Genomic DNA, 115343 nt, shown 5'->3' on the forward strand with positions numbered 1-115343 from the left:
CATCCATGCGGCTCACGCCCCCGCAACCGGACCCACCCCGCCTTCGACAGACCTCCGCGATCTGTCGGAACAGCTCATGGGGTCAGATCCGTTTTCCGAAGGAAAACGGATCTGACCCCGGAATTTCATTCGATATCTGACAGATTTCATCCACTCATGGCGTGGATCTACTGGCCGCCGGCCGATTGTCGAAGGCGGGGCACTGTGGGTTTGCGGGGTGTGAGCCGCATGGATGCGGCGACCAAGGCTACATGGACGTACTTGCGCCGTCCCCGCACACCCACAGTGCCCCGCCATCCCACGGAATGCCAGCTTTCGCTGTTGACGTTGCTGTTGCCTCTGCAGGTGCAGGGCGCAGCCCTGCCGAACACCCTTTACAACGGCAGCGGGGCCTGCGCCGGGTCGATCCGCCCTTCGCCGCGGGTGATCTTCTTGAACTCCGCGCGGCTGACCGACACGTAGCGCTCGTTGCCACCGATCTCCACCTGCGGGCCGTCCTGCACGGCGTGGCCATGCTCGTCCACGCGCACGGTCATCGTCGCCTTCTTGCCGCTGTGGCAGATGGTCTTGATCTCCTGCATCTCGTCGGCCCAGGCCAGCAGGTACTGGCTGCCTTCGAACAGCTCGCCGCGGAAGTCGGTACGAAGGCCGTAGCACAGCACCGGAATGCGCAGCTGGTCGACCACCTCACTGAGCTGCCAGACCTGGGCGCGGGTCAGGAACTGCGCCTCGTCCACCAGCACGCAGCCCATCGGGCCGTTGGCTGCCAGATCCTGCTCCACCCAGCGCTGCAGGTCGGTATCGCGGTCGAAGGCCATGCCGTCAGCGCGCAGGCCGATCCGCGAGGCAACCACGCCCGCGCCGGCACGGTCGTCCAGGCGTGGGGTCAGGATCGCCACCCGCATGCCGCGCTCGCGGTAGTTGTGCGCGCTCTGCAGCAGGGTGGTGGTCTTGCCGGCGTTCATCGCCGAGTAGTAGAAGTAGAGCTTGGCCATCGGCCAATTCTAGTCGCCACCCGGCCCGCCGTCGCGGATCGGCCGTGGCCGGGCGATCACGTGCCGGCTGTCGCGTACCCAAGTGCCAGCAGCGCCGAGGCAACGATGGCCTGGCCGGCGTGGCTCATCGCCCCGATCTGGCCAGCTCCTCGTCCTGCCATTGCCGGTAGGCCACCGGGTCCCAGTAGCGCGCCAACTGGTGCTTTTCCGGTTGCAGCACACGGGCCCCCGCATCGCCACGGCCCTGGCTGCGCATGGCGCCGTTCCAGCCGGCGCGGCTGCCGGTCTGCCGCATGCTGCCGGCCCGCAGTTCACGTTCCAGCCGCGGCGTCGCGGCCGGATCGCCGAACTCGGCATACAGCGCGCGGCCCTCGCGCACCGCGCGCTCGCGCTCGTCGGCGGACAGCGCCTCCCAGAAGCGTTCGCGCTGTACCACCAGCCACTCGGTGCCGCGCTCGGCCGCCAGGTCCATCCATGCATAGCCCAGGGCGCGGTCGACCGGACCGCCCTGCCCGTTCCAGAGCATGTCGGCCAGCGCTGCCTGTGAGAGCTTGTCGCCGTAGCGCGCGGCATTGCGGAAGTCGTTGCGGGCCTCTTCGTGGCGGCCCCGCTCGCGGGCCTGCATGCCGAGCCCACGGAAGCGCAGGTCCGGATGGTAGACGAGGAACTCGTGCGACTGCAGCACGATGGTTTCATAGGCGTCGGCAGGCGGTGCCGGGCTGGACCCGGCCGCAGGCACGGCCAGCAGGCCCAGCAGGGTAGCCACCAGCGGGCGGGCGATGATGTTCAAGGACATGGACCACGCTCCTGTGTTCCGGAGTCGACTCAATACCTTACGGCCAGGCGTCATGCAAGTCAGGTCGGCCCGCCGGCACCCCGCTACAATCCTGTCCCCATGCACGGTCTCAATCCCCCCCAAGCCGCCGCCGTCCTGCACATCGAAGGCCCCTTGCTGGTGCTCGCCGGCGCCGGCAGCGGCAAGACGCGGGTGATCGTGGAGAAGATCGCCCACCTGATCGGCAGTGGCCGCTATCCGGCGCGCCGCATCGCGGCAATCACCTTCACCAACAAATCGGCCAAGGAAATGCGCGAGCGCGTGGCCAAGCGCCTGCGCGAGCAGGACGCCGACGAGGTGACCATCTGCACCTTCCATGCGCTGGGCCTGAAGTTCCTGCAGATCGAACATGCCGCCGTGGGCCTGAAGCGCGGCTTCTCCATCTTCGATGCCGATGATGCCGCCGCGCAGATCAAGGACCTGATGCACGGCGCCAAGCCCGATGACATCGAGGACATGAAGAACCTGGTGTCGCGCGCGAAGAACGCCGGGCTGTCGCCCGAGCAGGCGATGGCCGCCGCACGCAGCAACCGCGAGAAGGAAGCGGCCAGCGTCTACGAGCGCTACCAGCTGCGGCTGACCGCGTTCAATGCGGTCGATTTCGATGACCTGATCCGCCTGCCGGTGCAGATCCTGGAAGAGAACCCCGAGATCGCCCTGGCCTGGCGCGAGCGCATCGGCTACCTGCTGGTGGACGAATGCCAGGACACCAACGACGCGCAATACCGCCTGCTCAAGCAGCTGGCTGGTGAGAAGGGCAATTTCACCTGCGTGGGAGACGATGACCAGTCGATCTACGCCTGGCGTGGCGCCAACCCGGAGAACCTGCAGCAGATGGGGCGTGACTACCCCACGCTGGAAATCATCAAGCTGGAGCAGAACTACCGCTGCTCCAACCGCGTGCTGCGCGCCGCCAACGCGCTGATCGCCAACAATCCGCATGAGCACCTGAAGAAGCTGTGGAGCGACCAGGCCGACGGCGAACGCATCCGTGTTTGGGAATGCCGCAACAGCGAACACGAAGCGGAGAAGGTCGCCGCCGAGATCGCCTTCGTGGCGCAATCGCGCAACGTGCCGTGGAGTGACTTCTGCATCCTGTTCCGTGGCAACTTCCAGTCGCGCCCGCTGGAAAAGGCGATGCAGCTGCTGCGCATTCCCTATCACCTGACCGGCGGCACCATGTTCCTGGAACGCCAGGAAGTGAAGGACACGCTGGCCTGGCTGCGCCTGCTGGTGAACCCGGATGACGACACCGCGTTCATGCGTGCGGTGCAGTCGCCCAAGCGCGACGTCGGTGCCGGCACGCTGGCCAAGCTGGCCGAGCTGGCCCAGGAAAAGGACATGCCGATGGCGCATGTGGCAGAAACCATCGGTGCCCTGCAGCAGCTCCCACCGCGCGCGGCCAACAGCCTGGCGCGCTTCACCGACATCCTGCGCGACCTGCGGGCGCAGATGCGCCAGGTGACGTCCGGCGACATGATCCGCAAGGTGGCCAAGGAATCGGGGTTGCTGAGCGAGCTGCGCCAGCAGGCCAAGGAAGAGGCCAGCTACCAGCGCCGCGCAAACAACATCGAGGAACTGGCGCAGTGGTTCGAGGGCGGCCCGCGCGGTGCAACCGCCGCCGACCTGGCCGGCCAGCTGGCGCTGCTGTCGCGCAGCGACAAGGACGAGGGCGGCAACCAGGTGCGCATGATGACCCTGCACGCTTCCAAGGGCCTGGAATTCCCGTACGTGTTCATCGTTGGCTGCGAGGACGGCGTGCTGCCGCACCAGGTCAGCCTGGACGAGGGCAACCTGCAGGAAGAACGGCGCCTGCTGTACGTGGGCATCACCCGCGCCAAGATCCAGCTGTGGATGAGCTACAGCAAGCTGACGCGCAAGTTCGGCGAACACGTACGCCTGAAGCCGAGCCGGTTCTTCGAGGAGATTCCGGCCGAGGAGATCCAGCGCGATGGCGCCGATCCGGTGGCCGATGCGGCGCGCAAGAAGGAACGGGCGAGTGCGGGGTTGGCGGCGATCGAGGCGCTGTTCGATTGAGGATCGAAAAGCCACTAAAGTGGTATTCCAATCCGTCCGATTGACGCTTCTGGCCTTGAGCCTGCATCGGGTTAAGGCCTAGTGTGAGCGCACCCGAAGTGCGCGCCGTGTCCTTCATCGTGTCCAACGACATCCCTCCTGTTCTCACCCGTACCTTCCTCGGGCTGGGCGTGGTCCTGCTTGTTTCAGCGCTTCTGGCCTACGTTGTTGCCAGGCGCTTCCTCGATGCGGCGGTCATTGCCGATGGCAGGATCACCCATGTGGGTGCCATCACCGTTGATCGCGGTGGTTCGCGCACTTCAGGGGTGAAGTTCCTGTACTGGGTGGAATTCACTACCAGCAGCGGGCAAGTGATGCGGTTCTTCGCAGGTCGTACCAGCCGTCGTGCCTACATGACGGGCGATCATGTAGATGTGCTGTACCTGCCGGACCGCCCGGACAAGGCTCTGGTGCGTTCGCTCTCATCACCCTGGGGCCTGAGCGTCATACTGGGATTGGGCGGCGGCCCATTCCTGCTGGCGGTGGGATTTATGCACCTGCCGCAGGCGGCGAGGGCATGGCGGCGCAGGCAGCTCCTTCGCCACGGGACACGGGTGCAAGCCAAGGTCCGGGCGATCAAGCGCGATCTCGGAGTATTTTCGGGGGGAAGGCATCCGTTCGTCATCGTCTGCGCCTGGCGCGATCCTGAAACCACTCGATGGCATGTCTTCCACAGTGCGTATCTATGGGCCGATCCCCGTGCACAGGTGAGTGGGCGTGAACTGGATGTCCTTGTCATGCCGGGCAATCCGCGCCACTACCATGTCGATATCTCCTTCATTCGATCAGCGCCGGCACCTGCACGCTGATCGATCAACCCGGCCAGCACCATGCCCACCCTCCTCAGATGTTTTTTTGCTGTTTTTCTTTGCCGTGGGCCTGCTGATCCTTCTGGCCGCCGCCTGGCTGTTCGTGGACGTCCAGCGTTTCGCGCGCAAGGCCGTTTCCGTAACCGGAACGGTGGTGGCCGTCCAGGCAGAGGACGCCCGGTCGGAAATGGAGGGGATGCCCGCACGTGACATCACCCTGCATCGCCCGGTGGTGAGGTTCCAGACCGCACAGGGGCAGATGATTCAGTTCACCGCGTCCTTTGCTACCGGGGCACCACTGTACGTGGTCGGCGAACAGGTGCAGGTGCTGTATCCCGGCGGCATGCCTTCCAAGGCTCGTATCCAGCACCCGGGATTGCGCTGGGGCGCACCGCTGCTGTTGGCGCTGATGGGCATGGGGTTCTGCCTGATCGCCGCATGCGTCCATCGCCTGTGCGTGCGCTACTGGCCGATCCTGTTCGGCCAGCGTGACGGGGCATGTGGCTAGGCTGGGCATCGTAGTGGCCCACCTGGCCTGAGCGTGCTGCACGGCGGGCGCTGGCGTTGCAAAATCGAGGTATTCCTTCCGGAGCCCACCCATGCATCCCATCGAAAGCGAACGCCTGCGGCTGCGCCGCCTGGAACCAGACCGGGATGCTGCGCCGATGCTGGCACTGCTCAACGATCCAGGCTTCCTGCGTTTCATCGGTGATCGCAACGTGCGCAGCGAGGAGCAGGCGCGGGAGTACATCGCGCTGCGCGTGCTGCGCAGCTATGCCTTGAACGGCTTCGGCATGTATGCGATCGAGCGCCTGGCCGATGGCGCGTGGCTGGGTAACGCCGGCCTGGTGCGGCGTGATGGCCTGCCGGGGCCGGATATCGGCTATGCGGTGCTGTCGGAGTTCACGGGGCAGGGCTATGCCGGCGAGGCGGCGCAGGCGGTCTTCGCGCATGCCCGTGCGGAGCTGGGCATCGAGGATCTGTACGGCATTACCGACCTGGACAATGTGGCTTCCGGACGCATCCTGCTGGGGTTGGGCATGCACGAACGCGGCGTGATCCAGCTGCCGGGCGTGGACAGCGCGAGCCGGTTGTACGCCACGCCGGGGGCGGCGGTGGTTCAACAGCCAGCATGAGCCGGTGGGGTATGGTGCAGGTCTGTTTTCCTGCACGGATGCTTCGATGCTGATCAACGCGTATTCCACCCTCGGCCCGGTGCTGGCACCGCCACCACAGGCCGGGAGTGCCTCCGTCCGTGGTCTTGATGACCCCGCACTGGCCCCGCACCTCGGCGGCTTCGTCAACTACGTGCTGGGCCATGGCGACGGGCAGATGACCGCCGCGCGCTATCACCTGATGCGGCACGTCCAGCGCGTGCGCCAGCACTATCTGTTCGAGCTGGCCGAGGCTGATCTGGAGGCGCTGCAGCCTTGGCTGCTGCAGGCCAATGCGGTGTGCTTCCTGGAAGATGGCAGCGTCCGCGATCCGGCCGGCAGGGTGCTGTTGGGTGAAGCGCCCGATCCGCAGGCGCAGGTGCCGTATCCCGCCGATGCCGGGCAGCGCCGTGCGCGCAGCCAACAGCAGCTGCAGGCCCACGAGCTGCGTGTCCCGCCGTCATTGCCACCTGTGCTGGGTGCGGCCGAGGCACAGCTGCGCGCGCCTGCCCAGGTCTGGGCCAGAGCGCAGGCGCTGCTGGCGTGTGCGCTGCGCGCCGAGGCGCTGCAGGCCGGTGACCCACCGTTGAGCCTGGCCGAGTTGGCCGAGCGCCTGCCGGCGCTGCCCGAGGCCTTGAGCCCGGCCGAGGCCGCTTTCATCGCGCACGGGGACGCCGAGGCGGCTCTGCCGTTCGGCTGGCGCTACGAGAGCCTGGCCGTGCTGCTGTGGGCGCTGGGCCTGTCCGAGGCGCTGCCGTGGCCGCAGGCGACCTGTGCCGTGCCGGATGTGGTGGGTGCCTTGTTGCAGAAGGCTGACAGTGGCAGCGAGCCTGCGACCCTGCGCGATACCGCCGAGCTGCTGGATGCGCTGGATCTGCACTACCGCCTGCACTGGGTTGCGCGTGAGGCCCAGCGCCAAGGTGCACCGATGCCCGGTGCGCTGGAGGGCGGCGTGATCTACGAGCGCCACTACGCGCTGAACTGGTTGTTCTGCTTTGAACAGGCCGACTGGGACGACGTCGATACGCCGACCTGAGCCTGCAGGGCGAGGGCGGTCAGGCCGCCCTCGCTGGCATGGGCACCGTGCCGACCAACGGTCGGCACCCACCCTCTCAGCTGCGCAGTTCCGCCAGCTGCGCCTGCAGCTCGGCCACGGCCGCTTCCAACTGGGCCACGCGCTCGGCCAGGCCCGGATCGGCCGCATCGCTGCTGCCCCCGCCACTGCTGGCATACTTGGCCGCCAGCGCGGCACCATCCACTTCACCGCACAGCAGGTGCATGTAGCGGTCTTCGCGCTGGCCGCTGGCGCGCGGCAGCACCACCAGCAGCGCGCGCTGCTGCAGGCGCTCGATGGCGTGGCGGGCTTCGTCGATATCCGCGAACCGGTACAGACGCTCGCTGCGCGACACCAGCTCGCCCAGGGTCTGTGGGCCGCGCAGCAACAGCAGCGCCAGCAGCACGGTCTGCTGCCGGGTCAGGTCCAGCGCGGCCTGCAGGCGGTGCTCGTAGCGGTCGGCGCGCGAGGAGAAGTGCTGGCGAGCCAGGCCCAGTGCTTCCAGCTGGCGCAGCGCGTGCTGCACCCTGCCGGCGTCGACGTTCATCACCGGCTCGCGGGCGGTCTTCTGGTTGGCGGCCGACTGGGCCGCATTGACCGTCAGCGGGTAGGTGTCCGGTGTGGTTGCCTCCTTCTCCACCAGGCAGCCCAGCAGGCGGGCCTGCACGGCGTCGAGCAGGGGGACGTCGGGGGTCTGGACGGAATCGGTCATGGCGGCCTCCGGAAGGGCAACGGGTCAACCGCCAAGCATAGCCGTCCCGGGGCCGCCTTTGCCGGTAAAATGCGCCGGTATATCTGATTGCCGGTGAATCCATGCGTCGTCCCGTTTCCCTGTCCCTGACCCTGCTCGCCACCGCGGCGCTGGGCCTGTCCGCCTGCAAGCGCGTGGATGCGCCTGCTGCCGAAGCCGCCGCGCCGGAGGCCCCGGCCGCTGCCGCCGAGGCCGATGGCGCGCGTGATGCCACCGCCAACGACAACCTCAACGCCGTGCTGTGGATGCAGCGTGCGCAGGAGTACAGGGCGATCACCGAGCAGACCTACCGCGCCGCCGCCGATCGCCTGGATGCGGCGCTGAAGGAGGCCCACTGGGACGCACTGGTGCCGGAAGAACGCGGCAACGAGGCCAAGGGCCTGAAGCCGGCCGTGGTGCTGGACGTGGACGAGACCGTGCTGGACAACTCGCCCTACCAGGCGCGCCTGGTGCGCGACGGCAAGGAATACGACGAGCTGAGCTGGGACCAGTGGGTGGCCGAAAAGAAGGCCAAGGCGATCCCGGGCGTGGTTGATTTCGCCAAGGCGGCCAACGCCAAGGGCGTGACCCTGCTGTACATCTCCAACCGTGCCGTGCACCTGAAGGACGCGACCCTGGCCAACCTGCGCGAGCAGGGCCTGCCGGTGGCCGATGACAGCGTGTTCCTGGGCCTGGGCACCGTGGTCGAAGGCTGCGAGCAGGCTGGCAGCGAGAAGAACTGCCGCCGCCGCCTGGCCGGGCAGAAGTACCGCGTGCTGATGCAGTTCGGCGACCAGCTGGGTGACTTCGTGGAAGTGACCGCCAACACCAACGAAGGCCGTGACGCCCTGCTGCAGCATTACCACGACTGGTTCGGCGAGCGCTGGTGGATGCTGCCGAACCCCACCTACGGCGGCTTCGAGCCGGCGCAGTTCAACAACGATTACAGCCAGTCGCGCCAGGCCCGCCACGACGCCAAGCGCGCCGCGCTGGACTACGCACCATGAGCCGCGCACCGCTGCCGCTGCGCGATGACGAGCGCCTGATCTTCGCGCTGGACGTGCCTGACCGCGCGCAGGCGCTGGCGTGGGTCGACCGCCTGGGCGACAGCGTGGCGTTCTACAAGATCGGCATGGAACTGCTCGCCTCCGGCGAGTACTTCCAGGTGCTCGATGAGCTGGCCCGCCGCGACAAGCGCGTGTTCGTCGACCTGAAGTTCTTCGACATCCCGGCCACGGCTGCGGCGGTGATCAAGCGCCTGTCGCAGTGGCCGGTCAGCTACGCCACCATCCATGGCTGGCACCCGGCCATGATGGAGGCGTGCGCCGCCGCCAACAGCGGCGACATGCGCCTGCTGGCAGTGACCGTGCTGACCTCGATGGGTCGCCCCGACCTCGCACAGATGGGCATCGACCGCGAACCGGTGGACGTGGTGGTCGAGCGCGCGCTGGCCGCCCAGGCCGCCGGCATCGATGGCGTGATCGCTTCGGGCCAGGAGGCCGGCCCGATCCGCGCTGCCACCGGCAGCGGATTCTCGATCGTCTGCCCGGGCATCCGCCCCGGTGGCCCGGTCGGCGATGACCAGAAGCGTACCGTTGGCGTAGCGCAGGCCTTTGCCGATGGCGCCGATGCCATCGTGGTCGGTCGCCCGATCCGCCTGGCCGCCGATCCGCAGGCCGCAGCGCGGGCGATCCGGCAGGAAATCGCGTCGGCTCTGGCTGCACGCTGAGCCCACAGCCGACGCCGGTCACGCCGGCACCACGAACGCCATCCCGATCCATGCGGGATGGCGTTCGCATTTGTGAGTCTGCACCTGTCGCACACAGCGCTAGGCACCGGAACTGTGCGCGCGTTCGCGCTGTGGGCCTCTCCACTGTTCCCCAATCGATGCACCGGCACGGACCGCGGCCGCACCGGTTCCAACCATCGACAGAGGAGTACAGGGAAATGTATCGCAGCACCTCTTTGTTCATCGGCCTGCTGTTGGCCGCGTCTGCCGTACCCGCCATCGCTGCGCCGCAGCTGCGCGATGCGCCGCGCATCATCGGCGGCGAAGCGGCGCCGGCCGACGAGTACCCGTTCATGGTCAGCATCCAGGGCATCTTCGACGGCGATTCGGACCATGATCGCCACTTCTGCGGGGGCACCCTCATCTCACCCTCGTGGGTGCTGACGGCCGCGCACTGCATGCAGGGCGAAGCGCCTGGTGGCATCGCCGTTGTCGGCAAGGTCACGGCCCTGTCCACTGACGCCGGACCACGACCCTCCAACGTCAAGGCGATCCACGTCCATCCGGCATTCAACAGCGGCAATTCGCTGGAGCACGACGTCGCCCTGATCCAGCTCAGCGCACCGCTGGTCGGCGCACAGCCGGTAGCACTGCGGCTGCGGCCCGACGCCAGCTATCTCAAGCCGGGCCGTGAATTCACGGTGATCGGCTGGGGAGACACCGACATCGGCGATGGCCGGGTCTATCCGACTCAGCTGCAGACGGCACAGGTGCCGTTCGTGTCATTCGATGAATGCCAGCAGGCCTATGGCGGTGAACTGTCACGTGGCAAGGTGATCTGCGCCGGCCGCGAGGGCATCGACAGCTGCCAGGGGGATTCCGGAGGCCCCCTGCTGCTGCGCCTGCGTGAAGGCTGGACCCAGTTCGGTGTCGTCAGCTGGGGCGAGGGCTGTGCGCTGGCCGGCTATCCGGGGATTTATGCCCGAATCGCCGAAAAACACGCCGTAGATTTCATCGAAGCGGTTTGGCAACGCGATTGATACAATAAAATCAAATACATACATGGCATTACGTGAAGTGTTGCCTTAACTTGAGCGGCAGCGTAGGATCGCCGCCATCCGGTCCTCGGGCCGGACATGTGCCACAACACTGTCCTCCGGCCCCGCGCCGGCTTGAAGAGCCTGTGATCCCCGTGATCCGGGCTCTTTTTTTATCCCGGTGGCGGCGCTGGGGTCAGATCCCTTCTGCCCGCAGCAGAGGAGATCTGACCCCCTTGGCTGGAAACCGTGACGTCCCGGCTTGCCGCTGTCACGTCGCAGGCCGCAAGATGCGGGCCGGTCCGGGGAGTCCGAGTGCATGAGCGTGGCGGTGCGAGGAAAGTCTGCGCGTGGATGGGGGCTGGCGGCCGTGCTGCTGCTGGCCGTGGCGGCGTGCCGCGAGTCTGCCAACGATCCGGCCAGGCCGGCGGCCGAGCCGGTGGCTGCGGTACAGGCGATGGCGTTGCGCCTGGCCGAGGATGATCTGGTCGGCTACGCAAAGCTGTCGGTGCCGCCGGGCCAGTACCAACGCCTGCAGCAGGCCTGGGCGGAGGGCCACAGCCAGTGGCCGCTGACCGAACTGCCGCTGGGTGACCAGCTGCTGCCGATGCTGGCCGCACTGCGCAAGCCCGGTGCCAGCGCCGAACTGCAGCGCAGCTTCGATCGCCAGCTGGCTGGCCAGGCCGGCGCCGTGCGCCAGGCCGCACAGTCGATGGGCAACTTCGGCGTGCAGTACCTGCGCCACCAGAAGGGCTACACGCCCAGCCAGCAGGCCCACTACATCGCCCTGGTCGAGACCCTGGCGGGGTGGGCGCAGGCTGCCCCGATCAGCGACCGCGCACGTGCCCGCAGCACCATCGCCGCGCTGGTCGGCGCCGCCAGCAAGGTCGGCTTCGAGGATGAAGCCGGCCTGCAGGCGGCCGGCATGGAAGGCAGCCTGCAGCAGCTGGCGCCGTTCATCCACACCCTCAAGGCGGTGCTGGGCAGCTACGGACTCGGCGTGGACGACGCGCTGCGCAGCGTGCGCGGCGAACTGCTGTCGGTGGAAGGTGACAATGCGCTGGTGCGCCTGCACTACGACCTGGCCGGTCGCGAGATGACCCTGCAGCTGCCACTGAGCCGGCGCGAGGGCCACTGGTACCTGACCCGCACCCTGGCCGACACCGACGCGCTGCTGCGCAAGGCCGATGCGGCCCGCGCGGCTGCGTCGCCAGCACCGGCCGAAGCCCCCGCCGAGGGTGGGGAAGCGGCAACACCGCCGGCTAAGCCATAATGGCGCCGATGTCGAAACAGAACCCGCTGCCGTTCCCCGGCGAAGAATCCCAGTCGACGCCCGCCGATACGGTGCCGGCGTCCCCCTCGACCGGTACCGGCCCGAACCCGGTACCGCCGCCCGCGCACGCGCGTCCGGCCGGACGCCGTCCACTGTGGGCCCGACTGCTCGGTCGCCTGGTCGAGCCGTGGCTGTCGCTGAAGATCGAACCGGAAGACCCGGGCCAGTACAACGATGGCCGCCCGGTCATGTACGTGCTGGAAGACTACGGCCTGTCCAACGCGCTGATCCTGGACAAGGCCTGCCGCCAGGCCGGCCTGCCGTCGCCGCTGGTGCCGCTGGCCGGTGATCCGACCGGCCGCAAGCGCGCCTATCTGGCGCTGTCGCGGCGCAGCTCCAGCAACTCGCTGATTCCCGAGCAGCGCGGCGCCAAGACCCACTCTGATTCGCTGGCCAAGGTCCTGCAGGCGCACCGCGTGCGCGATGACCTGGATGTGCATCTGGTGCCGGTGTCGATCTTCGTCGGCCGCGCGCCGGACAAGCAGAGCGGCTGGTTCGCGGTGCTGTTCTCGGAAAACTGGGCGCTGGTGGGCCGCTTCCGCCGCCTGCTGGGGCTGCTGCTGAACGGGCGCAATACCATCGTGCGCTTCGCCCCGCCGATCTCGCTGCGCAGCACCGTCGACGAAGGCCTGGAGCCGGAGCGCACGGTGCGCAAGCTGCAGCGCGTGCTGCGCACCCATTTCCGCCGCATCCGTGAATCGGTGATCGGCCCGGACCTGTCGACCCGGCGCCTGCTGGTGGACCAGGTGCTGGCCGCCGAGCCGGTCCGCGAAGCGATCGCCGCACAGGCCAAGCGCGACAATTCGAAGCCGGCCGATGCCTGGAAGAAGGCACACGCCTACGCCTGGGAAATCGCTGCGGACTATTCCAGCCCGGTGGTGCGCTCGGCCAGCTTCATGCTCAGCCACGTGTGGAACCGCATCTACGCGGGCGTGCTGGTGCACCACCTGGACAAGTTCAAGGCCGCCGCGCCGGGCCACGAAGTGGTCTACGTGCCCAGCCACCGCAGCCACATGGACTACCTGCTGCTGTCCTACCTGCTGTACGACCGTGGCATCGTGCCGCCGCACATCGTGGCCGGCATCAACCTGAACCTGCCGGTGGTCGGCACCCTGCTGCGCAAGGGCGGTGCGTTCTTCATCCGCCGTTCGATCCGTGGCAATGCGCTGTATTCTGCAGTGCTCAGTGAGTACGTCGCGCAGCTGGTGGCCGGTGGCTATTCGCTGGAGTACTTCGTCGAAGGCGGCCGCTCGCGTACCGGGCGCCTGCTGCAGCCCAAGGGCGGCATGATCTCGATGACGCTGCGTGCATTCCTGCGCCAGCCGCGCAAGCCGGTCCTGTTCCAGCCCATCTACATCGGCTACGAGAAGCTGATGGAGGGCGGCAGCTACCTGGACGAACTGTCCGGCCGGCCGAAGGAAAAGGAGTCGATCTGGTCGCTGCTGTGGGGCATCCCCAAGGTGCTCAAGCAGAACTACGGCCAGGTGGTGGTGAACTTCGGCGAGCCGATCGCGCTGAACGATGTGCTGGCCGAGAAGGCCCCGGAGTGGAAGGGCGAGGCGGTGCCCGAGGACGAGAAGCCGGCCTGGCTGTCGACCACGGTGGATACGCTGGCCGAACGCATCCAGGTGCGCATCAACGGCGCTGCCGACGTCAACCCCATCAACCTGCTGGCGCTGGCCCTGCTGTCCACGCCGAAGCACGCGATGGGCGAGGCCGACCTGATCGCGCAGATCGAGCTGTGCAAGACGCTGCTGGTCGAGATGCCGTACTCGGACCGGGTGACGGTGACCCCGCACTCGCCGGAGCGGATCATCGCCCATGCCGAGGAGATCAACGTCCTCACCCGCATCAAGCACCCGCTCGGCGATGTGCTCAGCGTCAGCGGCGACACCGCGGTGCTGCTCAGCTACTTCCGCAACAACGTGGTGCACCTGTTCACCGCCTCGTCGTGGGTGGCCTGCTGCTTCCAGAACAACCGCCGCATGAGCCGTACCGGGCTGGTCCAGCTGGGCCGCACGGTGTACCCGTTCCTGCAGGCGGAGCTGTTCCTGCCGTGGAGCGAGGATGAGTTCGCGCAGCGTATTGACCGCACCATCGACGTGTTCGTGCGCGAAGGCCTGCTGCAGAACGTCAACGATGACGACGGCGGCATCCTGGCACGCAACACCGGGCAGACCGACGAGGTGTTCCGCCTGCGGGCGATCGGCCATTCGCTGCAGCAGGCGTTCGAGCGCTACTACATCGCCATTTCGGTGCTGGTGAAGAACGGCCCGGGCGTGCTCGGTGCGGCCGAGCTGGAAAGCCTGTGCCAGCAGGCCGCGCAGCGCCTGAGCCTGCTCTATGCGCCGGCCGCTCCCGAGTTCTTCGACAAGGCCCTGTTCCGCGGCTTCATCCAGAAGCTGCGCGAACTGCGCCTGGTGTGGCCGGACGAGAACAGCAAGCTGCTGTTCGACGAACGCCTGGATGCCTGGGCCAAGGACGCCAAGTTCATCCTGGGTCGCGAGCTGCGCCACACCATCGAGCGGGTCAGCCCGGAAGCAGCGCGCCCGGACGAGCCTGCGCCGCAGGATTGAAGGCAGCGCCGGCTCCTGCGGTGGGTGTGGACCTTGGTCCACACCTTCCAGCCGTGCCAACCAAGGTTGGCACCCACCAGGACGGTCTTTAGGCCGGCTCGTCGGGAATCTGCAGGCTTTCCAGCCTGGCGATGCAGTCCTTCAGCTGCAGCTTGCGCCGCTTCAGGCGCTTGGCTTCCAGTTCGTCCTCGCCGTTGGCCGCCATGCGGGTGATCTGTTCATCCAGCAGGCGGTGCTCGGCGCGCAGGGCGGCGAGGTGCTCGACGATCTCGGCGGGGCTGTAGGTATCCACAGCCTCCGAGCATACACAGCGTTGATGACTGCCGGGAGAGGGGAAACCCGACCCCCGGCCGGGGCGGCTCCGAGCCGTTAGAATGGAACCCATGAGTGCCGTGATTTCCCTTCCCGATCCCCAGCCGCGCGCCGCCCGCGATCCACGTGTGGCCGAGCGCGAGCAGCACAAGCTGGCCAAGCGCCTGCGCCGCCAGGTCGGCGAGGCGATTGCCGACTTCGGCATGATCGAGGCCGGCGACAAGGTCATGGTCTGCCTGTCCGGCGGCAAGGACAGCTACACCCTGTTGGACGTGCTGCTGCAGCTGCAGAAGAAGGCGCCGGTGCCGTTCGAGCTGGTGGCGGTGAACCTGGACCAGAAGCAGCCGGGCTTCCCCGAGCACATCCTGCCGGAGTACCTGGCCGGGCTGGGTGTGCCGTACCACATCATCGAGCAGGACACCTATTCGGTGGTCAGCCGGGTCATCCCGGAGGGCAAGACGATGTGTTCGCTGTGCTCGCGCCTGCGTCGTGGCGCGCTGTACAACTACGCCGAGACCCACGGTTTCACCAAGATCGCGCTGGGCCACCACCGCGACGACATGGTGGCCACGTTCTTCATGAACCTGTTCCACCACGCCAAGCTGGCGGGCATGCCGCCGAAGCTGCGCAGCGACGACGGCAGGCACGTGGTGATCCGGCCGCTGGCCTACGTGCGCGAGAGCGACATCGTCGACTACGCGCAGGCACGCCAGTTCCCGATCATTCCCTGCAACCTGTGCGGCAGCCAGGAGAACCTGCAGCGCCGCCAGGTCGGCCTGATGCTCAAGCAGTGGGAAAAGGACCATCCGGGCCGCATCGAGCAGATCGCGCGCGCCATGGGTGAAGTCCGGCCCTCGCAGCTGGCCGACACCACCCTGTTCAACTTCATGGCGCTGGGCCGTCGCGACGACACGCCGCTGCCCGACGCCCATGCCTGGCTGGCCGGCTCCCCGGCCGATGCCGACGCAGATCCCGAGACGCCCACCGTTTAAGGTCGGTCGCCCTTCCTCTTCGCCATCCGGAATTCCATGTTCTTTCGCAACCTGACGTTCTTCCGTTTCCCGACCACCACCGATTTTTCCGAAGTCGATACCCTGCTGCCGCACGCCGTGCTCAAGCCTGTTGGCGCGCTGGAAATGAATTCGCGCGGCTTCATTTCGCCGTTCGGCCGCGAGGAGAAGGAACTGCTGTCCCACCGCATCGCCGAACACCTGTGGCTGACCGTGGGTGGCGAGGACAAGATCCTGCCGGCGGCGGTGGTCAACGACCTGCTCGAGCGCAAGCTGGAGGAGATCGAGGAGAAGGAAGGGCGGCGCCCGGGTGGCCGCGAGCGCAAGCGCATGAAGGACGATCTGCTGCATGAACTGCTGCCGCGCGCCTTCGTGAAGTCCTCGCGCAACGACGCCTTCATCGACCTGCAGCACGGCTACGTGGCGGTGGATACCTCCAGCCGCAAGACCGGCGAATACTTCATGTCCGACATTCGCGGGTTGCTCGGCAGCTTCCCGGCGATGCCGCTGAACGCCGAAGTCGCGCCGCGCTCGATCCTGACCGGCTGGATCGCCGGAGAGCCGCTGCCGACCGGGCTGAGCCTGGGCGAAGAGTGCGAGATGAAGGATCCGGTCGAAGGCGGCGCGGTGGTCAAGTGCCAGCACCAGGAACTGCGCTGCGACGAGATCGACAAGCACCTGGACGCCGGCAAGCAGGTGACCAAGCTGGCGCTGATCTTCGAGGACAACCTGTCATTCGTGATCGGCGACGACCTGATCGTGCGCAAGCTGAAGTTCCTCGACGGCGCCCTGGACCAGCTGGAGCATGCCGACGAAGACGGCCGCCGTGCCGAGTTCGATGCCCGCTTCGCCCTGCAGAGCGCCGAGATCCGCCGCCTGTTCCTGTTGCTGGAAGAAGCGTTCAAGCTCAGCAAGGCTGACTGAACAGGCAGCTCGACGGTCGCCGGTCATCCGGCGGCCCGAAGCAGCGCTATGCTGGGCGCATGAGCCGTCTGCTGCGCCGCCTGATCACGCCGACCCCGCCCGCCACCGTACAGCGCGACACCGTTCGCCTGCGCCTGGAGGATGCCGAGATCGAGGTGCTGCGCGTGCGCGATCCGCGCGCGCGCCGCATCAAGCTGAGCGTGGACGAGCGTGGCGCGCGGTTGACGTTACCCCCGCGCGCAAGCCTGGTAATGGGCGAGCGCTTCCTGGAACAGCACCGCGACTGGCTGGCGCTGCAGCTGCGCCAGTACCAGGGGCAGGGCCTGCCGGCACCGCTGCAGCCCGGCGAAGACGGCGTGCTGCCATTGCGCGGTGAACTGTTGCCGCTGCGCTGGCAGGAAGGCCGCTACGCGCGGCTGGAGATCGACGCGCACGGTGCCTGCGTGCAGTGGCCGACCCGTGGTGGTGACGCCACCCTGCGCCGCCTGCTGCGCGAGTTCTATGAAGCGCAGACCCGCGCCGACGTCGGTCGCTGGCTGCCGAAGTACCTGCCCACCCTGCCGCGCGCCCCCAGCCGCCTGCGCCTGAAGGTGATGTCCTCGCAGTGGGGCTCGCTGGCCCCCGATGGCAGCATGGCCCTGGACCTGGCCCTGGTGCTGGGTTGTCCGGAAGCGTTCGAGTACGTGCTGGTGCACGAACTCTGCCACCTGATCCAGCCGAATCATTCGGCCGCGTTCTGGCATGAAGTCGAACAACGTTTCCCTGCCTGGCGCGAACAGCGCGACTACTTCCAGCTGGAAGGGCGACGACTGAAGGCGATGCTTCGCCAGCTGTTGTAGAGCCGAGCCGATGCTCGGCTGACGCGTGCAGCGCGGGGTTCCAGTCATCACGTTGAAGAGCAGCCGAGCATGGCTCGGCTCTACAGAAGAGAGCGCGCAGCGCGCGACCCGCTCCTGCTCTTCCTTCTTTCTTCCGTGGTGGGCACACCGGAAACTGTCGAAGGACGGGATGGGTGGGATTGCGGGGGTGTCCGCGGCATGGATGCCGCGGCCAAGCCCCCAGGGACGGGTTCACGGCGTCCCCCGCAATTCCACCCATCCCGGCCAACCTCATGATCGTGCAGCCCCCACCCACCACGAGGGGCGCAGCCGTTGGCCGAAACCCTCACCCCGCCCGCAATGCCGCCGCGGCCGCCCAGCGTGCCGCCACCCGCGGCGCGGTGATGCACACCGCCTGGTCGGTCACCGTCGTCACCGCGCGCTCCAGCAGCTGGATATCGGCCTCGTGCTGGCGTGCCACATGCGGGTCCTCGAAGAAGATCGCGCGCTGGCAGCGCCCCTCCAGCACACGGTCGGCAATCTGCGCATCGCCGCCCATCGGGCCACTCTGGTAGCGCGTCACCCACGGCGTATCGCTGGGCCAGCCGCGGCTCCAGGCCAGTTCGTTCAAGCGCTGGCCGGTGGTGCCGGTCGCCACGCGCTCGCCGAACCGTGCCAGCACATCGAAGTGCTCGTCGGCGAAGGCCAGCATCGCCGGCTTCATCGCGTCGTGCGCGATCAGCGCCAGCGTCTGGTGCTGGAAGGCATGCAGATCGTCGGCACCGGTATCGGCAGCCAGCCCGGCGTGGATGCGTTCCACCTCGATCCAGTCACGCGCAGTGGCCACCGTTGAAATGAACGGCTTGCCGTGGATCACGCACTGCCGCTTGAGCGCGGTTGCCTCCGGAAACACCGAGGAAGGATCGACCGGGTCGATCAGGTAGATCGCACCGTCCAGGGTGCGATCCGGCCCCATGCCGACCACTTCGGCCACCAGTTTCATCAGGCCACCCTCGCGCCCGTAGGGGTAGCGGTGCAGGCCGCCGTAGCTGGCCAGGAAGCCCTGCCGTTCGATCGCATCGTGGGTGCGCCCGACCGCGTGCAGCGATACCCCCAGTTCACGCAGCCCGGCCTCGCTGGCACGCAGCCAGCGGAACAGCGCGGCGCGCGCATCGTGGTGATGGAGACGGTTGGCGGCCAGGCCGATACGCATCGAGCGCTCCGTAGGGACGGGTAGAAGCGGCAGTGTATGTCGGCATTCGCCGATAGGGATGTTTTTCGAATTTTTCTCATTGTCGCGGAAGCGCGCCTCGCTAGCGTGGCTGGCAGCGGTACCGCTGCGCGGCCGTGGTTCCTGCCCGCGAAATGAGGATGTCTACCGTGAATGTCGCCGGCCGCCGCTCCGTCGCCGCTGTCATGGCATCGCTGTTGCTGCCCGGCATCGCTGCTGCGTCCGGCTGTTCGAGTCCACTGCAGGTGGCATGGCGTTCCGATCGGCCGCCGCTGTCATACAACGCGCAGGGCGACCTTGCGGGGTTGGCTGCGGATTACCTGCCGCTGCTGGGCCCGCAGGCAGTGCAGCATGCGCAGCCATTGCCCGCAGCGGTGCTCACCGATGACCCGCTGCCGGCTGGCACCCAGGTGCTGCTGGGCTGGCCGCGCGCACAGCTGCCGACCGGCTGGGTGGCCAGCAGTCCCTACCTGGAAGTGCCACAGGTGATCGTGCGGCGCGAGGGTGCAGCGCCAGTGCTGGGGTTGGAGGGACTGCGTGGCCGCAGCGTGGCCAGCCCGGACCGGCTGCCGCTGGACGCATTGCTGGCCGAACAGGCCCCGGGTGCGCAGCTGCTGGCACCGGCGCCGCTGGACCACGCGCTGTCACTGCTGCGCGCCGGGCTGGTCGATGCCGTGGTGGCCAATCTCGCTGAAGTCGAAGCCGCGCTTCGCGCCGTGCCGGGTGACCCTCTGGTGATCGCAGCACCCGCGGGCTTCGGCGATGCACTGGTGCTGGCCGCCGTACCGGCCTGTGCTGCAGTGGTCGCTGCCTTCGACCGGGAGCTGCAGCGGGAGGGCGATGCGCGTCGGGCGTCGGTTCGCAGTGCCTGGCTGCCGGACCTGCCACGTGCGCGGCCCGCCGGTTCGGCACTGCGCTGGCTGGTGCCGGTGTCGCTGATCCTGCTCGCGCTGATACTCCTGCATGCCTTCGGCTACTGGCGCGTGCATCGCGAGAGCGTGCGTCGCCGGGTGCTGGAGCAGCGCTTGCATGAAGTCACCGCGAACCTGCCGGCGGTGGTCTACCAGGCGCGCCGTTCGGCAACCGGCCACTACAGCCTGGCGCAGATCGCCGGCGACGTGCAGGCGCTGTTCGGCGTAGCCGTGGAGACTGAGCGGATCGACCATCTGCAGCTGCTGGCGGCCGTGCATGCCGGTGACCGCAGCCGGGTGATGGCGAGCATCGAAGCGGCCGCGCTCGTGCGCGGTCCGATCGACGTTACCTTCCGCACCCGGTCGGCACAGGGCTGGCGCTGGGTCCGATCACAGGGACGACCGTTGCCGTGCGATGACAGCAGCGTGGAGTGGAGCGGCTACTGGATGGACGTCAGCGAAGCCCAGGCGCGCGCAACGGCGTTGGCCGAGGCGCGCCGCGCGGCCGAGCAGGCGGCGCTGGCCAAGGGCCATTTCCTGGCGACCATGAGCCACGAGATCCGCACGCCGATGAGCACCCTGCTGGGCATGCTGGAGCGGCTGGCTGGCACGGACCTGGATGCGGGCCAGCGGCAGGTGCTGACCACCGTCGGTGACGCTGCGCAGATGCTGCGGCAGATCCTCGACGATGTGCTGCACAGCCAGCGCCTGCAGCCGGCGCCCCTGCAGCTGCGTCCGACCGATCTGGCGGCGCTGGTGCGCGCGGTGCAGCAGCTGTTGATGCCCGTCGCGGCCAGCCGCGGGCTGCACCTGTGCAGCGAGATCGACCCGACGTTGCAGCCCTGGTCGCTGGCTGACGGGCTGCGCCTGCGGCAGGTCCTGTTCAACCTGGCCGGCAATGCGCTCAAGTTCACCCTGCAGGGAAGCGTGGTGTTGCAGGTCCGCGTGCTGCAGCAGCGCGACGGCGGCCAGCGACTGCGCCTGCAGGTGACCGATACGGGCGTGGGCATCAGCGAGGAGCGCCAGCAGGCGGTGTTCGCCGCCTATGAACAAGCCGAGACCTCGACCACGCGCCGTTTCGGCGGCAGTGGCCTGGGGCTGTCGATCTGCCGGGAGCTGGCGACGTCGATGGGCGGGCGTCTGCACCTGCGCAGCGTGCCCGGCAAGGGCACCACCGTGTGGCTGGAGCTGGACCTGGCGGCCTGTGCGGCCCCCGCTGCGTGCCCGGCGACGGCACGGCCCGCGCAGCGACCGTTGCCGCCGGCGCGGGTGCTGTTGGCCGAGGATCATCCGACCAACCTGCAGTTGCTGGCACAACGCCTGTGCGAGCTGGGACTGCAGGTGCACGCCTGCAGCGACGGCCTGCAGGCATGGGAGGCCTGGCAGGCGCAACCGTTCGACCTGGTCATCACCGACTGCCATATGCCGCACATGGATGGCTTCGCGCTGGCCCGGGCGATCCGTAGCGATACCCGTGCTGCCCATGCTCCGGTGCCGATCATTGCGTTGACCGCCAGCGTGCTGGAACGCACGCGCGAGGCCTGCCGTGAGGCGGGCATCGACTATTTCCTGGCCAAGCCGCTGGAGGCGCACGAACTGCGCGCGCTGCTGCAACTGCTGCTGTTGCCGGACTCAGTGCGCCAGTAGGCGGACGATGCTGGCAGCGGCGTCGCGGCCTTCGGCCACCGCGGTTACCACGAGATCGGCACCACGCACCGCGTCGCCACCGGCGAACAGGCGTGGATGCGCGGTCTGGAACGGCAGGCGGTCCTTGCCACCGGCGAGGATGCGGCCATTGGGCTGGGCTTCCACCCCCAGTTCCGCCAGCCACGCCGGCACGCTCGGCGAGAAGCCGAAGGCGATGATCACCACGTCTGCCTCCAGCAGCGACTCACTGCCTTCGATCGGCACCGCGTTCTGGCGGCCATTGGCATCGGGCTCGCCCAGCCGGGTCTCGACCACGGTCACGCCGATCACCTCGTCGTCGGCGCCGGCTTCGATCGACAGCGGCTGCCGGTTGAACAGGAAGCGCACCCCTTCCTCGCGTGCATTGGCGACTTCGCGCGCGCTGCCGGGCATGTTGGCTTCGTCGCGGCGATAGGCGCAGGTGACCTTGGCCGCGCCCAGCCGCACCGCACTGCGCACGCAGTCCATGCCGGTATCGCCACCGCCCAGAACCACCACGCGCTTGCCGTTGAGGTCGGGCAGGGCGATGGTGTCTTCCCAGCCGGCGATCGGCCGGCCCTTCGGATCATCGCCGCCGACGATGCGGCTGTTCTGCACCAGGAACGGCAGCGCCGGCAGCACGCCCTTCAGGTCCTGGCCGACCAGGCCACCATCGGTATAGCGGTAGGCGCCGGTGCCGATGAACACCGCATCGTGGCTGTCCAGCAACTGCTGCACGCTGACATCACGGCCGATCTCCACACCGAGGCGGAACTGCACGCCCATGCCTTCCAGTACTTCACGGCGGCGATGGATCACATCCTTGTCCAGCTTGAAGCTGGGAATGCCGAACTGCAGCAGGCCACCGATCTGCTCGTAGCGGTCGTAGACCACGGCGGCAATGCCGGCGCGTGTCAGGCGGTCGGCACAGGCCAGCCCGGCCGGGCCGGCACCAATCACCGCCACACTGTGGCCGGTCGGCTGCACCGCGCCCAGGTCCGGGCGCCAGCCACTGGCCAGTGCGGTATCGACGATGTACTTCTCCACCGCGCCGATGGTGACCGCGCCGAATTCCTCCAGCGTGCAGCTGCCTTCGCACAGTCGATCCTGCGGGCAGACCCGGCCGCACACTTCCGGCAGCGGGTTGGTGCTGTGGCACAGCGTGGCGGCCTCGTGGATGCGGTTTTCCTGCACCAGCTGCAGCCACTGCGGAATGGCGTTGTGCACCGGGCACTTCCAGCTGCAGTACGGGTTGCCGCAGTCCAGGCAGCGGCCCGCCTGGTACTGGGCGTCTTCCTTGCCGAACTTGCCGTACAGCTCGCCCCAGTCGCCGGACGTGCGCAGTTCCACCGGGATGCGCTGCGGCATGGTGCGGGGCAGGTCGAGGAACTGGAAGGCGTGCTTGCGGCTCATGGCGGACTCTGTGGTGTTTTCCGGATGCCGGCCAGCGGCCGGCACTACGTGATCCTGGGTTGCCGGCCAGCGGCCGGCACTACCGTCAGGCGGCGCGTCGCAGGGTTTCGGTCAGCGACTCGATGCTGGCGGCCTTGGGTTTGACCAGCCAGAACTTGCCGATGTAATCGCGGAACTCGTCCAGGATCTGCTGCGACCAGATGCTGCCGGTCAGCTCGCGGTGGCGGCCGATCAGGCGGTGCAGGTGCTGGCGGTAGTTCTCGAAGCCTTCGGCGGAGACGCGATGGATGTCGATCAGCTCGTGGTTGTAGCGGTCGACGAAATCGCGGTCCACGTCCAGCACGTAAGCCAGGCCACCGGTGAAGCCGGCGCCGAAGTTCAGCCCGACCTTGCCCAGCACCAGCACCACGCCGTCGGTCATGTACTCGCAGCAGTGGTCACCGGCACCTTCCACCACCGCCAGCGCGCCCGAATTGCGCACCGCGAAGCGTTCGCCGGCACGACCGGCGGCGAACAGCTCGCCACCGGTAGCGCCATACAGGCAGGTGTTGCCGATGATGGCGGTGCTGCGTGCCTCGAAGCGGGCGCCACGCGGCGGACGCACCACCAGCCGGCCGCCGGCCATGCCCTTGCCGACGTAGTCGTTGGCTTCGCCTTCCACTTCCAGGTGCAGGCCGCCGACGTTGAAGGCACCGAAGCTCTGCCCGGCGCTGCCGCGGAAGCGCAGTTCAAGCGGTGCTTCGGTCATGCCCTGGTTGCCGTGCGCGCGCGCCACCGCGCCGGCCAGGCGGGTGCCGATGCTGCGGTCCGTGTTGTGGATCAGGAAGCGATGCTCGCCACCGCGCTTGTGCTCGATGGCCGGGGCCAGCAGCCCATCCATCTGCGTGGCCAGGCTGTCCGGCGATTCGTACAGGCGCTGGGCGGCGCAGTGGCTGCCTTCGTAGCGGGCATCGGCCAGCAGCCGCGACAGGTCCACGCGCACGCCATCGCGGGGCGCGGCCTCGATCTGCCGCAGCAGGTCGGTGCGGCCGACGATCTCTTCCAGCGAACGCGCGCCCAGGTAGGACAGCCAGCCACGCACTTCCTCGGCCAGCAGGCGGAAGAAGTTCTCCACGCGCTCGGGCTGGCCGGTGAAGTGGTTTTCGCGCAGGCGCTCGTCCTGGGTGGCCACGCCGGTGGCGCAGTTGTTCAGATGGCAGATGCGCAGGTACTTGCAGCCCAGCACGATCATCGGCGCGGTGCCGAAGCCGAAGCTGTCCGCACCCAGCAGTGCGGCCTTCACCACGTCCAGGCCGGTCTTCAGGCCGCCATCGGTCTGCAGCAGGGTGCGCCCGCGCAGGTCGTTGGCCAGCAGCGCCTGGTGCGCTTCGGCCACGCCCAGTTCCCACGGCACGCCTGCGTAGCGGATCGAGCTGACCGGCGAGGCACCGGTGCCGCCGTCATGGCCGGAGATGGTGATCAGGTCCGCACCGGCCTTGACCACGCCCGCCGCGATCGTCCCGACGCCGGCATGGCTGACCAGCTTCACCGACACCAGCGCGGTCGGGTTGACCTGCTTGAGGTCGTAGATCAGCTGCGCGAGGTCCTCGATCGAATAGATGTCGTGGTGCGGCGGCGGCGAAATCAGGCCGATGCCCGGGCGCGCATAGCGCAGGCGTGCGATCAGCTCGTTGACCTTGTGCCCCGGCAGCTGGCCGCCCTCGCCGGGCTTGGCGCCCTGCGCGACCTTGATCTGCAGCACTTCGGCATTGACCAGGTATTCGGCGGTGACGCCGAAGCGGCCCGAGGCCACCTGCTTGATCTTGCTGCGCTTCGCGGTGCCATAGCGTGCGGGATCTTCGCCGCCTTCGCCGGAATTGCTGCGGCCGCCGAGGCGGTTCATGGCGATGGCCAGAGCCTCGTGCGCTTCCGGCGACAGGGCGCCGAGGCTGATCGCTGCGGTATCGAAGCGCGGGAACAGGGCGCTGGCCGGGGCGACCTCGTCCAGCGGCACCGGCATTGCGGCCGGCACCAGTTCCAGCAGGTCGCGCAGCGCCGAGGGCGGGCGCGCGTGCACCGCATCGCAGTACTGCTGCCACGCACGCGGGTCACCGCTGCGCGCGGCGCGCTGCAGGGTGGTGACCACGTCGGGGTTGTACATGTGGTACTCGCCGCCGTGCACGTACTTCAGCAGGCCGCCCACGTCCACGTCCTGCTGCGCGTCCCAGGCCTGGGTGCACAGCTCGCGCGCGTCGGCATCCAGGCGTGCGAAGCCGGCGCCGCCGATGCGCGAGGCGGTGTCCGGGAAGCACATGTCCACAACCTCGGGTTCCAGGCCGATGATCTCGAACAGCTGCGCGCCGCGATAGCTGGCCACCGTACAGATGCCCATCTTCGAGATGATCTTCGACAGGCCCTTGTAGATGCCCTTGCGGTAGCGGCGGCCGATCTGCGACTGCTCGCCGCCCTTGCTGAGCTTGAGGATGCCGCGTCGGCCCAGGTCGAACAGGGTCTGGTAGGCCAGGTACGGATACACCGCGGTGGCACCGAAGCCGAGCAGGCAGGCCATGTGGTGCGGGTCGCGCGCGGTGCCGGTTTCGACGATCAGATTGACGTCGCAGCGCAGCCCCAGCCGCGAGAGGTGGTGGTGGATGGCGCTGGTGGCGAGCAGGGCATGCACCATCGGCCGACCGGCCACCGGGTAGCGGTCGGACAGCAGCAGCATCACCATGCCCTGGCGCGCGGCCTGCTCGGCCTCGCTACAGATGCGCTCGATGCCGGCACGCAGGCCCTCGTCTTCGCTGTAGGACAGATCAAGCAGGCGGTTGGCCTGCACGTACTGGTCCATCTTCAGCAGCTGGCGCAGCTTGCGCTGGCTCAGCACCGGCGAGTTGAGGATGACGTGGTTCACCGTCTCCGGGCCGGCATGGAAGATGTTGGTCTCCTTGCCGAGCTGGGTGGACAGGGACATCGCGCAGTCTTCGCGCAGCGGATCGATCGGCGGGTTGGTGACCTGCGCAAAGGCCTGGCGGAAATAGTCGTACAGCGGACGGCTGCGCTGGCTCAGCACCGCCATCGGTGTGTCGTCGCCCATCGAGCCGGTGGCTTCCTGCTCGGTCTCGGCCAGTGGCCGCAGCACCTGTTCCACTTCCTCGCTGCTGAGCTGGTAGAGCTTGTGATAGCTGCGCAGGGTGGCTTCGTCGAACGGTTCTTCCACCAGCGACGGGTCGATCAGTTCGGTCTGCAGGTAGGTCACGCCCTGCTGCAGCCACTGCTTGTACGGCGCGCGGCCGCGGTTGATGCGGTCCACCGCATCCGAATCGAGCAGGTCGCCGCGCTTGAGGTCGATGGCCACCATTTCGCCGGGGCCGAGCTTGCCCTTGCGCACCACGCGCTCGGTCGGCACTTCCCACACGCCGGCTTCGGAGGCGACCAGGAAGTGGCGGTCGGCGGTGAGCATCCAGCGCGCCGGGCGCAGGCCGTTGCGGTCCAATGTACACACCGCATAGCGGCTGTCGCAGGCGACGATGCCGGCCGGGCCGTCCCACGGCTCGCTGTTGAGGCCGTGGAATTCGTAGAAGGCGGCCAGGTCGGGGTCCTTGAACTCCAGCGACTGGGTGGCCGGCGGCACCAGGATGCGCAGCGCCTGGATCAGCTCCATGCCACCGGCAACCATCAGCTCCAGCATGTTGTCCAGGCTCTGCGAATCCGAACCGTGCATGGAGATCACCGGATCGAATTCGGCGATGTCGAAGCGCGGCGTCTTCCACACCTTGCTGCGCGCCTGCGCCCAGCGACGGTTGCCTTCGATGGTGTTGATCTCGCCGTTGTGGGCGAGCATCCGGAACGGGTGCGCCAGCGGCCAGCGCGGCAGCGTGTTGGTGGAGAAGCGCTGGTGGAACACGATCGCGCTGGAGGCCAGTTCGCGGCGTTGCAGGTCGGGGAAGAAGCGGCTGAGCTTGTCCGGCAGCACCATGCCCTTGTAGCTGATCGCATCCGGGGTGAGGGTGGTGACGTAGAAGTCGGCATGGTCGCGCAGCTGCTGTTCGCTGCGGCGACGGGCCAGGAACAGCGCCAGCGCGAAGCCGGCATCATCCTGGCCGACGCCGGCATCGACGAACACCTGCTCGATGCGTGGCAGGGTGTCGCGCGCCAGCTGGCCGCAGACGCTGTCGTCGGTGGGTACCTCGCGCCAGCCGGCGACCTTGCAGCCGACCGCTTCGACCTGCGCCTGCAGCTGCGTGCGGCAGGCGTGTGCAGCCTCGGCATTGTGCGGCAGGAACACCAGGCCGGCAGCGAAGCGCGCGGCGACGGCGATACCGGCTTCACTGGCCAGCAGTTTCAGGAACGCATCGGGGCGGCGCAGCAGCAGGCCGCAGCCATCGCCGGTCAGGCCATCAGCGGCGACGCCGCCACGGTGGGTCATGCGCGAAAGCGCGGCGATGGCGGTATCAACCAACAGGCGCGAAGGTTGATCGTCGAGCTGGGCGACCATGCCAAATCCACAGGCATCGCGCTCGGAGCGCGGGTCGTAAAGCCCTTGGCGGTTGCGGGGGGCCATCTCTACCTCGATGCGTATAGGGTTGGCGGCGACACTCGTCCCCGCTCATTCCCTGGAGCGCATCGTGAGGCCACCGGATGCCTCGACTAGATCACAGGTTGCTGCAGCGCCGCAATACACGGTTGCAGGTGCAACAGAACGCGCCGGCAGCCCGTGCCGGCGCGCGGTCGGGCTCAGCCGCAGCGCACGCCGCTGACCAGGCCCTTGTCGTCCACTTCGATGTTCAGGCGGTCGCCGAGGAACTCCATGGTGGCGACGTCATTGGGCTTCATGACGCGCAGCTGGTGGGCACCGGCATCTTCCTGCGCCTGCTTGCCCAGCGCGTCGGCGTAGGCCTGGCCGACCAGGCTCTGCACCTGGCTGGCATCGCAGGTGCCGACCGGCGGTGCCTCGGTGGCCTTGCCGGTTTCGTCGGCCGGCGCCTTGGCGGCTTCGGCCGCCTGCTGGGCATGGGCAGTGGCCGAATCCTGTTCATCCAGCGCCGGAGCCTGGCAGGCGGTCAGGGCCAGCACGGCAGGCAGCAGCAGGGCGGAGAGCGAACGGGCGCGAATCGGGAACGACATCATGACTCCGGAAGGGATTGTGAAAGCCCGAGCATAGCGGCGAACCGACCCTCACGTGTTTGTCTTCTGTTATCGACAGGTTCGCGGCATCGCGACGGCGACACTGCGGTCATGCCAACCTCCTCTACCCCCGAACGACAGGCCGCGCGCGCGGCCGGCCTGCGCTATGTCGATGACACCCAGCCAGGCATCAGCCGGCGTCGCGCCGGCAAGGGCTTCAGTTACCGCGATGCCGATGGCCACGCGGTTCGCGATGCCGCCACCCTGCAGCGCATCCGTGCGCTGGCGATTCCACCTGCGTATACCGCCGTGTGGATCTGCGCCCACGCCAATGGCCACCTGCAGGCCACCGGCCGCGATGCGCGTGGACGCAAGCAGTATCGCTACCATGCCGATTGGGCGAAGGAGCGCGATGCCGGAAAGTTCGACCGCATCATCGCCTTTGGCGAGGCGTTGCCCACGCTGCGGCGGCGGCTGTCGCGCGATCTGAAGCAGCCCGGCTTCCCGCGCGACAAGGTGCTTGCGGTGGTGGTGGCCCTGCTGGCCGACACCCTGGTGCGGGTGGGCAACGAAAGCTATGCACAGGAAAACAAATCCTACGGGCTGACAACGCTGCGCAACCGCCACCTGGACCTGCTGCGCGGTGGCCGCGTGCGCATGCGCTTCCGGGGCAAATCCGGGCAGTTGCACGAGGTGGTGGTGGGCGATCGGCGGCTGGGCACGCTGGTACGCGGCATCCAGCAGCTGCCCGGGCAGGCGCTGTTCCAGTACCGCGACGACGAAGGCGCGCTGCAGCCGGTGGATTCCGGCGCGGTGAACGACTACCTGCGCGAGGTGATGGGCGAAGACTTCACCGCCAAGGACTTCCGCACCTGGGGCGGCACGCTGGCGGCGGTACAGGCATTGGCCGCCACCGAACTGCCGGAACCGGCCAGCCAGCGCGCGCTGGCCAAGGCGCAGCGTGAAGTGGTCTGCCAAGTGGCGGCACGGCTGGGCAACACGCCGGCCGTGTGCCGCAAGGCCTACATCGACCCGTGCGTGTTTGCCGGCTGGGAGCGCGGTGAGCTGGCCTCGCTGGCCGGCCTGCGCGGCCCGCGGCAGTGGGAGCAGGCCACGCTGAAAGTGCTGCGCCGGGCGCGGCGGCTCAGTCGCAGTCGTCAGCCGCAGTAGATCGCAACGATGTTGTTGGTCCGGCCCTTCTCGATGGTCAGGCGGTCGCCGCCTTCGCTGGCCGGCGGCACCCTCGGGCCGTCGTGGCGCAGGACCCGCACGTGCAGGCTGTCGCTGTCCACGCGTGCGCGGGCCACAGTGGCGTCCGAGGCGGCCAGGCCCACCGCGCCGCGCACCCTGTCGCTATGGCACTGGCCGGAAATCACACCGTCGATCGGCTGCACCTGGGCCATCGGTGTGCTGCTGCAGGCGGCAAGGGCAAAGCAGGCGGCGGCGGTGGCGATGGCATGTTTCATGGAGGCACTCCTGGTGTGATTGCGTGCAGGGTGCGACGTCAGACGTGGTGGCGGAATGAATGCCGTGCACATCGTGGACACGGCGCGCTCACCGCCGCCAACAGCGTGGGTGGAGACACTGCAGGAGCGGCATGGGCCGCCCCGGTAGTGCCGGCCGCTGGCCGGCAGCCCCTTTCCCTCCCGAGGAGACCTGCATGGCCACCACCAGCAAGACCCCCGCCCGCCGTAAGGCATCGCCGAAAGTGCGCAAAGGCAGCACCCCGACCAAGACGGTCGCCGACCCTGATCGCCCGCGCGTGGTGAAGACCGCAACCCGCAAGGCAGCCGCCAGTGATCCACGGGCGGCACGCGTCGCTGCACGGCAGCGGCGCCTGCAGGACCAGGAGAAGGCCAAGGACGCCCGCGCGGCCAAGAAGGCAACGAAGAAGACCGCCACCCAGGCCGGCGCACGCCGGCAGCCGGAGGCGATGCCGGCACAGCAGCTGGCCAAGCCCGGGCACGAGCACGAACTGGAGCTGGCGCCCCGTTTCCTTGCGCCCGACTACAAGGGCAGCGGCAAGCTGCAGGGCATGCGTGCGATCGTCACCGGTGGCGACTCCGGCATTGGCCGTGCGGTGGCAGTGTTGTTCGCGCGCGAAGGTGCGGATGTGGCGGTACTGCACCTGGACGAGGCCGAAGACGCGGACATCACCCGCCAGCACGTGGAACGCGAAGGCGGCCGCTGCGTGGTGATCGCCGGCGATGTGCGCGATCCGCGTTTCTGCAACAAGGCCGTCAAGCAGGTGGCCAAGGCGTTCGGCGGCATCGACATCCTGGTCAACAACGCCGCGTTCCAACTGCACTGCGAGCGCCTGGAAGATCTGGAGGATGCGCACCTGCAGGAAACCCTGCAGACCAACATCGGCGGTTACATCCAGATGGCGCGTGCGGTACTGCCGCATATGGGCGAAGGCGCCAGCATCATCAACACCGGCTCGGAAACGGGGATCTTCGGCAGCAAGGCGCTGATCGACTACTCGGCCACCAAGGGCGCGATCCATGCGTTCACCAAGGCGCTGGCCAGCCAGCTGCTGCCGCGCGGCATCCGGGTCAACTGCGTGGCGCCGGGGCCGGTGTGGACGCCGCTGAACCCCGCCGACAAGCAGGCCGAAGACGTGGCGGAGTTCGGCAAGGACAGCGACATGGGCCGGCCCGCACAGCCCGAGGAACTGTCGCCGGCGTATGTGTTCCTGGCCTCTCCGGCCTGTGCCAGTTACATCAGTGGGGTGATCCTGCCGGTGATGGGCGGGCCACGGGGCTGAGTGTGATCTGCCTGAATGCGGCGTGGCGGCGAAGGTGTGCGGTGCGTCAAAAAGCCCCAGCCGGCGGCTGGGGTAGGCTGACTCCGTACTGATCACGTCCAAGGAACGACCATGCCCGAGATGGATATCGATGCGGCGGCCAACGAAGTCGTCGCCCTGCTGAGGCAGAACGACCCGCGCGCTGCAGCCGCCCGCCTGAACGCCCTGCACGACGGGCAGAGCGCCGTGGTGCAGGAAGCGCTGGATCGCTACGTGTCGGTGCGCGCCGCCACCGAGCTTGAGACATTGCGGCGCAGCGGAGGTGTTGCCGCAGCTGATGCGACGACGGTGAACCCGATGCTGGACCGTCTGAGCAACGCGGAGCGTCCACCACGGATGCCCGACGCGGCTGAGACCGCAGGCCTGAGCCAGGCCCAGCAGTACGACGTTTATGGCAGCATCGTGGCCCAGCGCGGCAACACCGCGGCGAATGACGCGATGGCGACGCAGGACCGCGTGGTGCTGGGGCTGCGCGACGAGAACCGCACCACCGAGGCACGTGGGCGTGGGGTCTACGACGACCGCATCGTAGTGCTGTGGAAGGATGCGCAGGGCCAAGGCCATGTGCGCGAGTTCAACCAGGCCACGACCGAGCCGACCGCCCAGTACGACGGTCATGCCAAGACCACGCCGCGCAGCCCGGGCTTCGGCAATGTGGCGCCACGCACCAAGACCGAGGGTGAGGATGTCAACGGCGACCGGGTCAAGGACCTCGGACGCCTGGGCGAAGGCACTACGGAGATGCGCGCGACTACTCATCCACGCAATGGCCATCCCGATGAGTTCGCGCTGCGTCCTTCGCAGGATGCAATCACGGCGGGCACCAGACGGGTGGAGCGCGACAGCAATGGCGACGGCTGGTTCGATGCGCGCGATACCCAGGGCGTGCAGGACCTCAACGACACCTTCAAGATCCATCGCGGCAGCCGGTCCAACACCGATTCGGCCGGCTGCCAGACCATCGGCGGCGGCGAGTACGACGACTTCGTGTCGACGGTGCGCGGCACGCCTGGGCAGAACCGCTGGCAGTACGTGCTGACCTCGGTTGCACCCGGCCAGGCGCGCGAGCTGGGGCAGGATGTGCCGCTCGCGGCCAACGACGATCCCCGTCAGCCGCAGCATCGCGACCATGCCCTGCAGCAGCAGATCAGCACCCGCCTGCACACCCTGGGTGGACGCTACGCCGAGCATGCCGACGACTACAGTCTGGTGATGCTGCGCGAAGCGAAGGCCGCGGGCATCACCCGGGTCGACCAGATCGTGGCCAGCAATCCCAGTGCTGGACGTGCGGCGGGCGAAACACTGTTCCTGGTGCAGGGCAGTCCGGGCGATCCTGCGGCGCTGCGCGCAGGGGTCAATGCAGCCGAGGTGCGCGACACCGCGGTGGAATCCAGCCTGCGCCAGCTGCAGCAGCAATCGCGCGAACAGGCGGCACCCGTGGCCGCGCCTGCACAAACGCAGGAAGCGCCGGCGATGGGAGGGCGTTGAGCGATGATCCGATCACACCTGAGTCTGACCGTTTCGTTGATGCTGCTGCTGGCCTGCAGCGCCTGCGCGCCCGCTGGAGAGCGCGTCGCGCCGGTGGCGCCCACTGCCAGCTCGGCCGCGAAACCGGAGGCCCTGCCTGCGCAGACCCTTCCCACGGATCGCGGACTGCCCGCATTGCCGAAGGCTTCCGGCAGCGTCCATCCCGGCGGCCGCTACGCTACCTTGCCCGAACCTGCCAGGCAGGTGCTGGCGCAGTTGAAGTGCAACGTGGAGAGCGCCAGCAAGGTGCAGGTGCTCTCCATTCCCGCGCAGGATGGCCAGCAGGATTTCATGGTTACTGATCGCAGCGGGCCGCGTTTCCGCTACTGGATGCGGTCGTTCTCCGGCAGTGGCGGTACCACCGGGTATCTGGTGCAGCTGCAGGACTGCCCGGCAACCACCACGGGCATGCGCGCCTACATCGCACAGGGAGCCGCACCGCTGCAGGATGTCACCGCGTCGTTGCTGGCGCAGGCCAAGCTGCCTGATGCGGCGACGATGACGGCTTATCAGGACAGGGGCGCGGGCGATCTGTTCGCCTTCGTCGGGCAGCTGGACAAGGTGCCGGTGGTGCGCTGGGTGGCCGAAGCCGACCCAGAGCAGCCATTGGCCGACGATGCGCGCAGCTTCGACCATGGCAATGCCATCCACGGCGGTTTCCTGCGCTGGAACCAGGATCACTTTGAAGTGTCCAGGACCGTGCCGGCCGGGTTATGGCCCTGCGATGACAGCCCGCTATTGCCGTGCCAGGGCGACCCGTTCGTGACCGGGCGTTGAGGCATCGCGCGCATAGAAATCGGCAATGCGTGGAATGAACTGCTGTGGATTGGCACCGACAAGATTGGTCAGTACCACCACCGCCACGCCGCGCTCGGGATAGACCACGAAGGCCGAGCGCGCACCGCCGATACCGGCCACCTGAAGGTCGGGCGATGCGTGCAACACCGGCCAGCCACCCGCCCACGGGCCGGCACGGCCATCCGCCAGGCGCTCTACGCTCCACATCCGCCGCAGGGCCGTCTCCGGCAGCAGGCGGCCTTCGGTCAGCGCGACCAGCCAGCGCGCGGTGTCGTCGGCGGTGGTGAGGATGCCGCCACCCGCCCACAGCGAAGGCGGTATGTCGTAGAACCAATGCGACAGGCGGGACGGCGCATCTACATCGTCGGTGGCACGCGGGGCCAGGCTGTACATCGTCGCAGCATCCGGAATCAGGTCGTAGCTGTCGCCGAAGGTGGTGCGGGCCATCCGCGCGCTGCTGAACTGGCCGGTGGCGAGGAAACGTTCGTAGGGCATGCCGGATTGCTGCGCGATGATCCGTGCCAGCAATACGTAGTTGGTCTGGTTGTAGGCGAAGCGCTGCCCAGGCGCCGCTTCCAGCGGTCGAGCTGTCACCGCCGCCCACGCCTGCGCTTCTGAGCCACCGCCCAGCAGTCCCTTCGCATCAAGGATGTCCGGAAGGCCGGAGGTATGCGCCAGCAGCTGGTGTACGCGTACGTCTCTCCACGCTGGCGGAAGATCACCCAGATATCGCGAGGCCGGCGCGTCCAGATCCAGCTGCCCTTGCTGAGCCAGCTGCGCGGCAGCCACGCCGGTAAACGCCTTGGTGGCCGAATTGAGCGGGAAGCGGGTGTCCCGCGAGGCAAGCACGCCGTTCTCGACGTTGGCCAGGCCGTAGGCTTCGGAGAGCACGATCTGCCCGTCCTTGACCACCGCGACCTGCAGCCCGGGGATGCGCTGCTCCAGCATGATCTGGCGGATCAGGCGGCGGGTCTGGTCGTTGGCCTGGTCCTGGCTGGCAGAGACGGCGGCGAAGGGCAGGGCACTGATGAGCATGAGCACGACTCGGAGCGTTGGGCGGAACATGCGGAATTCCAGCGGGCGTTGCGAATCGGATGCAGACCGCGCGTCGAAGGTTTAAGCGCTCGGTGCCCTACCGTTCGTCGGCCCGTGACTTCCGGGGGGTTGACTACAGCTGTCGTCAAGCTGACAGTGGCGACACGTGTAGTCAAGGGAGTGGTGTCATGCGCGGCAAGACCATCGGGGACCAGGAACTGGCCCTGCTGCAGTACATCGATGAACATGCGCCGGCCAGTGTCGGCGAGGTCGCCAGTGGCTACGGCGAGGCCCGCGGGCTGGCCCGCTCCACTGTGCTGACGATGATGGAGCGCCTGCGGGCGAAGGGGTATCTTCAGCGCCGGCAGCAGGACGGCGTCTACCGCTACCAGGCCACCCGTGGCCCGCAGAGCGTGCTGCAGGGCGCGGTGGCGCAGTTTGTCGACAACACCCTGCAGGGCTCGGTGTCGCCGTTCGTGGCCTATCTGTCGCAGCGGCAGAAGGTCAGCGACAACGAGCTGGCCGAGCTGGAAGCGCTGGTCGCCCAACTCCAATCGCGTCGCCACGAGGGCTGAGCCATGGACACCACGATGCTGATCCCGATGCTGGAACGCCTGGGCTGGACCAGCCTGCAGACCGTGCTGCTGGTGGCGCTGGTGTACGGCCTGTGCCGCGCGCTGCCGTCGCTGTCGGCGGCGACCCGCTGCCGCCTGTGGTGGCTGGTCTCGCTGCAGGCCGTGCTCGGCCTGTTCTGGAGCCAGCCGTTGCAGTTGGCCTGGCTGCCTGCCCCGCAGGCGGTGGCGATGACCGCGACCGACGTGGCCGCTGACATCGTCTACCCGCTGGCCCCGGAGGCCTCGGCACAGTTGCTGGCGGCGATGCCGATGCCTGCAGCGGATGCACCGGCAGTGGCGTGGTGGGCCGTCGCACTGGCCGCGCTGTGGGCATCCGGCGTGCTGCTGATGGCGCTGCGTACCTTCGGTGAGTGGCGTCGCTGCCGCGTGCTGCTGGCAGCGGCCTATCCCTGCGAGGACCAGGCGTTGGTGCAGGCCCTGCAGCTGGCTTCCGATGCACATGGCGTGCGGCCTGCGCCGCGGTTGTGGATGAGCACGCAGGTGGACGCACCGCAGCTGGTCGGTCCGTTCCGCCCGGTGCTGCTGTTGCCGGCTGGCGACAACGCCCTGCAGGGCGACGCGCTGGACCTGGCCCTGACCCACGAACTGCAGCACCTGCAGCGGCGGGACCTGCAGTGGGGCCTGCTGCCTGCGCTGGCCCAGCACCTGTTCTTCTTCCATCCGCTGCTGCGCCTGTCGGTGCGTGAATATGCACAAGCGCGCGAAGAAGCGGTGGACGCAGCGGTGGTGGGCCAGCACGCTGCCAGCCGCCAGGCCTATGGCCGTCTGCTGCTGCAGCTGGGGGTGGCACCGCAGCCGCACCTGGGCGTGGCCAGTGCCGCACCGGATGCCACCAGCCTCAAGCGTCGCCTGCTCTCGCTGCAGTCGCGCCGGGCCTGCCCGCGCATCCTGGCGATGGCGCTGACTGCTGTGGTGGTGGTGGTGGGCGTGGCGCCGATGCGACTGGTCGCAGCGCCGGTGCCGCCGGCACCGCCCGCGCCACCGGCGGCACCCAAGGTCGTGGCGCCAGCACCGCCGAAGGCTCCCAAGGCTCCGGCCGCACCGCCATCCGCCGCAGGCGTGCCGGCGGCCCCGGCCGCGCCTGCAGCACCGGCCGCGCCCGCCGAACCCGCTGACGCGACCGGGCCCGACGATGCCGATGTGGCCGATGTCGGCGACGCCACGGGCATGGCCGAAGACGATGAAGGCACGACGTCGGCCGCCACCTCCATCACCACCTACGGTCGCCTGGACCTGGGCAGGTCGCCCCGGGAGGCCTTCGTTCTGGTTGATGGTGATTCGACCTTCGCCAACGGCGGCATGGACGACGTGACGGTGGCCCGCAGGCAGCTCGGCAAGGGCCCGGCGTTGTGGTTCCGCCAGGGTGACAAGCGCTACGTGGTGCGTGACCCGATGCTGATCCAGAGTCTGCAGCGTGCCTACAGCGGTGCCGTAGAGCTGGGCCGCCAGCAGAGCGAACTGGGCCGCCAGCAAAGCGTGCTGGGTCGCCAGCAGGGCGAACTCGGCAGGCAGCTGGGTGAAATGGGCCGCCTGCAGGGCGAGCAATCGCGCCGCATCGCACTGATCGCCGCCGAGGCCGCGCGCAGTGCGATGACCGCGCATGACATCAACCGCGAGGCGGCGGCGGAAGCGGCAAAGGCGGCGCGGGGCGCGACCTACGATGTGGCCGTTGCCCGCGAGGCGGCACGTGAGGCCGCCGCCGAGGCACGCCGTGCGATGCAGGAAGCCCGCAGCGAGGCCGCGCAGTCCGGCCGCACTCGTGACATGCAGCGCCTGGCCAGCCAGCAGTCTGAACTGGCCAGCCGCCAGGCAGCGCTGGGCAGCCAGCAGGCCGCGTTGGGCGAGCGCCAGGCACGCGTGCATGCGCAGGCGTCGCAGCAGGCGCAGCAGGTGATCGCGCGCGCCCTGGCCAGTGGTAAGGCCGAGCGACTCTGATCGGTAGTGCCGGCCGCTGGCCGGCAATGTGGGGTGCCGGCCAGCGGCCGGCACTACCCTGGGGCGATCAACCGCAGCTGGCGCGCTCGATCCGGTTCTGCGCATCCACCTGCACCGTCACGCGGTCCTGGCGGAAGTCCATGGTCACCGCCATGCCCGGCTTGACCACCCGTGCACCGCGCGCGCCGCTGGCGGCCACCAGCTTCTTGATGGTGGCTTCGTCAGCCGTCTTGCCGGTGAAGGCCTCGAGCGCCTCCGGCTTGCATTCGTGCGCGGCGTCGGCCACGGGTGCTGGCGCTGGCGCGGCATCGAGGGCGGTGCTGCCGCCGGCGTGGCTGCAGGCGGCCAGTGGCAGGATGGCAAGCAGGGCAAGCGGATTGAGGCGCATCGTCGGGCTCCAGGCGTGGATGGTGGCGGCAGTGTCACCGCAACCACCGTCAGGGCATGTCAACGCGGCCCCGTGTCATTACTGCCCGACCAGCGCCAGTGTCTCGCGCTCGCGCTGTTCCTCGCGCACCAGCCGCTGCAGCAGCAGGGCCAGGGTCACCACGTCCTGGTGATTGTGGTCGGCCACCCGGCGCAGGTTCACCGCGTCGCCGCCTCGCAGGAAGCGCAACCACGCACCGGGTGCCTCCGAGCCCGGCAGATCGTCCTCGCGCACCACGCGCAGCAGCTGGCGTTCGATGGTGGACAGCTTGCAGTTCTCCCACGTGCCGCGATAGCGGCGGCGGGTGGGGTAGAGCAGGTCGACATGGTCCAGTGCGGTGATCGGGTCCGGCTGGCGGGCCAGCCGGTAGCGCGCCTTCAGCAGCGGCGCATCGTAGCTGCGGCCGTTGTAGCTGCAGAACACGGTGGACGGTCGCAGCCAGCGGGCAAAGGTGGCCAGCATCGCGTCCTCGGCGGCCATGGTGGCCATCAGCAACTGGCGGATGCGCAGGCCCTCGCCACGCTGCGGGCACACATGCCAATCGGCCGCGCCGATCATGAAGGCACGGGTGCCGGTGCCGCCGGCCAGGCCGGTGGTCTCGGTGTCGAAGAACAGCAGATCGCGTGCAGCCACGTGCTGGTCTTCGCGCTTGGCGAAGGCCAGAGACAGTGGGGCAGTTGGGATCGGCTGAGGTTGCAGCGATTCGATCAGGAACAGACCCGGCGCGATTTCCTCGCCCGGCAGCTGGCGATCCTGTGCGCTGGCACGTGCCGGCGTGGCGCCGCTCCGCGAGCGCATGCCGAGCAGGCGATGCAGGCTGCCCACTTCCGGCCGCCGCAGTTGGGCCGGTGTGTGTGCCGATGTGGCCGCCGCAGCGCCGGTCGGCTTGTGGCGGATCTCCTGCTCGACCCAGGCGAACACCGAACGCTCGGCCGGTGGTTGTCGCGCATCGTTGGCGGCCACGGGTGCCGGTGGCGCAGGGGGCACGTCCGGCACGGCCGGTGTGCTCGCCTTCGGGTCGCCGGCCTGCCTGCGCAGCAGGCGCAGCTTGTCCAGGCTCAGGCTCACGGTGCCAGCAGCTCCATCGGATCGCGCGTGGTCACCACCACGTCGGGTACGTGCCGGCAGGCCTCGGCGTCGAACAGGTCGAGCACGCGCAATGCCAGCGCACGTGGCGAGGTTTCATCCTCTTCCTGTGCAGCCAGCACCGGGCCGACGCAGGCCGGGCAGCCGGCCTTGCAGTCGCAGCGTTGCACCAGTTCACGCGCGCGCTGCACCAGCTCGGCCTGACGCTGCCACAACGGCTCGCTGAGGCCGACGCCACCGGGGAAGTTGTCATACAGATACACCGTGGGCACGAATTCCTGCAGCAGTTCGACAACGCCAGGATCACCCTCGCTGCCGCGCAACTGGCCGCGGCCGCTCTGGTCGGCGATCGCAAACCAGGAACCATCGCCGTTGCCGACCGACTTCTGCAGGTCGCGCGCATCGGCCATCACCGCCACGGTGGCGACGATGTGCAGCGCATACGCCGCACCGAGGAAGCCATCGAGCGCATCCTGCCTGCTGGCGAACGCGCGCAGCAGCAGTGCCTGCGGCAGCTGCCACCACACTGCGGTGGTGTGCAGTTCCTGGTCGGGCAGGTTCACCGGCCCGTAGCCGATGTTTTCGTGGGTGTAGTAGCGGATCTTCTTGTAGCCGGCCACGCGCCGCACCACGTGCACTTCGCCATGGTGCGAATCACCGCGCCCGGCCACGCCACCATCGAAGCGGTCCAGCACCTTGAGCTTGGTGAAATCGATGCTGTCGGTGTAGTAATCCACATGCGTGCGGGTGACGTAGGCCTTGCGGCCCTCCCAGTCGAGCGTCTCCACTTGGTAGGGCGTGGACTGCACCATGTGGATGGCGCCTTCATACAGCGTGAGCGCGGCGGCGGAGTAATCGACCTCGGCGATGATCTGCTGGCGGCCGTCGCTGCGGTCGACCACCACGAAGTTGCCATCGGCCACCGCGCGCAGGCTGACCGCGTTGGCCGGATAACTGTCGGCGATCCATTCCCAGCGCTCGCCTTCGCGGTGGATGACTTCGGTTTCGGCCAGCGCTTCCAGGAACACTTCCGGGTCGATCGGGCCGAAGCCATCGCCGACCCGGAACGGCAGTTCAAAGGCCGCGCAACGAATGTGGTCGAACAGGATCAGCGGCTGGTCCGGCGCAATGCGCGCATGTTCGGGCGAGGCTTCGGCGAAGAAGTCCGGGTGCCGCACCACGTACTGGTCCAGCGGCTGCGAACTGGCCACCATCACGCCGAGTGCGGGTTGCTGGCGGCGACCGGCACGGCCGAAACGCTGCCAGGTGGCGGCCACGCTGCCGGGGTAGCCATTGAGGATGACCACGTCCAGGCTGCCGATATCCACGCCCAGTTCCAGCGCCGAGGTGCTGACGATGCCGTCGATGTTGCCGGCGCGCATCGCACGCTCGGTCTCGCGGCGTTCGGTGGGCAGATAACCGCCGCGGTAGGCGCGGATGCGGGGCGGCTTGCGCGGGTCGTGGTCGAAGATGTCCTTCAGGTACTTGGTCAGCACTTCGACCATCAACCGGGTCTGCGCGAACACCAGGGTCTTCAGCCCGGACTTGATCGCGATGCGCGCGATGCGGTTGCTCTGCGAGCGCGCCGAGGCACGCAGGCCCAGGTCGGGGTTGATCACCGGCGGGTTCCACAGCAGCACCTGCTTCGGCCCGGTGGGCGCGCCGGATTCGGTGACGGCGGTGACCGGTGCCTCGATCAACGCCTCGGCATGTGCCTGCGGGTTGCCGATGGTGGCCGAGCACAGGATGAACTGCGGTTGCACGCCATAGAACGCGCAGATGCGCTTGAGCCGGCGCAGCACGTTGGTGACGTGGCTGCCGAACACGCCGCGATAGGTGTGCACCTCGTCGATGACGATGTAGCGCAGGTTCTCGAAGAACTGTGCCCACTTGGTGTGATGCGGCAGGATGGCCTGGTGCAGCATGTCCGGGTTGGACACCACGATGTCGCCATGCAGGCGGATCGCCTGCCGCGCATCGCCGGGGGTGTCGCCGTCGAAGGTGAAGGCCTTGACGCCGAGATCGCCGGCACGATTGAGTTCCAGCAGCTCGGCCACCTGGTCCTGGGCCAGTGCCTTGGTCGGGAACAGGTACAGCGCCTTGGCCTTGTCCTGCATGGCCGCGCTGACCACCGGCAGGGTGTAGCACAGCGACTTGCCGCTGGCGGTGGGGGTGACGATGGCCACGTGCTCGCCGCGCTGGCTGGCCTCCCAGGCTTCGGCCTGGTGGCTGTAGAGCTGCTCGATGCCACGTGCCTTCAGTGCAGCGGCCAGCGCCGGTGGTACCGAGTCGGGAATGGGCGCGTAGCGGCCTTCACGGCCGGGAATGGCGAAGCTGCCGGTGATGCGGTCCTGGTAGCGGCGCTGCAGGCGCGCGCTGAGCAGGGCGCCGTCGCGGGCGGGCAGGCCATCGCGGGTGGCGAGCTTCTGCTCGGCATCGGCGGTGCGCTTGGCGAGTTCGTAGGCCATGGAAGAGGAAGCGGGGACGGATTGCGAGGGGTCACATGGCACCACATCCATGTCTCAGGATGTGAGACACCAGCATGGGAACGCGTGAACCGTTCAGTGCCACGGGTCGGGACGCTGCGCGATGTCCGCGTCAAGCGCGCGGCGGCGGAGCAGGAACTGCACGGTGCAGACCACGATCTGCACCGCGTGCCAGCCCGATGCCAGCACGGCGGGCACCCCCCAGCCATAGGCAGCCGCCCATGCAGGATCCGGACGGGGCGGCGGCATTCCGCCAGTGCCGAACACCAGCACGCACAGGAGCAGGCCCAGCCATGCCAGATGCCACGACCCTCCTGTGGGCGGATAGCGCCGTCGGTCGCTGGCGAGGCACCATGCCGTCCCTGCGCCCAACACCCATCCATCACAGGCGCGCACTTCCAGCACCATCGAGCGCCCGCGGGAGAATGCCGCTGCGTGCTCCCATTCCGCAGGAAGCTGCACACGCCGGTCATTGCCGAGCAACCACACCCGGGATGCCTGGGCAGTGCGCTGGTAGACGCGCAGGCGTCCGCGAACCTGCAGCACGCGCTGAGCTGTCGCGGGGCTGTTGCGGCGAGGAAGTGCCAGCCAGGCCGCCAGTCCGGCGATGGCGAGCAACGGCATGGCCAGCAGCGCCGGGGCGCCAGCGGCGGCCCACAACGCCAGTGCGGCAATCACCAGCGGGGAAGGGCGCAGGCCGGGTCCCCGTCGCATCGAAACTTCTTCGGGTGTCTCCAGGCGCTCGCCACAGACGCGGCTGCTGGCTGCATCCGGCCGTGCAGCAGCGATGGTGAAGCCATTGAGACGCACCACCATGGCCACGTGCTCACCCAGTACGACTTCAGCTTCATTGTCTTCCGAGAGGTTGGGCCATGCCTGTCTCGGCAGCAGCACGGGAATGCCACCCAAGAAGCCGTCACCGATCGGGAAACTGTTCCGCCACGCCCCACCGGTGAAGGCGCCATGCAGCCGCTTTACCTGGTCGTCGTGGTCGCAGCCGGTCAACGCGCGCACCGGTGCCAGTGCCCTGTGTTCGCCCGCGTCCAGCGTCCGCAGCGTGCTGCCCCGGCGCAGCGAGGCGATGCCGGCGCGGACACGTGACGTCCATTCGGCAGCGCCCGCGATGACCATCAGGCACACGACCGCCAGACCCACCAGCACTGCTGCGTGCGACATCAACGGGCAACCTGCCGGCGCGGCAGGCGTGTGGAGGGTGCTGTCATCAGCGAGGGCCTTGCCGGAAAAACCGCAGGATGCCGTCCCGATCCCACGGGGGGAATGAAGTTCATTGCAAACTTCAGTGTCCGGGCCGCGCAACGATGATGCGCGACACAGCCTGAATGCCCCCGCCGTTGCCAACGAAATCTGAAGCCGGCATCCGTATCCTTGGGCGCTGGACGCAACCAAAGGGTGGATGGCTGTGGCACGACGTGGAACGCAGGGAGCACTCCTGGCCGGCATGCTGCTGGCCGGCATCGTACAGGCGCAGCAGGCTGCGCCGGTGGCGGTGCCCGATCCTGCACCCGTTCCCCCTGAAGATGCGCCGCCTGCCCCCACCGCACCGATCTCCACCACCTTGCCGCAGGACAACGTCACCACCCTCGGCGAGGTGCGTGCGCTCAAGCCCGATGACGAGCCGCTGGACCTGTACCGCTTCAAGAACCCGGTGAAGTTCGGCGATAACCGCTTCAGCCGCGACTGGAGCGAACCACCATCGCCGGAGCAGGTCAGCATGGGCGGTGGCTACATCATGATGGGCGTGGTCAAGGGCCTGCTGGCAGCGGGCCGCGGTCTGAACAAGCTCACCGGCGGTCCCGACCAGATCCAGGCGGCCGTGGCGCGGCCACCGCCAGAGCTCAGTGCCGAACAGCAGCAGCGCGCGCTGCGGTTCTCACAGGAGCAGGATGCCGGCGACACAGCGCCAGTGAAGTAGGCCGGTATATCCTGCGGGCTCCCCCACCGGTAATGCTGTCATGTCCCTGCGTTCGATCTGCCTGCTGGCCGCGTTGCTGCCGGCCTCCGCGTTCGCGTCCGATATCGCCGATGGCGGCGCCTGCCGCAATGGCGCGTTCCCCTCCCAACAGAGCCGGTTCGCGCTGGCGCGGGTGGTCGATGCACCGCGCCTGTACCTGCTCGGCGACATGGAGGGCTGCCCCGCCAAGGGCGAACCGGCCTGCCGCCAGCGCAGCTATGTGGTCAACGGCGATACGGTGGTGACCGGTCGCGACCTGGGCCGTTACCGCTGCGCGTTCTTCCCGAACAAGGTGGGCGGCAGCGCCGGCTGGGTCGACCGCAGCAGGCTGCAACCGTTGCCGGTGGCCGTGCCCACGCTGCAGGACTGGACGGGCCACTGGAAAGATGGCGACAACGGCCTGCGCATCACCGTGCAGGGTGGACAACTGCATGTGGATGGCGACGCTTACTGGCCCTCGGCCAACCCCACGCCGGAACAGCGCCCGTATGGGCCGAACCTGGGCCAGGTGGAAGCGCGTGCCATACCGCAGGGTGCCGATGTCGAGTTCGTCGAGGACACGTGCCGGGTGCGTGTGCACTCGCTGGGTGAGGTGCTGATCGTGGCCGACAACAGCGAATGCGGTGGCATGAACGTGCGCTTCAATGGCGTGTATCGGCGCGCGGGGAAACGTTGAAGGACGCATGAGGGTGGGGCTGGTAGATCCACGCCATGCGTGGATGCCGTTCGCGATCCGATCGGTGGGGTCAGAACCCTTTCGCTGGCGAAAGGGTTCTGACCCCAGGATCAGCGCCGTCGCTCCAGCCACCACAGCAGCGATGCGCACAGCACGAACGCCAGCCACCACGGCCAGCGCGATCCCGGCACGGGTTGCATCAGCGACGCGGTTGCCGGGGAGCTGCCCGCCAGCGCCTGCGTGGTTGCATCGATCATTGCCTGCTGATGCAGCGCGGGCGCGTCCTTCGGGTCGAATGCATAGCGCCAGAGGGTAGCGTCGCCGTGCTGCAGGCGCTGCCAGCCCGCCTCGCGCGGCCACCAGCCCGCGCAGCGCAGGTCTGACGTCGCGCCATCGACGATCAGCGGCGTGCCTTCGCCGCGTGCGTTGAAGGCCTGCAGCGGCGCCTGCACGCCGCATAGCGCCTGCCGTTCGCCCGCCCAGCTGATCGGCTGTGGCGACCACAACGCCTCAGCGCTGCCCTGCGCCCGCGCCAGCGTGGCAACCACGCCGCTCCACAGTTCGCCGTGGCGGTCATCGCGGCCGGCAAGTACCCAGCGCCAGCTGTCGGTGATGGGCAGCAGGCCGATGCGGCCTTTGCCGGTAGCGCGCCAGCCACCGACAGCCTTGCCGGTGCGATCGTGCAGCAGCGCGTTGCTGCCAGGTACCTGCAGCGCCAGTGCTTCCAGTGTGGGCAGCGCGGCGTCGTGCGAACTGCGGTCTGCCTCTTCGCCGTAGCCGGTCGGCAGCGTACCCGCGTCGAGCGGGCCACGTCGTGCGGCGAGGACCGCACTCTCGCCGTCGCCGGGAAGTTCGAGGACCTGGCTGCTGCCATCACCCCGCAGCGGCAGGCCCAGATCGCGCAGGCGCTGGCGCGCGCTGGCCGAAGGCGCGCCCGCACTGCGTACCAGCACGCCCAGTCCTTCGCGCAGCGCCTGCCGCACAGCGGCCAGCTGGGCGGCATTCAATGCCGCCAGGCTGCGCTCGTCCAGCAGCAGCAGATCGCTGCGCGCCAGCGACGCCGCGTCCAGCGGCAAGGCCCCGTCGCCAACGCTCAGGCCGGCACCGGTATCGGCCTGCACCTGCACGCGGATGCCGGCATCGGTTGCCCAGCGGCGCAGGTACTTCAGTTCGGGGCCCGGCGCGCTGGCACGCACCTGCAGGCGCAACGGCGCCGCCGGCAGGGTCTGCTGCGGCACCGGTGCGCTGTCCGCCACATGGCCGTCGGCATCGAGCAGGCGCAGCTGGAATACGCTGCGGCCTTCGGCGCGGGTGATGCCACTCAACTGAACGTGGCCGTCTTCGGCAACATCCGCGCGATCGACCACGCGGCCGGCCGGGTCGAGCAGTTCCGCCTTTGCCCTGGCAACGCCACGCGCCTGTGCCTGTACCTCGAAGCGTGCGCCGGGCGCGGCGTCGGCCGGTGGCTGCAAGGCGACCCAGCCGCGCGGCGGTGCCGCCGGCTGCCAACGTACGTCGCGTGGCAGTACCGCATCGCGATCGCGTGCAACCAGGCCGGCACCGACCAGGGTGAGCGTGGAGGCCGGATGCTGCCGCAGCGCGGTGGCCAGGTCGGGTACGCGCTTTGCGCCGGGCACATCGGCAGCTTCCGGCAACAGCCACAGCGGACCTTCGCTGGCCGGGAACGCGCCGGCCCTGCTGGCATCGATTCCGAGCACAACCAGCCCGCCTGCGGGTTGCTGGCGGGTGGGCGGCACCAGGCAGAAATACAGCAGCGTGGCGACGATGACCTGCAGCCCGATCACCCCCCAGCGGCGGCCACGGTGCGTGGTGTTGCCGTGCGACTGGCGAACGCTGGCGATCGCCACGATCACAGCGAGTGCCAGGGCGATCCACAGGTTCAGGCCGGAGGGGTTCATGGCTGCGCCTCCAGCGCGTCCAGGTAGCGCTGGCCCATCGCATCGGCGGCACTGCGCCGCATCGCCTGCGGCAGTGGACGCTGCAGCGCCCGCCACAACTGAGCGCGCAGGCGCAGGCGGCAGTCGCGGCAACCGGGCTCGATGCGCAGCTGCTCGATGGCGGCAGCCAGATCCAGCGCATCGGGCAGGTAGGCGGCATTGCGCTGCTGCCAGGCAGCGAGTGCATCGAGGTCGGGCACGCTGGTGTCATCACCGAGGCGCTGCCAGGCTTCAACGATGGCCCGGTCGGGCGGGGTTCGTGCGGCCAACGGCAGTTCACGACTGGCCAGTCCGGCGCGATCACCGCCGAGGCGACGGCCTTCATCGATCGGTGGCAGCTCTGGCCCGACCCGGGCCAGATAGATGCGTTCGGCCTGCTGCACCTGCTTGATGAAACCCAGCGCCTTGTAGGCAAATGGCAACGCCTGCTCTGGCCGGCCCTGGCGCAGCTCGCCTTCGGCCGACCACATCTGGTCCAGCGCGGCCTTCAGCGTGGCCCGGGTCTGCGGGTCGAGCAGGGTCGCGGCCTCGGCATGGTCATGGGTGTGGCCGTATTCGGAGAGCACATCGGTGGCGCTGCCGAACACCGGTGGCGAATCGGCATTGGACGCCTTGCCGCCGTGATCGTGGCCATGCTCATCGTGTGCCCCGGCCTCGGTGCCATGGTCGTGCTCGTGCTCGTCGTCGTGGCTGCCTGCAGCTGGCGCATCGCTGGTGGGCAGGTCGCTGGTCGGCGGCGGCTTCGGTGCGCCTTCGCTTTCCTCACCCAGGAACTGGCCGTAGCGCAGGCGCAGGATGCGCTGGTCGACACCGATCGCATCGCTGCGCTTCACGAAGTCCTCGGCGGCGAGGCTGCGTCGCTGCCGGATCAGCGCTTCGGCATCGATGATGATCTGCCGCTGGCTGCGGAAGTAGGCCGGCAGCGTCTTCTTGATGCGGCCTTCCAGTTCGGCACCGAGTGCAACCTCGGCGCTGGGCAGGCGCAGGATCACGCTGCTGCTGCGCACGGCCTGCGGTGTTGGCGCGTGGTTGTCGCGTACTTCCAGCTGGGCGATGACATCGCTGCCGGGCTGCGCGCCCAGCGCAGCCAGGTCGAGGGTGTACGCGAAACGCCGTGTAGTCGCTTCGCCGCTGCCGGTGAGGCCGACACTGCGGCGAACGAAGGTGATGTTCTCGCCGCTGCCCTGGGTAATGGTGATCGACAGCGTTGCCTGCGTGGCCACGGCGTAGTCATCGCTGGCTTCGAAGCGCAACGACCACTGGCGTTGCCCGGGCGTGCCCAGCGCCAGGGTCGCGGCGGGCTCCAGCACGCGCACGCTGGGCGCACGATCAGCGACCACATCCAGGCGATGCAGGTGGGTCTGGGCCAGTGCAGGTTCGCTCACCACGCGGTACAGCACAGGCACGCGCGCCACATCCTGCGCCAGCCACTGCCCATCCTGCTCGCTCAGCGGCAGCCGGCGGCCGTCGTGGAACTGAAGCCATGCCTTGTCCGGCGCGCGATCGAAGCGCAACGACCACGACAGCCGGCTGTCCGCGGCGACCTTGGCATCCAACGCGTTCTGGGTGCGCGTGGCTTGGCCGGTATAGGCCGGCGCGTCGATCCGCAGGCGGGTGGACTGAAGGTGCAGCGGGCCGGCGGCAGCCATGCTGACAGGCGCCGATGTGCGCGCCGGCGCGGAGTCGGGGCCGGAACGTGGCCAGCCGAATGCCAGCGCAGTGATCGCCAGGCCTGCGACCCAGCTCAGGGCCAACGCCCTGCGCGGCCAGCGCGGACGCAGGTCCGGTGTCGCGCGCTCCAGCGTGGCCAGCACATGCGCGCGCTGGCGCTGCTGCAGCGGATTGAGCGTTGCCATATCGGCGAACAGCAGGTCGGCACTGTCCTCGCTGGCACCGCCGGCATCGAGCTGACGCTGCACCCACTGTGGGTCCAGCTGGCGGGCACGTGCCGTGGCGAGCGCTGCGCAGGCGAGCACGCTGACCGTGCCGACCACGCAGGCGATATCGAAGCCCGCCAGGCGCAGCGCCAGCGTCGTCGCGGCCAGCGCCCACGGCAGGCCCAGCAGCAGGGTAACGAGTGCACGGCGACGGCGTGCGCGTTGCCAGGCGTACTGCAGGGTGTTCATGCGGCCCCCCTGCGCCGGCGACTGCTGGCCATCCAGCGCTCCAGCGCGAACAGCACCACGATGACCAGCAGCAACCACGTGGCTGGCTCACGCGCTGGGGGCGCTATGGCGGGCAGTGCGGCCCGGCGTGGTGCCTGGTCCTGTGCATCGCCGAGGCGCGGTGACGCTGGCGGTTGCAGGGCCAGCAGCAGGGCACGCGGCAACTGCGGGTCGCGCAGCGCAGCGTTGCCTGAGGCATCCCAGTCGCCGGGTAGTGACAGCAGGACGCCGTGGCCGATGCGCTGCTGCCACAGCAGTGGTGTGCCGTCGGCGTTGCGCAGCAGGATGCCGGCGCCGCGAGCAGGCTTGCCGGCGCTCACTGCACGACCGCCGTCGCGCAGCCACGCCTGCCAGCTCGCCGGCAGTGCATCGCTGCGGCTCCATACGCCGATCTCGCCGCGTTCGGGCAGGGCATCGGCCGACAGAGGAGCGAGCGGCGCCTGCATGCCCCACGCGCGCTGCAGTGCGTTCACCCAGTGCTGGGCGGCGGCCGGCGCATCGCTGTGCACGCGCAGACGCGGCATCGTCGCGGCACTCGGTTGCGGAGTGGCCGGTATCGGTTGCGGCCGCCACTGCACTTCGCGCGACAGCTGCAGGCGGGCGCCATCCAGACCGGGCAGGGGATCGGGAACGTGCACGGTCAACGCGGTGCCCGCGGGCAGCTGTGCGTCCAACTCGCGCAGCAGGCTGGGCAGCGATGCGCTGGATGCCGGCGGTGCCTGATCGATGCTGGGGAAGCCGGGTGCCAGCCAGTGCCAGTTGCCCTCTTCGGCGGTGCCGCGCAGTGCGGCGGCGTCCAATCCGGGAGCCACTACCGTCCACGCGGTGGGGACCGGAGCGGGGCCGGTCAATGCAGGGCGTGCCAGCAGCAAGGCCAATGCGGCCAGCAGCAACAGGCGCACCAGCAGCAACGGCCAGTCATCGAAGCGGATGCGCTGGCGCGGGCGGATCTGTGCACGCAGCCAGCGCAGCGCGGCGAAATCCAGCGGCGTGTACGGATGGCGCCGGGCCAGATGGATCAGCAGCGGCAGCAACCACGCAGCGAGCGCGGCCAGGCCCAACGGGAACAGCAGGGTCATGCATCGCCCCCACGACCGAACAGCACCTGCAGTGGATGATCCAGCGGCTGGTCGAGCCAGCCGGTGGCACTGGCGATGCCGCTGGCCTGCAGGCGCGACTGCAATGCGTTGCGTGCGTCGGCGAAGCGCTGCAGGTAATCGGCGCGGATCGCCGCGCCATCGCCCAGCAGTTCCTCGCCCGTTTCCGGATCGCGGAAGCGATGGCCGGCGTCGAACGGGAAATCGCGCTCGTCGGCGGTGAGGATCTGCAGCAGTGCCACTTCACGGCGTGCGCTGGCCAGTTGCTCCAGCAGCACGATGCAGGCCGCGTCGAAGCCATCACCCATCGCCAGCAGCAGGTCGCCCGGACGCACACGCTCCCACAGCGGGCGCAGGCGATCGGCCACGGGCCAGCCGCCGCGTGCCTGAAGGGCATGCAGTTGCAGATGCACGCGGTCACGCTGGCGTGCGCCGTTCGCTGCGGGCACCAACTGCAGTCCATCGCCATTGATCGCCAACAGGCCGAAACGGTCGCCCTGCTGCAGCGCCAGTTCCACCACGCAGGCGGCCACGCCGCGCATGTGATCCAGGCGCGTGCGCTGCGGTGCCGCGCGATCGGCCTGGCCGGCCGAGGCGGTGGCATCGAGCAACAGCCAGACCGTGATCGGGCTTTCCCGTTCGGATTCGCGCACGAAGAAGCGGTCCGAACGCGCGTACAGCTTCCAGTCGATCTGGCGCAGCTCGTCGCCCGGTTCGTAGGCCCGGTACTGGGCGAACTCGAGGCCGGCACCGCGGCTGCGGCTGGCGTGCTGGCCGATGCCACTGGCACCGCTGGCCAGGCGCGGCCGCAGCCGCAGCAGGCGCAGGCGCGCACGCAGTTCCGGTGGCAAGGTCAGCGGGGTACCGGCGTTCACGCGTGGCTCAACCCGGGAACGGCACGGCCTGCAGCAGGGCGGCGACCACGTCGTCGGCACGCTTCTGCTCGGCCTCGGCGGCGAACGACAGCAGCAGGCGATGGCGCATTACCGGCGCGGCCAGCGCCTGCACGTCCTCGCGGGTGGCGGCGAAGCGGCCCTGCAGCAATGCACGCGCTTTTGCCGCGAGCACCAGCGACTGGCCGGCGCGCGGGCCGGCGCCCCACTTCACCCATTGGTTGATCGCCGCCGGCGCGCCTTCGCCTGGCCGGCTGGCGCGCACCAGGCGGGTGATCCAGGCCAGCACGTCGGGGCTGACATGCACCTGCCGCACGGCCGCCTGCAGGGCGATCACCGCCTCGGCATCCATCACCTTCGGCACCGCGTCGGTGGCACCGCCGGTGGTCTGTTCCAGGATCCGCCGTTCCTCGTCTTCGCTGGGGTAATCCACCAGCACATGCAGCAGGAAGCGGTCCAGCTGCGCTTCGGGCAGCGGGTAGGTGCCGGCTTGCTCGATCGGGTTCTGCGTGGCCAGCACGAAGAACGGAGCGGGCAGCGCGTAGGTGGTTCCGGCGTAGCTGACGGTGCGTTCCTGCATTGCCTCCAGCAGTGCGGCCTGGGTCTTGGGCGGGGTGCGGTTGAGTTCGTCGGCCAGCAGCAGGTGGGTGAAGATCGGGCCCTGCTGGAAGCGGAAATGGCGATGGCCGGTGCCATGGTCTTCCTCCAGCAGCTCGGTGCCGAGGATGTCACTGGGCATCAGGTCGGGGGTGAACTGCACGCGCCGGAACTGCAGTTCCAATGCCTGGCCGAGCGAGCGTACCAGCAGGGTCTTGCCGAGCCCGGGCGCACCTTCCAGCAGGCAGTGGCCGCCGGCCAGCAGGCCGATCAGCAGCTGCTCGACCACGGTGTGCTGGCCCACCACCGCGCGTGCGAGCGCGGCGCGCAGTTCATCCAGGCGCGGCAGCAGGGAATCGAGGTCGGAGGAATTCATGGGCGTGCAGGTCCTGTCAATTGTTCAACGCGTACATCACGATGTTGACGCCAAAGCGGGTGTTGTCTTCGGCCAGGAAGCGCTTGTTGCGCCAGTCGTAGTCCCACTCGCAGCCATAGTCCTTGTTGCTGTAGAGCAGGCCCAGCCGACCATCGACCTCGATGCCCTTCAGATAGTCGTGCACCAGGTCGTCGCCCCAGCCGTTGAGTTCGAAGCTGGTGGCGGGCGGACCGTCCGGGAAGCGGAAGAAACTGCGGTACAGCGCGTGGCTGTTGGGCAGTTTCTGCAATGCCTTCGGACCGAACAGGCGGCCCATCTGTGCCTCGAACGAGGTGGCGAACAGCCCGTCGATGTCATGGTTGCAGTCGTCGACGAAGACGAAGCCGCCATTGCGCACGTAGCGCACGAAGTTCTGCCGTTCGGCGGCGTTGAACTCCACCAGCGTGTGCCCGGCCAGGTAGCAGAACGGCGCTTCCAGCATGCGCGGGTCGGCCAGGGCCACCACGTGTTCCTGCGGGTCCACGCGCAGCGATGTGTAGTCGATCAGCGAGGTGATCAGGTTGGATGGCATGCGCGCGTCCACGTCCCAGTCACCGGAGTCGTACTGCAGGCGGGTGAACCAGAAGTCATAGCGCGAACTGCGCGGGCCTGCCTGTGCCCAGGCCGGCAGCGCCGCCGCCGAAGCGGCAGCGGCCAACCAGCGCAGGCAGGCCCGGCGATCCATCAGACCGCGTCGGACAGCGAGGTGAAGGTGAAATCGCGCAGCTTCATCGGCGGGATCATCATCACGTAGCTGGATTCATCACCGGCCACCCGCACCGGCTTGCCCAACTCTTCGATGTTGTTGAGCATGATCACCGGCGACTCGTTGAAGCGGAAGTTCTTCACCGGATGCTTGATCTGGCCGTTCTCGATGTAGAAGGTGCCGTCGCGGGTCAGGCCGGTCAGCAGCACGGTCTGCGGATCGACCATGCGGATGTACCAGGTACGCGTGACCAGGATGCCCTTCTGGGTGCCGCGCACCAGCTCGGCGGTGCTCTTGTCGCCACCGCTCATCAGCAGGTTGCCCGGCGAGGCCTTGGCGGTCTTGCCCTGCTTCTGCGCCCAGAAGCGCGAGTAGTCCAGGTTGGCGATCCTGCCGTTCTCGATGATGGCCATGCGCTCGCGCGGCAGCCCTTCGTTGTCCCACGGCAGCACCGGTGCATCCGGATGCCACGGGTCGGCGATCATGGTCACGCGCGGATCGTAGACCTGCTCGCCCAGCTTGTTGCCGCCGCCCTTCTTCGACAGGAAGCTGCGGCCTTCATCGGCCGAGCGTGCACTGAAGAAATTCATCATGAAGCTGATCAGGCCTGCCGCTGCGGCCGGCTCCAGGATGACCGTGTACTTGCCCGGTTCCAGTGCCTTGGCTTCGGCCGATTCGGTGGCCTTGCGCATGGCGATGCGGATGTCCTGGTCAGCCTTGAAGTCCGCCGCGTCCTTCAGGTTGCGGCCGACCCAGCCCGAACCGCGGCCATCTTCGGTGCGCACAGTGCAGGTGTAATCGAAGTTGGTGGTGCGCTGGTAAGCGAAGTTGCCGTTGCTGTTGGCGGTGGCCTGGAAGCCCTGGCCGTCCTCCAGGAAGCCGGCGGCGACCAGGCCGTGGCCGCGGCACGGGGCGATCGAATCGGCAGCGACCTTGGCACGGAAGGCCGGATCGATCGCGGCGGTGGACTCGCTGAAGGTCGGGCTGGCGCGGTAGCTCTGCTTGCCGATGGCCGGCATGAACTCCGGGTTCTCCGGGGCCAGGCGGGCCAGGTCTTCGGCACGGCGTACCACGCGTTCCAGCGCGGCGTCGTCGAACTCGTTGATCGAGGCAGTGCCGACGCGCTTGCCGAAGGCGACGGTGACCGCCAGTTCGGTGTTGTCGACGATGCCGCTGGTGGAGACATTGTTCAGCGCGAAACGGATGTTGCCGCTGATCGCACCGGCCAGCACGGCGGTGCACTCGTCGGCCTTGGACAGGGCGATGACCTTGTCGAGGATGGCCTTGGCCTGGGCTTCGGTGAAGATACTCATGTGTAAGGGCTCCTGACCGGTCAGCCGAGGCTGCGTGCGGTGTTGATGACGTTGATGCCGTTGAAGCGCGCGGTGGACGAGCCGTGCGAGACCGCCGAGACCTGTCCCGGCTGGCCCTTGCCGTCGAAGAACGAACCGCCCAGGCGGTAGTCACGCTCGTCGGCCACGGCGGTACAGGCGTTCCAGAACTCCGGCGTGCGGATCTGGTAGGCCACGTCTTCCAGCATGCGGGTGATCTGGCCGTTCTTGATCTCGTAGAACAGCTGGCCGCCGAACTGCGCGTTGTAGCGCTGCTGGTCGATCGAGAACGAACCGTCACCGATGATGTAGATGCCGTTCTCCACGTCCTTGATCAGGTCCGGCACGCTCAGCGGCTTCTTGCCCGGTGCCATCGACACGTTGGCCATGCGCTGGAACTGCACGCTGGACCACGAGTCGGCATAGCAGCAGCCGTCGGACTCGGTCTTGCCGAGGATGTGGGCCTGGTCGCGGATGGTCTGGTAGTCCACCAGCTTGCCGTTGCTGATCAGGTCCCAGCGCTTGCACTTCACGCCTTCGTCGTCGTATGCCACGGCGCCGAGGCTGCCCGGCTGGGTCTTGTCGGCGAAGATGTTGACCAGCTCGCTGCCGTACTGGAAACGCTGTTCGCGCTTGTCCAGCGTGGCGAAGCTGGTGCCGGCGTAGTTGGCTTCGTAGCCGAGCACGCGGTCCAGTTCCAGCGGGTGGCCAATCGACTCGTGGATGGTCAGCCAGGTGTGCGAGGGGTCGAGCACCAGGTCGTACTTGCCCGGCTTCACCGACGGCGCCTTCAGCTTTTCCTGCGCCTGCCGGGCGGCGGCGATGGCGTCTTCCTTCATGTCGTAGGAAGAACTGTAGTTGACCACGCCATTCGGGCTGACCACCTTGCCCGCGGCGGCGCCGTCCAGGTATTCGTAGCCCAGGCCCATCGGCGAGGACAGGCCCGATCGGGTGCGGAACTTGCCGCTGCTCTTGTCGATGGCGGTGACCGTCATCGGCGCCCAGATGCGGTGCACGTCCTGGTCGATGTAGGAGCCATCGGTGGAGGCGAAGTACTTCTGCTCGTTGACCAGGAACAGCATCGAGTTGACGAAGCTGGCACCGGCGCCCATTGCGGCGGCGTTGACGTCCAGCAGCAGGCCGACCTTATCCTTGATCGGCACCTCCATCGCATTCTTGCGGATCGGCGTGCGCCAGCTCACCTCACCCACGCCCGGCGCCTTGGCCAGCTGCACCGGCGCGGTCTGCACGCCGGCATTGGCCTTGGCGATCGCGGCCGCCTGCTGCGCCGCCTTGGCCACGTCGGCGGTGCCCAGCGCGTTGGTGGCGGCAAAGCCCCACGCACCATTGACGATCACGCGGATGCCCACACCCGTGGACTCGGTGTTCACCACGTTCTGCACCTTGTCCTCGCGGGTGATCACGAACTGCCGCAGGTAGCGGCCGATGCGCACGTCGCAGTAGGTGGCACCGGCGCTGCGTGCGGCCTGCAGAGCGGCGTCGGCCAGGCGCTTCTTCAACGCCGGGTCGAGGCTGGACTGCAGTTGCTCGGCGGCGATCACCTTGCCGAAGAAGGAGGGCACGATCAGCCCGCCCGCGGTAAGCCCGGTCAGGGCCAGGAAGTCACGTCTTTGCAAGGCTGCTCTCCATATCGAAGGATGGGTGGCTCAAGCGCCGAGACTGCGCGCGGTGTTGATGATGTTGATGCCGTTGAAGCGGGTGGTGGACGAACCGTGCGAGACCGCCGAGACCTGGCCCGGCTGGCCCTTGCCGTCGAAGAACGAGCCGCCCAGGCGGAAGTCGCGTTCATCGCAGATGGCGGTGCAGGCATTCCAGAATTCCGGCGTGCGGATCTGGTAGGCCGCATCCTCGACCATGCCGGCGATCTTTCCGTCCTTGATCTGGTAGTACAGCTGGCCGCCGAACTGCGCGTTGTAGCGCTGCTGGTCGATCGAATACGAACCGCGGCCGTGGATGTAGATGCCGTTCTCCACGTCCTTGATCATGTCCGCGACGCTGAGCGGTTGCTTGCCCGGCGCCAGCGAGACATTGGCCATGCGCTGGAACTGCACGCTGGACCAGGAATCGGCATAGCTGCAACCATGCGATGCATCGCGGCCGAGGATGTGGGCTTCATCGCGGGTGGCCTGGTAGTCGACCAGGATGCCGTCGCGCACCAGGTCCCAGCGCTGGGTCTTGACGCCCTCGTCGTCGTAGCCGACCGCACCGAGGCTGCCCGGCTGGGTCTTGTCGGCGAAGAAGGTGACGATGTCGCTGCCCCAGCGGAAACCGGCATCGCGCTTGTCCAGCGTGGCGAAGCTGGTTCCGGCGTAGTTGGCTTCGTAGCCGAGCACGCGGTCCAGCTCCAGCGGGTGGCCGACGTTCTCGTGGATGGTCAGGAACAGGTTGGACGGGTCCAGCACCAGGTCGTACTTGCCGGGCTTCACCGACGGCGCCTTCAGTTTCTCGCGCGCGTGGCGGGCGGCCGCAATGGCGTCCTCGACCGGGTCATAGGAATCGCGGTAGGCGGTGATGCCGCCGGGCAGGTGCACCTTGCCGCGCGCATCGCCATCGAGGAACTCATAGCCCATGCCCATCGGCGAGGACAGGCCGGCGCGGGTGCGGAATTTGCCGCTGGCCTTGTCGATGGCGGTGGCGGTGAACGGCAGCCAGATGCGATGGATGTCCTGGTCGATGAACGAGCCGTCGCTGGACGCAAAGTACTTCTGCTCGTTGACCAGGAACAGGGTGGAATTGATGTAGTCGGCGCCCGCATCCAGCGCGGCGGCATTGAGTGCCAGCAGCAGCTCGACCTTGTCCTGGATCGGCACCGCCATTGCGTTCCTGCGGACCGGTGTCTGCCAGCGCACCTCACCCACCGAGGGCGTCGGTGCCAGCTGCACCGGCCGGGTCTGGATGCCGGCGTTGGCGCGGGCGATGGCCGCAGCCTGCTCGACCGCCGCGCGCACGGCGGCCTCGGTCTGCTGATGGGTCGCGGCGAAGCCCCAGGCACCGTTGACGATCACCCGCACGCCCACGCCGGACGATTCTCGGTTGGTCACATTGCCGACCTGGTGCTCGCGGGTGATGACCGACTGGTTGAGGTAGCGGCCGATGCGCACATCGCAGTAGCTGGCCTTGGCCGTGCGTGCGGTGGCCAAAGCCACGTCCGCCAGGCGCCTGCGCTGGAGGGTGTCGACCGGGGCGAGCAGTTGCTCGGCGGCGATGGCACGGGAATGCGGCAGCAGCAGGCCGGCCAGGCCCAGGCCGGAAAAAGCCAGGAACTCACGTCGTTGCACAGCGTTTCTCTCTCTCGCTTGCGTGCGGTCGGCAACGCGCCGGACCGATCACGTCAACTCCTCGACTTTCGCCAGCGCGGCGCAACCGGGCAAGTGACTGCAGTCATGGTTGGGGAGGGTTTCGGCAGGGCTTGCAGCCCCTGCACCTGCTTCAAGCCAGGGCAACGTCAACGTCAAAAGCGGGCATTCCGTGAGTGGGCGGGGCGGTGTCGGATTGCGGGGACGCCGTGAATCCGTCCATGGAGGCTTGGCAGCCGCATCCATGCGGCTGACACCCCGCAATCCGACACCGCCCCACCTCTGACAGATTCCTGCGGCTGTTGGTAGGTGTCGACCTTGGTCGACACGATTTTTCTGTCAGATATCGAAATGAATCCGGGGTCAGATCCGTTTTCCTGCGGAGAACGGATCTGACCCCAAGAGCCGTTCCAACAGATCGCTGGAAACTGTCGAAGGCGGGGTGGGTCCGGCTGCGGGGGTGTCCGCGGCATGGATGCCGCGGCCAAGCCCCCCTAGGACGGGTTTACGGCGTCCCCCGCAACCGGACCAACCCTGCCATCCCACGGAATGCCAGCTTTTGACGTTGCTCTGGCTCTGGTTCCGGCTCCTGCGGGTGCAGGGCTGCAAGCCCTGCAGACAACCCCTCGTGCACAATGGAGCCGACCCCGCCCGGACACCGTCCTGATGTCGAGCAAGCCGTATTCAGAAGCCTGCGAGCGCAACCGCGAACCCATCGCCACCGCACTCGACCCGTGGATGGGCGACCGCCATCGGGTGCTGGAGATCGGCAGTGGTACCGGCCAGCACGCAGCCTTCTTCGCCGAGCGCTGGCCGTGGCTGCGCTGGCAGCCCAGCGACCATCCGGACCATCTGCCCGGCATCGAAGCCTGGCGTGCGGAGGCCGCGCTGCTGAACCTGCTGCCGCCGGTGGCGCTGCAGGTGGAGCTGCCACCGGCGACGGGCCTGGACCTTCCAGAAAGCAGCACGTTCGACGCCGCATTCAGCGCCAACACGCTGCACATCATGGGCTGGGAGTACGTGCAGGTGCTGTTCGGCGCGCTGCCGCCACTGTTGCGTCACGGTGCGCTGCTGGCGATCTACGGTCCGTTCAACTATGGCGGCCGCTATACCAGTGACAGCAATGCGCAGTTCGATGCCTGGCTGAAGGCGCGCGACCCGCGCAGCGGTATCCGCGATAGCGAAGCGGTGCAGGCGCTGGCGGCGGACAACGGGTTTACCCGGTTGGGTGACGTGGCGATGCCGGCCAATAACCGGCTATTGCTGTGGCGGTTGGGGTGATCAGGCAGCGGGTTGTTCGAATTGTCGAAGGCAGCGCTCGCAACTATCGCGGATTTCTCCAAACAGCCTTTGTAGCACTTCGTGTTCTATTCCTTCCGCACGCAGCTCGTTCAGTACTCGCAATGCGATGTGGGGTAGGAGGGATGCCATGGAATAGAGCATGTACGTTGCCTTGCCCAAGTCAACCTTCATCGACTCGGCAGTTTTCAGCCAGTCGTTCAGTCCAATTTCCCACCAGCGATAGTGATTTCCTATTTTCATTGCCATCTTGAGCTTTCGCTTTTGAATGTGCTGATAGGGCAGGGCGCTGGACACATCGTAGAGGGGCGCGAGTCTAACTTTCCCAGCGGCTCCGATTAGCATTGAGTAATTTTTTGCGTGTGCATCGGTGCCGCCAATCAGATAGTTGAACATCAGCGCTTGAAGAAGAGCTTCCACGTCGACAGTTGGCTGGCTTGAGTGCTCCCATAGGACCCTGGACAGATCTGCCGGCCCGGGACCACCTTGGCTCTGATACTTGATATGAGGCATTACACCTAGGGCTTGGCAGAAGTCTTCCTGATGAACTCGCTTCCATTTTCCTTCTTCGCAGTATCGGTCGTAGCGCTCAACACTGATTGCGGTCTGATCACCGAATACAATCATCTCCGCTGATGCAGCGGATGCACCAAGTGCGCGGGCGAGTCTCAGGCAAAACACCTCGTTTTCCACGAACCCATCGAAGTCACTACTCGGTGGCTTTAATATGTGGGTTGTCGGAATCCGGCCCGAAGGAATTGCCCAGCTACCATCTTCTTGTCGAAGCAGTGCGATCTTGGCCTGTGCGCCGGCGAGGCTAAATTGGCCCACATCAGTGGGCTGCCTGCTCGCAGCCTGACCAGTACCAATCCGTGAGAGCCGTTCTCCAACTTGCTGATCGGTAAGCGGCTCCAGCAGATCATCTTCTCCCGTCAGAATAGCGTTGAGCCGTTCATCGCGGACGAACTGCACAGCCCCAGCGCAGTCCTCGCCTACATGACTCAGAATACCAACGGGATTGCGGGGGGACACATGAAATTGTGATGCCCACCGCTGCAGAAGCGACTCGTTGTCAGGCAGGAGGCCCCAAAGGACGGCAGCGACTTTGTCCGAAGAGTTGACGTCGCCCGCAAGGGGAAGTGAAAGGGAAAGTGGGAAAGCTCTCGCTGCACTCCTCCATCCGGTGAGATAGCTGAACTCCGGGTGCCCGCGTGAACTTTGGGTCAGGCGTCCCGAAATTTGACCGGAAAGCAGTACGTTGAGTGCCATGTCTATGATTGTTTGGGTGGTTTCTGGATTATTTCGCAATCAGCGTTTGACACGGCTCCTGAGGCGTTCCAATTGCTGCATCGTCGGCATTTCCATGTATTCCCTAAGGTGCTTCATGGCCGCATTCTCCATGGCGAGGTTAGCCTTCTTCAATGCTGGAGATTCGAGAGCCTCGGCGACTTGCTTCAGCAAAGGATCCTCCATGAGGCTTGAAGCGGTCCTTATTGCAGGATTCTGCAGAGCACGATGGATAGTCTCAAATGCTTCATTGTTCACCGGCCATGTTGGTCCTGGCAGAGAAAGCGAAGCTCTTATGAGTGAGTTCTGAAGTTCTACGTCGTTTGCCAGCGATGTGGCGTCAGCTGGTGAGCTCTTGTAACGTTCGACAATTTTGTCGATGTCGACCGTTTGAGGCTGCACCGAATTAAGGTCAGTTGCTTGAGATGTGATTTCGGGCTCAACGATTAATGAAAGACCGAGAACGTTCATTACACGCAGTACAAGTTGCAGTTCCGCGCGCGGCTTACCCTTCTCAATCTCAATGATCCATTGACGGCTGACGCCAGCCTCTCGAGCCAAACGCGCTTGGTCCCATGCTCGGGCCTTGCGCTGGCTCCGGATCAGGTTTCCAAGCTCTTGCGCGGTTCTGATCGCTGTCATGACATCAAGGTATGCGAACGTTGACATTGATGCAAATGCCAGCGTTCGCACTCATTTGGTCAGTGTGGTGGTCAGACTCGCTTGATAGGCGACTTAAAAAGTAAGCGAACGACGACATTCGGTCAATGTCAGTCCACGATGACTTTTCGCTTCAAGCCACCTGCACGATATGCAGCGCCTTCGGATTGCGCCACTGCGCCAGCAGGGCCGCTTCGCGCGCCTTGGCCTGCTCGAAATGCGCTTCCTTGACATGGCCGAAGCCGCGGATGTGCTCGGGAATGCTGGCAATCTCCACCGCCAGCGACAGACGGTCATCCTCCAGCCCGTCCAGCAGCATCTGCACCGTCGCCTCGTAATCAGCAATCAGCTTGCGCTCCATGCGGCGCTCCTCGGTGCGTCCGAACACATCGAAGCGGCCGCCACGCAGGAACTTCAGCTTCGCCAACAGACCGAAGGCCTTGAACATCCACGGGCCGTATTCCTTCTTCAACAGCCGTCCCTGCTCGTCCTTCTTCGCGAACAGCGGCGGTGCCAGATGGAAGCGCAGCTGGTAGTCGCCCTCGAACTGCTGCTGCAGGCGGCGCTGGAAGTCGCCGCTGGTGTACAGGCGCGCCACTTCGTACTCGTCCTTGTAGGCCATCAGCTTGAACAGGTACCGCGCCACGGTCTCGGTCAGCGCAGTGGAACCGCCGATGCGGTCGGCTTCGGTGGCGCGTACGCGCGCTACCAGGTCACGGTAGCGCTTGGCGTAGGCGGCATCCTGGTACTCGACCAGGAACGCGGCGCGGCGCTCGATCATTTCATCCAGCGAGCGCGACAGGCGGGCGTCGTCCAGCGGCAGGAACGCCACGTCGCCACCGTGCGAGGGCAGGCCGCGCAGTTCGCGTTCGTCGCCGGTGTTGCGCGGTGCCGCAGTGGCACCCCATTCATTGCCCTCCCACTCGCCTGGCGGCAGCGGATGCAGCGGGCCCGGGGTGGATTCGGTATCGGTATGGCGGTTGCGCACCAGGCCGGCCGCCTGTTGCACGGCCTGCGGATCGACCACGGCCAGGCGGCCCCAGGCGAACGCTTGCTGGTTCATCGCCACGGCGGCGCCATTGAGCTCGATGGCGCGCATCAGTGAATCGAACGAGAGCGGCACCAGGCCCTGCTGCCAGGCGTAGCCGAGGATGAACAGGTTGGCGGCAATGGCATCGCCCAGCAGCGCGGTGGCCAGCTGGGTGGCATCGAGCAGCAGCGGCTCCTGGCCGCCCAGTGCCACGCGCACGCCGGCGATGATGTCGGCAGCGGGGAACTGCATGTCCGGGCGGGTGGTGAAGGTGCCCGGCATCGCTTCGTAGGTGTTCAGCACCACCTGCGAACGGCCGGCACGCACCTTCGACAGCGCCCAGTAATCGTTGACCACCACCATGTCGCAGCCCAGCACCAGGTCGGCCTCGCCAGCGGCGATGCGCACGGCATGGATGTCTTCAGGGCGACGGGCAATGCGGATATGCGTGGTCACCGCGCCGCCCTTCTGCGCCAGGCCGGTCTGGTCGAGCACGGTTGCACCCTTGCCTTCCAGGTGGCCGGCCATGCCCAGCAGCGCACCGATGGTCACCACGCCGGTACCGCCGACGCCGGTGATCAGGATGTTCCAGGGCTGTTCCAGGCTGCCGCGGAGGGTCGGCGCCGGCAGGTTGTCCAGCAGCGTGGAGGCGTCGCGCTTGCTGCCTTTGCGCGGCTGGCCACCGTGCACGGTGACGAAGCTGGGGCAGAAGCCGTTCACGCAGGAATAGTCCTTGTTGCAGTTGGACTGGTCGATCTCGCGCTTGCGTCCGAACTCGGTTTCCTTCGGCAGCACCGACACGCAGAAGCTCTTCTTGCCGCAGTCGCCGCAGCCTTCGCAGACCAGCGAGTTGATCATCACCCGCTTCTGCGGGTCTTCCAGCTTGCCGCGCTTGCGGCGGCGGCGCTTCTCGGTGGCGCAGGTCTGTTCGTAGATCAGGATCGAAACACCCTTCACTTCGCGCAGGCGCTTCTGCACTTCGTCCAGCTCGCTGCGGTCATGGAACTCGACGTCGCTGGGGAAGTGCTCGCGCTGGCCGGTCCACTTGCCGATGTTGTCCGACAGCACCACGATGGTGTGGATGCCTTCGGCGCGCATCTGCTTTGCGATGTCCGGCACGCTCAGCGGACCGTCCACCGGCTGGCCGCCGGTCATCGCCACCGCATCGTTGTAGAGGATCTTGTAGGTGATGTTGACGCCGGCGGCGACCGCCTGGCGGATCGCCAGCGAGCCGCTGTGGAAGTAGGTGCCGTCGCCCAGGTTCTGGAACACGTGCGGGGTATCGGTGAACGGCGCCTGCCCGGCCCAGGTCACGCCTTCGCCACCCATGTGGGTGAAGGTATCGGTGCTGCGGTCCATCCAGGTCACCATGTAATGGCAACCGATGCCGGCCAGCGCCCGCGAGCCTTCCGGCACGTTGGTGGAGGTGTTGTGCGGACAGCCCGAGCAGTAATGCGGCACGCGCGGGAAGCTGGCGCGCGGCAACGCAAGCTCGGCTTCCTTCTCCTGCATCCACTGCAGCCGTTGCTCGATTGATGCGTTGTTGAAGAACTTCTGGATGCGGCGGCCGATCACGCCGGCGATGGTGGCCGGGGTCAGCTCGCCGGTGGACGGCAGGATCCATTCGCCGCTCTCGTCGTACTTGCCGACGATGGACGGGCGCTGGCCCCAGCTGGCCGGCCAGTTGAAGAACTGTTCCTTCATCTGGCGCTCGATGAAGGCACGCTTCTCCTCCACCACGATGATGTCTTCCAGGCCCTGCGCGAAGCGGGCGATGCCCTGCGGCTCCAGCGGCCAGGTCATGCCGACCTTGTACACGCGGATGCCGATGTCGGCGCAGGCGGCTTCGTCAAGGCCGAGGTATTCCAGCGCCTGCAGCACGTCCAGGTAGCTCTTGCCGGTGGTGACGATGCCCAGCCGCGCGCGCGGCGCGTCCATCACCACCTTGTCGATGCCGTTGGCGCGGGCGAACGCCTGTGCGGCCTTCACCGCATAGCGGTGCAGGCGCATTTCCTGGTCCAGCGGCGGGTCCGGCCAGCGGATGTTGAGACCGCCCGAAGGCATCTCGAAGTCTTCCGGCAGCACGATGCGGCGCGCCATCGGGTCGACCTCGACCGAGGCCGACGATTCGACTGTCTCGGCGATCGTCTTGAAGCCGACCCAGCGCCCGGTATAGCGGCTCATCGCCCAGCCCAGCAGGCCCATGTCGAGGATGTCCTGCACACCGGCCGGATTCAGCACCGGCATCATCGCGCTGACGAACTCGTCCTCGCTGCCATGCGGCAGGGTCGAGCTGCGGCAGGCATGGTCATCGGCGGCCAGTGCCAGCACGCCGCCGTAGCGCGAGGTGCCGGCGGCATTGGCGTGCTTGAACACGTCGCCGCAGCGGTCCACGCCCGGGCCCTTGCCGTACCACATGCCGAACACGCCCTGCACGTTGGCGCCGGGGAACAGGTTGGTCTGCTGGGTGCCCCACACCATGGTGGCGCCCAGGTCCTCGTTCAGGCCGGGGGTGAACTTCACCTTGGCGGCGTCGAGGTGTTTGCGTGCGCGCCACAGCTCCAGGTCGAAGCCGCCCAGCGGGCTGCCGCGGTAGCCGCTGACGAAGCCGGCGCTGTCGATGCCCTGGTGCGCGTCGCGCAGCCGCTGCATCAGCGGCAGCTTCACCAGCGCCTGCACGCCACTCAGATAGATCCGCCCCTCGTTGCGGGTGTACTTGTGGTCGAGCGTGTAGTCACGGTCGATCAGGTCGGTGGAGGAGGGCGACGTGAGTTGCGCGGTACTGGTCATGGCTGGCCCGGTCAGGATCGGCTGGCACCGGCCGCGTGCAGGCACGCGGCGGGAAAGGCGCGAATTGTAGCAGCGAGGCCCGGCCGCCCCGGCACTCGCGCCGGCGGCCATGCTGGGGTTAGGATCGGGGAGAGAGAGAGGGAGGCTGCGGTTGCGGCCTGGGGAGAAGGGATGTCAGTTGCAGGAAAGATCCTGGGCAGCATGTTGCTGGTCTCGGGAACGGCCCCGGTGTGGGCCGCGCCGGCGGTGCCGGCACCACAGGAGTTCTACTTCGACAGCGATGCGGCCGCCGTGCCCATGATCGTGGTCCAGTCCGACGGGGATGCGCTGGTGGCGCAGCTGCTCAAGCAGCGCGAGCGCGGCCGGCGTACCGTGGAGGCCACCGTGCAGCTGGCGTCGGTAGCCATTGCCCAGGGCCGTACCGAACTGGGTGAACAGCTGTATCGCGAGGCGCTGAAGGATGCGCCGGTGCAGGGCAGCCTGGGCCGTGGCGTGCGCTGGAACTACGGGTGGGACCTGCTGCGTCAGGGCCAGCCCGAAGCCGCCCTGGAGCAATGGCAGGCCGCTGCCGGTGGTTCGCTGAGCAAGCCGGGCTGGTTGCCACCGACCTATGCGCTGGCGCTGTGGCGGGCCGGGCGGAAGCAGGAGGCGGTGCAGTGGTATGCCGCCGCAGTGCGTACCGAGCCGACGCAATGGAGCGACAGCAGCCGCTATGCGCAGTTGTTGCCGTTGTGGCGAGACGACGAGCGTGCCTCGCTGGCCGAAGTGCAGCAGGCCTGGGCGGCCGCGCCGCCGGCCTGGCCCTGAGGGAGGGGGTTGCGCCGGGTTGCACCCGGCACCCGCAGAGGCAACAGCCGAAGCAACAGCAACAGCAGGCTCTGAGCTATCTGTGGCTTGGTCGGGGCGGTCTGGGGCTGCAGGACACGCCGTAAACCCATCCATGGGGGCTCGATGGCGCCATCCATGACGCCAACGGTCCTGCAGCCCCAGACCGCCTCGACCCCGACAGGTTATCGGCGGCGGTGGGTAGATCCACGCCATGCGTGGATGAATCCGCATCGGAATCAACTATTCGATATCTGATCGAAATGCAGCCGAGCGTGGGCTCGGCTCTACAGAAATCGGCCAGCCGACCGGCTTTTGCTTTTGATCAACTTTTTTCTTCTCCGTGGCCGACGCCCCCGGAAACTGTCAGGGGGCGGGTGGGTAGGTTGCGCAGGGGCGTGAGCCGCATGGATGCGGCGACCGAGCTTACAGGGACGTACTTGCAGCGCCCCCTGCGCAGCCTACCCACCCGGCCAACCACGACTGTCGCTTTGAGCGACCAACCACGAGGGGCTGCGCCGTTCGCGGGAAACCTCAATCGTCCGCGGAAACCGTCCGCCCCGACGCCCACGCGCGCAAGGCCTCGACCTGCTCGGCCATCAGCACCGACAGCGGCCTCGTCGCGCGGATCTCGTTCATCAGCAGCTCGGTGTCCAGCGGCCGGCCTTCGGCGTGCGCTGCGTACAGTCCGGCCACGATCGCCTGCTCGATCTCCGCGCCGGAGAAACCATTCGCCGCGGCCGCCAACGCCGGCAGTGCAAAGTCGTCACCATTGAGCTGGCGCCGGCCCAGGTGCAGCCGCAGCAGTTCCACGCGCACCTCCGGCGTGGGCAGGTCAACGAAGAAGATCTCGTCGAAACGGCCCTTGCGCAGCAGCTCGGCCGGCAGTTCGTGCACCTGGTTGGCGGTGGCGACGATGAAGACCGGCGCCTTGCGTTCGGCCATCCAGGTCAGCAGGTAGCCGAGCACGCGGCGCGATACGCCACCGTCCTCGCCACCACTGGCCAGGCCCTTCTCGATCTCGTCCATCCACAACACGCAGGGCGCCAGCTGCTCGGCCGAGGCCAGCGCCTGGCGCAGGTTGGCCTCGGTCTCGCCGTGGTACTTGTTGTACAGCGCACCCACGTCCAGGCGCAGCAGCGGTACACCGAAGCCGGCGGCGGTGGCCTTGGCCAGCATCGATTTGCCGCAGCCCTGCACGCCCAGCAGCAACATGCCGCGCGGCGGGTCCAGGCCGGCCGGTGCCGAGCCGGCGATGAAGGCCACCCGGCGCTGGCTGATCCAGCGCTTGAGCCGGTTGGCGCCGGCCACGTCGCCGAAGCGTGCGCTGTCGTGCTCGAAGAACAGGTGGCCGCTGCGGTTGAGCAGCTCGAACTTAAGCCGTGCCAGCTGCGGCAGGTCGTCGTCGCGCAGCGCGCCATCGGCGTAGATCAGCTGGCGGGCAATGCGGCGGGCATCGACCAGGCTCAGGCCCTGCAGGTTCTTCAGGATCTTCTTCACCGCCTCGCTGTCGACCTCGACACGGCGGCCGCCGTGTTCGCGCGCATAGGCGTCGGCCTCCTCGCGCAGCATCTTCAGCAGGGCATTGGCATCGGGCAGGCGCGGGTTGAAGCGCACCGCCAGTGCTTCCAGCTCGACCGGCAGCTCGACCTTGGCGCCGATCAGCACCAGCACGTGCGGTTCGCTGTGGCGGCGCTGGATCAGGTCGCGCAGTGCGCGCTGGTGGCTGGCATAGCCCAGGTAGGGGTGGAAATCGAGCAGCAGGTAGACACCGCGCTGGTCAGCCTGGCGGATCATCTGCAGCGCGGCGCTGGCATCGGGCGGGCCGACCGGCGGATCCTCGCGGTCCAGGTCGATGCGGCGCAGGCCCTCGGTGATGGACCAGCGGTGCAGGGCCCGCCACACGTGCATCAGCGTCTGCCGGAACAGTTCAACGATGCGCCCCTCATCCTGGGTCTCGATCACGATCAGGGGGGTATTGGCGCGGATCAGTGCGCTCAGGTCCTGCAGTTCGCTCATGCCGGTTCGATCCTTCGGGGGCGCCACGATAGCAAAGGCGATGGCCACGGGTTCAGCACGGCGCTACCCCCCGTCACCACCGCCGGTGTACGCTCGGGGCACGTACCCGGAAGCGAGGCTGGCATGAAGACGATCCTGGTGGCCGGTTCCAAGGGCGGGGTGGGCAAGACCACCGTCGCCACCCACCTGGCCGCGTACGCGGCATTGCAGGGCAAGGCCACGGTGATCGCCGATGCCGACCCGCAGGGCTCCAGCACCCGCTGGGCACAACGGCGTGCCGGGCTGGAAAGCGCGGTGCTCCCCATCGATGTGTATCGGAAGAAGCAGTGGGCGCAGAAGCTGCCCGACGGTACCGATACCGTCATCATCGATGCACCCGCCGGCGCGCTGGCCGACGATATCCCCCATTTCCTGGACGCGGCCGACGCCGTGGTGGTGCCGGTGCTGCCCTCGGCGCTGGATATCGAAGCCATCGTCGGCTTCCTCAACAGCCTGGCCCAGAACCCGCGCGTGCACAGCCGCAAGCTGCCGGTAGGGCTGGTCCTCAACCGCACCAAACCCTGGACCCAGACCTCGCAGCAGGCATTGCAGATGCTGGCCGAATGGCCGTACCCGGTGGTCGCGCAGCTGCGTGACAGCCAGAGCTACGTGGTCATGACCGGCCTGGGCCGCAGCCTGTTCGACTATCGCTCCGCCCAGGTGCGCGAACACCAGGCGGACTGGGAACCGCTGCTGTCCTGGCTCAAGCTTTGATGCCTGCCTCACTTCTCCTGCTGCATCCTCTTCTCCATGGAAACCCGCGATGCGTGAACTGATCCTGCTGCGCCATGCCCATGCCGAACCCGCCGTTTCCGGCCAGGCCGACCTCGACCGGCCGCTGTCGCCGGTAGGGCTGGCCGAAGCTGAAGCCGCCGGCAAGTGGTTGAAGGAAAACAACCTGCTGCCGGACTGCGTGCTGTGCTCGCCGTCGCGACGTACCCGTGAGACCCTGGAAGCGGTGATGACGGCCATCGGCTATGTCGAGAAGCGCCTGGAAGACCGGATCTACGAAGCCACCCCGGGCACCCTGGCGGCGCTGGTGGACGAGCGTCGCGACCTGGACCGGGTGCTGATCGTGGGCCACAACCCGGGCCTGGAGCAGCTGGTGGCCCTGATGACCGACGGCACCAGCAGCGACTACCGCGGCATGCCGCCGGGCGGCGTGGCGGTCCTCGGCTTCCCGCGCGAGGTCTCGATCGAGCCGGGCGTGGCCAGCCTGAACGCGTTCTGGTGGCCGTGATCCGATGAGCCAGGCGCGGCGCAGCCGCTTTCTGCTGCCCGCGTTGCTGGCGCTTGGCCCGGCCTGGGCCGCTGTGCCCCCACCAACCCCGTTGCCGCCGGTGTCCGCCGAAGCACCGCGGGTACTGCGCCTGGATACCCAGCGCTCGCGGATCGGTTTCGAGGTGCGGACCCGTTTCGGCCAGCGCATCGAAGGCGTATTCCCGCACTTCGAGGGGCGCATCGAGATCCTGTCCGACGGGCGCCACCAGGTGCACCTGAAGATGTTCACCCGTTCGGTGGAGATCCCTGGCAAGGCGCGCTACACCGGCTGGATGCGCGGCGAAGAGTTCTTCGATGCCGGGCGCCATCCGGTGGTCGAGTTCGACTCGCTGCCGTACTGGCCGGAGACGGTGGAACAGGGCGGCGACATCAACGGCCGGCTGACCCTGCGCGGCGTCAGCCACCCCGAGTCGCTGCGGGTCGAGAAGGCGGAGTGCGCCCGACCCGGCTATGATTGCGATGTCGTCAGCCGCGGTACCGTGCAGCGAGGCCGGTATGGAATGGACAGCTGGCAGCTAGCCCTGAGTGACCGAGTGACCTTCGTATTGCGTGCGCGCCTGAGCGAGGCGCCGAAACCGTGAACCTCCTGCTGCGTTTACTGGCGCTGGCAACGGTGTTGCTGGGCAGCGGTTGTGCATCGCTTTCGCATGCCGAGCGCGACCGCGCCGAAGCGATCGCCGTGCAGGCGCGCTCGACCGACGTCGACTGCCAGCGCGCCGACCGCTGCGCGCAGGACTCGCCGCTGCGTGCGCTGGCCGGGCGGGCGTTCACCGAATCCACTCCCGAACAGCCGCGCCACTACGCCACCCTGCTCGACGAGGGCGAAGGTGCGCTGGTGGCGCGCCTGAACCTGCTGCGCAGCGCTACCCGCAGCATCGACCTGCAGACCTACATCTTCGACAAGGACGACAGCGCCCGGCTGGTCATCGACGAGCTGCTGGCTGCATCGCGGCGCGGGGTGAAGGTGCGCGTGCTGATCGATCAGCTCTCGGCGATCTCCGACCTGCAGATCCTCGGCGCGCTGTCCGGCGCGCACCAGAACTTCCAGCTGCGGGTCTACAACCCGACCTTCGGCAAGGCCCGGCTGAACTACTTCGACTATGCCGGCAGCGTGCTGTGCTGCTTCCGCCGCTTCAACCAGCGCATGCACAACAAGCTGCTGGTGATCGACGATGCGATCGGCGTGGTCGGTGGCCGCAACTACCAGGACGACTATTACGACTGGGACCGCGAGTACAACTTCCGCGACCGCGACGTGCTGATCGCCGGCCCGGAGGCGCGGGCGATGGCCGCCAACTTCGATGCCTTCTGGCATGCCAGGCGCAGCGTGCCGGCCGAGCGCCTGAACGATGTCGGCCGCACCCTGCTGCGCGAGGGCGTGCCGACCCTGCCGCCGGCCAGCTTCCGCCGCCCCGAGCGGGTGCAGCGGGTCAGTGCCGAAGCCAATGACATGGACTTCGTCAGCCGTTCCTTCGTCGATACCGCGTTGCCGGTGGCCTCGGTGCGCTATGTCGCCGACCTGCCACGCAAGCACCGGCGCGAGAAGGCCGATGCGCCGCTGGCGGGCCAGCACGTGACCGAGCCGCAGCTGGATGCGCTGATCGCCGGCGCGCAGGAGGAAGTGATCCTGCAGACGCCGTACCTGGTGTTGTCCAAGCCGGCGCAGAAGCTGTTCCGCGAGCTGCGCAAGCGCCCGCAGCCGCCGCGGGTGGTGGTGTCCAGCAACAGCCTGGCGGCCACCGACAACCCGATCGTGTATGCGCTGTCGTACAAGTACAAGCGGCGCAACATGCGCGAACTGGGCTTCAACATCTTCGAGTACAAGCCGTTCCCGCTGGATGCACCGGTCGACTACCGCAACCTGCTGCCTGATCCGATCGCCGCGCCCGGGGGTGACGACGACGGCGGGCGCAATCCGCTGATCGGCGGCAGCGCCGCGGGCAGCAATGCCGGCGACAGCCGCGATCGCGATGAGCATCCGGCACCCACCGGCAAGCAGCTGGCGGTGAACCCGCGCACTGGCAGTGCCTACCAGAACGCGCGCGAGCGCCGCCGCGCGGCCGGCAGCGAGGTCGAGACCCGCCTGCTGCGCACCGAGACTCGGCCCTCCTTCCTGGGCAGCAAGGCGGTCAACAAGCCGTTGCCGGTCACCCGCAAGGGCGCGCGCATGGGCCTGCATGCCAAGTCGCTGGTGGTCGATCGCCGCATCGGCGTGGTCGGCACCCACAACTTCGATCCGCGCAGCGAGAACTACAACACTGAAGGTGCGGTGATCATCGATGACCCGGCCTTCGCCGAGCAGCTGGCCGAGAGCATCCTGCGCGATACCCACCCGCAGAATTCGTGGACGGTGGCGCCGCGGGCCAAGCCGCCGGTGCTGTCCGGGCTCAACTACAGCGTCGGCAAGGCCTCCGAAGCACTGCCGATCCTCGACTTCTGGCCGTGGCGCTATGCCACCGACTACGAGTTCAAGCCCGGCCCGGACTGCCCGCAGCCGCTGCCCCGGCAGGACCCGGACTTCCACCGCTGCTATGTCGCCGTGGGCGATTTCCCCGAGGTCAATGTCGGCCCGAAATGGCTGCTGGTCCGAATGCTGACCGCATTCGGCGCCGGCCTCGTTCCCATCCTCTGAAGGTGCCCGCATGACCCTGGTGTTCCGCGAAGCCGTTTCCCTCGAGCAGCTCAACACGCTCAGCCGCAACACCGCGATCGAGTCGCTGGGCATCGTCTTCAGCGCGGCCGGCGACGATTGGCTGCAGGCCACCATGCCGGTGGACGAGCGCACCCGCCAGCCCTACGGCATCCTGCATGGCGGCGCGTCGGTGGTGCTGGCCGAGACCCTGGGCAGCAGCGCCGGCAACCTGTGCGTGGATACGGCCAAACAGATCTGCGTAGGGCTGGAGATCAACGCCAACCATGTACGCGCCGTTCGCTCGGGCACCGTGACCGGCACCGCACGTGCACTGCACGTCGGCCGCAGCACCCAGCTGTGGGAGATCCGCATCGAGAACGAGCAGGGCCGCCTGGTGTGCATCTCGCGGCTGACCCTGGCGGTGGTGGCGGCCGGCCACGGCTGAGCCCCGGACGGCCGGTGACGGCAGCGGAACCCAGCGTTCCCCGCCGATTGCCCCGGTCGATGGGTGTTATGGCCTAAATCGGCTGGCAGCGATGACGGCCCTCCGGTATCGTGCGCGGATGACTTCCCCCACTCCGGCCCCCCGCGGCGGCGTGGCGCGTGTGTGCCGTTACCTGTACCGCGTACCGCTGCTGTTGGTCCACATCGTTGTGTTCCTGCCGCTCATCCTGATCGGCATGCTTCGGCCGTGGGGCGAACTGCGCGTGGGCGAGGCGACCCTGGGGGCCAAAGTGGTCAACTGGTGGCAGGGCGGGCTGATGTGGATCTTCGGCTTCCGCCTGGTGCAGATCGGCACGCCGCTGCCCGGCGCCGTGCTGTTCGTCGCCAACCACGTCAGCTGGGTCGACATCTGCATCCTGCACAGCCAGCGCATGATGGGCTTCGTCGCCAAGCGCGAGATCGCCAGCTGGCCGCTGGTCGGCTGGCTGGCCGCGCGTGGCCAGACCATCTTCCACCAGCGCGGCAACACCGAATCGCTCGGTGGCGTGATGCAGGTGATGGCCGATCGCCTGCGCGAAGGCAAGGCGGTGGGCGTGTTCCCGGAAGGGCGCACCCGCGGCGGCCACGAAGTAGGCCCGTTCCATGCCCGCATCTTCCAGGCCGCGGTTGAAACCGGCGTGCCGGTGCAGCCGGTGGCACTGGTGTACGGGCTCAAGGGCGATGCGCAGACCATTGTCGCGTTCGGCCCCGGTGAGAGTTTCTTCGCCAATTTCCTGCGCCTGCTCGGTGAGCCGGCGCGGCGTGCAGAAGTGCACTTCCTGGCACCGATCGGTGCGCAGGACCTGGAAGGCCGTCGGCGCATCGCGGAGACGTCGCGCGCGCGCATCGTGGCGGCCATGAGCTCCGAGTGAGGGTGCGGTGGCCCTGATCCCGCCACCCGTCCTGGACGCCGGCACGCCGACGCTGCACGCGGCTGACTACCAGCCCCCGCGCTGGCTGCGCAATCCGCACCTGCAGTCGATGCTCAGCTCCAGCCGCATGCGCCTGCAGCGCGGCCTGCTGCTGCTGGCCGCGACCGGTGCGATCAGCGAAGAACTGATCCTCGACGGCGGTGATGGCGTGCGCCTGCAAGGCTGGCACAGCCACATCGAAGGCCGCGAACCCAAAGGCATGGCCCTGCTGCTGCACGGCTGGGAAGGCAGCGCCGAATCCAGCTACATGCGCATGGCGGCCGCGCGCATGCTCGAACAGGGCTTCGACGTGGTACGGCTGAATTTCCGCGACCACGGCAATACCCATCATCTCAACCCTGGCATCTTCCACTCCAACCTGATCGACGAAGTGGTGCATGCCGCGGGCGATATCGCCCAGCGCTGGCCGCAGTTGCCGCTGGTGGCCGCCGGTTACTCGCTGGGCGGCAACTTCGTGCTGCGCCTGGCCCTGCGCGCTCCAGCGGCCGGCGTGCCGCTGCTGCGCGTGGCCTCGGTATGCCCGGTGTTGGACCCGGCGCTGACCATGGAGAGCATCGAGAACGGCCCGGCGATGTACGACTGGTACTTCCGCCGCAAGTGGGCCGGTTCGCTGCGGCGCAAGCGCGACCTGTTCCCCGAACTGAGCGACTGCGACGACCGCGTACTGAAACTGGACATCCGCGCGCTGACCGCCTGGCTGGTCGAGCGCCACACCAGTTTCGGTTCGTTGCAGGCCTATTTCGATGGCTACTCGATTGCCGGTGATCGCCTGTCCACGTTGCAGGTGCCGGCCGACATCCTGATGGCGCAGGACGACCCGGTGATCCCCTACGCGACCTTCAGCGACTGGCAGCTGCCGCACCAGGCGCATCTGGAAACCGCCAGCTGGGGCGGACACTGTGGCTTCCTGGAAAACTGGCGCGGTGACGGCTTCTCCGAGCGCTGGGTGGCGCAGCGCCTGCAGCGCGTGCTGCAAGGCTGAACCGGCACGGGCGCGCAGGCCGCTACAATGCGGGTTTGCCCTTGAACCGGACCGCCATGCAAGACCAGATCATCCAAGCGTTGCGCCAGAACGAGGCCGACCAGGCCGTGCAGCTGGCCCAGGCGTGGACCCGTGATGAACCCGGCCAGGCCGAGGCCCACCGCTGGCTGGCGCTTGCGCTGCAGCAGCAGGGCAAGGCCGAGGACGCGATGGAGGCCCTGCAGCAGGCGCTGCAGCTGGCCCCGGACAACGCCCAGCTGCACCTGCAGCACGCCGGCCTGCTGCTGGCCCTGCGCCAGTTCGACGGCGCCGGCGAAGCACTGACGCGCACCACCGGGCTGGACCCGAACGCATTCGCCGCGTACCTGATGCAGGCCCACCTGGCGATCGGCCGCAACGATTTCGATGAAGCGCAGCGCCTGTCCACGCTGGCCTCGCGTGTCGAACCGGACCACCCGGAGCTGCTGACCATCGATGGCATGATCGCGCTGCGCCGCGATGATGCCGATCGCGCGCTGACGCTGCTGTCGGCCGCCAACCAGGCCCTGCCCAACGACATCCGCGTGCTTTACGCACTGGGCTTCGCCTACCTGGGCAAGAACATGCTGGCCTTCGCCGAGCAGGCGTTCCGCCGCGTGCTGGAACTGAACCCGACCATCGCCTCATTGCATGGCCTGGTGGTGCAGCTGGCCATGCGCCAGGGCAACCTGGACGCTGCGGCAGAGGCGATGCAGATCGCGCTGCAGCAGGAAGGCCTGGATACGCCTTCGATGCGCCGCCTGGCCGGCGAACTGGCACTGCGCAGCGGCCAGCCGCTGCAGGCGCTGGAGCACCTGCTGCCGTTGCTGGAATCGCTGCCTGATGACCGCGACGTGCTGCAGCTGCTGCTGATGTCCTGGCAGCGCCTGGGCCGCGAAGACGAGGCCCGCGCACGCCTGGATGCCGCCCTGGAGCAGCACCCGCAGCTGCACGACCTGTGGCTGGCACGCCTGGCGGTGGAGGAGGTCGGCAGTGCCACCGCCGCCGCTACGGTCGAGCGCTGGATGGACGCGATGCCGGGCCACCTGCCGGCGCTGGAAGCGCGCCTGCGGCTGCACGACATGGTGGGCGAACACGCGCAGGCCGAAGCGATCGCCGAGCGTATCGTCAGCCTTGAACCGGGCCGCGTCAGTGGCGAAACCCGCCTGGTCGAAGGCCTGCTGCAGCGCGATCCGGCCGCTGCCGTCGCCCGCGTGCAGGCGCTGATCGGCATGGCGCCGGAAGGCCACCGTGCCGACCTGCGCACCTGGCTGGGCGAGATCCAGGATCGCGCCGGGCAGCACGAAGATGCGCTGCAGACCTGGCTGGCCCTGCAGGCCGACCAGGCCCCGCAGCGCCTGCCGCTGCCGCCGCAGGCCAAGGCACCGCCGAGCTGGCCGGACAAGGGCGAGATCGACGGCAATGCCACCTCCGCGCCGATCTTCCTGTGGGGCGCGCCAGGGTCGGGCGTGGAGCGCGTGGCGACCGGCCTGGCCGCGGCCAGCCCGGTGCTGCGCAGCGACCGCTATACCTCCAACGCACCCGACGACGCCTTCCAGAACTACCACACGCTGCAGGACCTCGCTTCGGGCGTGCTGACGCCGGAGCGGCTGGTGCAGCGCTGGCGCGAACAGCTGCCGTCGCGCGGCGTGCAGGACGACGCGATCATCGACTGGCTGCTGTGGTGGGACAACGCGCTGCTGTGGGCGCTGCGCCCGCAGTTGCCGCAGGGCCGCCTGCTGGTGGTGCTGCGCGATCCGCGCGACATGCTGCTGGACTGGGTGGCCTACGGTGCCGCCGCACCGCTGGCAATGACCTCGCTGGCCGAAGCCAGCGAATGGCTGGCGCGCGCGTTGGCCCAGGTCGCCGCCCTGCACGAGGACGATCTGTACCCGCAGGTGCTGCTGCGCATCGACCAGATCGGCAACGATCCGCAGGCGATGGCCGAACTGCTGGGCCGACTGTTCGAGCGGCCGATGCCGCCGGCCGCGCAGCTGGGCGCGCCGCGCTTCCCGCCGGGCCACTGGCGCAACTACCGCGACGTGATGAGCGCCGCCTTCGCCAAGCTCACCCCGATCGCGGTGCGCCTGGGTTATCCGGAAGAGTGAGGACACGCCGATGCAACTGAGCAGCCACAGCCTGACCAACGGTGCACCGATCGACCGCGAATTCGCCGCAGGCGATGCGGCGGGCTTCGCACCGGACCGCAATCCGCACCTGGCCTGGAGCGATGTGCCGGAGGGCACCCGTTCGTTCCTGCTGGTATGCGTCGATCCGGACGTGCCGACCGTGCCGGAGACGGTCGGCCGCACCGACATGAGCGTGCCGCGCGACCAGCCCCGCTGTGATTTCGTGCACTGGGTGATGGCCGATATTCCGGCTTCGGTGCGCGAGATTGCCGCAGGCAGCTGCAGCGACGGCTTCGTGGTGAAGGGCAAGACCACGCCGGCCGGGCCGGCCGGCAGCCGCCAGGGCCTGAACGACTTCACCGGCTGGTTCGCCGGCAACCCGGACATGGCCGGTGACTACCTGGGCTACGACGGCCCCTATCCGCCGTTCAACGACGAGCGCGTGCACCGCTACTTCTTCCGCGTGTTCGCGCTGGACGTGGCATCGCTGCAGCTGCCGGCACGCTTCACCGCCGCCGACGCGTACCGGGCCATGCACGGCCACGTGCTGGCCGAAGCGGCACTGCACGGCACCTATACGTTGAATCCGGCGCTGGGCTGAGGCGGCATAACGGGTCGTGCCGGCCGCTGGCCGGCAACGCCCGTGTGCTGCCGGATCCGCGCATGGCAGCCGGCCAGCGGCCGGCTCTACCCACAACGAAGAAGGGCGGCCTTGCGGCCGCCCTTCAAGTGCCAGCCGACTGACAGTCGGCTCTACATCACTTCTCGATGGCCGACTCGACCACCATGTCCAGCACATACGCCTGCGACGGCGCATCGGCCGGCGGGTTCTTCACTTCGTAGCGCTTCACGCGCACTACGTTGCGCACGCCGTCTTCGTGGGTGTAGCCCTCGATGTTGCCGTAGAAGTTCTCGAACTTGCCCGGCTCACCCTGCTTCAGGCCCTTGTCGTCGAACTTCACTTCGCGCACCTGCAGGCACTGGTAGTCCGGGATCAGCGGGTGCGAGCACTTCTCGGTCTTCGCGGCCACTTCCAGGAACACGGTTTCGCCGGCGCCGCCGTAGCGGGTTTCAGCGGTCGGTTCCGGGTTGAACACCAGCACGTCGCCCTTGGCATTGGTCAGGGTCAGCTTGCCATCGGCATCCTGCTCGGCCTTCAGTTCGCCCTGCAGGCGGCTCGACACGGCTTCGTCCAGCGCCATCAGCGCCTTGTCGGTGCAGGCCATCATGGTCGAGGCCATCGCACTGACCGTCAGCTTGCCGTCGGCCAGGGTGTAGCCGCCGCCCATGCGGTTGCAGGTGTTGCTGACCGACAGGCGGCCATCAGCGAAGTCCAGGGTGACCGGCTTGTCTTCGCGGGCGAACAGCGCGTCGATGCGCTTGCCGTCGGCGCCCGTGGCCTGCTGCAGCAGCCAGTGCTGGCTCTGCAGGCGCTGCGCATCCAGGTGCGCCAGCGTCTGCTGGTCCGCTGCCTTGGTCGCGGCCGGGGCCACGTCGTCGCCGCCATTGCCGGCCGGGGCCGGGGTCTGGCTGCAGGCGGCCATCAGGGCCAGCGGGAGGAGCAGGGTGAGCTTGCGGTTCATGGTGATTCTCCTTGGGGAACCGTGGGGGAAACGGGGTGGGGCCGGCCATGGGGTTACCGTGCGGCCGGCGCTGTTCAGCTGCCGGAGGGCAACCACAGCAGCAGCGCCGCGCCCAGCGCGATGCGGTAGAGGGCGAAGGCGGTGAACCGGTGCGACTTGATGTAGCCCATCAGCCACTTCACTACGACGAAGCCGGTGACGGCCGCGGCAAGGAAGGCCACGCCCACCTCGGTCCAGTTCTCGCTGCCCAGCTGCCCGGCCTTGGCCATTTCCAGGAAGGTGTAGGCGCTGGCGGCGAACATGGTGGGAATGCCGACCAGGAACACGAACTCGGCGGCAGCGGCGCGACGGCTCAGGCCCAGCAGCATGGCCAGGAAGATCGCCGAGGCCGAGCGCGAGGTACCGGGGAACACGCCGGCCACGACCTGCGCCAGGCCCACGCCGATCGCCACTGTCCAGGTCACCTGGTCGCGGTCGGGCAGGCGCGCGGTGTAGGCCTCCACCAGCAGCATCCAGACGCCACCGATGATCAGTGCCCAGGCCACCGGGCTGACCGTCTCCGGCAGCGACCAGCCGGCCTTGCGCACCACCAGGCCGACCACGGCGGTGACCAGGAACGCAGCGCCCAGCTTGAACACGTACTCACGGTTCTCGCGTTGGTTCAAGCCGGTGGCCAGCTGCAGCAGGCGCTGGCGGAACACCAGCACCACGGCCACGATCGCGCCGGCCTGGATGACGATGTTGAAGAAGTCCGAGCGGGCACCCAGCCAGTGCTGGGCGATGAGCAGGTGGCCGGTGCTGGAGATCGGCAGGAATTCGGTCAAGCCTTCGAGGATGCCCAGCAGCAGGGCGGAGAGCAGGTCGGACATGGACGGTGCGGGCACGCGCGGCGGAAGGAAGAAGGTCGAGAGGATAGACGATCCCTGCTGCACCAAACGGGTGCGTCTGTTGGCGGGCGCACCGGTTTGGTGCGCACCGTTCTGCACCGGCGCGGGGCAGCCATATTGAAATCAACGACTTGCGGGTATCGAAAAGTTGGCACGGTCATTGCTGTACCTCAGCAGGCATTCATCCCCATCCGAGGTCGTACCGATGTCCGTGGAAAACGTTGAGAAGCTGATCAAGGACAACCAGATCGAGTTCGTCGATCTGCGTTTCGTGGATATGCGTGGCGTCGAGCAGCACGTCACCTTCCCGGTCAGCATCGTCGAACCGTCGCTGTTCGAAGAAGGCAAGATGTTCGACGGCAGCTCGATCGCCGGCTGGAAGGGCATCAACGAATCGGACATGGTGCTGCTGCCGGACCCGTCCAGCGCCTACGTCGACCCGTTCTACGCCGATCCGACCATCGTGATCAGCTGCGACATCCTCGATCCGGCCACCATGCAGGCCTATGGCCGCTGCCCGCGCGGCATCGCCAAGCGTGCCGAGGCCTACCTGAAGTCCTCCGGCATCGCCGAAACCGCGTTCTTCGGCCCGGAGCCGGAATTCTTCATCTTCGACTCGGTCCGTTTCGCCAACGAAATGGGCAACACCTTCTTCAAGGTCGACTCGGAAGAAGCGGCGTGGAACAGCGGCGCCAAGTATGACGGCGCCAACAGCGGCTACCGTCCGGGCGTGAAGGGCGGCTACTTCCCGGTTCCGCCGACCGACACCCTGCACGACCTGCGCGCGGAAATGTGCAAGACCCTGGAACAGGTCGGCATCGAAGTGGAAGTGCAGCACCACGAAGTGGCCACTGCGGGCCAGTGCGAGATCGGCACCAAGTTCAGCACCCTGGTGCAGAAGGCCGACGAGCTGCTGCGCATGAAGTACGTCATCAAGAACGTCGCGCACCGCAACGGCAAGACCGTCACCTTCATGCCCAAGCCGATCGTCGGCGACAACGGCAGCGGCATGCATGTGCACCAGTCGCTGTCCAAGGGCGGCACCAACCTGTTCTCCGGTGACGGCTACGGTGGCCTGAGCCAGCTGGCGCTGTGGTACATCGGCGGCATCTTCAAGCACGCCAAGGCCATCAATGCCTTCGCCAACTCGGGCACCAACAGCTACAAGCGCCTGGTGCCGGGCTTCGAGGCGCCGGTGATGCTGGCCTATTCGGCCCGCAACCGTTCGGCCTCGTGCCGCATTCCGTGGGTGTCCAACCCGAAGGCGCGCCGCATCGAAATGCGCTTCCCGGATCCGATCCAGTCCGGCTACCTGACCTTCACCGCGCTGATGATGGCCGGCCTGGACGGCATCAAGAACCAGATCGACCCGGGTGCACCGAGCGACAAGGACCTGTACGACCTGCCGCCGGAGGAAGAGAAGCTGATCCCGCAGGTCTGCTCCTCGCTGGACCAGGCGCTGGAAGCGCTGGACAAGGACCGCGAGTTCCTCAAGGCCGGCGGCGTGATGAGCGATGACTTCATCGACGGCTACATCGCGCTGAAGATGCAGGAAGTGACCAAGTTCCGCGCGGCCACCCACCCGCTGGAATACCAGCTGTACTACGCCAGCTGACCGGGCGCGATGGCGGTGGGTCCCCCCTCCCACCCGCCGCCATCGCTTCCGTTCTCGCGGCTGGGGAGCCGCAAGGCGGGCGCAGGCCCGCCGTTGTAGAGCGGGTCGCTGGCCCGCTGCAGTACAGCGGACTGCCGGTCCGCTGAAACAGGGGCAAGAGAGACCGGATACGCGACCAGGGCCGCCCTCCCTCCCGCGTCGGTCGTGCAAGGAGAGAGGCACGGCCGTCCCGGCCCTGTACGTGTCCGGTGCAACAGCCACGGTCATCACCCTGATGACCTGTGGTTGCCTGATGCCAACGCGCGCTGGCGCGCTGGCCCCATCCACCCTCGGGACATGCGCATGAAACTGATCTCCGCCATCATCCGACCGTTCAAGCTCGACGAGGTCCGCGAGGCCCTGTCCGATGCAGGCGTGTCGGGCATCACCGTGACCGAAGTGAAAGGTTTCGGTCGCCAGAAGGGCCACACCGAGCTGTATCGCGGCGCCGAGTACGTCGTCGATTTCCTGCCCAAGATCAAGATCGAAACGGTGGTCACCGACGAGCGTGCCGACGCGGTGATCGAAGCGATCCAGTCGTCGGCAGGCACCGGCAAGATCGGTGACGGCAAGATCTTCGTCACCGCCGTCGAACAGGTCATCCGCATCCGCACCGGCGAAATCGGTGCCGACGCGCTGTAACCCCCTTCCGGAGACTCCCCAATGAAGATGCGCCTTCTCACCGGGTGGCAGGCCCGGTTCCACCTGGTGTGCCTGTTGATGCTGCTCAGCGCGCTGGCCGCAGGTGCGTGGCCGGGCAGCGCCCATGCCCAGGCACAGGTGTCGCCGCTGCCGAGCGAAACCGTTGCGGTCGAGCCGCTGCACGATCCGGCCGCCAGCGCCGCTGCGCCGGCCGTGGCCGAAGCGGCCGCCGCCTACGATCGTGGCGACGTCGCCTGGATGCTCACCTCCACGTTGCTGGTGCTGCTGATGGTGGTGCCGGGCCTGGCCCTGTTCTACGGCGGACTGGTGCGTTCGAAGAATGTGCTGTCGGTGCTCAGCCAGATCCTGGTGGTGTTCTCGCTGGTGCTGCTGCTGTGGGTGTCCTACGGCTACAGCGCGGTGTTCAGCGCGGGCAATCCATTCTTCGGTTCGTTCACCGAATTCGCCTTCCTCAAGGGCTTCACGCCCGACTCGGTGGGCAACACGCCGATCAAGGGCCTGCCGGACTACCTGTTCGTCGCCTTCCAGTCGACCTTCGCCGGCATCACCACCGCGCTGATCGTCGGTGCCTTCGCCGAGCGCATCAAGTTCCGTGCGGTACTGCTGTTCTCGGCACTGTGGTTCACCCTCAGCTACATCCCGATGGCACACATCGTCTGGGGCGGCGGCTACCTGGGTGAACTGGGCGCGATCGACTTCGCCGGTGGCACCGTGGTCCACATCAACGCGGGCGTGGCCGGCCTGGTTGGCGCGTGGTTCGTCGGCAAGCGCCTGGGCTACGGCCAGACCGCGCTGAAGCCGCACAACGTACCGTTTACCTACATCGGCGCCATGCTGCTGTGGGTGGGCTGGTTCGGCTTCAATGCCGGTTCCGCCGCTGCGGCCGATACGGTGGCCTCGCTGGCCTTCCTCAACACCGTGCTGGCCACCGCCGCCGCCGTGCTCGGCTGGACCCTGGTGGAAGCGATCGGCAAGGGCAAGCCGTCGGCACTGGGGGCGGCGTCGGGTGCGGTGGCCGGCCTGGTCGGCATCACCCCGGCCTGCGGCACGGTCGGCCCGCTCGGCGCGATCGTGATCGGCTTCGTCGCCGGCGTGGTCTGTGTGTGGGGCGTGACCGGCCTCAAGCGCCTGCTGAAAGTGGACGACACGGCCGACGTGTTCGGTGTGCATGGTGTCGGCGGCATCGTCGGCGCGATCCTCACCGGCGTGTTCAGTGCACAGTCGCTGGGCGGTACCAAGGCCGATCTGGATATCGCCCACCAGGTGTGGGTGCAGGTGGTCAGCGTCGGCCTGACCGTACTGTGGTCGGCGGTGGTGACCGCGGTCATCCTGCTGATGGTCAAGGTCGTGGTCGGCCTGCGCGTGACCGAAGAGGCCGAACGCACCGGCCTGGATGTGACTTCGCACGGCGAATCGGCGTACGAGGCCTGACCGGCTTCACGGTTTCGCGGACGCCTCGTTACCGCCGTCGCACAGGCAGTAGCGGGCGTCCGCCCTCGGCGGCCCTAGGGCCGCCAATGTCTATCCACCGGCTGGCAGTGTCGGAGCAGATTCCGATGGCCGCCGGCTGCCAGAAGCCGCCTCGTCGGACATCACACTTTGCTGGGCAAGGCTTTGGCCCGCGTAGCTTGCTGGCTCTGTCGCCTTCCATGCGATTCCCCTAAAGTGCGGCCTCTTCCAGCCGAATACTCGTCGGACTGGCAGTTATCCGCAGGGAAAGAGCATCGTGAAACAGGGACGTAAGGTACGCAGCCGCGCGTTGCGGTGGCGGTTGTCCGTGGGCGTGGGATTGGCCATCGCCGGCCTCCAGGCGCCGGCATGGGCGCAGACGGTGTCGCCGGAGCAGGAACTGCTCCGGCAGCAGGAGCGCGAGCGCCTCCTGCGTGAACAGCAGGAGTCCACGCCGGACGTCCGCCTGCAGCCGGCTACCGAAGACCTCGGCCACCTGCCGGTGGAGGAGTCACCGTGCTTCACCATCAACGCCATCGCGCTGCAGGGGGATCTTGCGGACCGCTTCCGCTGGGCGCTGGCGGCAGCTGATCCCCGCAGCGATCCCGCCACCGGGCGCTGCTTGGGTACGGGCGGCGTGGACGTCGTGATGAAGCGCGTTCAGAACGCGATCATCGAGCGCGGCTACGTCACCACCCGCATCCTGGCCGCACCGCAGGACCTGAAGGCCGGCATCCTGACGCTCACGGTCGTGCCAGGGCGCGTCAACGCCATCCGCTTCGCCGATGGAAAAGGCCGTACCCCCGCCCTCTGGAACTCGATGCCGGTGACGCGCGGCGAGGTGCTGAACCTGCGTGACATCGAGCAGGCGCTGGAGAACCTGCAACGCGTGCCGACTGCCTCGGTGGACATACAGATCGCGCCACCAGCCGACGGCGCGGCCGCCAAACCCGGCGAAAGCGACCTGGTGATCAGCTGGAAGCAGGCGCGCCCGGTACGGGTCAATCTGACCCTGGACGATGCCGGCAGCCAGAGCACGGGCAAGATACAGGCCGGTGCCACGGTGTCGGTGGACAACCCTGCGGGCCTGAGCGATCTGTTCTACATCAACGTGGGCAGATCGGTGTTCAATGGCAGCGAACGTGGCACCGACAGCTGGGCGGCGCACTACAGCCTGCCGCTGGGCGGTTGGTTGCTGGGCGCCAATGCCAGCAAGTACGACTATGAGCAGACCGTTGCCGGTGCGTTCGAGAACTACGTCTACAGCGGCTCCAGCCGCAATGCGGAACTGCGTTTGACCCGCATGCTGTTCCGCAATGCGCACGCCAAGACCAGCATGTACGCGCGTGGCTGGTATCGCGAATCGGACAACTTCATCAACGACACCGAGATTGAAGTGCAGCGCCGCCGCATGGCCGGCTGGGAGCTGGGCCTGGGCCACCGTCACTTCATCGGCAAGGCGACGCTGGATGTGAACCTGGCGTACCGCAAGGGTACCGGTGCCTTCAACGCGTTGCGTGCGCCGGAAGAGGCCTTTGGCGAAGGCACGGCGCATGGCCGCATCTATACCGCGGACGCGCAGCTGGTCCTGCCCCTGCAGTGGGTCAAGCAGAGCCTGCGCTACATCGGCAGCTGGCGCGCGCAGTGGAACCGCTCGCCATTGGTGCCGCAGGACCGGTTCTCCATTGGTGGCCGCTACACCGTGCGTGGCTTTGATGGCGAAATGTCGCTGACCGGTGAGCGTGGCTGGTTGCTACGCAATGAAGTAGGCGTGCCCCTGGGCGGCGGCGTGGAGGCCTACGTTGCCGTTGATCACGGGCGTGTTGCCGGCCCGTCCACGGCGCGATTGCTGGGCAACCGGCTCACCGGCACCGCGCTCGGACTTCGCGGTGGCACCCGCCACATCAACTGGGATGCGTTCGTCGGCAGCCCGCTGTCCAAGCCGCGTGGTTTCCAGACCGCCTACACCACGTTCGGAATGAACGTGGGCGTCTCGTTCTGACACCTGCACATGACCGGCCTGCGCAGTCCGCTGCGCGGCCAACACGATGTGGTACCGCGCAGCCTGCTGCGCATACAACCCAACAGCACCGAAAGGAATCAGCGCCGTGAACAAAGTCTACCGTCTGGTCTTCAACCGTACGCTCGGGGTCATGCAGGTGGCGTCCGAGCTGGTCAACGCCGCGCACGGCGGTGCCGACAACCGGGAAGGCCGTACGGTTGGCACGCTGCGTCCGATCAGTTTCGCGCTGTGGCTGATGCTGGGGTGGGTGGGTCTGGTGCAGCCGTTGTCCGCGCAGCAGGCGCCGGCCGACCCGGGCCGAATTGCCGCAGACCCCGGCGCGCCGGCGAACCAGCGCCCGACGGTGATCACCTCGGCCAACGGCACGCCCCAGGTCAACATCACCACGCCCAGCGCTGGCGGCGTGTCGCGCAATACCTACCAGCAGTTCGACGTCGGCCACCAGGGCGTCATCCTCAACAACTCGCGCGGTGAGGTGCAGACCCAGCTGGGCGGCTGGGTGCAGGGCAATCCGTGGCTGGCCACCGGTAGCGCGCGCGTCATCCTCAACGAGATCAACAGCAGCAATCCGAGCCACCTCAATGGCTACGTGGAAGTGGCGGGTGCGCGGGCGCAGGTGGTCATCGCCAACCCGGCCGGCATTCAGGTCAATGGCGCGGGCTTCCTCAATGCCAGCCGGGTGACCCTCACCACCGGTACGCCGATCGTCACCCAGGGCGTACTGGACGGGTACCGCGTGGAAGGTGGCAGCATCGGTATCGGTGGCGCAGGCCTGGATACCAGTCGCGCCGACTACACCGACATCATCACCCGTTCGCTGCAGGTCAACGCCGGCATCTGGGCCAACCAGCTGCAGGCCAGCCTTGGCAGCAACGTGGTCAGCGCTGACCACAGCAGTGTGCAGCTGCAGAGTCCTGCATCCGCGGCGCCCACCTTCGCGCTGGATGTGGGCGCGCTGGGCGGCATGTACGCCAATCGCATCTGGCTGGTCGGCAACGAACACGGCGTGGGCGTGAGCAACGCCGGCAAGATCGGCGCGCAGGCCGGCGAGCTGGTCGTCACTGCCGACGGCCGGCTGCAGAACACCGGCGCGATGCATGCGCAACAGGACCTGCGCATCGATGCCAGCGCGGGCATCGCCAATGCCGGCACGCTCAGTGCGGAGCGCGAGCTGCGCCTGCAGACCCCTGCGGATGTCGACAACAGCGGCGGCACCCTCAACGCGCGGCGCATCGAAGTAAATGCCGATGCACTGCGCAATCGTGGCGGCAGCATCGAACAGCTTGGAGCGCAGGTGCTGCAGCTGCAGGCGGCCGACGTCAGCAATCTGCAGGGCCGTATCGGCAACGTGGCCAGTGTGTCGCCGGGTACCAGCACCGGTACCCCGCCTGGCACGGGTACACCGGCAACCGGGACACCGGGTACGGGCAGCCCGGGTACCGGCACGCCAGGCACGGGTACTCCGGGCACCGGCTCTCCTGGCACCGGCACCCCGCCGGTCACGCCACTTCCGCCGCTGGCGGCCGGTGTGCTCAACATCGCCGGAACGCTGGGCAACGACGGCGGCCGCATCGAAGCCAGTGGCGACCTGCAGCTCAGCGCCCGCAACAGCCTGGACAACAGCGACGGTACCCTGGGCGCAAGCACCCTGCAGGTACAGGGACAGGCGCTGCGCAACATGCGTGGCACCCTGCAGGTCCAGGGCGCGGCCAGCGCGCAGGTGCAACAGCTGGACAACAGCGGCGGCCGCATGACCTTCGCCCGTGGCTTCGAGTTGAAGGCGATGTCGGCGATCAATCGCGGCGGCAGCCTCGCCCACGGTGGCAGCGCCGGGACGACCTGGACGATTGGCCAGCTCGACAACAGCGAGGGCAGCATCTCCAGCAATGCCACGCGCCTGGGTCTGGACATCGGCACCCTGGTCAACACGCGAGGTGGCATCAGCCACGCTGGCAGTGAAGGGCTGTTGCTGCGTGCGGGGGTCTTGGACGGTGTGCAAGGCAGCATCGCCACCGCAGGCGCGGCAGATCTGCTGCTGGGCCGTGCCGACCACCGCGGCGCGCAGCTGGTCGCCCGTCAGCTCGAGCTGACCGCACAGGACTTCGACAACCGTGGCGGCCGCGTGCTGTCCACCGGGCTGCAGGCCAGTACGCTCAATGTCCGCAATCACCTGGACAACAGCGACGGTGGCCTGCTGGCCAGCAATGCCGACCTGCAGATCGACGCGGCGTCCTTCGGCAATGCTGCCGGTACCGTGCAGCAGGCGGGCGCCGGCAACCTGCGCATTGCCACCGCCAACCTGCAGGGCCAGGGCGGCACTGTTCTCAGCAACGGCACCCTGCAGCTGCACGGCGATACCCTGAATCTGCGCAACGGCACCACCGCCGCGCAGCGCATCGATGTACGTGCCGGCGACCTGACCACCGCCGGTGGCACGCTGACCTCGACGGGCGGCGACGCGCTGCAGCTGCAGGTATCGCGCACCCTGGACAACAGCGGCGGCACCGTTGGCGCCAATGGTGCGCTGGACATCAACAGTGGCATCCTCATCAACGATGGCGGCAAACTGATCGCCGCAGGCACTGGCACCAGCCGCATCCATGCTAGCCAGCGGTTGCAGAACCAGCGCGGCCTGCTGTCCGGCAATGGCGATCTGGACATCAATGCCGATGGGCTGCTGAACGAGGGCGGCAGCATCGACCATGCCGGCACCGGCACGCTGCAGATCGAGGCGATCACCGTGCAGGGGGCTGGCGGCAGCATCGCCAGCAACGGCCAGCTGCAGTTGAGCGGGCAGCAGCTGGACCTGCAGAAGGGCAACACCCGCGCCCGTGACGTGAAGATCACGGCCACGGGCCTGGACACCAGCGGCGGCAGCCTGTTGTCCCTGGGCAACAATGCGATGCAGTTGCAGGTGCAGGGCCTGCTGCGCAACGACGGCGGCAGCATCAGCGCCAATGGCGCGCAACAGATCCAGGCGGGCGCGCTGTCCAACCGCGGCGGTGCGCTCAATTCGGCGGGTACTGCAGCGTCGCAGATCCGGGTCGACGGCACCCTCGATAACAGTGGCGGCAGCATCGCCAGCAACGCGGCCAATCTGCAGCTGAAGAGCGGCGCGCTGGTCAATGCCGGCGGTACCCTCAGCCATGCGGGCAGCGCCGGCCTGGTCATCGCTACCGGGCGCCTGGACGGGGCGAAGGGACAGATTGCCACTGCTGGCGCCCTGCAGCTCACTGCGGCCGAGGTCGACCACCAGGACGCATCGCTGGCTGCCGCACAGCTGGATATCACGGCGACCGGGTTGGACAACCGCGGTGGGCGCATCATCGCCACCGGCACCGGCGGCAACACGCTGCGCGTGCAGGGCACGCTGGACAATGGCAATGGAGGCACCGTTGCCAGCAATGGCAACCTGGACATCCACGCGCGCACCTTCGGCAACGCCGGAGGGACCGTGCAGCAGGCCGGTTCCGGCAGCCTGGTCATCACCACGCAGGACCTGACCGGCGCCGGTGGCACCCTGCTCAGCAACGGTTCGCTGGACCTGCAGGGCGACACCCTCGATCTGCGCGATGGCACCACGACGGCGCAACGCATCAGCATCGCCGGTGACAGCGTGATCACCGCGGGCGGCAATCTGAGCGCGCTCGGCAGCCAGGTGCTCCAGTTGCAGGCCCGCAGCCTGCTCGACAATACCGGCGGAACGCTGGGCAGCAATGGCGCCGTCGACGTGCATGCAGGCCGCTTCGTCAACGACCACGGCAAGTTGATCGCCGCCGGTGATGCTGCATCCGCAATCCGTGCCGCGCAGCTGGAGAACCGCAGCGGTTCGCTCTCCGCCAACGGCGACCTGCGCATCGAGGCGCAGATGCTGTCGGGCCAGGGCGGCAGCATAAGTGCTTCCCGCGCGCTGTCTCTGCAGGGCGGTTCATTGGATCTCCGCGGCGGCAGCGTGGCGGCCGAGCAGCTCGATATCGTGGCCGACAGCCTGGACAACAGTGCAGGCGCGCTGCGTGCAACCGGCAGCGGAACGCTGGCATTGCAAGTAAGCGGCCGGCTGGCCAACGACGCGGGCACCATCGCCAGCAACGGTGCGCAGCACATTGAAGCCGGCGAGCTCTCCAACCGTGGCGGCACGCTCAGTTCGGCCGGCAGCGCGTCCACTGAGCTGCGCGTCAATGGCCTCTTCGACAACAGCAACGGCACGCTGGCCAGCAATGGTGCGGCGCTGAAGATCGACGCCGGCGGCATGGCCAACGTCAAGGGCACGCTCAGCCATGCCGGCACGCAGGGCCTGCTGCTGCGTACCGGGCAACTGGATGGCCAGGGCGGCACCATTGCCAGCGCAGGGGGCATCACCCTTCAGGCGGGCAGCGTGGACCATCGCGGCGCCACCCTGCAGGCCGAGCGCATCACGCTGGACGCACAGTCGTTCGACAACCGGGCCGGCAAGGTCATCGCAACCGGTGCCGAGGGCAGCCGGATCGAGGTGGCCGGCACGCTGGACAACGGCGAGGGTGGCCTGCTGGCCAGCAATGGCGACCTGGGCATCCAGGCGGCGGTGTTCGGCAATGCCGGCGGTGGCGTGCAGCACGCCGGCGAAGGCGTGCTGTCGATCAACGCCGGAGCGCTCAACGGTACGGGCGGCACGCTGGTCAGCAATGGCAGCCTGCTGCTCAAGGGCACCACCACCGACCTGCGGGCGGGTGTCACCTCGGCCAAGCGGATCGAGGTGGACACCGGCACCCTGGTCACCGCCGGCGGCACGCTCACCGCGACCGGCGGTGACATGCTGCGGCTGAGCGCACGCGAACGCATCGACAACAGCGGCGGTACGGTGTCCAGCAACGGTGGCCTGGATCTGCGCAGCGCCGTGCTGGTCAACGCCGGCGGTACGCTGCAGTCCGCGGGTACAGCGGCCAGCCAGCTGAGCATCGGCCAGGACCTCAACAACCGCGGTGGCCGCATCCTGGCCAACGGTGGGCTCGGCATCGCTTCCGGCAGCATCGACAACCAGGGCGGTGCGCTGCACAGCGCTGAACGGCTGGTGGTCAAGGCCGATGGCCTGCTCGACAACAGCAACAAGGGCGTGATTGCCAGTGGCGCGCGCATGCAGGTGGCGGCGGCTTCGCTAGACAACCGCAGCGGCAGCATCGAGCAGGCGGGTGACGGCCTGCTGCAGATCGATGCCACTACGCTGCAGGGCCACGCCGGCCGTATCGTCAGCAACGGCGAGCTGCAGCTGAAGGGCGAGACCGTCGATCTGAGTGCGGGCACCACGGCCGCGCAGCAGGTCAGCATCGAGGTCGGCCAGCTCGACAACACGGCCGGTACGCTGAACGCCACCGGCAACCAGGCGATGTCGCTGCAGGTGCGCGGCGCGCTGGGCAATGACGGCGGCACCATTGCCGCCAACGGCGCGCAGCAGATCAGCGCCGGTTCGCTATCGAATGCGGGCGGCACGTTGAGCTCGGCAGGTACGTCCGACAGCCGGGTCACCGTCACCGGCCGATTCAACAACGGCGGCGGCACCCTCGCCAGCAATGCCGGCAACCTGCGTATCGATGCCGGGCAGCTGGTGAACGCTGCCGGCAGCATCGTCCATGCAGGCAAGGGCGTGTTGACCGTGCAGGCCAACCAGCTGGATGGAGCTGCCGGAAGCATCGCCACGGCAGGCGCATTGCAGCTGGATGCGATGACTGTGGACCATCGCGGCGCCACGCTCAGTGCCGATCACTTCAACATCAATGCCGACCGCTTCGACAACCAGAACGGCAAGCTGCTGGCGACGGGCACGCAGGCCAGCAGCGTGCAGGCCACCACCTCACTGGACAATGGTGGCAACGGTCTGATCGCCAGCAATGGCGACTTGGCCCTGACCAGCGCAGTGTTCGGCAATGCTGGCGGCACCGTGCAGCAGGCCGGCACCGGCACGCTGGCCATCAACGCGCACACCTTGAATGGCCAGGGCGGCAAGCTGCTCAGCAATGGCGCCCTGCAGTTGGCCGGCGAGACCACCGACCTGAGTGACGGCACGCTGTCGGCTGCCCGCATCGCCGTGGATACCGGCACGCTGCTCAACGCGGGCGGTTCGATCATCGCCTCCGGTCGCGATGCCTTGAAGGTGTCCGCGCGCGAAAGGCTGGACAACACCGGTGGCACGCTTGCCGGCAATGGCACGCTGGATCTGCGCAGCGCGCAGCTGCTCAACAACCGGGGCACGATCCAGGCTGCCGGCGGCGGTGGCAGCACCCTGGCGATCACCCGTGCGCTGGAGAATCGCGGCGGCCGCATCCTGACCACAGGAGACGCCACCCTCACAGCAGGCGCGTTCGACAATCGCGGCGGCACCGTGCACAGCGATGGCACCAGTGCGTTGACCGTGCGCGTCGACGGCCTGCTCGAGAACAGCGACAAGGGCACCCTGTCCGCCGGAGGCACGCTGCTGGCCGAGGCACAGTCCATCAACAACGACGGTGGCACCGTGGCGGCTGGTCAGGACATGCAGCTGACCAGCGGTGAAGTGCTGCGCAACCAGGCTGGCCTGGTCCAGGCCGGCAAGCACCTGCAGGTCTCGGCCAGCGGCCTGAACAACACCAGTGGCCGGATCATCGCCAACGACCTGCAGCTGGATACCCGCGGCCAGGCGCTGGACAATCGCAGCGGCATCATTGCCAGCCTTTCCGGAAATGCGGAGCTGCGCAGTGGTGCGCTGGACAATACCGGCGGGTTGTTGCAATCGGCGGCGGCGCTCAGCATCAACACTGGGGGACAGCGGCTGACCAATGCCAGTTCCAACGGCAACGGCATCGTCAGCAGCGGCACGCTGCAGATCCGCAGCGGCGATCTCGACAATCGTGGCGGCGCCGTGTCCGCCAAGTCCGGCGCCGACGTGCAGGCCATCAACATCGACAACAGTGGCGGTGGCTCGCTGGTGAGTGCGGCCGACCTGCTGCTGCGCGCGCAGCAGCTGGCCAACAGTGGTGGCAGCGTGACCGCCGGTGGCAACGCCGATATCGGCTTGCAGGGCGCGCTGCTCAACAGTGGCGGCCTGGTGGCCGCAACCGGCCGCCTCGACCTGCAAGCCAGCCACGTCGACAACCGCAATACGCTCAGCCCGGGCAATGGTCCTGCACTGGGGCTGCAGGGCAAGACCCTGCAGGTAACCACCAGCAACCTGGACAACCAGAACGGCCAGGTGATTGCGGACAACCTCGTGCTGCAGGTGAACCAGCGCCTGGACAACAGCGGTGGCCTGGTGTCGGCGGCCCTGGGCTCCGATGTCCGCGCCGATACCCTGGTCAACAGCGGCGGCACCCTGGTGGCCGGCAGGCAGCAGACCCTCCGCACCCGCGAGATCATCGGTGACGGCCGGCTGATGTCGCAGGGTGACATGACCCTGGAGCTGGGACAGAGCCACACCAACCGTGGCGAGATGGTGGCCAACGGCACGCTGAGCCTGTCCATCCAGGGCAACCTGGACAACACCGGCAAGCTGGCCGGCGCCAACGTCAACATCAATGCGGGCAACATCACCAATGCGTCCACCGGCGAGATCAGCAGCATCGGCCTGACCCGCCTTGCAGCGGGCGGCGCACTGGTCAACTACGGCCTGCTGGAAGGCAACGTCACCCATATCACCGCCGCGACCGTCGACAACATCGGCAGCGGCCGCATCTACGGTGACCGCGTCGCCATCCAGGCGGGCTCGCTCAACAACGTGGCGGCCAACATCGGTGGCGTGGACCGTGCAGGCACCATCGCCGCGCGCCAGCGCCTGGACCTCGGCGTCGGCACGCTGACCAACAGCGGCAAGAGCCTGATCTTCAGCGATGGCGACGCCGCCATCGGCGGCGCCCTGAACGGCTTGGCCGCAGTAGGCAGCGCGCAGCGGGTGGACAACATCGGATCCACCATCGAGGTCAGCGGCAACCTGGATCTGTCCGCGCTGGCAGTGAACAACATCCGCGAGAACGTAGTCGTGGAGAAGGTCACCACCGTGCACGCGCCGGTCCGGCTGGAGCAGCCCGGCTGGTTCAAGAACGCCAACAACAACAACCGCGATTTCAGGGCAACCTCGAACTACCAGCCGTACGAGATCTACTACCTTGATCCGTCGGACATCCTGGAAGACACCCCCTACGTCACCCCGGATGGCCAGCAGATCCGCAAGGCGGTCATCCGGCTGACCAGCAACACCAGCGCCTATGCCTTTGCCCGCGGCGGCGCGTATGGTGCGCGCGCTTCACGCGAACGCCTCAACGTGCAGGACGGCACCGTCACGATCTATTACGTCGGCCGTGCCGACAACCGCAACAATCCCGACCAGCTCGGCGCGGGCGCGGAAGATCCCTTCCGCGACCTGTCCGTCCGCGGGGCCGGTTCGCCGCCGATCGAGTACGTGACCGATACCCTCCGGTACAACAACGCCTACGGCACCTGCACCACCACCTGCGTGCAGCTCATCACTTATCCGGACTATGACAATCCGGACGCGACGCTGATCAACATGCAGCGCCACCCGCAGGAGACCAGCGGCAACGAGAAGACCCGTATTGCCACCCGCACCACCGTGGAAGACGTGGTGGTCTCGGCAGGCAACAACGCCGTGATCAATGCGGGCGGCAACATGCGGATCAGCACCGATCGGCTGGAGAACCGTTTCGCCAACATCGCTGCGGGTCGCGACCTGGCCATCGTCGGCCTGAATCGCGATCAATCCGAGGTGATCAATGCTGCCGAGCAGCTGACCCGCACCAGCACCTTCGACAACGTGTCCATCACCTACGGTGGCTCCTCCAGCCGCTGGAAGGCGGCACCGATCACCGAGAAGACCGGCGCGCTGGGTTCGTCGATAACCGCCGGTGGCAAGCTCACCATCGATGTCGGCAACCTGCGCAACGACAACACCGGGGGCAGCAACCCCAACGCCGGTGGTGGCAAGGGCACCGCGCAGGTGGATACCAACGGCCGCGGTGCAGGTGCGGTCGGTCCCGGCGCGGGCAGCGTGCAGGGGCCCGGCCAGAGCACGGGGCAGGGTGCGGGCAGCGTAGACGCGCAGGGGCCGGGCACCGCTGGCGCGGCGCAGGGGGCCAACGGCGGCCATCAGCAGGCGGTAACACAGGCCGACGGCGTGCGGGCAGACGCGGCGGGTGCCCAGGGCCCCGGCCAGGCCGGCAATGCCGGGGCGGGCGCTGGCACGGCGCAGGACATCAGTGCCACCCAGGCCGGGCAGGCCAATGCCAACGGCCCGGCGGCGGTGCGCGCCGGAGAGCATGCCGGCAGTGATGGCAATGCCGCGGTGGATGGCAAGCAGGCCACCACGACAACCGGTGCTGATCCGCGCGTGGTGGTCACCACCACCCCGAATGCCAGTGCGCCCACCGCCAGCCTGTTCAATGTGGACGCCAACCGTGGCAACCACATCGTGGAAACTGACCCGCGCTTTACCAGCTATCGTGATTGGCTCAGCTCGGACTATCTTCTGCAGCGCGCAGGCTTCGATCCCGCGCAGACGCAGAAGCGTCTGGGTGATGGCTTCTACGAGCAGAAGCTGGTGCGCGAGCAGATCGGCGAACTCACCGGCCGCCGCTTCCTTAGCGGCCACGCCAGCGACGAGGAGCAGTACCGCGCGCTGCTGGAGGCCGGTGCCACCGTGGCGAGCGAATGGGGCCTGCGCCCCGGCGTAGCGCTCACCGCCGAGCAGATGGCACGCCTGACCAGCGACATCGTCTGGCTGGTGGAAAAGGACGTCACCCTGGCCGATGGCTCGGTGGTTCGCGCGTTGGTCCCGCAGGTCTACCTGCGGGTGCTGCCGGGCGACCTTGGCAACGATGGCGCATTGCTGGCCGGCGCGGAGGTGGACGTCAAGCTGCGCGGTGACCTGGTCAACAGCGGCACGATTGCCGGCCGGCAGCTGGTCAGCATCGATGCCGGCAACATCCGCAACCTGTCCGGCGGCCAGATCAGCGGTGCGCAGGTGGGCCTGTCGGCGCGGCAGGACATCGACATCATCGGTAGTACCGTCAAGGCTACCGATGCGCTGGCGTTGAAGGCCGGCGGCAACATCACCGTGGCTTCGACTACCACGGAATGGAAGGACCAGGGCGATCGCCTGTCGCAGCAGAAGACCACGCTCGATCGCGTGGCTGGTCTGTATGTCACCAATCCCAGCGGCGACGGCGTGCTGTCGGTGGTGGCCGGCGGTGACATCGGCCTCAAGGCGGCAGAGGTCCGCAATGCCGGGAAGGATGGCATCACCCAGCTGGTTGCTGGCGGCACCCTGGACCTGGGTGCGCAGACGCTGGGCCAGAGCAGCGCGCTGAACCACGACAGCCGCAATCACACCAGCAACAGCCAGACCACGCATGCGGTGTCTTCGATTGAAGGCGCTGGCGATGTGGTGCTGGCAGCGGGCAAGGACATCAACCTGGCTGCAACCCGCATCAAGGCCGATGGCGGCATGGCCCTGCAGGCCGGTGGGGACATCAACAGCCAGGTGCTGGTGGACAGCCGCAGCAGCGACTTCAATGCCGGTGGCAAGCGCAGCTCGCTGCAGATCAGCCAGAGTGATGAGACCGTGCGCGGCAGCCAGCTGCTGGCTGGCGACAACATGGTGTTGAGGGCAAACCGCGATATCAATCTGACCGCTACCCGGGCCACCAGCTCGGATGGCACGTTGAGTGTGACCGCCGGTCGCGACGTCAACCTGCTCTCGGCCAGCGAGACGCATGACTTCAGCCTGGACAGTTACGATAAGAAAAAGAAGACACTTTCGAGCACCACCACCACCCGCCATGCCGAGAGCAGCGACAGCTACGCGATCGGCACCGGTCTGATGGGCGAGAGCGTGAGCGTCACCGCCGGCCGTGACCTGACCGCGGTGGGCGCGATGGTCGATGCCACGGGTACGGTCGTTCTCGGCGCTGGCAACAATGTGCTGATCACCTCCGCTGAGGACCATCACAGCAGCGAGTCCAGCGAGAGCAGGAAGAAGTCCGGCTTCACCGGTGGCTTCCCCAATGGCACCGCTTCGATCGGTTACGGTAGCTCGAAGAACAGCAGCAGCACTGCCGAGCAGTCGACCACCCAGGTCGGCTCGGCCATCGCCTCGCGCGAAGGCAGCGTGCTGATCAACGCAGGCAACCAATTGACGGTCGCGGCGTCCGACGTGGCGGCAGGCAAGGATCTGACCCTGGTCGGCAGGGACATCAACCTGGTTGCCCGGCAGGACACCGTGGATACGCAGTCCAGCCAGTCGAGCAAGTCCAGCGGCTTCTCGGTGGGCGTCACCTACGACCCGGCCAAGGCGTACCGCGCCGCACGCGACAACGCTACCGAAGGCATGGCCGACAGCGGCACGATGATGGGCCGGATCACGCGCACCGCCGAGGGCGTGGCGGCCGGCGTGTCGGCGGCCGTGCTGCCGGCGATCACGGCCGGCAGCCAGCGATCCAACAGCAACCAGAGCCACTCAACCAGTGATGCCCGGGTCAGCAATCTCAATGCAGGCGGCAATCTCTCGCTGATTGCCAACGGCGGCTCGATCACCAGCCAGGGCGCGCAGATGTCGGCCGAGGGCAATGCCGCCCTGCTGGCTACCAAGGACATCGTGTTCGATGTCGCGCACAACACCGAGCGCAGTGACAGCGACAGCCGTGGCAAGGGTTGGGGTATCGCCACCAACTCGGCAGGCCTGCCGTTCGGCACCAACAACTCACGCAGCGATGGCGCCGGACAGAGCGACACCATTACCGGCACCCAGCTGTCGGTCGGTGGTGGCGTGCGCATGGCCACCACGGAGGGTGACATCAGTCTCACTGCTGCGAACATTGCGGCGGAGAAGGACGTCAGCATCCGTGCTGCGGGCGATCTGACGATCCGTAGCGGGCAGGACACGGTCAGCAATGCCAACCGCTCGGACAGCAAGGCGATCGGCACTGTGCAGATCTCCGATACCGAGAAATTCTCCGGTTGGCATCGCGAACAGCATCGCGATGACAGCGCGCAGGTCTCACAGGTGGCCAGCACCGTCGGCAGCCTCGGCGGCAACGTCAACCTCACCGCAGGTGACAAGTACACCCAGAGCGCCAGCAATGTAGTGGCAGCCAAGGACGTGAACATCACCGCTGCCGAGATCGAGCTGCTGACCGCCGACGAAAGTGGCCACTACTCGCAGAGCGACAAGGACCTGAAGATCGGTGCCTTCGCGCGGGTGAAGTCGCCGTTGATCGATCTGCTCAACAACGTCGACGCCGCGCGCAAGTCCGACGATCGCCTGCAGAAGATGCAGGGACTTGCCGCTGGTGCCAATGCCTATCAGGCCGCCAGTGCCATCTCCAGCATGGCCGGCAAGGGCGGAGGCGGGGCACTGCTCAGTGCCGAGGCCGGCGTCGGCTTCAAGACCTCCAGCAGCAGTGCCGATGGCAGCAGCCAGGTCTCGCGAGGCTCCACCATCCAGGGGGGCGGCAACGTCAACCTGACCAGCACCCAGGGCGACATCCACGTGGTGCAGGGCAATCTGAGCGCGGGCAACACGCTCAGCCTGGATTCGGCCGGTGACATCCTGCTGGAAGCGGGCAGGGCGCATGTGGCCGACCGTAGCAAGAGCAGCAATGCCGGCGCCGAAGTCGGCGTGGGCGTTGCGGTGGGCGCGCAGACCGGCGTGTACGTGTACGCCGAAGCCAGCGTCGGCAGCAGCAAGTCCAACGCCGAGAGCAGCACCTGGCAGAACACCACGCTGACCGGCAAGAACATCTCGATGAAGGCTGAGGGCGACACCACGCTGCGTGGGGCCACGGCGACCGCTGATCGCATCGACGTCAAGACCGGCGGCACGCTGACCATCGAGTCGTTGCAGGACATCGCCGAGAGTATGTCGAAGAACAGCCAGGTGGGCGGCCGCGTGCAGGTGTCGTTCGGTACCGCGTGGAATGCCGACGGTTACGCCAGTGCAGGCAAAGCCAACGGCAGCTATCAGGGCGTTGGCCAGCAGAGCGGCCTGTTTGCCGGCAATGGGGGGTACCACGTCGATGCCGGCCAGGTGAACCTGGTGGGTGGCGCGATCGCCAGCACCAATGCGGGCAACAGTGAACTGACTGCGGATACGCTGACGTTCACCGACCTGCAGAACCACATGGACTACAAGGCCAGCTCCGGCAGCATCAGTGGTGGCTTCGGCAACGGGGGCAAGGGACCGGCCGGCAAGGGTGTGGGGGTCGGCGAGCAGCTGAAGGGCATCGGCACGAGCATCGTGACGGGCAAGTTGGAGGGGCCGACGGGTGTCTCAATGGGTGGCGGGCTGCCCATGCATGAGAGCGGCAGCGACAGCTCCAGCACGCGCGCGACACTGACCGAGGGCAACATCACCATTGGCGGCAGGAAGACCACCGCGGCCGAGCTGGGTGTCAACACCGATGCAGCCGCTGCACACCGTGCGCTGGACGCGATGCCTGATGCCAACAAGCTGCTGGTCGATCAGCAGGCGATGGCGAACGCAGCCAGCACGGTGCTCGCCACCAGCAAGCAGGTCGCCGTGGATGTGCAGGCCTATCAGAGCAACAAGGCAACCCAAGCGTACTACGACAGCCTGTCAACGGAACAGAAGAAGGCGTTCAACGCGCTGAGTGCGGAACAACGCGATGCGGTGCTGACGGCAAACAGCCCAGCCTACGAAAATGCCAAAAAGTGGGGCACGGGCGGCGAATACAACCGTGCATTGAACGCGGTGACGACAGCGCTTGTGGGAGGCGTAGCGGGACAAGGTGCTGGTCAGGTCGCTTCCAATGCACTGGCGCCCTATGCCGCCTATTTCATCGGCAGCACGCTTGACCCGAACCATGGCAGTGACCCGAACGCGACGCTTCAATTGCTGTCGCATGCGGTGTTGGGTGCGCTGCTGGCGGAAGCCAATGGTGGCAGTGCGGGGACCGGTGCCGTGTCGGCGGCAGGCGGCGAGTTGGCTGCGAAGGTGCTGACCAATACGTTGACCGGGGGAGATCCTTCCAGATTGAGTCCGGAACAGAGGGAGATGGTGCTGGCGTTATCGCAGGCGGTGGGTGCGCTGGCGGGTGGGCTGTCGGGGCAGGATCTGGCTGGGATCACGTTGAATGCGGGGATCGCCAAGAACTCGGTTGAGAACAACTTCCTTGGCCATGTCGATCAGAAGAGGCTTGCAAGCCTGCGCGAAAAGTCACAGAAGGGTGGTCTCACGCCCCAGGAGTCCACGGAGCTCCTGTACCTAGATGCCGGCGATCGCATGAGCGATGGCCTGCTCAACAAGCTGTACGCGGGTGAAAAGCTCACAGAAGCGCAACAGCGCAATCTTGAGATCTACCTTGGTACGTACGCGCAGCAGAATGGCGCAGACGCGGCTGCCGCCCTCGTTGCTGGCGGATTCCGCAAAGCAAGTGAGTTCCCATACTCCGGTCTGTCATCCGACAAGCGGCAGTATGCGGATGAGAACTTCTCTGCCTTCGAGCGATACATCTGGAGGCCACAGGGTATCAATGAAGCGATCTACAACGAGGCCATCATCAAGTCGGGCTTGCAGATCTGGCGATCCGAAGATCTGCTTCCAACTGCGATGAGGCAAAGGCACGACTTCGCGTTGCTTGATGCACAGATCGCGAGCCCCCTGGCCAGTGGCGCCTATCTCTTCGGCACGGCGGCAGGGTTGAGCGATGATGATCGCTACGCCCTTACCATGACCGCTGGGAACATCGCGCTGATAGCTGGCGCGGTGGCAGCTGGAAAGACTGGACTTCTGCCGGTGACCGGGAGGCTGGGAATAAACCCGTCTACTGGCGCCGCATCAGGCAGCAGGGCATCCAGTGGGAGTCGCAGTCGCGATACGCTTGCAGGCAGAGATACTACTGCGCTAGGGGCTGCTGGCAAGGCAGGTGAGAATGTTACTGAGCGCGGAACGCTTGTAAATCTTATTCCGGCTGATCTGGCCGTGCAGCAGAAGCCAGTCCGCGTGCTAGTTCAGGATGATGCCGGGCGTTACTGGCTGAAGACTGAAAGTGGCAAGCTCATTACTCCGTCTGGTAGGTACGACTTCGTGACCATGCCGGATGGTACGATTCGTGCCTCCCGTCCTGGGCCAAACCAGGATTACTCTACCCACTTGGGCTTGAGCGGAGGTGGAGAGGTGAAGTATGCCGGATCTATCCGATTTGGAAATAATGATGGTCCGAATCGCGGGAAGGTGGTGGATTGGAATAACAACTCCGGTCATTACAAGCCTCCGGCGACTCTCAATGGGGGAGCCGGTCTCCCGCTGGATAAGTTCAATGGATCTAACGGTCGTTAATGAATTCTAGGTGGTTTTATGGATGAGAGGGTTAGAAAGCTCTGCGGTGAGATGTCTGCAATGGACGCTACGGCCGCATCAGAGTGGCTGATGGGTTACGCGCCATTGAAATCGGACAATTATCGGGATGCATTTGTTCTGATGAAGTGCCGCTCTTGGCCAAGGGCAGAGCAAAAGAAGCTGGCAAACTACTATTTGCAGGGTGTTCCTTTTGCGAGCTCATATCCCTACGAGGTGTTTCTTTCGTTTATGTCGGTGAGATCGTTCTTGAGTTGTCTTGATGCTTTCATTCCAGAGGCCGGTGCCTATCGTGACCTTCTTGCCTACCATATTGGTCCAGTTCTGGATCGGGCTGGAAAGAATGATTCGGATCGGGCGTTGATTGCGGAATTCATGGGTAAGATCAGCGGATAAGAGGATCATTGCGTCCGATTGCCCGATAGGCGGATGAGACCGCTCTGCCGCAGCACAAGATCTTTGATGATGGCGCCGCTATAAAGGTTCGACGATGAGCATTTCGCTCGAAGTCGAGGTCGGTTCCAGCCTCGAGGTCGTGCTACAAGCCTTGGATTCTATCCAGTTCGCATATTCCGATGATCTGGACAAGCTACAGCGGTATCTCCCAGCGTCCAACACGGGATTCGGTTTCCGTATCGTTGAACCGCCGGAGGCTGTCGTCGCGGAAGGGCAGGAGGCCGAGTGGCGTGTGGGGCTGATGGGTTCGTTCCATTTCCGCGCAGGCGGATTTGAATGCGCTTGGGAGGAAATTTGCCGTTTCATCAAGCGCTATGCTGCGGCATGTGAATCGCGGTTCGTGCTTTCCTTCCAGTTCGAGAGCATCTATGCCGCAAGATTTGGGCAGGATCTGATCTTTCCGGGTCCTGCTGCCTCGTAGTGCCGCTTCGCTCTTTCCATGTGATTCGCTACATCTTCATGATCAGGCACAGCCATCAGCACGCGGACTGAGGAGCCACCGGCGATGTCGATCGGTACGCTGCGTCGAACCACGGCCGCAGTCCATGGTTACAATCTGCCCATGATCAGCCCCCGCCTTCTGGTTTCCGCACTGCTGGCGCTGGCCCTTTCGGCCTGCACGGCTACCGCGCCCGTACAGCACAACCCGCTCGCCACCTGGGTGCCGTCACCCAACCAGAACGCGCGTACCCCGCTCATCATCGTCATCCATCACACCGAGCAGAAGTCGGTGCAGCAGAGCCTGCATACGCTGCGTACCGCCAACAGCGGTGGGCCGGTCAGTGCGCACTACCTGATCGGCGCCGATGGCCATCGCTACCAGCTGGTCGCTGATGAGCGCCGCGCCTGGCACGCCGGCGCCGGGCGCTGGGGCACCATCACCGATCTCAACTCGGCTTCGATCGGTATCGAGCTCGACAACGATGGCCGCAGCCCGTTCAGTGCAGCGCAGATCGAATCGCTGATCGTGCTGCTGCGCGATCTCACCACGCGCCTGAACATTCCGCCGCGCCAGGTGATCGGCCATGCCGACCTGGCGCCGACGCGCAAGCAGGATCCGAGCCGCTTCTTCCCATGGCAGCAGTTGGCCGAGGCCGGCTTCGGCGTGTGGCCGCGCGCGGCCGACGGCGCGGCACCGGAAGGCTTCGACGCGTGGAATGCGCTGGCCCGCTTCGGTTATCCGCTCGACAACCGCGACGCCACCGTCGCCGCCTTCCACCGCCGGTTCCGTGGCCGCGACGACCTGCCGAAGACGCTGGATGCCGAGGACGCCCGTATCCTGCATTCGTTGCTGCTGCAGATGCCGTGACACCGCGCATGAACGCTTGACCCCGCGCTGGGTTGCCGCACAGCGGCCGGCACTCCACCATGGCGGCATGATCGATTCCGCTACCTTCTTCAAGCGCAAGCACTGGACCCTGTTGGCAGCGGCGGTGCTCGCCGGTTGCGCCACCACCGCTCCCCGCACGGGCTCCGAAGCGCCCACGCCGACCCCGCCGCCGGCGGCCACCTACGCCAAGGTCGACTGGAAAGCCCTGCCCGCAGTCTCCGACGCTGATCTGCAGGCGGGCTTCGTGGCTTGGCGCAGCAGCTGCGCCCGCCTGAAAAACGACGCGGTCTGGGCCAAACCCTGCGCCACCGCCGCAGCGGTGTCAGACAAGGACCCGGCCGCGATCCGCCAGTTCCTGCAGCGCGACCTCGATGCCTACGCGCTGCGTGCCGGTGGCCATCAGGCCGACGGGTTGATCACCGGCTACTACGAGCCGATCTACCCCGGCAGCCTCACCCGCACCGACAAGGCGACGGTACCGGTCTACGGCACGCCCGATGATCTGGTGGTGGTGCAGCTGGACAGCCTCTACCCGGAACTGAAGGGCAAGCGCCTGCGCGGTCGCGTCGAAGGCAAGGTGCTCAAGCCCTATGACGACGCCGGCACCATCGCGGCCAAGGGCGCCAAGGCCCCGGTGCTGGCGTGGCTGACCGACCCGATGGACCTGCAGCTGCTGCAGATCCAAGGGTCCGGCCGCGTGCGCCTGGCCGATGGCAAGCAGGTGCGGCTGGCCTACGCGGAACAGAACGGCCATCCCTACCGCGCCATAGGTCGCTGGCTGGTGGACCAGGGCCAGCTGAAGAAGGAAGACGTCACCATGGACGCGATCCGCGCCTGGGCACGGGCCAACCCCGCGCGCGTGCCGGAACTGCTGCGCAGCAACCCCAGCTACGTGTTCTTCGTGCGCACCCCGGACAGCCCGGAAGGCCCGCGCGGTTCACTGAACGTGCCGCTCACCGCCGGTTACAGCGTGGCAGTGGATCGCACCGTGGTGCCGCTGGGCAGCCTGCTGTGGCTATCCACCACGCGCCCGGACGGCAGCCCGGTGGTGCGCCCGGTGGCCGCGCAGGACACCGGCGGCGCCATCGCCGGTGAAGTGCGCGCCGACCTGTACTGGGGTAGCGGCGACGCCGCCGGCAAGCTGGCTGGCGACATGAAGCAGAAGGGCAACATCTGGATGCTGTGGCCGAAGGGCGTGCCCCTGCCCAACTGAACCGGCAAGGGTTGGATCCCTTCCAAAGGAAAGGGCTCTGACCCCGGATGCCTGATAATGGCGCCATTCCGTACTTTCCGGCCGCGCCTGCGGCCAGGGCTCCTGCAATGACCTACGCAAAGCACAACGCAAAATCCGGCGCGAAATCCGCCGCAAAGAAGTACTACAAGCACTGGGCCGAATCGGGCCTGGGCAAGGGCAACGTGCTGATGGAAGCCCGTGGCGAGAAGATCGTGCGGCAGGTGGAAATCTACGGGACCAAGATGGTCTGGGCCGACGAGCATGCCCACAGCGACGACCGCTTCCTGCTGGCCGACCAGCCAGTGTCGTTCCTGGATTTCGACGAGGACGACGAAATCTCCGCGCGTGAATTCGAAGCCGCCTGGAAGAAGGCACGGGAAGCCACCGGTTACCCGGTGTAATCCCCCCGGCACCCGCCCTTGTAGTGCCGAGCCTTGCTCGACGCTGCAAAAGTGGGCATGTGAAATGTTATATGATTACATTTCACTGTAACCGCCCCTTCCCATGAAGACTCCCACCCTGGTGGCCGCCCTCGCGGCCGCACCGTTCGCCCCTGAAGCCTTCGCGCAGTCGGCCGACGCCGCGCTCACCCTCGGCAAGGTGCAGGTACACCAGCACGGCGAAGGCCAGCTCAGTGCGCACCAGGTGCTGACCTCGGTGGATGTCCTGGGTGCAGACCAGATCGAAAACCGCAACGTCTCGCACAGCTGGGAACTGCTCGGGCAGATGCCCGGCATCCAGCTCACCGAAACCCGGCAGGGCGCCGAATCGGGCAAGGTCAGCTTCCGCGCCTTCAACGGTGAGGGCTACCTCAATGCCATCAAGACGCTGATCGATGGCATCCCCAGCAACGTCAACAGCGGCAACCAGCGCTTCATCGACATGCTGTTCCCGCTGGATATCAGCTACATCGAAGTGGTGCGCGGTACCAACGACCCGCGCTACGGCCTCCACAACATCGGCGGCAACGTGAACTTCGGTACGCACCAGGGTGGCAGCTACACCGATGCGCGCCTGGCCTACGGCAGCTACAACACCCGTGATGCGCAGGTGGCGATTGGCCGCGAAGCCGATGGCTTCGCGCAGAACTATTTCGTCGGCACCCAGGCCAGCGACGGCTACCGCGACCACGACACCTCGAAGAAATATTCGCTGGGCGGCAAGTGGTTCTTCGGCTCGCTGGACGACGGCCTGCGCGTGGGCCTGACCGCGCGCGCCTACCACCATGAAGCCGACGAACCCGGCTTCATGACCGCCGAGGAACTGCGCACGCACCGCCGTGGCAGCGAGCTGCGCAACGGCAACGATGGTGATGACCGCGACATGCGCCAGCTTGCCGCGCACCTGGACATGACACTGTCGGACGCACTCACCTTCGGCACGCGTCTCTACTACAACCGCTACGAAGACGATCGCCGCGTGACCTTCAGCAACCTGCCCACCGGCAACCTGCCGCGCCAGCGCCGCGTGTGGGACGAGCGGCAGCATGGCCTGCTCAGCACGCTGACCTGGCAGGCCAGCCCCACGCTTACTGTCGAGGGCGGCCTGAACTACGAGCAGCAGGACAACAGCTACATCCGCGAGCGCTACGCCTACGCTGAACCCACTGATTTCAGCCAGCCGCCCGCGCGGGTGCAGAATAACGATCGCCACAGCTTCGACAACTGGGGTGCCTACGTGCAGGCCATCTACCAGCCGGTCGAGGCCTGGAAGATCGTGCCGGCCTACCGCGTCGACCGTTTCAGTGGCCGCACGCACCTGATGAACGGCATCACCGCTCGGCTGCAGGATTACGGCAGCATCGGCCAGCCCAAGCTGAGCATCATCCACAGCCTGGGCCAGACCACCCACGTCTACGCGAACTGGGGCCGCACCTTCCAAGTGCTGACCGGGTCCACCGCACCGGCCTACCTCACCCCGGGACAGGCACCGATGCAGCCGTCCACCAACACCGGCATGGAGCTGGGCCTGAAATTCCAGCCGTTTGCCGGCAGCCAGGCACGCCTGGCGGTGTGGCAGCAGGATGCGGAAAACGAGGTGTCCAACATGCCGGCCACCGGCACCACGGTCACCCTGGGCAAGACCCGCCGGCGCGGCGTGGATGCGCAGCTGAGCCTGCAGCTGGGCGACGACTGGACGGTATGGGCGTCGCACGCCTACCAGGAAGCGAAGATCACCCGCGACGACCGCGATGCCAGCATTTCCCTGCAGGGCCGGGAAGTGGCCGCCACCCCGCGCCACATCAGCAATCTGGGCGTGGACTACCGCGCCAGCGATGCGCTGCGGCTGGGCCTGCAGGCGCGTGCACAGGGCGATTACTACCTGGAAGAGCGCAACGTGGCCGGCAAGTTCGGAGGCTTCGCCGTGCTCGACCTCAGCGCGGCCTACCAGCTCACCCCGCGTTTCAGCGTGGACCTGCAGCTGAAGAACGTTACCGGCCGCGAGTACGCCTACGCCTGGTACGACAGCTTCTTCTGGGACAGCGCCCGCCCGATGTTCTCGCCGGCCCCGGGTCGCAGCGTGTTCGTCGGCCTCAACATGAAGCTGTAACCGGCCACGCATCTGGTAGTGGTCGAGCTTGCTCGACCTGCGGCAGGGGTCAGAGCCCTTTCCAGGCGGAAAGGGATCCGACCCCGGACCCCGCAGCGCATGCGGTCAGATCCCTTTCCGCGAGGAAAGGGCTCTGACCCCGAACCCCGCGTTTTGCACTACATTGGTGCAATGTCCGACCCCTCTCCCCCGCCGTCCCTCGATGCCCTGGGCACGCCGCTGGCCTGGGCCGGGGCCGATGGCTGCATCGCCGGCTGCAATCCGGCGTTCGCCCGCTGGCTGGGCGTCAGCGCCCGGCGACTGCTGGGTCGCCCATTGGCCGCGCTGGAAGTGCAGGGCGAGGCACTGGCCCATTTCCTGGCCCGCGATGAGCGCGACAGCCTGCGCTTGAACCGGCTGGCGCTGGCGGTGCCCGGCGAAGCGCCGCGCTTCGCCGAGGGCTGGATGAGCCGCCGCGACGATGGTGGCTGGCTGCTGGAGGCGCATCCGGTCGATGAATTCCCCGGGCTGGACCCGACCCAGGCCCTGCCCAGCGCGCTCAGCGCGGCGCTGAAGGGCTTGGCCCACGAGCTGCGCAACCCGCTGGCCGGGTTGAAGGGTGCGGCCCAGCTGCTGGCCCGCCGCGCGGCCCAGCGCGAGGCCAGCGAACGCGAGCTGATCGAGCTGATCGGCTCGGAGATCGAGCGCCTCAACGGCCTGCTTGACCAGCTGTTGTCGCCGGCCCCGGCCGCACCGCATGCCGAACTGAACATCCACGCCGCGCTGGAACGCGTGCTGCGGCTGGCCGAGAACGAGGCCGGCTGGGCGGTACGCCTGCAGCGCGACTACGACCCCAGCATTCCCGAATTCCACGGCGACGCCGACCGCCTCACCCAGGCGGTGTGGAACCTGGTGCGCAACGCGATCCAGGCCGGCGCCGGCAACATCACCCTGCGCACCCGCGTGGAGCATGGCGTGCGCATCGCCGAGCAGCTGCACACGCTGGCGCTGCGCCTGGAAATCGCCGACGACGGCCGCGGCGTGCCCGAGGAACTGGCCGAACACCTGTTCCTGCCCTTGGTGAGTGGCCGCGCCGAGGGTACCGGGCTGGGCCTGGCGCTGGCCCAGCAGGTGGCGCGCGAGCATCGCGGCACGCTGACCTACCGCTCGCGCCCGGGCCATACCGTGTTCACCCTGCTGTTGCCGATCGGCAACGGCGCCGCCCCGGCCGAGGAGGCCCCGCGCGATGTCTGAGTCCCCCACCACCGCGCAGCGCATCTGGGTGGTCGATGACGATCGTGCCGTGCGCTTCGTGCTGTGCACCGCGCTGCGCGAGGCGGGCTACCAGGTTGTCGATTTCGACAGCGCTGCGGCTGCCCTGCAGGCCCTGGGCGAAGGCGCGCCGCCGGCGCTGCTATTCACCGATGTGCGCATGCCTGGCGACGATGGCCTGGTGCTGCTGGACAAGCTCAAGGCCGCGTTGCCGCAGCTGCCGGTGGTGGTGATGTCGGCCTATACCGATGTCGCCAGCACGGCCGGTGCGTTCCGCGGTGGCGCGCATGAATTCCTGTCCAAGCCGTTCGATCTGGACGATGCGGTGGCACTGGCGCAGCGGGTGTTGCCGGCCGTAGCACCGGCACTCGCGGCACCCGCACCTGCGGCGGAAGCGCATAGCGACCAGCCGCCGCAACTGGTGGGTGATACGCCGCCGATGCGCGCGCTGTTCCGCGCCATCGGTCGCCTGGCGCAGGCACCGCTGGCGGTGCTGATCACCGGCGAGACCGGCACCGGCAAGGAGCTGGTGGCCAATGCGCTGCATCGCGAATCACCGCGCGCGCTGGGTCCGTTCGTCGCGCTCAATACCGCTGCAATCCCGTCCGAGCTGCTGGAAAGCGAGTTGTTCGGCCACGAGGCCGGTGCCTTCACCGGTGCGCAGCGCCGCCACATCGGCCGCTTCGAGCAGGCCAACGGTGGCACGCTGTTCCTGGATGAGATCGGCGACATGCCGTTGCCGCTGCAGACCCGCCTGCTGCGTGTGCTGGCGCAGGGTGAGTTCTTCCGCGTCGGTGGCCGCGAGCTGATCCGCGTCGACGTGCGCGTGGTGGCCGCCACCCACCAGGATCTGGAGGGACTGGTCGCGCACGGGAAGTTCCGCGCAGATCTGCTGCACCGCCTGGACGTGGTGCGCCTGCAGCTGCCGCCACTGCGCGAGCGCCGCGAGGACATCGCGCAATTGGCCAGCACCTTCCTGGCTGCCGCCGCACGCAAGCTGGATACGCCGCCGAAGCGCCTGACCGCCGCGGCCCTGCAGGCGCTGCGCGAGCACGACTGGCCGGGCAATGTGCGCGAGCTGGAGAACGTGTGCTGGCGGATGGCCGCGCTGGCCGCCGCCGACACCATCGGCGTGGCCGATGTCGATACCGCGCTGAACCGCGCGCGCGGGCGCCGCAGCAGTACCAGCGCAGCCGATCCGGGGCAGTGGGAAGCGCTGCTGGCCGAATGGGCGCGCCGTCAGCTGGCCGAAGGCGTGGAAGGGCTGCACGCGCAGGTGCGCGAGCGGGTCGACCATGCGCTGCTGGAGGCGGCGCTTCAGATTACCCATGGCCGCCGCGCCGAAGCCGCTGCCCGCCTGGGCCTGGGCCGCAATACGCTTACCCGCAAGCTGGGCGCCGGGCGCCGCCGCGGGGGCCATTGAACGGTCCCTGCACGCGATCCTCGCGCCCGCTTGCCGAACCGTTGATCGTTCATGGACGATGCAATGCTTAGTGTCACCTGCAAGGAGTCTTCGATGCGTCTGTCCTTTGCCATCCTGCCGTTGTCCGCCGCCGTGCTGCTGTCTGCCTGTGGCAGTGCGCCGAAGAAGGCTGAGCCCACGCCGCCGCCGCCGACCGTGGTCAGTGCTGCGAAGCAGGGCGAGGCCAATCTCGCGCCGGCCTCGGCCAGCATCGTCAGTGGCCGCATCGCGCTGATGGTGGAGCCCGGTGGCATCCACATCACTGGCCTGGTCGGTGGCCTGCAGCCGATGCAGCAGGCCGGCTTCCACATCCATGAGCGCGGCGACTGCAGTGCGGTGGATGCCAGCAGTGCCGGCAATCACTTCAATCCCGGTGGCGCTGCGCATGGCCGCGCCGGCACCGGCAAGCACCACTTGGGCGACATGGACAATCTGCGTGCCGACGCCCAGGGCCGCGCCAACGTCGATATCCACCTCAAGGGGGTTACCCTTGGCGGAGGCGCCGCCACCGATATCGCCGGACGCGCACTGGTCGTGCATGCCAACGCCGACGACTATCGCAGCCAGCCCGCCGGCAATGCCGGCGTCCGCATCGCCTGTGGCGTGATCCGGGTCGTCCGCTGATCACTGCAGGCATCATCGAGGGAGAGATTCCAATGCGTCTGATCCACACTTCGCTGTTTGCGGCCATCGCCGCGCTGGGCCTGGCGGCCTGCAACCAGCAGCCCGCCGCGCCGCAGACTGAAACCCCGCCGGCCGCGCCGGCTGACGGCGCCACCACCGAGCCGGCTGCAGCCCCGGCACCGGCGGCTGCACCGACGGGCGATGCTTCGGCAACGGCCGAGCTGGCACCGACCCAGGGCAACGAGACCAAGGGCAGCGTCACCTTCAAGGTGGTTGATGGCAAGGTCCACGTGACCGGCCAGATCACCGGCCTGAAGCCGGGCAGCGAACATGGCTTCCACATCCACGAGAAGGGCGACTGCAGCGCGCCGGACGGCATGAGCGCCGGCGGCCACTTCAACCCGGGCAAGCAGGATCACGGCAACGTCGCCACCGATCCGCACCACGGCGGCGACATGCCCAACATCAAGGCCGACGACAAGGGCGTGGCCACCATCGACGGCCCGGTGTCGAGCAACGTCAACATCGGCAAGGGTGATGACTTCGACATCATCGGCCGCGGCCTGATCGTCCACGCCGATGCGGACGACTACAAGACCCAGCCGACCGGCAATGCCGGCGCGCGCCTGGCCTGTGCGGTGATCCAGAAGGCCCCGTAAGAAACAAAGAACGCCGGCACAAGCCGGCGTTTTTCCTGATGGGTAGTGCCGGCCGCTGGCCGGCAATCAAAGGTTTGGGGGGTGCCGGCCAGCGGCCGGCACTACCCACAGATCACCCGGATCAGCGCGCCAGCAGCTCGCGTGCGTCCTGACCGGCCTCGCAGTGCACGAACAGTACCGGCACGCCATGTGCTTCCAGCACCGCGGCCATCTGTCGCTGGCGCATCAGGAACTGCTCGTAGATGCCCTTCAGGCGATCGCAGTCGTTCTTGCTGTGGCTGTAGTGCGCGCACCAACCGGCCGGGTCGAACAGCGCCATGCGTGCTTCGCCATGCGTATAGCGCAGCAGCGGCTCGGGCGCGGCATTGAGCCACTCGTCCTCGCCCGGCGCCATGATCGCGGTCTCGATCAGCGGCCACAGTGCGGCCAGGCCCTGGTTGTCGTACTGCATCGACATCATCGCGGCCAGGTCGTTCACGGTGAAATAGCGCGCGTGCTCGATGCGGGCACCGAAGGTGTTCTGCGCCATCAGCGCGGTGTCGGCGTGCGCCATGCCGTTGGCCAGCAAGGTTTCTTCCAGCGCATCGGCGACCGCGCTGGTGGTGGCCACGTCGCTGCCGGTCAGCAGGAACGGCACCACGCGCAGGCCACCGCCCACCAGCGTGGCATCGGCCTGGAACGGCAGTGGCACGTCACCCTCGGCATCGGTACCGAAGGCCAGCAGGCGCGGGCCCTGGTTGCGGCCCGGGGCACGCATCTGCAGCTCTTCCAGGCGGCGATGGATCGGCCAGCCCGGGCGCAGCACTTCGGCCGGGTCGAAATGCGCGGCGGCGAACACCAGGTCCAGCTCGGCGACCTGCGGCACCAGCTTGGCCAGGTCACGGCCGACGCGTTCGGCCAGTTCACCGGCCTGTTCAGCGCTGAGCACCGCCTGGCGGGGGATTTCGCCGCCGGCCAGTTCCAGGGCCAGCACGCCAAGGGCATTCATCGCGGGGTCGGGTTTGCTCATGGTTCCACGGTTGGCCCATCACAGGGCGGCAGCTACACTTGGCTCCATTATGCCTGCTCCGTCGTGCAGGCCATGTTGCAGACACCCTCATCCATGCCAGGTATCTCCATGCCCAACGCTCGTCCCGTCGCCATCCTCGGTGGCGTCCGCATTCCGTTCTGCCGCCAGAACACCGCGTATTCGGATGTCGGCAACCTCGGCATGTCGGTCCGTACGCTGGGTGCGCTGGTCGAACGGTTCGGCCTGCATGGCCAGCAGCTGGGTGAAGTGGCGATGGGCGCGGTGATCAAGCATTCCAGCGACTGGAACCTGGGCCGCGAAGCCACGCTGTCGTCCGGCCTGTCGCCGCTGACCCCGGGCATCACCCTGCAGCGTGCCTGCGGTACCTCGCTGGACAGCATCATCACCGTGGCCAACAAGATCGCGCTGGGCCAGATCGAATCGGGCATCGGCGGTGGTTCGGACACCACCTCCGACGTGCCGATCGTCTACGGCAAGAAACTGCGTGCACGCCTGCTGGCGGCCAACCGCGCCAAGAGCACCGGCGACAAGATCCGTGCGCTCACCGCCGGTTTCAAGTTCTCCGAGCTCAAGCCCGAGTTCCCGGGCGTGGCCGAGCCGCGCACCGGCAAGAGCATGGGCGACCACTGCGAGGACATGGCGAAGGAGTGGAACATCTCGCGCGACTCGCAGGATGAGTGGGCGGTGTCGTCGCACAAGAAGCTGGCCGCCGCCTACGAGCGTGGCTTCTTCAACGACCTGATCGCACCGTTCCGTGGCGTCGAGCGCGACAACATCCTGCGCCCGGACACCTCGCTGGAAAAGCTGGCCACGCTGAAGCCGGCGTTCGACAAGGTTTCCGGGCGTGGCACGCTCACCGCCGCCAACTCCACCCCGCTGACTGACGGTGCCGCTGCAGTGCTGCTGGCCAGCGAAGAGTGGGCACGCGCGCATGGCCATGAACCCCAGGCTTACCTGCGTGACGCGCACGTGGCCGCGGTGGACTTCGTGCACGGCGAAGGCCTGCTGATGGCACCGACCATCGCGGTGCCGGAGATGCTCAAGCGCAACGGCCTGACCCTGCAGGACTTCGACATCTACGAGATCCACGAAGCCTTTGCCGCGCAGGTGTTGTGCACCCTGCGTGCGTGGGAGAGCGAGGACTACTGCCGCAACCGCCTGGGCCTGGACGCGCCGCTGGGCCGCATCGACCCGGACAAGATCAACCTGCTGGGCTCGTCGCTGGCCACCGGCCACCCGTTCGCCGCTACCGGCGCACGCGTGATCGCCACGGCAGCCAAGCAGCTGGCCGAACGCGGCGGTGGCCGCGCACTGGTGTCGATCTGCACCGCTGGCGGCATGGGCGTGGTGGCGATCGTCGAACGCTGATCGCATCCATCGGTGGGTGCCGACCGTTGGTCGGCACGATCCGGCCGGCACTCCTGGAACTGAAAACGCCGCCCATCGGGCGGCGTTTTTTTGTTCGGATTGTTGCTCTGGTGGGTGCCAAATTCACCGGTGGATGCCGGCCAGCGGCCGGCACTACCCATCAGGGCAACCGCGGGTTGCCGAATTCGTCGCGCTCTTCGTTGGCGTCATACACCGGCGGCTGTGCAACGATGGGCTGCTCCTCCACCGTGGCGCGCAGCGGCGTCTCGGTGCCACGCACCAGTTCCACGCTGTCCTCGCCGCGCTGCAGGCGCAGCGCATTGGCCAGGCACTGTGCGGCCAGCGCGTGTTCGCCACGTTGCGCGAACACTTCACCCAGCGCTTCCCACGCCGGTGCACCGGCGCCAGCGGCAATGGCCTCGTGCAGGAACGCATCGGCGGCATCCCATTGCTGCTGGGCCAGGGCCACGCGGCCCTGCGCCAGGCGCAGCGCGGCCGAGCCGTCATGCACGTTGCGCCAGCGAGCGAGGTTGGCCTGGCGGGTGGCCAGGCGCTCGGCGGGCAGGCGGCCATACAGCGCCACCAGATCGTCATTCCAACGCTGGTCCAGTGCCTGTTCCAGCGCCAGCAGCGCCGGCTCATCCCAGTCCAGCGCCACCGCACGGCTGGCATAGGCGCCCACTACGTCCGGGGTGGGACGCAGTGCCTTCGGCGTGGCCTCCCACTGTGCGGCCAGCGCGTTGACGTCGGCCGCTTCCAGTAGTGCCTGTGCGGCCAGTCGTGCTTCCAGTTCGCTGTTCGCGTCGGCCGGCAGCACCTTGCTCTGGCGCAGCGCACCCAGCTGGCCATACGCTTCGTGGGCGCGGCCGGCCTGTGCCAGCGCTTCGGTACGCAGCCACAGGCCGCGTGGCGGCAGCGGCTGGATCGCCGCTACGTCCAGCGCGTTGATCGCATCGACTGGCAGATCGCGCGCCAGCAGCTGTTCGGCGCGCAGCAGCGCCTGCAGGGTGGCGTCGCTTTCACCCAGGCGCTGCAGCAGCGCCTCTTCGGCGGGGCCATCGGCCCGTGCCTGCGCGCTGCGCACGGCGGTGGCCAGTGCCACCGCGCTCACTTCCGGGTCCTTGGCGGCGCCGTCCAGCAGCTTCTCCGCACGCTGCCACTGGCCATGCTCGTAGGCCTGCAGGCCGTCGATCAGGCGCACCCGGCCCTGCTTGCGGCGGTAGCGGCCCCAAGCACGGAACGGTGCAGCGATCAGGCTCCACAGCAGCCACAGCACCAGCACCGTGATCACCGCCAGCAGCGCTACCTTCGGCAGGTTGCTGTGATAGTCGTAGCCGCCGTAGCGCAGGGTCACCTCGCCGAAGCGGTTAAGGTCATCGGCGCCGAGCCATTGCGCGGCGACCACGCCGATGGCCACGGCCAGCAACAGCACGACCAGGGATTGCAGGGGTTTCATGCGGGCTTACCTCCGGTCGGTCTGGGTGCGCAGTTGTTGCAGGGTGCTGCCAAGAACAGCGTCGTTGGCCTGCAGCGGCAGTTCGCGCAAGGCCTTCAGTTCAGCACGTTGCGCGCGCAGGGCCGGTGAATCCGGCCAGCGCCGCTGTGCCCACTGCTCCACGCGGTCCAGAGCGGTGTTGCGGCCCGCGCGGTCGCCGCGCTCGATCGCGGCGCGCGCCAACGTCAATTCCAGCTGCAGTGCATCGTCGGCGTTGCGCTTTTCGGCGGCCGTCAGCGGGCCGTTCTGGCGGCTCGGGGTGATGTCCACGAACGGTGCCAGCGTGGCCTGCCACCAGGGCTTGGCGGTGCTGCTGCCGGTCGTGCCGGTGATCTGCGAGGGCAGGCCCTGCAGCGCGCGGGCCACGGCATCCAGGCGCTGCAGCGACTGCACGCGCGGGCCGGTGCCGAGCGCATCCAGCGCCTCGCGCTCCTGCACCAGCGCCTGGCGCAGGTTCAGGCCATCAGCGTCGGGCAGATCGGCCAGCGCGGTGGCGGCCTGTGCATACAGGCGGCGTGCGCCGTCCACGTCGTCGGCGTAGTTCAGACGCTGCGCAGCCTGGGTCAGCAGCAGCTCGGCCTCGTCGCGCTGCACCGCCTGGCGGCCCTGGTTGGCGCTGTCGGCCAGCTTGGCCAGGTTCTCTTCCAGCAAAGCGCTGCGCTGCGAGAGTCCCAGCATCTCGTCGCGCAGCACGCGGTTGGTGGTGGCCGCGTCCTGCAGGCGCTGGCTGGTCGCACGCTGGTCACGGCGCAGCGCATCCAGCGTGGCCTCCAGGCCCTTCAGCTGTACGGCCGTGGTCTGTGCCTGCGCTTCCTGTTCGCGCTGTTGCTGCTGCCAGACGTACCAGCCGGCATAACCGCCCGCGCCGAGCACGACCACGGCGGCCAGCGGCAGCAGCCAGCGCACGGGTCGATGGGGTGGGGGTGCGGGCGGAGTATCGTTCATCAGGCTTCCTTGTCGGCAACGTCGCCGGTCGGGGTGCCGGCAGGCTGCGTTGTGCACAGCATCACCGTTGCCGACGGCAGCGGCAAGCGTGATCCACGTCCCTGTTCAGGTCGCTGCCGGGACGGTGAGCGTGGCGTGTGCAGCGGCCACCAGCTGCGCAGCAGTGGGGCCGGCGCTGCGTGTGATGCGCTGCAGGCCGAGCGCCTGCGCCTGTTCGCCGAGGCGGTCACTGGCAACCACCACGCGGGCAGACGCCCGCAGGCGCTGCTGCCCGGCCGGCGGAAGCTGTTGCCAGAAATGCTGCAGGGCTTCGCCACTGCTCACGGCCAGCACCCACGGCTGTGCTGAATGCGCCAATCGCGCCAGCGTTCGCGGGGGCAGTCGCAGCAGGCGACGCTGGTAGACATCGGCACGTTCGATCGTGGCGCCCGCCGCCTGCAGCTGCGCGGCAATCAGGCCACGCCCGCCGGGGGCGGTCACCAGGCCGATGCGCAGGCCCTGTACGTCGGCCAGCACCGGCAGCGCCAGCAGCCCCTCGCTGTCCATCCGCTGCGGCGCGTGCACCTCGGTGATGCCGTGTGCCTGCAATGCGCGCGCAGTGCCTTCGCCCACGGTCAGCCACGGGCTGCACTGCACGTCGGCCAGCGGCAGCAGGGACGCGGCTGCGGCAACGGCGGCCGGGCTGGTGAATACCACCCGGTCGCAGTTCAGCGCGCGTTGCAGCTGGCGCACCACAGCCGTGCCATGCAGGCGCTGCAGGCGCCAGGGCGCCAGGGCCAGGACATTCCCGCCCAGCCCGGCAACGGCGCGGCGCAGCGCCACGTTCTGGCCCCGCGGGCGCAGCGAGATCAGGGTCCAGCGTGGGCCGGAACGGGTGGCGCCAGTGGGTATCGTATGGTCGACCATTGCCTGCATTATGCGGGCCCTTCGTTGTCGTGGTCGCTGCTCTGATGTCCGTTGATGCCCTGACTTCCTCGTTGGCCGCCCTGCAGGACGTGCTGGACTGCATGCCGGCAGTGCGCGCCATGCAGATCCGCCTGGATGGCTATGCCGATGGCGTGCTGCGCATCACCGCGCCGCTCGCTGCCAACGTCAACGACAAGGGCAACGCCTTCGGCGGCAGCCTGGCCTCGGTGCTGACCCTGTCCGGCTGGGCGCTGGTCAGCCTGCGCCTGCGCCTGGCCGGCCACGATGCCGAGGTCTATGTGGCCGACAGCAACCTGCGCTATCTGGCGCCGGTCTATGAGGACCTGCACGCCCACGCCGAAGCCGCTGAAGCCACCGGCTGGGACGCCTTCCTGAATACCTTCCGGCAGCGCCGCAAGGCCCGCATCAGCATCATCGCCACCCAGCCCGGTGCCGATGGCAAGCCCGCCGCCGAATTCAGCGGTCGCTTTGTTGCCTTCGCCAAAGGGTAGGATGGCAGGCTGACGTTCTGGGGAAACCACCGATGCGCCGCCTCATCCAGTTCCTGATGTATTCCCTGCTGCTGGCCAGTGCCGTGGCCTCGGCCGACGACCTCAGCCGCAAGCAGCGCAAGCTGCTGGAAGAGACCCAGATCGCCTACGGGGCGACCATCCGCTGGGGCAGCATGGACGATGCCATCGGCTACCTCGACCCCAAGCTGCGCAAGGAAAAGCCGCCGACCGAGTTCGAGCTCAACCGTTACGCGCAGCTGCGCGTGTCGTCCTATCGCGAGCGCAGCAGCGCCTCGCTGGACGGTGGCCTGGTCGAGCGCCGGGTCGAAATCGGGGTGATCAACCAGAACACCCAGGCCGAGCGCACCGTGGTCGTGGTCGAGCGCTGGCGCTGGGACCCGGAGGCCAAGCGCTGGTGGCAGACCGCCGGCCTGCCGGACCTGTGGAAGGGGCAGTGACGGGCCGCGTCCGGCTTGTGCGACAATCGGCGCCCGCTTAATCGACCCGTGACCTGAGTGAATTACGAAGAGTTGCTGGCCTTTGCAGGCCGAAACCCGATGCTGTCCGCGGCCCTGGTCGGCCTGACCGTGGCCATCATCGTCACCGAGATCCGCCGCCTGTTCCGGGGCTTCAAGGGCATCAAGCCCGCCGAACTGACCCAGCTGATGAACGCGGGCGGCACGGTGGTGGTCGACCTGTCGGCCAGCGGTGACTTCGAGAAGGGCCACATTGCCGGCAGCCGCAACGCCCAGGCCAGTGCCTTCGGCCCGGAGCACAAGCTGGTGGCCAACGCCAAGCAGTCGCCGGTGGTGCTGGTGTGCCGCAGCGGCAACGCTTCGGAAACCGCCGCCAAGGCGCTGAAGAAGGCCGGTTTCGAGAAGGTCTACGTGCTCGACGGCGGCATCCCCGCCTGGCAGCAGGCCGAGCTGCCGCTGGTCAAGGGCCGCAACTGATTGTCGCAGGTGGCGGATCCGGCCTTGTCTGGGCCGGGTCCCGCCCCCATCGCAGTAGTTCGACCATCGTTTTCATTGCATTCACCTGGAGTTACTGGAAATGTCCGAAGAGATCACCAACGGCGCCGCTGCGCCGGTCGATGCCGCTACCGGCCCCGCTTTCACCGTCGAGAAGATCTACGTCAAGGACGTCTCCTTCGAGTCGCCGAACGCACCGACCATCTTCAATGACCAGGTGCAGCCGGAGCTGCAGCTGAACCTGAACCAGCAGGTGCAGCGCCTGGGTGAGAACGCCTTCGAAGTCGTGCTGGCCGTGACCCTGACCTGCCAGGCCGGTGAGCGCACCGCCTACGTGGCCGAAGTGAAGCAGGCCGGCGTGTTCGGCCTGGTCGGCCTGGACCCGCAGTCGATCGACGTGCTGCTCGGCACCCAGTGCCCGAACATCCTATTCCCGTACGTGCGCCAGCTGATCAGCGACCTGATCCAGGCCGGCGGCTTCCCGCCGTTCTTCCTGCAGCCGATCAACTTCGAAGGCCTGTACGCAGAAACCCTGCGCCAGCGCCAGGAGCAGGGCGACGCACCGTCGCTGGCTGACTCCGAGCCGGCCGGCAACGCCTGATTCCTGCCGCGACGTCACGGATGAGCACTCCCGCTGACAAGATCGCCGTGCTCGGCGCCGGTTCCTGGGGAACCGCGCTGGCCAGCCTGCTCGCGCGGCACGGTCACCCGACCGTGCTGTGGGGGCGCGATGCTGCCGTGGTCGAGGCCATCGACCAGCGCCACGAGAATCCGCGTTACCTGCCGGGCATCCCGCTGCCGGACAGCCTGCGTGCTACCACCGACCTGGCGTCGGCGGTGCAGGGCGCGGCCTGGATCCTGGTGGTGACCCCCTCGCATGCCTTCGGCGAAACCCTGCGTGCGCTGGCGCCGCTGCGTCCTGCCGGTGCCGGCGTGGCCTGGGCCACCAAGGGCTTCGAACCCGGTTCGGGCCGCTT

87 protein-coding genes (1 of these 87 running past the window's edge) are annotated in these 115343 nt (G+C 67.6%); 54 read left to right on the forward strand and 33 right to left on the reverse strand.

Translation table 11 applies throughout. The annotated features are described in order from the left end of the window. Window positions 1–374 precede the first annotated feature (374 nt). Window positions 375–995: a thymidine kinase gene (locus tag AC10QF_RS06395; protein WP_005421101.1), complete on the reverse strand. Its 621-nt coding sequence runs from the start codon at window positions 993–995 to the stop codon at window positions 375–377. 124 nt (window positions 996–1119) lie between these two features. Then, window positions 1120–1791 carry an SEL1-like repeat protein gene (locus AC10QF_RS06400; RefSeq protein ID WP_005421099.1) on the reverse strand — a complete coding sequence of 224 codons (672 nt, stop codon included), beginning with the start codon at window positions 1789–1791 and terminating at the stop codon, window positions 1120–1122. A gap of 99 nt (window positions 1792–1890) precedes the next feature. On the opposite strand from AC10QF_RS06400, the gene AC10QF_RS06405 reads away from it, so the two are divergent. From AC10QF_RS06405 to AC10QF_RS06425, 5 genes are all read left to right on the forward strand, one after another. Next, window positions 1891–3867 (forward strand): UvrD-helicase domain-containing protein, encoded by a 1977-nt coding sequence (locus tag AC10QF_RS06405; RefSeq protein WP_494541945.1) that lies wholly within the window; start codon window positions 1891–1893, stop codon window positions 3865–3867. A gap of 107 nt (window positions 3868–3974) precedes the next feature. Next, window positions 3975–4715, forward strand: coding sequence for a DUF3592 domain-containing protein (locus AC10QF_RS06410; protein ID WP_181452191.1), 741 nt, complete (start codon window positions 3975–3977; stop codon window positions 4713–4715). A 64-nt stretch (window positions 4716–4779) separates the two neighbouring features. After that, on the forward strand, window positions 4780–5223 hold the full coding sequence (locus tag AC10QF_RS06415) for a DUF3592 domain-containing protein (RefSeq protein WP_180844750.1): 444 nt from the start codon (window positions 4780–4782) through the stop codon (window positions 5221–5223). Window positions 5224–5314: 91 nt separating this feature from the next. Then, window positions 5315–5851, forward strand: coding sequence for a GNAT family N-acetyltransferase (locus AC10QF_RS06420; RefSeq protein ID WP_005421092.1), 537 nt, complete (start codon window positions 5315–5317; stop codon window positions 5849–5851). Window positions 5852–5897: 46 nt separating this feature from the next. Further along, entirely contained in the window at window positions 5898–6905 is a 1008-nt protein-coding gene (locus AC10QF_RS06425; RefSeq protein WP_111176871.1) for a DUF4272 domain-containing protein, read from the forward strand. 76 nt (window positions 6906–6981) lie between these two features. Here the strand turns inward: AC10QF_RS06425 and AC10QF_RS06430 are convergent, their stop codons facing one another. Then, window positions 6982–7635 (reverse strand): YceH family protein, encoded by a 654-nt coding sequence (locus tag AC10QF_RS06430; protein WP_069138167.1) that lies wholly within the window; start codon window positions 7633–7635, stop codon window positions 6982–6984. Between the two features lie 101 nt (window positions 7636–7736). Between AC10QF_RS06430 and AC10QF_RS06435 the strand changes: the two genes are divergently transcribed. From AC10QF_RS06435 to plsB, 5 genes are all read left to right on the forward strand, one after another. Beyond that, window positions 7737–8660, forward strand: coding sequence for a 5'-nucleotidase, lipoprotein e(P4) family (locus AC10QF_RS06435; RefSeq protein ID WP_111176869.1), 924 nt, complete (start codon window positions 7737–7739; stop codon window positions 8658–8660). Then, complete coding sequence (pyrF, locus tag AC10QF_RS06440; protein WP_494541946.1) at window positions 8657–9382, forward strand: orotidine-5'-phosphate decarboxylase; 726 nt, start codon at window positions 8657–8659, stop codon at window positions 9380–9382. Before AC10QF_RS06435 ends, pyrF begins: the two co-directional genes overlap by 4 nt. Window positions 9383–9600: 218 nt before the next feature. Next, window positions 9601–10422: a S1 family peptidase gene (locus tag AC10QF_RS06445; protein ID WP_053498015.1), complete on the forward strand. Its 822-nt coding sequence runs from the start codon at window positions 9601–9603 to the stop codon at window positions 10420–10422. A gap of 316 nt (window positions 10423–10738) precedes the next feature. Continuing rightward, window positions 10739–11692: a hypothetical protein gene (locus tag AC10QF_RS06450; protein WP_095378475.1), complete on the forward strand. Its 954-nt coding sequence runs from the start codon at window positions 10739–10741 to the stop codon at window positions 11690–11692. After that, on the forward strand, window positions 11692–14328 hold the full coding sequence (plsB, locus tag AC10QF_RS06455; protein WP_053498012.1) for a glycerol-3-phosphate 1-O-acyltransferase PlsB: 2637 nt from the start codon (window positions 11692–11694) through the stop codon (window positions 14326–14328). Before AC10QF_RS06450 ends, plsB begins: the two co-directional genes overlap by 1 nt. A gap of 88 nt (window positions 14329–14416) precedes the next feature. Here the strand turns inward: plsB and AC10QF_RS06460 are convergent, their stop codons facing one another. Further along, window positions 14417–14620 (reverse strand): YdcH family protein, encoded by a 204-nt coding sequence (locus tag AC10QF_RS06460; protein ID WP_005421068.1) that lies wholly within the window; start codon window positions 14618–14620, stop codon window positions 14417–14419. Window positions 14621–14711: 91 nt separating this feature from the next. On the opposite strand from AC10QF_RS06460, the gene ttcA reads away from it, so the two are divergent. Genes ttcA through AC10QF_RS06475 form a run of 3 tightly spaced genes read left to right on the forward strand, consistent with a single transcriptional unit; the run spans window position 14712 to window position 17413 of the window. Next, complete coding sequence (gene ttcA / locus AC10QF_RS06465; protein ID WP_005421066.1) at window positions 14712–15632, forward strand: tRNA 2-thiocytidine(32) synthetase TtcA; 921 nt, start codon at window positions 14712–14714, stop codon at window positions 15630–15632. Window positions 15633–15668: 36 nt separating this feature from the next. After that, window positions 15669–16574: a recombination-associated protein RdgC gene (locus tag AC10QF_RS06470; protein ID WP_005421064.1), complete on the forward strand. Its 906-nt coding sequence runs from the start codon at window positions 15669–15671 to the stop codon at window positions 16572–16574. Between the two features lie 59 nt (window positions 16575–16633). Next, window positions 16634–17413 (forward strand): M48 family metallopeptidase, encoded by a 780-nt coding sequence (locus AC10QF_RS06475; protein ID WP_494541947.1) that lies wholly within the window; start codon window positions 16634–16636, stop codon window positions 17411–17413. Between the two features lie 325 nt (window positions 17414–17738). Here the strand turns inward: AC10QF_RS06475 and AC10QF_RS06480 are convergent, their stop codons facing one another. Beyond that, entirely contained in the window at window positions 17739–18605 is an 867-nt protein-coding gene (locus AC10QF_RS06480; RefSeq protein WP_164263720.1) for a methylglyoxal synthase, read from the reverse strand. Window positions 18606–18772: 167 nt separating this feature from the next. Here AC10QF_RS06480 and AC10QF_RS06485 point away from each other — a divergent pair, with 167 nt between their 5' ends. Further along, window positions 18773–21181, forward strand: coding sequence for an ATP-binding protein (locus tag AC10QF_RS06485; RefSeq protein ID WP_111176892.1), 2409 nt, complete (start codon window positions 18773–18775; stop codon window positions 21179–21181). On the opposite strand, the gene AC10QF_RS06490 is transcribed toward AC10QF_RS06485, so the two are convergent. The 3 genes from AC10QF_RS06490 to AC10QF_RS06500 all read right to left on the reverse strand — a co-directional run bounded on the left by AC10QF_RS06490 (window position 21167) and on the right by AC10QF_RS06500 (window position 27715). Further along, window positions 21167–22612 carry an FAD-dependent oxidoreductase gene (locus AC10QF_RS06490; RefSeq protein ID WP_111176861.1) on the reverse strand — a complete coding sequence of 482 codons (1446 nt, stop codon included), beginning with the start codon at window positions 22610–22612 and terminating at the stop codon, window positions 21167–21169. The genes AC10QF_RS06485 and AC10QF_RS06490 overlap by 15 nt on opposite strands. Window positions 22613–22697: 85 nt before the next feature. After that, window positions 22698–27152: a glutamate synthase large subunit gene (gene gltB / locus AC10QF_RS06495; protein ID WP_494541948.1), complete on the reverse strand. Its 4455-nt coding sequence runs from the start codon at window positions 27150–27152 to the stop codon at window positions 22698–22700. Between the two features lie 173 nt (window positions 27153–27325). Next, window positions 27326–27715, reverse strand: a complete 390-nt coding sequence (locus tag AC10QF_RS06500; RefSeq protein ID WP_032954733.1) for an I78 family peptidase inhibitor — start codon at window positions 27713–27715, stop codon at window positions 27326–27328. A 111-nt stretch (window positions 27716–27826) separates the two neighbouring features. Between AC10QF_RS06500 and AC10QF_RS06505 the strand changes: the two genes are divergently transcribed. Continuing rightward, window positions 27827–28885, forward strand: coding sequence for a DNA topoisomerase IB (locus AC10QF_RS06505; RefSeq protein WP_053497997.1), 1059 nt, complete (start codon window positions 27827–27829; stop codon window positions 28883–28885). Here AC10QF_RS06505 and AC10QF_RS06510 read toward each other — a convergent pair. Then, a complete protein-coding gene (locus tag AC10QF_RS06510) occupies window positions 28873–29181 on the reverse strand; it encodes a hypothetical protein (protein ID WP_005421049.1) in 309 nt (102 codons plus the stop codon). The two genes, AC10QF_RS06505 and AC10QF_RS06510, sit on opposite strands and share 13 nt — an antisense overlap. Before the next feature lie 194 nt (window positions 29182–29375). On the opposite strand from AC10QF_RS06510, the gene AC10QF_RS06515 reads away from it, so the two are divergent. From AC10QF_RS06515 to AC10QF_RS06525, 3 genes are all read left to right on the forward strand, one after another. Continuing rightward, the gene (locus AC10QF_RS06515) at window positions 29376–30482 is read left to right on the forward strand and encodes an SDR family oxidoreductase (protein ID WP_111176855.1); all 1107 of its coding nucleotides are present in this window, start codon (window positions 29376–29378) and stop codon (window positions 30480–30482) included. Between the two features lie 111 nt (window positions 30483–30593). Further along, entirely contained in the window at window positions 30594–32009 is a 1416-nt protein-coding gene (locus AC10QF_RS06520) for an XVIPCD domain-containing protein (RefSeq protein WP_494541949.1), read from the forward strand. A 3-nt stretch (window positions 32010–32012) separates the two neighbouring features. Further along, a complete protein-coding gene (locus AC10QF_RS06525; RefSeq protein WP_111176851.1) occupies window positions 32013–32825 on the forward strand; it encodes a hypothetical protein in 813 nt (270 codons plus the stop codon). Here the strand turns inward: AC10QF_RS06525 and AC10QF_RS06530 are convergent. After that, window positions 32784–33881, reverse strand: coding sequence for a serine hydrolase domain-containing protein (locus AC10QF_RS06530; protein ID WP_111176890.1), 1098 nt, complete (start codon window positions 33879–33881; stop codon window positions 32784–32786). The two genes, AC10QF_RS06525 and AC10QF_RS06530, sit on opposite strands and share 42 nt — an antisense overlap. Window positions 33882–34069: 188 nt before the next feature. Here AC10QF_RS06530 and AC10QF_RS06535 point away from each other — a divergent pair, with 188 nt between their 5' ends. Both AC10QF_RS06535 and AC10QF_RS06540 read left to right on the forward strand, forming a co-directional pair. After that, complete coding sequence (locus AC10QF_RS06535) at window positions 34070–34456, forward strand: BlaI/MecI/CopY family transcriptional regulator (protein WP_072167402.1); 387 nt, start codon at window positions 34070–34072, stop codon at window positions 34454–34456. A 3-nt stretch (window positions 34457–34459) separates the two neighbouring features. Further along, the gene (locus AC10QF_RS06540) at window positions 34460–36451 is read left to right on the forward strand and encodes a M56 family metallopeptidase (RefSeq protein ID WP_111176849.1); all 1992 of its coding nucleotides are present in this window, start codon (window positions 34460–34462) and stop codon (window positions 36449–36451) included. Window positions 36452–36518: 67 nt separating this feature from the next. Here AC10QF_RS06540 and AC10QF_RS06545 read toward each other — a convergent pair whose 3' ends face one another. From AC10QF_RS06545 to AC10QF_RS06560, 4 genes are all read right to left on the reverse strand, one after another. Next, entirely contained in the window at window positions 36519–36839 is a 321-nt protein-coding gene (locus AC10QF_RS06545) for an I78 family peptidase inhibitor (protein WP_065185535.1), read from the reverse strand. Window positions 36840–36917: 78 nt separating this feature from the next. Continuing rightward, the gene (locus AC10QF_RS06550) at window positions 36918–37946 is read right to left on the reverse strand and encodes a ribonuclease H-like domain-containing protein (RefSeq protein WP_494541950.1); all 1029 of its coding nucleotides are present in this window, start codon (window positions 37944–37946) and stop codon (window positions 36918–36920) included. Beyond that, entirely contained in the window at window positions 37943–40432 is a 2490-nt protein-coding gene (locus AC10QF_RS06555; RefSeq protein WP_494541951.1) for a DEAD/DEAH box helicase, read from the reverse strand. The genes AC10QF_RS06550 and AC10QF_RS06555 overlap by 4 nt, the downstream gene beginning before the upstream one ends. A 93-nt stretch (window positions 40433–40525) precedes the next feature. After that, window positions 40526–41767, reverse strand: a complete 1242-nt coding sequence (locus tag AC10QF_RS06560) for a hypothetical protein (protein WP_494541952.1) — start codon at window positions 41765–41767, stop codon at window positions 40526–40528. Between the two features lie 97 nt (window positions 41768–41864). On the opposite strand from AC10QF_RS06560, the gene AC10QF_RS06565 reads away from it, so the two are divergent. Together AC10QF_RS06565 and AC10QF_RS06570 are read left to right on the forward strand one after the other, a co-directional pair. Continuing rightward, the gene (locus AC10QF_RS06565; protein WP_494541953.1) at window positions 41865–42383 is read left to right on the forward strand and encodes a hypothetical protein; all 519 of its coding nucleotides are present in this window, start codon (window positions 41865–41867) and stop codon (window positions 42381–42383) included. A gap of 40 nt (window positions 42384–42423) precedes the next feature. Beyond that, on the forward strand, window positions 42424–43098 hold the full coding sequence (locus AC10QF_RS06570; RefSeq protein ID WP_494541954.1) for a hypothetical protein: 675 nt from the start codon (window positions 42424–42426) through the stop codon (window positions 43096–43098). Between the two features lie 110 nt (window positions 43099–43208). Here AC10QF_RS06570 and AC10QF_RS06575 read toward each other — a convergent pair whose 3' ends face one another. Genes AC10QF_RS06575 through AC10QF_RS06615 form a run of 9 tightly spaced genes read right to left on the reverse strand, consistent with a single transcriptional unit; the run spans window position 43209 to window position 55559 of the window. Next, window positions 43209–45017, reverse strand: a complete 1809-nt coding sequence (locus AC10QF_RS06575) for a hypothetical protein (RefSeq protein WP_494541955.1) — start codon at window positions 45015–45017, stop codon at window positions 43209–43211. Continuing rightward, window positions 45014–47182, reverse strand: a complete 2169-nt coding sequence (locus tag AC10QF_RS06580; RefSeq protein ID WP_494541956.1) for a hypothetical protein — start codon at window positions 47180–47182, stop codon at window positions 45014–45016. The genes AC10QF_RS06575 and AC10QF_RS06580 overlap by 4 nt, the downstream gene beginning before the upstream one ends. Then, a complete protein-coding gene (locus AC10QF_RS06585) occupies window positions 47179–48300 on the reverse strand; it encodes a BatA domain-containing protein (protein WP_494541957.1) in 1122 nt (373 codons plus the stop codon). The genes AC10QF_RS06580 and AC10QF_RS06585 overlap by 4 nt, the downstream gene beginning before the upstream one ends. Continuing rightward, the gene (locus AC10QF_RS06590; protein ID WP_494541958.1) at window positions 48297–49193 is read right to left on the reverse strand and encodes a DUF58 domain-containing protein; all 897 of its coding nucleotides are present in this window, start codon (window positions 49191–49193) and stop codon (window positions 48297–48299) included. The genes AC10QF_RS06585 and AC10QF_RS06590 overlap by 4 nt, the downstream gene beginning before the upstream one ends. Before the next feature lie 7 nt (window positions 49194–49200). Next, window positions 49201–50184, reverse strand: a complete 984-nt coding sequence (locus tag AC10QF_RS06595) for an AAA family ATPase (RefSeq protein ID WP_065178689.1) — start codon at window positions 50182–50184, stop codon at window positions 49201–49203. 16 nt (window positions 50185–50200) lie between these two features. Beyond that, on the reverse strand, window positions 50201–50908 hold the full coding sequence (locus tag AC10QF_RS06600; RefSeq protein ID WP_005421001.1) for a DUF4159 domain-containing protein: 708 nt from the start codon (window positions 50906–50908) through the stop codon (window positions 50201–50203). Beyond that, on the reverse strand, window positions 50908–52242 hold the full coding sequence (locus AC10QF_RS06605; RefSeq protein ID WP_061479901.1) for a TldD/PmbA family protein: 1335 nt from the start codon (window positions 52240–52242) through the stop codon (window positions 50908–50910). The genes AC10QF_RS06600 and AC10QF_RS06605 overlap by 1 nt, the downstream gene beginning before the upstream one ends. 20 nt (window positions 52243–52262) lie before the next feature. Beyond that, on the reverse strand, window positions 52263–53897 hold the full coding sequence (locus tag AC10QF_RS06610) for a TldD/PmbA family protein (RefSeq protein WP_111176831.1): 1635 nt from the start codon (window positions 53895–53897) through the stop codon (window positions 52263–52265). A 30-nt stretch (window positions 53898–53927) separates the two neighbouring features. Then, complete coding sequence (locus AC10QF_RS06615) at window positions 53928–55559, reverse strand: TldD/PmbA family protein (protein ID WP_494541959.1); 1632 nt, start codon at window positions 55557–55559, stop codon at window positions 53928–53930. Window positions 55560–56243: 684 nt separating this feature from the next. Between AC10QF_RS06615 and AC10QF_RS06620 the strand changes: the two genes are divergently transcribed. Continuing rightward, window positions 56244–56858: a DUF938 domain-containing protein gene (locus AC10QF_RS06620; RefSeq protein ID WP_005420993.1), complete on the forward strand. Its 615-nt coding sequence runs from the start codon at window positions 56244–56246 to the stop codon at window positions 56856–56858. On the opposite strand, the gene AC10QF_RS06625 is transcribed toward AC10QF_RS06620, so the two are convergent. The 3 genes from AC10QF_RS06625 to AC10QF_RS06635 all read right to left on the reverse strand — a co-directional run bounded on the left by AC10QF_RS06625 (window position 56859) and on the right by AC10QF_RS06635 (window position 62643). Continuing rightward, window positions 56859–58145 carry a type II toxin-antitoxin system HipA family toxin gene (locus tag AC10QF_RS06625; protein WP_069138145.1) on the reverse strand — a complete coding sequence of 429 codons (1287 nt, stop codon included), beginning with the start codon at window positions 58143–58145 and terminating at the stop codon, window positions 56859–56861. It lies immediately after the preceding gene. Between the two features lie 39 nt (window positions 58146–58184). Further along, on the reverse strand, window positions 58185–58832 hold the full coding sequence (locus tag AC10QF_RS06630; RefSeq protein WP_111176827.1) for a helix-turn-helix transcriptional regulator: 648 nt from the start codon (window positions 58830–58832) through the stop codon (window positions 58185–58187). Window positions 58833–58956: 124 nt separating this feature from the next. Continuing rightward, on the reverse strand, window positions 58957–62643 hold the full coding sequence (locus AC10QF_RS06635) for an indolepyruvate ferredoxin oxidoreductase family protein (protein WP_111176825.1): 3687 nt from the start codon (window positions 62641–62643) through the stop codon (window positions 58957–58959). A 171-nt stretch (window positions 62644–62814) separates the two neighbouring features. Between AC10QF_RS06635 and AC10QF_RS06640 the strand changes: the two genes are divergently transcribed. Next, window positions 62815–63450, forward strand: coding sequence for a tetratricopeptide repeat protein (locus AC10QF_RS06640; RefSeq protein WP_080104369.1), 636 nt, complete (start codon window positions 62815–62817; stop codon window positions 63448–63450). A 552-nt stretch (window positions 63451–64002) separates the two neighbouring features. Here AC10QF_RS06640 and AC10QF_RS06645 read toward each other — a convergent pair. Continuing rightward, window positions 64003–65487, reverse strand: coding sequence for an AAA family ATPase (locus AC10QF_RS06645; RefSeq protein ID WP_494541960.1), 1485 nt, complete (start codon window positions 65485–65487; stop codon window positions 64003–64005). 123 nt (window positions 65488–65610) lie between these two features. Between AC10QF_RS06645 and AC10QF_RS06650 the strand changes: the two genes are divergently transcribed. From AC10QF_RS06650 to AC10QF_RS06690, 9 genes are all read left to right on the forward strand, one after another. Continuing rightward, window positions 65611–66240 (forward strand): nucleotide-binding protein, encoded by a 630-nt coding sequence (locus AC10QF_RS06650; RefSeq protein ID WP_005420986.1) that lies wholly within the window; start codon window positions 65611–65613, stop codon window positions 66238–66240. A 49-nt stretch (window positions 66241–66289) separates the two neighbouring features. Beyond that, window positions 66290–66766, forward strand: coding sequence for a SixA phosphatase family protein (locus AC10QF_RS06655; RefSeq protein ID WP_005420985.1), 477 nt, complete (start codon window positions 66290–66292; stop codon window positions 66764–66766). 4 nt (window positions 66767–66770) lie between these two features. Further along, window positions 66771–67388, forward strand: coding sequence for a YceI family protein (locus tag AC10QF_RS06660; protein WP_005420984.1), 618 nt, complete (start codon window positions 66771–66773; stop codon window positions 67386–67388). After that, window positions 67385–69439 carry a phospholipase D family protein gene (locus AC10QF_RS06665; RefSeq protein WP_494541961.1) on the forward strand — a complete coding sequence of 685 codons (2055 nt, stop codon included), beginning with the start codon at window positions 67385–67387 and terminating at the stop codon, window positions 69437–69439. Before AC10QF_RS06660 ends, AC10QF_RS06665 begins: the two co-directional genes overlap by 4 nt. Window positions 69440–69449: 10 nt before the next feature. Continuing rightward, window positions 69450–69884: a hotdog fold thioesterase gene (locus tag AC10QF_RS06670; protein ID WP_494541962.1), complete on the forward strand. Its 435-nt coding sequence runs from the start codon at window positions 69450–69452 to the stop codon at window positions 69882–69884. 118 nt (window positions 69885–70002) lie between these two features. Then, the gene (locus AC10QF_RS06675; RefSeq protein ID WP_061479384.1) at window positions 70003–70794 is read left to right on the forward strand and encodes a lysophospholipid acyltransferase family protein; all 792 of its coding nucleotides are present in this window, start codon (window positions 70003–70005) and stop codon (window positions 70792–70794) included. 52 nt (window positions 70795–70846) lie between these two features. Then, window positions 70847–71836, forward strand: coding sequence for a YheT family hydrolase (locus AC10QF_RS06680; protein ID WP_050562730.1), 990 nt, complete (start codon window positions 70847–70849; stop codon window positions 71834–71836). A gap of 56 nt (window positions 71837–71892) precedes the next feature. Continuing rightward, the gene (locus AC10QF_RS06685; RefSeq protein WP_494541963.1) at window positions 71893–73962 is read left to right on the forward strand and encodes a tetratricopeptide repeat protein; all 2070 of its coding nucleotides are present in this window, start codon (window positions 71893–71895) and stop codon (window positions 73960–73962) included. Window positions 73963–73972: 10 nt separating this feature from the next. Beyond that, entirely contained in the window at window positions 73973–74584 is a 612-nt protein-coding gene (locus tag AC10QF_RS06690; RefSeq protein ID WP_005420969.1) for a YbhB/YbcL family Raf kinase inhibitor-like protein, read from the forward strand. Between the two features lie 157 nt (window positions 74585–74741). On the opposite strand, the gene AC10QF_RS06695 is transcribed toward AC10QF_RS06690, so the two are convergent. Both AC10QF_RS06695 and AC10QF_RS06700 read right to left on the reverse strand, forming a co-directional pair. Continuing rightward, window positions 74742–75566: an META and DUF4377 domain-containing protein gene (locus AC10QF_RS06695; protein WP_005420968.1), complete on the reverse strand. Its 825-nt coding sequence runs from the start codon at window positions 75564–75566 to the stop codon at window positions 74742–74744. Window positions 75567–75640: 74 nt separating this feature from the next. Further along, complete coding sequence (locus AC10QF_RS06700) at window positions 75641–76435, reverse strand: undecaprenyl-diphosphate phosphatase (protein ID WP_164261633.1); 795 nt, start codon at window positions 76433–76435, stop codon at window positions 75641–75643. A 223-nt stretch (window positions 76436–76658) separates the two neighbouring features. On the opposite strand from AC10QF_RS06700, the gene glnA reads away from it, so the two are divergent. From glnA to AC10QF_RS06775, 15 genes are all read left to right on the forward strand, one after another. Beyond that, the gene (gene glnA / locus AC10QF_RS06705; RefSeq protein WP_005420964.1) at window positions 76659–78068 is read left to right on the forward strand and encodes a type I glutamate--ammonia ligase; all 1410 of its coding nucleotides are present in this window, start codon (window positions 76659–76661) and stop codon (window positions 78066–78068) included. A 342-nt stretch (window positions 78069–78410) separates the two neighbouring features. Further along, entirely contained in the window at window positions 78411–78749 is a 339-nt protein-coding gene (locus AC10QF_RS06710) for a P-II family nitrogen regulator (RefSeq protein ID WP_004134334.1), read from the forward strand. Between the two features lie 21 nt (window positions 78750–78770). Then, on the forward strand, window positions 78771–80201 hold the full coding sequence (locus AC10QF_RS06715) for an ammonium transporter (protein WP_049439776.1): 1431 nt from the start codon (window positions 78771–78773) through the stop codon (window positions 80199–80201). Between the two features lie 295 nt (window positions 80202–80496). Continuing rightward, complete coding sequence (locus tag AC10QF_RS06720; protein ID WP_111176817.1) at window positions 80497–82221, forward strand: ShlB/FhaC/HecB family hemolysin secretion/activation protein; 1725 nt, start codon at window positions 80497–80499, stop codon at window positions 82219–82221. Between the two features lie 106 nt (window positions 82222–82327). Next, complete coding sequence (locus tag AC10QF_RS06725) at window positions 82328–97555, forward strand: hemagglutinin repeat-containing protein (RefSeq protein ID WP_494541964.1); 15228 nt, start codon at window positions 82328–82330, stop codon at window positions 97553–97555. Window positions 97556–97573: 18 nt separating this feature from the next. Beyond that, on the forward strand, window positions 97574–97969 hold the full coding sequence (locus tag AC10QF_RS06730) for a hypothetical protein (protein ID WP_134709074.1): 396 nt from the start codon (window positions 97574–97576) through the stop codon (window positions 97967–97969). Window positions 97970–98063: 94 nt separating this feature from the next. After that, window positions 98064–98450, forward strand: a complete 387-nt coding sequence (locus AC10QF_RS06735) for a hypothetical protein (protein WP_069138134.1) — start codon at window positions 98064–98066, stop codon at window positions 98448–98450. Between the two features lie 141 nt (window positions 98451–98591). After that, window positions 98592–99338: an N-acetylmuramoyl-L-alanine amidase gene (locus tag AC10QF_RS06740; RefSeq protein WP_069138225.1), complete on the forward strand. Its 747-nt coding sequence runs from the start codon at window positions 98592–98594 to the stop codon at window positions 99336–99338. Between the two features lie 67 nt (window positions 99339–99405). Beyond that, window positions 99406–100572 (forward strand): murein transglycosylase A, encoded by a 1167-nt coding sequence (mltA, locus tag AC10QF_RS06745; RefSeq protein WP_494541965.1) that lies wholly within the window; start codon window positions 99406–99408, stop codon window positions 100570–100572. Window positions 100573–100679: 107 nt separating this feature from the next. Further along, on the forward strand, window positions 100680–100994 hold the full coding sequence (locus tag AC10QF_RS06750; RefSeq protein ID WP_053461818.1) for a hypothetical protein: 315 nt from the start codon (window positions 100680–100682) through the stop codon (window positions 100992–100994). A gap of 103 nt (window positions 100995–101097) precedes the next feature. Beyond that, window positions 101098–103143 carry a TonB-dependent receptor gene (locus AC10QF_RS06755; protein WP_494541966.1) on the forward strand — a complete coding sequence of 682 codons (2046 nt, stop codon included), beginning with the start codon at window positions 101098–101100 and terminating at the stop codon, window positions 103141–103143. Between the two features lie 171 nt (window positions 103144–103314). Then, window positions 103315–104376: a two-component system sensor histidine kinase NtrB gene (locus AC10QF_RS06760; RefSeq protein WP_138953344.1), complete on the forward strand. Its 1062-nt coding sequence runs from the start codon at window positions 103315–103317 to the stop codon at window positions 104374–104376. Next, a complete protein-coding gene (gene ntrC, locus AC10QF_RS06765) occupies window positions 104369–105817 on the forward strand; it encodes a nitrogen regulation protein NR(I) (RefSeq protein ID WP_329845457.1) in 1449 nt (482 codons plus the stop codon). Before AC10QF_RS06760 ends, ntrC begins: the two co-directional genes overlap by 8 nt. Before the next feature lie 93 nt (window positions 105818–105910). Next, a complete protein-coding gene (locus tag AC10QF_RS06770; RefSeq protein ID WP_049439225.1) occupies window positions 105911–106480 on the forward strand; it encodes a superoxide dismutase family protein in 570 nt (189 codons plus the stop codon). Between the two features lie 32 nt (window positions 106481–106512). Continuing rightward, entirely contained in the window at window positions 106513–107139 is a 627-nt protein-coding gene (locus tag AC10QF_RS06775) for a superoxide dismutase family protein (protein ID WP_053497798.1), read from the forward strand. Between the two features lie 121 nt (window positions 107140–107260). On the opposite strand, the gene AC10QF_RS06780 is transcribed toward AC10QF_RS06775, so the two are convergent. Further along, complete coding sequence (locus AC10QF_RS06780) at window positions 107261–108148, reverse strand: hypothetical protein (RefSeq protein ID WP_065178704.1); 888 nt, start codon at window positions 108146–108148, stop codon at window positions 107261–107263. A 93-nt stretch (window positions 108149–108241) separates the two neighbouring features. Between AC10QF_RS06780 and AC10QF_RS06785 the strand changes: the two genes are divergently transcribed. Next, window positions 108242–109537, forward strand: coding sequence for an acetyl-CoA C-acetyltransferase (locus AC10QF_RS06785; protein ID WP_005420942.1), 1296 nt, complete (start codon window positions 108242–108244; stop codon window positions 109535–109537). Between the two features lie 160 nt (window positions 109538–109697). On the opposite strand, the gene AC10QF_RS06790 is transcribed toward AC10QF_RS06785, so the two are convergent. From AC10QF_RS06790 to AC10QF_RS06800, 3 genes are all read right to left on the reverse strand, one after another. Further along, entirely contained in the window at window positions 109698–110993 is a 1296-nt protein-coding gene (locus tag AC10QF_RS06790; RefSeq protein WP_494541967.1) for a heme biosynthesis HemY N-terminal domain-containing protein, read from the reverse strand. Between the two features lie 6 nt (window positions 110994–110999). Further along, window positions 111000–111977, reverse strand: a complete 978-nt coding sequence (locus tag AC10QF_RS06795) for a uroporphyrinogen-III C-methyltransferase (protein ID WP_494541968.1) — start codon at window positions 111975–111977, stop codon at window positions 111000–111002. Between the two features lie 105 nt (window positions 111978–112082). Then, window positions 112083–112892 (reverse strand): uroporphyrinogen-III synthase, encoded by an 810-nt coding sequence (locus AC10QF_RS06800; RefSeq protein ID WP_188239532.1) that lies wholly within the window; start codon window positions 112890–112892, stop codon window positions 112083–112085. Between the two features lie 35 nt (window positions 112893–112927). Here AC10QF_RS06800 and AC10QF_RS06805 point away from each other — a divergent pair, with 35 nt between their 5' ends. The 5 genes from AC10QF_RS06805 to AC10QF_RS06825 form a co-directional block, all read left to right on the forward strand. Next, window positions 112928–113395, forward strand: a complete 468-nt coding sequence (locus AC10QF_RS06805; RefSeq protein WP_049416564.1) for a YiiD C-terminal domain-containing protein — start codon at window positions 112928–112930, stop codon at window positions 113393–113395. A gap of 32 nt (window positions 113396–113427) precedes the next feature. Further along, a complete protein-coding gene (locus AC10QF_RS06810) occupies window positions 113428–113853 on the forward strand; it encodes a hypothetical protein (RefSeq protein ID WP_061479368.1) in 426 nt (141 codons plus the stop codon). A 57-nt stretch (window positions 113854–113910) separates the two neighbouring features. Continuing rightward, the gene (locus AC10QF_RS06815; RefSeq protein ID WP_005420930.1) at window positions 113911–114348 is read left to right on the forward strand and encodes a rhodanese-like domain-containing protein; all 438 of its coding nucleotides are present in this window, start codon (window positions 113911–113913) and stop codon (window positions 114346–114348) included. A gap of 100 nt (window positions 114349–114448) precedes the next feature. Then, window positions 114449–114967, forward strand: coding sequence for a protein-export chaperone SecB (gene secB / locus AC10QF_RS06820; RefSeq protein ID WP_005407596.1), 519 nt, complete (start codon window positions 114449–114451; stop codon window positions 114965–114967). Between the two features lie 20 nt (window positions 114968–114987). Then, window positions 114988–115343: the start of an NAD(P)H-dependent glycerol-3-phosphate dehydrogenase gene (locus AC10QF_RS06825; protein WP_494541969.1), read on the forward strand. The gene runs 670 nt beyond the window's last position; the window shows 356 of its 1026 coding nt (coding positions 1–356); the start codon lies at window positions 114988–114990; its stop codon lies beyond the right edge, outside the window.

Source organism: Stenotrophomonas maltophilia complex sp. Om-AH-Sm3, assembly GCF_059337855.1.

Bases quoted from the DNA above. Each gene is read 5' to 3' on its own strand.
- AC10QF_RS06395 (WP_005421101.1), bottom strand. From the start codon at position 995: ATGGCCAAGCTCTACTTCTACTACTCGGCGATGAACGCCGGCAAGACC.
- AC10QF_RS06400 (WP_005421099.1), bottom strand. From the start codon at position 1,791: ATGTCCTTGAACATCATCGCCCGCCCGCTGGTGGCTACCCTGCTGGGC.
- AC10QF_RS06405 (WP_494541945.1), top strand. From the start codon at position 1,891: ATGCACGGTCTCAATCCCCCCCAAGCCGCCGCCGTCCTGCACATCGAA.
- AC10QF_RS06420 (WP_005421092.1), top strand. From the start codon at position 5,315: ATGCATCCCATCGAAAGCGAACGCCTGCGGCTGCGCCGCCTGGAACCA.
- AC10QF_RS06425 (WP_111176871.1), top strand. From the start codon at position 5,898: ATGCTGATCAACGCGTATTCCACCCTCGGCCCGGTGCTGGCACCGCCA.
- AC10QF_RS06430 (WP_069138167.1), bottom strand. From the start codon at position 7,635: ATGACCGATTCCGTCCAGACCCCCGACGTCCCCCTGCTCGACGCCGTG.
- AC10QF_RS06435 (WP_111176869.1), top strand. From the start codon at position 7,737: ATGCGTCGTCCCGTTTCCCTGTCCCTGACCCTGCTCGCCACCGCGGCG.
- pyrF (WP_494541946.1), top strand. From the start codon at position 8,657: ATGAGCCGCGCACCGCTGCCGCTGCGCGATGACGAGCGCCTGATCTTC.
- AC10QF_RS06445 (WP_053498015.1), top strand. From the start codon at position 9,601: ATGTATCGCAGCACCTCTTTGTTCATCGGCCTGCTGTTGGCCGCGTCT.
- AC10QF_RS06450 (WP_095378475.1), top strand. From the start codon at position 10,739: ATGAGCGTGGCGGTGCGAGGAAAGTCTGCGCGTGGATGGGGGCTGGCG.
- plsB (WP_053498012.1), top strand. From the start codon at position 11,692: ATGGCGCCGATGTCGAAACAGAACCCGCTGCCGTTCCCCGGCGAAGAA.
- ttcA (WP_005421066.1), top strand. From the start codon at position 14,712: ATGAGTGCCGTGATTTCCCTTCCCGATCCCCAGCCGCGCGCCGCCCGC.
- AC10QF_RS06470 (WP_005421064.1), top strand. From the start codon at position 15,669: ATGTTCTTTCGCAACCTGACGTTCTTCCGTTTCCCGACCACCACCGAT.
- AC10QF_RS06475 (WP_494541947.1), top strand. From the start codon at position 16,634: ATGAGCCGTCTGCTGCGCCGCCTGATCACGCCGACCCCGCCCGCCACC.
- AC10QF_RS06480 (WP_164263720.1), bottom strand. From the start codon at position 18,605: ATGCGTATCGGCCTGGCCGCCAACCGTCTCCATCACCACGATGCGCGC.
- AC10QF_RS06490 (WP_111176861.1), bottom strand. From the start codon at position 22,612: ATGAGCCGCAAGCACGCCTTCCAGTTCCTCGACCTGCCCCGCACCATG.
- gltB (WP_494541948.1), bottom strand. From the start codon at position 27,152: ATGGCCCCCCGCAACCGCCAAGGGCTTTACGACCCGCGCTCCGAGCGC.
- AC10QF_RS06500 (WP_032954733.1), bottom strand. From the start codon at position 27,715: ATGTCGTTCCCGATTCGCGCCCGTTCGCTCTCCGCCCTGCTGCTGCCT.
- AC10QF_RS06505 (WP_053497997.1), top strand. From the start codon at position 27,827: ATGCCAACCTCCTCTACCCCCGAACGACAGGCCGCGCGCGCGGCCGGC.
- AC10QF_RS06510 (WP_005421049.1), bottom strand. From the start codon at position 29,181: ATGAAACATGCCATCGCCACCGCCGCCGCCTGCTTTGCCCTTGCCGCC.
- AC10QF_RS06515 (WP_111176855.1), top strand. From the start codon at position 29,376: ATGGCCACCACCAGCAAGACCCCCGCCCGCCGTAAGGCATCGCCGAAA.
- AC10QF_RS06520 (WP_494541949.1), top strand. From the start codon at position 30,594: ATGCCCGAGATGGATATCGATGCGGCGGCCAACGAAGTCGTCGCCCTG.
- AC10QF_RS06525 (WP_111176851.1), top strand. From the start codon at position 32,013: ATGATCCGATCACACCTGAGTCTGACCGTTTCGTTGATGCTGCTGCTG.
- AC10QF_RS06530 (WP_111176890.1), bottom strand. From the start codon at position 33,881: ATGCTCATCAGTGCCCTGCCCTTCGCCGCCGTCTCTGCCAGCCAGGAC.
- AC10QF_RS06535 (WP_072167402.1), top strand. From the start codon at position 34,070: ATGCGCGGCAAGACCATCGGGGACCAGGAACTGGCCCTGCTGCAGTAC.
- AC10QF_RS06540 (WP_111176849.1), top strand. From the start codon at position 34,460: ATGGACACCACGATGCTGATCCCGATGCTGGAACGCCTGGGCTGGACC.
- AC10QF_RS06545 (WP_065185535.1), bottom strand. From the start codon at position 36,839: ATGCGCCTCAATCCGCTTGCCCTGCTTGCCATCCTGCCACTGGCCGCC.
- AC10QF_RS06555 (WP_494541951.1), bottom strand. From the start codon at position 40,432: ATGGCCTACGAACTCGCCAAGCGCACCGCCGATGCCGAGCAGAAGCTC.
- AC10QF_RS06565 (WP_494541953.1), top strand. From the start codon at position 41,865: ATGGCTGTGGCACGACGTGGAACGCAGGGAGCACTCCTGGCCGGCATG.
- AC10QF_RS06570 (WP_494541954.1), top strand. From the start codon at position 42,424: ATGTCCCTGCGTTCGATCTGCCTGCTGGCCGCGTTGCTGCCGGCCTCC.
- AC10QF_RS06575 (WP_494541955.1), bottom strand. From the start codon at position 45,017: ATGAACCCCTCCGGCCTGAACCTGTGGATCGCCCTGGCACTCGCTGTG.
- AC10QF_RS06580 (WP_494541956.1), bottom strand. From the start codon at position 47,182: ATGAACACCCTGCAGTACGCCTGGCAACGCGCACGCCGTCGCCGTGCA.
- AC10QF_RS06585 (WP_494541957.1), bottom strand. From the start codon at position 48,300: ATGACCCTGCTGTTCCCGTTGGGCCTGGCCGCGCTCGCTGCGTGGTTG.
- AC10QF_RS06595 (WP_065178689.1), bottom strand. From the start codon at position 50,184: ATGAATTCCTCCGACCTCGATTCCCTGCTGCCGCGCCTGGATGAACTG.
- AC10QF_RS06600 (WP_005421001.1), bottom strand. From the start codon at position 50,908: ATGGATCGCCGGGCCTGCCTGCGCTGGTTGGCCGCTGCCGCTTCGGCG.
- AC10QF_RS06605 (WP_061479901.1), bottom strand. From the start codon at position 52,242: ATGAGTATCTTCACCGAAGCCCAGGCCAAGGCCATCCTCGACAAGGTC.
- AC10QF_RS06620 (WP_005420993.1), top strand. From the start codon at position 56,244: ATGTCGAGCAAGCCGTATTCAGAAGCCTGCGAGCGCAACCGCGAACCC.
- AC10QF_RS06625 (WP_069138145.1), bottom strand. From the start codon at position 58,145: ATGGCACTCAACGTACTGCTTTCCGGTCAAATTTCGGGACGCCTGACC.
- AC10QF_RS06630 (WP_111176827.1), bottom strand. From the start codon at position 58,832: ATGTCAACGTTCGCATACCTTGATGTCATGACAGCGATCAGAACCGCG.
- AC10QF_RS06635 (WP_111176825.1), bottom strand. From the start codon at position 62,643: ATGACCAGTACCGCGCAACTCACGTCGCCCTCCTCCACCGACCTGATC.
- AC10QF_RS06640 (WP_080104369.1), top strand. From the start codon at position 62,815: ATGTCAGTTGCAGGAAAGATCCTGGGCAGCATGTTGCTGGTCTCGGGA.
- AC10QF_RS06645 (WP_494541960.1), bottom strand. From the start codon at position 65,487: ATGAGCGAACTGCAGGACCTGAGCGCACTGATCCGCGCCAATACCCCC.
- AC10QF_RS06650 (WP_005420986.1), top strand. From the start codon at position 65,611: ATGAAGACGATCCTGGTGGCCGGTTCCAAGGGCGGGGTGGGCAAGACC.
- AC10QF_RS06655 (WP_005420985.1), top strand. From the start codon at position 66,290: ATGCGTGAACTGATCCTGCTGCGCCATGCCCATGCCGAACCCGCCGTT.
- AC10QF_RS06660 (WP_005420984.1), top strand. From the start codon at position 66,771: ATGAGCCAGGCGCGGCGCAGCCGCTTTCTGCTGCCCGCGTTGCTGGCG.
- AC10QF_RS06670 (WP_494541962.1), top strand. From the start codon at position 69,450: ATGACCCTGGTGTTCCGCGAAGCCGTTTCCCTCGAGCAGCTCAACACG.
- AC10QF_RS06675 (WP_061479384.1), top strand. From the start codon at position 70,003: ATGACTTCCCCCACTCCGGCCCCCCGCGGCGGCGTGGCGCGTGTGTGC.
- AC10QF_RS06685 (WP_494541963.1), top strand. From the start codon at position 71,893: ATGCAAGACCAGATCATCCAAGCGTTGCGCCAGAACGAGGCCGACCAG.
- AC10QF_RS06690 (WP_005420969.1), top strand. From the start codon at position 73,973: ATGCAACTGAGCAGCCACAGCCTGACCAACGGTGCACCGATCGACCGC.
- AC10QF_RS06695 (WP_005420968.1), bottom strand. From the start codon at position 75,566: ATGAACCGCAAGCTCACCCTGCTCCTCCCGCTGGCCCTGATGGCCGCC.
- AC10QF_RS06700 (WP_164261633.1), bottom strand. From the start codon at position 76,435: ATGTCCGACCTGCTCTCCGCCCTGCTGCTGGGCATCCTCGAAGGCTTG.
- glnA (WP_005420964.1), top strand. From the start codon at position 76,659: ATGTCCGTGGAAAACGTTGAGAAGCTGATCAAGGACAACCAGATCGAG.
- AC10QF_RS06710 (WP_004134334.1), top strand. From the start codon at position 78,411: ATGAAACTGATCTCCGCCATCATCCGACCGTTCAAGCTCGACGAGGTC.
- AC10QF_RS06715 (WP_049439776.1), top strand. From the start codon at position 78,771: ATGAAGATGCGCCTTCTCACCGGGTGGCAGGCCCGGTTCCACCTGGTG.
- AC10QF_RS06730 (WP_134709074.1), top strand. From the start codon at position 97,574: ATGGATGAGAGGGTTAGAAAGCTCTGCGGTGAGATGTCTGCAATGGAC.
- AC10QF_RS06735 (WP_069138134.1), top strand. From the start codon at position 98,064: ATGAGCATTTCGCTCGAAGTCGAGGTCGGTTCCAGCCTCGAGGTCGTG.
- AC10QF_RS06740 (WP_069138225.1), top strand. From the start codon at position 98,592: ATGATCAGCCCCCGCCTTCTGGTTTCCGCACTGCTGGCGCTGGCCCTT.
- mltA (WP_494541965.1), top strand. From the start codon at position 99,406: ATGATCGATTCCGCTACCTTCTTCAAGCGCAAGCACTGGACCCTGTTG.
- AC10QF_RS06750 (WP_053461818.1), top strand. From the start codon at position 100,680: ATGACCTACGCAAAGCACAACGCAAAATCCGGCGCGAAATCCGCCGCA.
- AC10QF_RS06755 (WP_494541966.1), top strand. From the start codon at position 101,098: ATGAAGACTCCCACCCTGGTGGCCGCCCTCGCGGCCGCACCGTTCGCC.
- AC10QF_RS06760 (WP_138953344.1), top strand. From the start codon at position 103,315: ATGTCCGACCCCTCTCCCCCGCCGTCCCTCGATGCCCTGGGCACGCCG.
- ntrC (WP_329845457.1), top strand. From the start codon at position 104,369: ATGTCTGAGTCCCCCACCACCGCGCAGCGCATCTGGGTGGTCGATGAC.
- AC10QF_RS06770 (WP_049439225.1), top strand. From the start codon at position 105,911: ATGCGTCTGTCCTTTGCCATCCTGCCGTTGTCCGCCGCCGTGCTGCTG.
- AC10QF_RS06775 (WP_053497798.1), top strand. From the start codon at position 106,513: ATGCGTCTGATCCACACTTCGCTGTTTGCGGCCATCGCCGCGCTGGGC.
- AC10QF_RS06780 (WP_065178704.1), bottom strand. From the start codon at position 108,148: ATGAGCAAACCCGACCCCGCGATGAATGCCCTTGGCGTGCTGGCCCTG.
- AC10QF_RS06785 (WP_005420942.1), top strand. From the start codon at position 108,242: ATGCCAGGTATCTCCATGCCCAACGCTCGTCCCGTCGCCATCCTCGGT.
- AC10QF_RS06790 (WP_494541967.1), bottom strand. From the start codon at position 110,993: ATGAAACCCCTGCAATCCCTGGTCGTGCTGTTGCTGGCCGTGGCCATC.
- AC10QF_RS06795 (WP_494541968.1), bottom strand. From the start codon at position 111,977: ATGAACGATACTCCGCCCGCACCCCCACCCCATCGACCCGTGCGCTGG.
- AC10QF_RS06800 (WP_188239532.1), bottom strand. From the start codon at position 112,892: ATGCAGGCAATGGTCGACCATACGATACCCACTGGCGCCACCCGTTCC.
- AC10QF_RS06805 (WP_049416564.1), top strand. From the start codon at position 112,928: ATGTCCGTTGATGCCCTGACTTCCTCGTTGGCCGCCCTGCAGGACGTG.
- AC10QF_RS06810 (WP_061479368.1), top strand. From the start codon at position 113,428: ATGCGCCGCCTCATCCAGTTCCTGATGTATTCCCTGCTGCTGGCCAGT.
- secB (WP_005407596.1), top strand. From the start codon at position 114,449: ATGTCCGAAGAGATCACCAACGGCGCCGCTGCGCCGGTCGATGCCGCT.